This is a genomic window from Plantibacter sp. MPB07 (assembly GCF_046619465.1).
GTDB lineage: Bacteria > Actinomycetota > Actinomycetes > Actinomycetales > Microbacteriaceae > Plantibacter > Plantibacter auratus.
Map to the genome: position 1 here is coordinate 3686827 of NZ_CP177043.1, position 108092 is coordinate 3794918.

The 108092-nt window shown below is 70.1% G+C and carries 116 protein-coding genes (2 of these 116 only partly in view); 71 read left to right on the top strand and 45 right to left on the bottom strand.

The features are described from left to right. A protein-coding gene (locus ACLIME_RS17200; RefSeq protein ID WP_411557704.1) for a GAF and ANTAR domain-containing protein crosses the window boundary here: on the bottom strand, positions 1-368 show its 5' portion. The gene continues 337 nt to the left of window position 1, outside the view; only the first 368 of its 705 coding nucleotides appear in the window; it begins with the start codon at positions 366-368; its stop codon lies beyond the left edge, outside the window. Between the two features lie 234 nt (positions 369-602). Between ACLIME_RS17200 and ACLIME_RS17205 the strand changes: the two genes are divergently transcribed. The 3 genes from ACLIME_RS17205 to ACLIME_RS17215 are packed head-to-tail and all read left to right on the top strand — an operon-like array spanning position 603 to position 2472. Next, complete coding sequence (locus ACLIME_RS17205) at positions 603-1430, top strand: hypothetical protein (protein WP_411557705.1); 828 nt, start codon at positions 603-605, stop codon at positions 1428-1430. Next, complete coding sequence (locus ACLIME_RS17210) at positions 1427-1843, top strand: phage holin family protein (protein ID WP_411557706.1); 417 nt, start codon at positions 1427-1429, stop codon at positions 1841-1843. Before ACLIME_RS17205 ends, ACLIME_RS17210 begins: the two co-directional genes overlap by 4 nt. Continuing rightward, positions 1840-2472: a DUF3618 domain-containing protein gene (locus ACLIME_RS17215; RefSeq protein WP_411557707.1), complete on the top strand. Its 633-nt coding sequence runs from the start codon at positions 1840-1842 to the stop codon at positions 2470-2472. Before ACLIME_RS17210 ends, ACLIME_RS17215 begins: the two co-directional genes overlap by 4 nt. A gap of 245 nt (positions 2473-2717) precedes the next feature. Here the strand turns inward: ACLIME_RS17215 and ACLIME_RS17220 are convergent, their stop codons facing one another. Next, positions 2718-3395 carry a DUF6766 family protein gene (locus ACLIME_RS17220; protein ID WP_411557708.1) on the bottom strand — a complete coding sequence of 226 codons (678 nt, stop codon included), beginning with the start codon at positions 3393-3395 and terminating at the stop codon, positions 2718-2720. A gap of 288 nt (positions 3396-3683) precedes the next feature. Between ACLIME_RS17220 and ACLIME_RS17225 the strand changes: the two genes are divergently transcribed. The 7 genes from ACLIME_RS17225 (at position 3684) to ACLIME_RS17255 (ending at position 9862) form a co-directional block, all read left to right on the top strand. After that, on the top strand, positions 3684-4682 hold the full coding sequence (locus tag ACLIME_RS17225; RefSeq protein WP_411557709.1) for an SDR family oxidoreductase: 999 nt from the start codon (positions 3684-3686) through the stop codon (positions 4680-4682). Between the two features lie 5 nt (positions 4683-4687). After that, positions 4688-6148: a phytoene desaturase family protein gene (locus ACLIME_RS17230; protein ID WP_411557710.1), complete on the top strand. Its 1461-nt coding sequence runs from the start codon at positions 4688-4690 to the stop codon at positions 6146-6148. Positions 6149-6217: 69 nt separating this feature from the next. After that, positions 6218-6802 (top strand): SRPBCC family protein, encoded by a 585-nt coding sequence (locus tag ACLIME_RS17235; protein WP_411557711.1) that lies wholly within the window; start codon positions 6218-6220, stop codon positions 6800-6802. Between the two features lie 64 nt (positions 6803-6866). Next, the gene (locus ACLIME_RS17240; protein WP_411557712.1) at positions 6867-8204 is read left to right on the top strand and encodes an APC family permease; all 1338 of its coding nucleotides are present in this window, start codon (positions 6867-6869) and stop codon (positions 8202-8204) included. A gap of 89 nt (positions 8205-8293) precedes the next feature. Continuing rightward, positions 8294-8800 carry a DUF6328 family protein gene (locus ACLIME_RS17245; protein ID WP_079704846.1) on the top strand — a complete coding sequence of 169 codons (507 nt, stop codon included), beginning with the start codon at positions 8294-8296 and terminating at the stop codon, positions 8798-8800. 40 nt (positions 8801-8840) lie between these two features. Further along, on the top strand, positions 8841-9263 hold the full coding sequence (locus tag ACLIME_RS17250) for an HIT family protein (protein ID WP_411557713.1): 423 nt from the start codon (positions 8841-8843) through the stop codon (positions 9261-9263). Positions 9264-9322: 59 nt separating this feature from the next. Beyond that, on the top strand, positions 9323-9862 hold the full coding sequence (locus tag ACLIME_RS17255) for a flavin reductase family protein (RefSeq protein WP_082916284.1): 540 nt from the start codon (positions 9323-9325) through the stop codon (positions 9860-9862). Here the strand turns inward: ACLIME_RS17255 and ACLIME_RS17260 are convergent, their stop codons facing one another. Continuing rightward, positions 9863-10825, bottom strand: a complete 963-nt coding sequence (locus tag ACLIME_RS17260; protein ID WP_411557714.1) for a proline dehydrogenase family protein — start codon at positions 10823-10825, stop codon at positions 9863-9865. A 136-nt stretch (positions 10826-10961) separates the two neighbouring features. Between ACLIME_RS17260 and ACLIME_RS17265 the strand changes: the two genes are divergently transcribed. Together ACLIME_RS17265 and ACLIME_RS17270 are read left to right on the top strand one after the other, a co-directional pair. After that, a complete protein-coding gene (locus ACLIME_RS17265) occupies positions 10962-11534 on the top strand; it encodes a YdeI/OmpD-associated family protein (protein ID WP_124768489.1) in 573 nt (190 codons plus the stop codon). A gap of 19 nt (positions 11535-11553) precedes the next feature. Continuing rightward, complete coding sequence (locus ACLIME_RS17270) at positions 11554-12159, top strand: maleylpyruvate isomerase family mycothiol-dependent enzyme (protein WP_411557715.1); 606 nt, start codon at positions 11554-11556, stop codon at positions 12157-12159. Positions 12160-12519: 360 nt separating this feature from the next. Here ACLIME_RS17270 and ACLIME_RS17275 read toward each other — a convergent pair whose 3' ends face one another. The 3 genes from ACLIME_RS17275 to ACLIME_RS17285 all read right to left on the bottom strand — a co-directional run bounded on the left by ACLIME_RS17275 (position 12520) and on the right by ACLIME_RS17285 (position 15694). After that, positions 12520-13791 carry a DUF222 domain-containing protein gene (locus ACLIME_RS17275; RefSeq protein ID WP_411557716.1) on the bottom strand — a complete coding sequence of 424 codons (1272 nt, stop codon included), beginning with the start codon at positions 13789-13791 and terminating at the stop codon, positions 12520-12522. Between the two features lie 712 nt (positions 13792-14503). Then, entirely contained in the window at positions 14504-14935 is a 432-nt protein-coding gene (locus ACLIME_RS17280) for a hypothetical protein (protein WP_079704851.1), read from the bottom strand. 111 nt (positions 14936-15046) lie between these two features. Further along, the gene (locus tag ACLIME_RS17285) at positions 15047-15694 is read right to left on the bottom strand and encodes a TetR/AcrR family transcriptional regulator (protein ID WP_079704852.1); all 648 of its coding nucleotides are present in this window, start codon (positions 15692-15694) and stop codon (positions 15047-15049) included. A 132-nt stretch (positions 15695-15826) separates the two neighbouring features. On the opposite strand from ACLIME_RS17285, the gene ACLIME_RS17290 reads away from it, so the two are divergent. The 6 genes from ACLIME_RS17290 to ACLIME_RS17315 all read left to right on the top strand — a co-directional run bounded on the left by ACLIME_RS17290 (position 15827) and on the right by ACLIME_RS17315 (position 23663). Continuing rightward, positions 15827-17485, top strand: a complete 1659-nt coding sequence (locus ACLIME_RS17290) for an ABC transporter substrate-binding protein (RefSeq protein WP_124768494.1) — start codon at positions 15827-15829, stop codon at positions 17483-17485. Between the two features lie 168 nt (positions 17486-17653). After that, positions 17654-18526 (top strand): ABC transporter ATP-binding protein, encoded by an 873-nt coding sequence (locus ACLIME_RS17295; RefSeq protein WP_411557717.1) that lies wholly within the window; start codon positions 17654-17656, stop codon positions 18524-18526. Then, positions 18523-19320, top strand: coding sequence for an ABC transporter ATP-binding protein (locus tag ACLIME_RS17300; RefSeq protein WP_056009243.1), 798 nt, complete (start codon positions 18523-18525; stop codon positions 19318-19320). Before ACLIME_RS17295 ends, ACLIME_RS17300 begins: the two co-directional genes overlap by 4 nt. Then, on the top strand, positions 19317-20300 hold the full coding sequence (locus tag ACLIME_RS17305) for an ABC transporter permease (RefSeq protein WP_079704856.1): 984 nt from the start codon (positions 19317-19319) through the stop codon (positions 20298-20300). The genes ACLIME_RS17300 and ACLIME_RS17305 overlap by 4 nt, the downstream gene beginning before the upstream one ends. Before the next feature lies 1 nt (position 20301). Next, complete coding sequence (locus ACLIME_RS17310) at positions 20302-21354, top strand: ABC transporter permease (protein ID WP_411557718.1); 1053 nt, start codon at positions 20302-20304, stop codon at positions 21352-21354. After that, positions 21351-23663 (top strand): glycoside hydrolase family 3 N-terminal domain-containing protein, encoded by a 2313-nt coding sequence (locus ACLIME_RS17315; protein WP_411557719.1) that lies wholly within the window; start codon positions 21351-21353, stop codon positions 23661-23663. The genes ACLIME_RS17310 and ACLIME_RS17315 overlap by 4 nt, the downstream gene beginning before the upstream one ends. Positions 23664-23802: 139 nt before the next feature. On the opposite strand, the gene ACLIME_RS17320 is transcribed toward ACLIME_RS17315, so the two are convergent. The 3 genes from ACLIME_RS17320 to ACLIME_RS17330 form a co-directional block, all read right to left on the bottom strand. After that, entirely contained in the window at positions 23803-24105 is a 303-nt protein-coding gene (locus ACLIME_RS17320) for a hypothetical protein (RefSeq protein ID WP_079704859.1), read from the bottom strand. A 204-nt stretch (positions 24106-24309) separates the two neighbouring features. Then, complete coding sequence (locus tag ACLIME_RS17325; RefSeq protein WP_079704860.1) at positions 24310-24576, bottom strand: hypothetical protein; 267 nt, start codon at positions 24574-24576, stop codon at positions 24310-24312. Continuing rightward, positions 24573-24893 carry an ATP-dependent DNA ligase gene (locus ACLIME_RS17330; RefSeq protein ID WP_079704861.1) on the bottom strand — a complete coding sequence of 107 codons (321 nt, stop codon included), beginning with the start codon at positions 24891-24893 and terminating at the stop codon, positions 24573-24575. Before ACLIME_RS17330 ends, ACLIME_RS17325 begins: the two co-directional genes overlap by 4 nt. A gap of 178 nt (positions 24894-25071) precedes the next feature. On the opposite strand from ACLIME_RS17330, the gene ACLIME_RS17335 reads away from it, so the two are divergent. After that, positions 25072-25635, top strand: coding sequence for a Dps family protein (locus ACLIME_RS17335; RefSeq protein WP_411557720.1), 564 nt, complete (start codon positions 25072-25074; stop codon positions 25633-25635). A gap of 92 nt (positions 25636-25727) precedes the next feature. Here the strand turns inward: ACLIME_RS17335 and ACLIME_RS17340 are convergent, their stop codons facing one another. Then, positions 25728-25856 (bottom strand): hypothetical protein, encoded by a 129-nt coding sequence (locus tag ACLIME_RS17340; RefSeq protein WP_255377977.1) that lies wholly within the window; start codon positions 25854-25856, stop codon positions 25728-25730. A 117-nt stretch (positions 25857-25973) separates the two neighbouring features. Here ACLIME_RS17340 and ACLIME_RS17345 point away from each other — a divergent pair, with 117 nt between their 5' ends. Then, positions 25974-27185, top strand: a complete 1212-nt coding sequence (locus ACLIME_RS17345; RefSeq protein WP_411557721.1) for an FUSC family protein — start codon at positions 25974-25976, stop codon at positions 27183-27185. 75 nt (positions 27186-27260) lie between these two features. On the opposite strand, the gene ACLIME_RS17350 is transcribed toward ACLIME_RS17345, so the two are convergent. Next, positions 27261-28100 carry an SDR family oxidoreductase gene (locus ACLIME_RS17350; RefSeq protein WP_411557722.1) on the bottom strand — a complete coding sequence of 280 codons (840 nt, stop codon included), beginning with the start codon at positions 28098-28100 and terminating at the stop codon, positions 27261-27263. Between the two features lie 188 nt (positions 28101-28288). Between ACLIME_RS17350 and ACLIME_RS17355 the strand changes: the two genes are divergently transcribed. The 4 genes from ACLIME_RS17355 (at position 28289) to ACLIME_RS17370 (ending at position 33000) form a co-directional block, all read left to right on the top strand. Next, positions 28289-30073: a glycoside hydrolase family 15 protein gene (locus tag ACLIME_RS17355; RefSeq protein WP_411557723.1), complete on the top strand. Its 1785-nt coding sequence runs from the start codon at positions 28289-28291 to the stop codon at positions 30071-30073. Positions 30074-30321: 248 nt separating this feature from the next. Further along, positions 30322-31239 carry an SMP-30/gluconolactonase/LRE family protein gene (locus tag ACLIME_RS17360; RefSeq protein WP_411557724.1) on the top strand — a complete coding sequence of 306 codons (918 nt, stop codon included), beginning with the start codon at positions 30322-30324 and terminating at the stop codon, positions 31237-31239. A gap of 1 nt (position 31240) precedes the next feature. Continuing rightward, positions 31241-32041 carry an SDR family NAD(P)-dependent oxidoreductase gene (locus tag ACLIME_RS17365; RefSeq protein ID WP_411557725.1) on the top strand — a complete coding sequence of 267 codons (801 nt, stop codon included), beginning with the start codon at positions 31241-31243 and terminating at the stop codon, positions 32039-32041. A 62-nt stretch (positions 32042-32103) separates the two neighbouring features. Beyond that, complete coding sequence (locus ACLIME_RS17370; protein WP_411557726.1) at positions 32104-33000, top strand: SDR family oxidoreductase; 897 nt, start codon at positions 32104-32106, stop codon at positions 32998-33000. Positions 33001-33095: 95 nt separating this feature from the next. Here the strand turns inward: ACLIME_RS17370 and ACLIME_RS17375 are convergent, their stop codons facing one another. Genes ACLIME_RS17375 through ACLIME_RS17385 form a run of 3 tightly spaced genes read right to left on the bottom strand, consistent with a single transcriptional unit; the run spans position 33096 to position 34856 of the window. Continuing rightward, positions 33096-34169 carry a YihY/virulence factor BrkB family protein gene (locus ACLIME_RS17375; protein WP_411557727.1) on the bottom strand — a complete coding sequence of 358 codons (1074 nt, stop codon included), beginning with the start codon at positions 34167-34169 and terminating at the stop codon, positions 33096-33098. Then, positions 34162-34404, bottom strand: a complete 243-nt coding sequence (locus ACLIME_RS17380; RefSeq protein WP_064297084.1) for a DUF3618 domain-containing protein — start codon at positions 34402-34404, stop codon at positions 34162-34164. The genes ACLIME_RS17375 and ACLIME_RS17380 overlap by 8 nt, the downstream gene beginning before the upstream one ends. Beyond that, positions 34401-34856: a phage holin family protein gene (locus ACLIME_RS17385; RefSeq protein WP_071261765.1), complete on the bottom strand. Its 456-nt coding sequence runs from the start codon at positions 34854-34856 to the stop codon at positions 34401-34403. Before ACLIME_RS17385 ends, ACLIME_RS17380 begins: the two co-directional genes overlap by 4 nt. Before the next feature lie 167 nt (positions 34857-35023). Between ACLIME_RS17385 and ACLIME_RS17390 the strand changes: the two genes are divergently transcribed. Together ACLIME_RS17390 and ACLIME_RS17395 are read left to right on the top strand one after the other, a co-directional pair. After that, on the top strand, positions 35024-35938 hold the full coding sequence (locus ACLIME_RS17390; RefSeq protein WP_124768503.1) for a VOC family protein: 915 nt from the start codon (positions 35024-35026) through the stop codon (positions 35936-35938). Beyond that, positions 35935-36567 carry an alpha/beta hydrolase gene (locus ACLIME_RS17395; RefSeq protein WP_124768504.1) on the top strand — a complete coding sequence of 211 codons (633 nt, stop codon included), beginning with the start codon at positions 35935-35937 and terminating at the stop codon, positions 36565-36567. The genes ACLIME_RS17390 and ACLIME_RS17395 overlap by 4 nt, the downstream gene beginning before the upstream one ends. 17 nt (positions 36568-36584) lie before the next feature. On the opposite strand, the gene ACLIME_RS17400 is transcribed toward ACLIME_RS17395, so the two are convergent. Further along, positions 36585-37049, bottom strand: coding sequence for an Lrp/AsnC family transcriptional regulator (locus ACLIME_RS17400; RefSeq protein WP_411557728.1), 465 nt, complete (start codon positions 37047-37049; stop codon positions 36585-36587). Positions 37050-37155: 106 nt separating this feature from the next. On the opposite strand from ACLIME_RS17400, the gene ACLIME_RS17405 reads away from it, so the two are divergent. Then, positions 37156-37629, top strand: a complete 474-nt coding sequence (locus ACLIME_RS17405; protein ID WP_411557729.1) for a DUF2000 domain-containing protein — start codon at positions 37156-37158, stop codon at positions 37627-37629. A 59-nt stretch (positions 37630-37688) separates the two neighbouring features. After that, the gene (locus ACLIME_RS17410; RefSeq protein ID WP_240043966.1) at positions 37689-38387 is read left to right on the top strand and encodes a Pr6Pr family membrane protein; all 699 of its coding nucleotides are present in this window, start codon (positions 37689-37691) and stop codon (positions 38385-38387) included. Positions 38388-38455: 68 nt separating this feature from the next. Here the strand turns inward: ACLIME_RS17410 and ACLIME_RS17415 are convergent, their stop codons facing one another. Together ACLIME_RS17415 and ACLIME_RS17420 are read right to left on the bottom strand one after the other, a co-directional pair. Beyond that, on the bottom strand, positions 38456-39496 hold the full coding sequence (locus ACLIME_RS17415; RefSeq protein WP_411557730.1) for a medium chain dehydrogenase/reductase family protein: 1041 nt from the start codon (positions 39494-39496) through the stop codon (positions 38456-38458). A 93-nt stretch (positions 39497-39589) separates the two neighbouring features. Further along, entirely contained in the window at positions 39590-40135 is a 546-nt protein-coding gene (locus tag ACLIME_RS17420) for a TetR/AcrR family transcriptional regulator (protein WP_411557731.1), read from the bottom strand. Between the two features lie 57 nt (positions 40136-40192). Between ACLIME_RS17420 and ACLIME_RS17425 the strand changes: the two genes are divergently transcribed. Continuing rightward, the gene (locus tag ACLIME_RS17425) at positions 40193-40678 is read left to right on the top strand and encodes an SRPBCC family protein (protein ID WP_411557732.1); all 486 of its coding nucleotides are present in this window, start codon (positions 40193-40195) and stop codon (positions 40676-40678) included. Between the two features lie 8 nt (positions 40679-40686). On the opposite strand, the gene ACLIME_RS17430 is transcribed toward ACLIME_RS17425, so the two are convergent. Then, positions 40687-41448 carry a YqjF family protein gene (locus tag ACLIME_RS17430; protein WP_411557733.1) on the bottom strand — a complete coding sequence of 254 codons (762 nt, stop codon included), beginning with the start codon at positions 41446-41448 and terminating at the stop codon, positions 40687-40689. Continuing rightward, positions 41445-42653, bottom strand: coding sequence for an FAD-dependent monooxygenase (locus ACLIME_RS17435; RefSeq protein WP_411557734.1), 1209 nt, complete (start codon positions 42651-42653; stop codon positions 41445-41447). Before ACLIME_RS17435 ends, ACLIME_RS17430 begins: the two co-directional genes overlap by 4 nt. A 129-nt stretch (positions 42654-42782) precedes the next feature. Between ACLIME_RS17435 and ACLIME_RS17440 the strand changes: the two genes are divergently transcribed. Continuing rightward, entirely contained in the window at positions 42783-43766 is a 984-nt protein-coding gene (locus ACLIME_RS17440; protein ID WP_124768512.1) for an alpha/beta fold hydrolase, read from the top strand. A gap of 62 nt (positions 43767-43828) precedes the next feature. On the opposite strand, the gene ACLIME_RS17445 is transcribed toward ACLIME_RS17440, so the two are convergent. The 5 genes from ACLIME_RS17445 to ACLIME_RS17465 all read right to left on the bottom strand — a co-directional run bounded on the left by ACLIME_RS17445 (position 43829) and on the right by ACLIME_RS17465 (position 50072). After that, complete coding sequence (locus ACLIME_RS17445) at positions 43829-45292, bottom strand: FAD-dependent monooxygenase (protein ID WP_411557735.1); 1464 nt, start codon at positions 45290-45292, stop codon at positions 43829-43831. A 159-nt stretch (positions 45293-45451) separates the two neighbouring features. Then, positions 45452-46057, bottom strand: a complete 606-nt coding sequence (locus ACLIME_RS17450) for a class I SAM-dependent methyltransferase (RefSeq protein ID WP_411557736.1) — start codon at positions 46055-46057, stop codon at positions 45452-45454. 25 nt (positions 46058-46082) lie between these two features. Beyond that, a complete protein-coding gene (locus tag ACLIME_RS17455; RefSeq protein ID WP_411557737.1) occupies positions 46083-47318 on the bottom strand; it encodes an MFS transporter in 1236 nt (411 codons plus the stop codon). 155 nt (positions 47319-47473) lie between these two features. Next, positions 47474-48871 carry an alpha/beta fold hydrolase gene (locus ACLIME_RS17460; RefSeq protein ID WP_411557738.1) on the bottom strand — a complete coding sequence of 466 codons (1398 nt, stop codon included), beginning with the start codon at positions 48869-48871 and terminating at the stop codon, positions 47474-47476. A 4-nt stretch (positions 48872-48875) separates the two neighbouring features. Next, positions 48876-50072: a DUF418 domain-containing protein gene (locus tag ACLIME_RS17465; RefSeq protein WP_411557739.1), complete on the bottom strand. Its 1197-nt coding sequence runs from the start codon at positions 50070-50072 to the stop codon at positions 48876-48878. Positions 50073-50118: 46 nt separating this feature from the next. Here ACLIME_RS17465 and ACLIME_RS17470 point away from each other — a divergent pair, with 46 nt between their 5' ends. Next, positions 50119-50697: a TetR/AcrR family transcriptional regulator gene (locus ACLIME_RS17470; RefSeq protein WP_411557740.1), complete on the top strand. Its 579-nt coding sequence runs from the start codon at positions 50119-50121 to the stop codon at positions 50695-50697. A 16-nt stretch (positions 50698-50713) separates the two neighbouring features. Here ACLIME_RS17470 and ACLIME_RS17475 read toward each other — a convergent pair whose 3' ends face one another. From ACLIME_RS17475 to ACLIME_RS17510, 8 genes are all read right to left on the bottom strand, one after another. Then, positions 50714-51925 carry a GNAT family N-acetyltransferase gene (locus tag ACLIME_RS17475; RefSeq protein ID WP_411557741.1) on the bottom strand — a complete coding sequence of 404 codons (1212 nt, stop codon included), beginning with the start codon at positions 51923-51925 and terminating at the stop codon, positions 50714-50716. A 100-nt stretch (positions 51926-52025) separates the two neighbouring features. Beyond that, a complete protein-coding gene (locus ACLIME_RS17480) occupies positions 52026-52463 on the bottom strand; it encodes an HIT family protein (protein ID WP_411557742.1) in 438 nt (145 codons plus the stop codon). Between the two features lie 119 nt (positions 52464-52582). Then, entirely contained in the window at positions 52583-53722 is a 1140-nt protein-coding gene (hpaD, locus tag ACLIME_RS17485) for a 3,4-dihydroxyphenylacetate 2,3-dioxygenase (protein ID WP_411557743.1), read from the bottom strand. Positions 53723-53774: 52 nt separating this feature from the next. Further along, positions 53775-55289 carry a 5-carboxymethyl-2-hydroxymuconate semialdehyde dehydrogenase gene (hpaE, locus tag ACLIME_RS17490; RefSeq protein ID WP_411557744.1) on the bottom strand — a complete coding sequence of 505 codons (1515 nt, stop codon included), beginning with the start codon at positions 55287-55289 and terminating at the stop codon, positions 53775-53777. Then, positions 55286-56032, bottom strand: a complete 747-nt coding sequence (locus ACLIME_RS17495) for a GntR family transcriptional regulator (RefSeq protein ID WP_411557745.1) — start codon at positions 56030-56032, stop codon at positions 55286-55288. Before ACLIME_RS17495 ends, hpaE begins: the two co-directional genes overlap by 4 nt. Next, positions 56029-57525, bottom strand: a complete 1497-nt coding sequence (locus ACLIME_RS17500; RefSeq protein ID WP_411557746.1) for a fumarylacetoacetate hydrolase family protein — start codon at positions 57523-57525, stop codon at positions 56029-56031. The genes ACLIME_RS17495 and ACLIME_RS17500 overlap by 4 nt, the downstream gene beginning before the upstream one ends. Before the next feature lie 59 nt (positions 57526-57584). After that, positions 57585-58397: an HpcH/HpaI aldolase family protein gene (locus tag ACLIME_RS17505; protein WP_411557747.1), complete on the bottom strand. Its 813-nt coding sequence runs from the start codon at positions 58395-58397 to the stop codon at positions 57585-57587. After that, entirely contained in the window at positions 58382-59164 is a 783-nt protein-coding gene (locus tag ACLIME_RS17510) for a 2-keto-4-pentenoate hydratase (RefSeq protein ID WP_411557748.1), read from the bottom strand. Before ACLIME_RS17510 ends, ACLIME_RS17505 begins: the two co-directional genes overlap by 16 nt. A gap of 157 nt (positions 59165-59321) precedes the next feature. On the opposite strand from ACLIME_RS17510, the gene ACLIME_RS17515 reads away from it, so the two are divergent. After that, positions 59322-60695, top strand: coding sequence for an MFS transporter (locus ACLIME_RS17515; protein WP_411557749.1), 1374 nt, complete (start codon positions 59322-59324; stop codon positions 60693-60695). A 6-nt stretch (positions 60696-60701) separates the two neighbouring features. Here the strand turns inward: ACLIME_RS17515 and ACLIME_RS17520 are convergent, their stop codons facing one another. From ACLIME_RS17520 to ACLIME_RS17530, 3 genes are all read right to left on the bottom strand, one after another. Next, positions 60702-61400 carry an IclR family transcriptional regulator gene (locus ACLIME_RS17520; protein WP_411557750.1) on the bottom strand — a complete coding sequence of 233 codons (699 nt, stop codon included), beginning with the start codon at positions 61398-61400 and terminating at the stop codon, positions 60702-60704. Positions 61401-61479: 79 nt separating this feature from the next. Further along, positions 61480-62364, bottom strand: a complete 885-nt coding sequence (locus ACLIME_RS17525; protein ID WP_411557751.1) for a TolB family protein — start codon at positions 62362-62364, stop codon at positions 61480-61482. A 66-nt stretch (positions 62365-62430) separates the two neighbouring features. Beyond that, the gene (locus tag ACLIME_RS17530) at positions 62431-63003 is read right to left on the bottom strand and encodes an NADPH-dependent F420 reductase (protein WP_411557752.1); all 573 of its coding nucleotides are present in this window, start codon (positions 63001-63003) and stop codon (positions 62431-62433) included. Between the two features lie 105 nt (positions 63004-63108). Here ACLIME_RS17530 and ACLIME_RS17535 point away from each other — a divergent pair, with 105 nt between their 5' ends. Next, a complete protein-coding gene (locus tag ACLIME_RS17535) occupies positions 63109-63591 on the top strand; it encodes a MarR family winged helix-turn-helix transcriptional regulator (RefSeq protein ID WP_079001201.1) in 483 nt (160 codons plus the stop codon). A 97-nt stretch (positions 63592-63688) separates the two neighbouring features. Continuing rightward, entirely contained in the window at positions 63689-63970 is a 282-nt protein-coding gene (locus ACLIME_RS17540; RefSeq protein ID WP_411557753.1) for a hypothetical protein, read from the top strand. 48 nt (positions 63971-64018) lie between these two features. Here the strand turns inward: ACLIME_RS17540 and ACLIME_RS17545 are convergent, their stop codons facing one another. Next, on the bottom strand, positions 64019-65227 hold the full coding sequence (locus ACLIME_RS17545; RefSeq protein ID WP_411557754.1) for a cysteine desulfurase-like protein: 1209 nt from the start codon (positions 65225-65227) through the stop codon (positions 64019-64021). Between the two features lie 327 nt (positions 65228-65554). Here ACLIME_RS17545 and ACLIME_RS17550 point away from each other — a divergent pair, with 327 nt between their 5' ends. Beyond that, a complete protein-coding gene (locus tag ACLIME_RS17550; protein ID WP_411557755.1) occupies positions 65555-66049 on the top strand; it encodes an FBP domain-containing protein in 495 nt (164 codons plus the stop codon). 59 nt (positions 66050-66108) lie between these two features. Here the strand turns inward: ACLIME_RS17550 and ACLIME_RS17555 are convergent, their stop codons facing one another. Continuing rightward, positions 66109-66714, bottom strand: coding sequence for a TetR/AcrR family transcriptional regulator (locus tag ACLIME_RS17555; protein WP_411557756.1), 606 nt, complete (start codon positions 66712-66714; stop codon positions 66109-66111). Positions 66715-66812: 98 nt separating this feature from the next. Here ACLIME_RS17555 and ACLIME_RS17560 point away from each other — a divergent pair, with 98 nt between their 5' ends. After that, positions 66813-67613 carry an SDR family NAD(P)-dependent oxidoreductase gene (locus ACLIME_RS17560; RefSeq protein WP_411557757.1) on the top strand — a complete coding sequence of 267 codons (801 nt, stop codon included), beginning with the start codon at positions 66813-66815 and terminating at the stop codon, positions 67611-67613. A gap of 51 nt (positions 67614-67664) precedes the next feature. On the opposite strand, the gene ACLIME_RS17565 is transcribed toward ACLIME_RS17560, so the two are convergent. The 3 genes from ACLIME_RS17565 to ACLIME_RS17575 form a co-directional block, all read right to left on the bottom strand. Continuing rightward, positions 67665-68540 (bottom strand): endonuclease domain-containing protein, encoded by an 876-nt coding sequence (locus ACLIME_RS17565; protein WP_411557758.1) that lies wholly within the window; start codon positions 68538-68540, stop codon positions 67665-67667. Between the two features lie 109 nt (positions 68541-68649). Next, a complete protein-coding gene (locus ACLIME_RS17570) occupies positions 68650-69798 on the bottom strand; it encodes a substrate-binding domain-containing protein (RefSeq protein WP_124768536.1) in 1149 nt (382 codons plus the stop codon). Next, a complete protein-coding gene (locus tag ACLIME_RS17575) occupies positions 69795-71681 on the bottom strand; it encodes a hypothetical protein (protein WP_411557759.1) in 1887 nt (628 codons plus the stop codon). Before ACLIME_RS17575 ends, ACLIME_RS17570 begins: the two co-directional genes overlap by 4 nt. Positions 71682-71881: 200 nt before the next feature. Here ACLIME_RS17575 and ACLIME_RS17580 point away from each other — a divergent pair, with 200 nt between their 5' ends. The 14 genes from ACLIME_RS17580 (at position 71882) to ACLIME_RS17645 (ending at position 84295) form a co-directional block, all read left to right on the top strand. Beyond that, positions 71882-72901 (top strand): hydroxyacid dehydrogenase, encoded by a 1020-nt coding sequence (locus ACLIME_RS17580; protein ID WP_411557760.1) that lies wholly within the window; start codon positions 71882-71884, stop codon positions 72899-72901. Continuing rightward, a complete protein-coding gene (locus tag ACLIME_RS17585) occupies positions 72901-74913 on the top strand; it encodes a DUF2264 domain-containing protein (protein ID WP_411557761.1) in 2013 nt (670 codons plus the stop codon). The genes ACLIME_RS17580 and ACLIME_RS17585 overlap by 1 nt, the downstream gene beginning before the upstream one ends. Positions 74914-75017: 104 nt before the next feature. Next, positions 75018-76286 carry an ABC transporter substrate-binding protein gene (locus ACLIME_RS17590; RefSeq protein WP_411557762.1) on the top strand — a complete coding sequence of 423 codons (1269 nt, stop codon included), beginning with the start codon at positions 75018-75020 and terminating at the stop codon, positions 76284-76286. A gap of 96 nt (positions 76287-76382) precedes the next feature. Continuing rightward, a complete protein-coding gene (locus ACLIME_RS17595; protein WP_124768540.1) occupies positions 76383-77291 on the top strand; it encodes a carbohydrate ABC transporter permease in 909 nt (302 codons plus the stop codon). Next, positions 77291-78253, top strand: coding sequence for a carbohydrate ABC transporter permease (locus ACLIME_RS17600; protein WP_411557763.1), 963 nt, complete (start codon positions 77291-77293; stop codon positions 78251-78253). Before ACLIME_RS17595 ends, ACLIME_RS17600 begins: the two co-directional genes overlap by 1 nt. Continuing rightward, positions 78250-78951 carry a hypothetical protein gene (locus ACLIME_RS17605; RefSeq protein WP_411557764.1) on the top strand — a complete coding sequence of 234 codons (702 nt, stop codon included), beginning with the start codon at positions 78250-78252 and terminating at the stop codon, positions 78949-78951. The genes ACLIME_RS17600 and ACLIME_RS17605 overlap by 4 nt, the downstream gene beginning before the upstream one ends. Positions 78952-79000: 49 nt before the next feature. Beyond that, a complete protein-coding gene (locus ACLIME_RS17610) occupies positions 79001-79879 on the top strand; it encodes a CPBP family intramembrane glutamic endopeptidase (RefSeq protein ID WP_124768542.1) in 879 nt (292 codons plus the stop codon). A 41-nt stretch (positions 79880-79920) separates the two neighbouring features. After that, positions 79921-80580, top strand: coding sequence for an IMPACT family protein (locus ACLIME_RS17615; RefSeq protein WP_159877441.1), 660 nt, complete (start codon positions 79921-79923; stop codon positions 80578-80580). Positions 80581-80665: 85 nt separating this feature from the next. Continuing rightward, positions 80666-81277: a DUF1349 domain-containing protein gene (locus ACLIME_RS17620; protein ID WP_411557765.1), complete on the top strand. Its 612-nt coding sequence runs from the start codon at positions 80666-80668 to the stop codon at positions 81275-81277. Between the two features lie 69 nt (positions 81278-81346). After that, positions 81347-81724 (top strand): PadR family transcriptional regulator, encoded by a 378-nt coding sequence (locus ACLIME_RS17625; RefSeq protein ID WP_159877445.1) that lies wholly within the window; start codon positions 81347-81349, stop codon positions 81722-81724. Continuing rightward, on the top strand, positions 81721-82482 hold the full coding sequence (locus ACLIME_RS17630) for a hypothetical protein (RefSeq protein WP_411557766.1): 762 nt from the start codon (positions 81721-81723) through the stop codon (positions 82480-82482). Before ACLIME_RS17625 ends, ACLIME_RS17630 begins: the two co-directional genes overlap by 4 nt. Then, positions 82479-83132 (top strand): hypothetical protein, encoded by a 654-nt coding sequence (locus ACLIME_RS17635; protein ID WP_411557767.1) that lies wholly within the window; start codon positions 82479-82481, stop codon positions 83130-83132. The genes ACLIME_RS17630 and ACLIME_RS17635 overlap by 4 nt, the downstream gene beginning before the upstream one ends. Before the next feature lie 38 nt (positions 83133-83170). Continuing rightward, the gene (locus tag ACLIME_RS17640) at positions 83171-83764 is read left to right on the top strand and encodes a short chain dehydrogenase (RefSeq protein ID WP_411557768.1); all 594 of its coding nucleotides are present in this window, start codon (positions 83171-83173) and stop codon (positions 83762-83764) included. Between the two features lie 117 nt (positions 83765-83881). Further along, positions 83882-84295, top strand: coding sequence for a phage holin family protein (locus tag ACLIME_RS17645; RefSeq protein ID WP_411557769.1), 414 nt, complete (start codon positions 83882-83884; stop codon positions 84293-84295). 23 nt (positions 84296-84318) lie between these two features. Here ACLIME_RS17645 and ACLIME_RS17650 read toward each other — a convergent pair whose 3' ends face one another. Next, positions 84319-85608, bottom strand: a complete 1290-nt coding sequence (locus tag ACLIME_RS17650) for a LuxR C-terminal-related transcriptional regulator (protein ID WP_411557770.1) — start codon at positions 85606-85608, stop codon at positions 84319-84321. Between the two features lie 101 nt (positions 85609-85709). Between ACLIME_RS17650 and hxlB the strand changes: the two genes are divergently transcribed. The 5 genes from hxlB to ACLIME_RS17675 all read left to right on the top strand — a co-directional run bounded on the left by hxlB (position 85710) and on the right by ACLIME_RS17675 (position 89626). Then, entirely contained in the window at positions 85710-86327 is a 618-nt protein-coding gene (hxlB, locus tag ACLIME_RS17655; protein ID WP_411557771.1) for a 6-phospho-3-hexuloisomerase, read from the top strand. Positions 86328-86396: 69 nt separating this feature from the next. Next, positions 86397-87023: a 3-hexulose-6-phosphate synthase gene (gene hxlA, locus ACLIME_RS17660; protein ID WP_064297125.1), complete on the top strand. Its 627-nt coding sequence runs from the start codon at positions 86397-86399 to the stop codon at positions 87021-87023. A gap of 270 nt (positions 87024-87293) precedes the next feature. Continuing rightward, entirely contained in the window at positions 87294-88829 is a 1536-nt protein-coding gene (locus ACLIME_RS17665) for a carboxylesterase/lipase family protein (RefSeq protein WP_411557772.1), read from the top strand. A gap of 104 nt (positions 88830-88933) precedes the next feature. Beyond that, positions 88934-89110 carry a hypothetical protein gene (locus tag ACLIME_RS17670; RefSeq protein ID WP_159877459.1) on the top strand — a complete coding sequence of 59 codons (177 nt, stop codon included), beginning with the start codon at positions 88934-88936 and terminating at the stop codon, positions 89108-89110. Between the two features lie 351 nt (positions 89111-89461). Beyond that, positions 89462-89626: a hypothetical protein gene (locus ACLIME_RS17675; protein WP_162852292.1), complete on the top strand. Its 165-nt coding sequence runs from the start codon at positions 89462-89464 to the stop codon at positions 89624-89626. 90 nt (positions 89627-89716) lie between these two features. On the opposite strand, the gene ACLIME_RS17680 is transcribed toward ACLIME_RS17675, so the two are convergent. Continuing rightward, the gene (locus tag ACLIME_RS17680) at positions 89717-90466 is read right to left on the bottom strand and encodes a type 1 glutamine amidotransferase (protein ID WP_411557773.1); all 750 of its coding nucleotides are present in this window, start codon (positions 90464-90466) and stop codon (positions 89717-89719) included. Between the two features lie 137 nt (positions 90467-90603). On the opposite strand from ACLIME_RS17680, the gene dcd reads away from it, so the two are divergent. Both dcd and ACLIME_RS17690 read left to right on the top strand, forming a co-directional pair. Continuing rightward, positions 90604-91194: a dCTP deaminase gene (gene dcd, locus ACLIME_RS17685; RefSeq protein WP_056009122.1), complete on the top strand. Its 591-nt coding sequence runs from the start codon at positions 90604-90606 to the stop codon at positions 91192-91194. Between the two features lie 63 nt (positions 91195-91257). Further along, positions 91258-91785, top strand: a complete 528-nt coding sequence (locus ACLIME_RS17690; RefSeq protein ID WP_274499290.1) for a hypothetical protein — start codon at positions 91258-91260, stop codon at positions 91783-91785. Positions 91786-91816: 31 nt separating this feature from the next. On the opposite strand, the gene ACLIME_RS17695 is transcribed toward ACLIME_RS17690, so the two are convergent. Beyond that, positions 91817-92302 (bottom strand): MarR family winged helix-turn-helix transcriptional regulator, encoded by a 486-nt coding sequence (locus ACLIME_RS17695; RefSeq protein WP_411557774.1) that lies wholly within the window; start codon positions 92300-92302, stop codon positions 91817-91819. 45 nt (positions 92303-92347) lie between these two features. Between ACLIME_RS17695 and ACLIME_RS17700 the strand changes: the two genes are divergently transcribed. Continuing rightward, entirely contained in the window at positions 92348-93298 is a 951-nt protein-coding gene (locus tag ACLIME_RS17700) for an EamA family transporter (RefSeq protein WP_411557775.1), read from the top strand. After that, on the top strand, positions 93295-93732 hold the full coding sequence (locus tag ACLIME_RS17705; protein ID WP_411557776.1) for a DUF1905 domain-containing protein: 438 nt from the start codon (positions 93295-93297) through the stop codon (positions 93730-93732). Before ACLIME_RS17700 ends, ACLIME_RS17705 begins: the two co-directional genes overlap by 4 nt. Positions 93733-93792: 60 nt before the next feature. On the opposite strand, the gene idi is transcribed toward ACLIME_RS17705, so the two are convergent. After that, a complete protein-coding gene (gene idi, locus ACLIME_RS17710; protein ID WP_079704925.1) occupies positions 93793-94338 on the bottom strand; it encodes an isopentenyl-diphosphate Delta-isomerase in 546 nt (181 codons plus the stop codon). 85 nt (positions 94339-94423) lie between these two features. Here idi and ACLIME_RS17715 point away from each other — a divergent pair, with 85 nt between their 5' ends. Genes ACLIME_RS17715 through ACLIME_RS17740 form a run of 6 tightly spaced genes read left to right on the top strand, consistent with a single transcriptional unit; the run spans position 94424 to position 99632 of the window. Beyond that, positions 94424-95497 carry a polyprenyl synthetase family protein gene (locus ACLIME_RS17715; protein ID WP_079001229.1) on the top strand — a complete coding sequence of 358 codons (1074 nt, stop codon included), beginning with the start codon at positions 94424-94426 and terminating at the stop codon, positions 95495-95497. Then, entirely contained in the window at positions 95494-96462 is a 969-nt protein-coding gene (locus tag ACLIME_RS17720) for a phytoene/squalene synthase family protein (protein ID WP_411557777.1), read from the top strand. Before ACLIME_RS17715 ends, ACLIME_RS17720 begins: the two co-directional genes overlap by 4 nt. Then, positions 96459-98039, top strand: a complete 1581-nt coding sequence (gene crtI, locus ACLIME_RS17725; protein ID WP_124768558.1) for a phytoene desaturase family protein — start codon at positions 96459-96461, stop codon at positions 98037-98039. The genes ACLIME_RS17720 and crtI overlap by 4 nt, the downstream gene beginning before the upstream one ends. Then, the gene (locus tag ACLIME_RS17730) at positions 98039-98392 is read left to right on the top strand and encodes a lycopene cyclase domain-containing protein (RefSeq protein WP_079704929.1); all 354 of its coding nucleotides are present in this window, start codon (positions 98039-98041) and stop codon (positions 98390-98392) included. The genes crtI and ACLIME_RS17730 overlap by 1 nt, the downstream gene beginning before the upstream one ends. Further along, entirely contained in the window at positions 98389-98769 is a 381-nt protein-coding gene (locus ACLIME_RS17735) for a lycopene cyclase (RefSeq protein ID WP_411557778.1), read from the top strand. The genes ACLIME_RS17730 and ACLIME_RS17735 overlap by 4 nt, the downstream gene beginning before the upstream one ends. Then, positions 98766-99632 (top strand): prenyltransferase, encoded by an 867-nt coding sequence (locus tag ACLIME_RS17740; RefSeq protein ID WP_064297137.1) that lies wholly within the window; start codon positions 98766-98768, stop codon positions 99630-99632. The genes ACLIME_RS17735 and ACLIME_RS17740 overlap by 4 nt, the downstream gene beginning before the upstream one ends. A 123-nt stretch (positions 99633-99755) precedes the next feature. On the opposite strand, the gene ACLIME_RS17745 is transcribed toward ACLIME_RS17740, so the two are convergent. After that, the gene (locus ACLIME_RS17745; protein ID WP_411557779.1) at positions 99756-100556 is read right to left on the bottom strand and encodes an isocitrate lyase/phosphoenolpyruvate mutase family protein; all 801 of its coding nucleotides are present in this window, start codon (positions 100554-100556) and stop codon (positions 99756-99758) included. A 205-nt stretch (positions 100557-100761) separates the two neighbouring features. Here ACLIME_RS17745 and ACLIME_RS17750 point away from each other — a divergent pair, with 205 nt between their 5' ends. From ACLIME_RS17750 to ACLIME_RS17775, 6 genes are all read left to right on the top strand, one after another. Beyond that, positions 100762-101871, top strand: coding sequence for a LacI family DNA-binding transcriptional regulator (locus tag ACLIME_RS17750; RefSeq protein ID WP_137242419.1), 1110 nt, complete (start codon positions 100762-100764; stop codon positions 101869-101871). A 187-nt stretch (positions 101872-102058) separates the two neighbouring features. Then, positions 102059-103735, top strand: coding sequence for an ABC transporter substrate-binding protein (locus ACLIME_RS17755; protein WP_411557780.1), 1677 nt, complete (start codon positions 102059-102061; stop codon positions 103733-103735). Between the two features lie 8 nt (positions 103736-103743). Beyond that, complete coding sequence (locus ACLIME_RS17760; RefSeq protein WP_085512196.1) at positions 103744-104715, top strand: ABC transporter permease; 972 nt, start codon at positions 103744-103746, stop codon at positions 104713-104715. Continuing rightward, positions 104712-105632: an ABC transporter permease gene (locus ACLIME_RS17765; RefSeq protein WP_085511969.1), complete on the top strand. Its 921-nt coding sequence runs from the start codon at positions 104712-104714 to the stop codon at positions 105630-105632. The genes ACLIME_RS17760 and ACLIME_RS17765 overlap by 4 nt, the downstream gene beginning before the upstream one ends. Next, entirely contained in the window at positions 105629-107416 is a 1788-nt protein-coding gene (locus ACLIME_RS17770; protein ID WP_086473025.1) for an ABC transporter ATP-binding protein, read from the top strand. The genes ACLIME_RS17765 and ACLIME_RS17770 overlap by 4 nt, the downstream gene beginning before the upstream one ends. Positions 107417-107521: 105 nt before the next feature. Further along, positions 107522-108092: the 5' portion of a glycoside hydrolase family 1 protein gene (locus ACLIME_RS17775; RefSeq protein ID WP_064297142.1), read on the top strand. Its footprint extends 608 nt past the window's final position; 571 of the gene's 1179 nt are visible here — the first part of the coding sequence; the start codon lies at positions 107522-107524; the stop codon falls past the right edge of the window.

A 108092-nucleotide genomic window follows, 5' to 3' on the forward strand; every position in this document is an offset into this window, starting at 1 on the left:
ACGGCACCCACCTGTAGAGGACCGACCCGCAGCGGGAAGGCGAAGACCGAGCCGACCTCGTGCCCGCGGATCGCCTCCGTGAACGAGGGCCAGAAGGCGTACCCGTTGCGCTGGATGGCGGCCTCGAGCACGGGGTGCCCGCTGCCGACCGCATCCCAGCAGGGTCCCTCGGTCAGGTCGAACTGGATCTCGTCGAGCAGGGCGACCTGGGAGTCGCTCGCCGCGATCGTCTCCGCGCTGAGGGCGTCGCCGAGGGTGGCGATGGAGACGCCCGAGAGCGGCAGCAGGTGCAGGATCGGCTCGACGAGTTGGTCGTCATCGTCGACCCGTTCGAGCGCGCTGTACACGACGGCGAAGGTGTCGCTCATGACGCCGCTCCTTCCACGATCGACGGGTGTCCTGTCCAACATCGTAAAGGCATCATCCAGCAGACGGTGGGAACGGTGCGGGTCGCTGGACACGTCGGGGCCGAAGGTGGGAGCATACGCCCCTCCGGCGTCTGAGACCAGGTTCGAACGTGCTTTTCGACGATTCTGCACGCTGGGATGCAACGCCGCAGACGCATTCGGACGCAGCGGCTTCGATGAAGAAAGGGCTCACCCATGACTGATATCGATTCGCCCTCAACAGGGCACGGCGGAGCCGTCGACACGGCCAGGGAACAGGCGGGTGACCTCGCCGCCAGCGCCAAGGCATCCGCCGGGGACGTCGCCGCGACGGCGAAGGACGCCGCGACCCAGGTCGCCGGCGAAGCGCGCCGTCAGGCGAAGGACCTGCTGCACGAATCGCGCAGCGAACTCGTCGAGCAGGCAGGGCTGCAGCAGCAGCGGGTCGCCGCCGGGCTGCGGTCGCTCGGAGAGGAGCTCGGCGGCATGGCCCGCTCGAGCGAGCAGCCGGGGATCGCCGCCGACCTCGTGTCGCAGGCGGCCGGGCGAGCCGACGCCGTTGCCTCCTGGCTCGACGCCCGTGACCCCGGGTCGCTCCTCAGCGAGGTCAAGGACTTCGCTCGGCGGAGCCCGGGCACGTTCATCGGACTCGCGGCGCTCGCGGGGGTCGTGGCCGGTCGACTGACGAAGAACCTCGCGGCCGCGGCGAAGGAGACCGGGCCCTCCGACTCCGCCACGCGACCCTCGACCCCGTCGGCGGACGCGCCCTCGGCTGCAGCCGCCGGTCCTGCCGACGACGCCGACGTCGAACTCGCGCCAGCGGGCGTGCCGCTCGTGCCCTCGCCCTCGGCCGGACCGGACGGCGGCGACCCGCTCGGGGACGCCGCGTTCGACACCACGAGTCCGGTCGGCGACCCCACCGGGCGCGTGGGTGACACCACCAACCAGTTCGGCTCCGACGACCTCGCTGTCGGCGGAGCGGGGACGGGCGACGCCGGCCTGGGTGACATGGGCGCAGGTGACACGGAGGGGACCAGACCATGACGGACCATCCGACGCCGTCGGAGCAGCAGGCGGCGAACACCTCGCTCGGTGATCTGCTCGGCGAGGTCTCGCGGGACATCTCGACGCTCATGCGTCAGGAGGTCGAGCTCGCGAAGGCCGAGGTCCGGCAGTCCGCGAAACGCGCGGGGACCGGAGCCGGCCTCATGGGAGGTGCGGGATACGCCGCCCTGATGACGGTGTTCTTCCTCTCCATCGCCCTGTGGTGGGCGCTCGGCACGCTGGTCGGCAACGGCTGGTCGGCGCTGATCGTCGCCGGGGTCTGGGCGATCATCGCGACGATCCTGTTCGTGGTCGGCAGGTCGGCGATGCAGCAGGTGAAGGGCATGCCGCAGACCATCGACACCGTGAAGCACATTCCAGACACGCTCAAGAAGAACGAGGAGAACCGATGAGCGACATCAGCAACACCACGGGTCCCACGGGTGACGCAGGGACGACCGACAGCAGCGACCCGGACCGGATCCGGGCCGACATCGAGCGCACCAGGGCCGAACTCGGCAGCGACGTCGACGCCCTGGCCGACAAGGTCACCCCCTCGAAGATCGTCGAGCGGGAGAAGGCGAAGGCGAAGAACGCGCTCGGATCCGTCAAGGACCGCGTGTTCGGCGTCGCCTCCGATCTGACCGACACCGCCACCGGAGCCGTCGGCTCGGCCGGCGACTCGATCACCGCGGCTCCGAAGCGCGCCGTCGAGAAGTTGGAGGGCGCTCCCATCGCCGTCGGGCTCATGGCGTTCGGCGCCGGACTCCTCGTCTCGGCACTCCTGCCGTCGAGCACGAGGGAGCGACAGCTCGCATCGAGCGTCAAGGACGCGGCGCAACCGATCGTCGACGACGTGACGGACGCCGCGAAGGAGGCCGCCGAGCACCTGCGTGAACCGGCGATGGACGCGGTCGACGCGGTGAGATCCGAGGCCACGGACGCCGCCGAGCAGGTGCGTACCGAGGCGACCGGCGCCGTCCAGGACGTGAAGGAGGACGCCGGCCAGGCGAAGCACGCCGTGCAGCAGTCGAACCAGTAGCAGCGAACGCCGCAGGCGACACCCCGGCCGGGCCACGACGAGTGGCCCGGCCGTGGTGTTCTCCGGCACCAGCACCAGCACCGGCACCAGCACCCGTCCACCCCGTACCGGCTCGAAGGAGTCATCACCCGGGCGAGCGACAAGGCCGAGCGCACCGAGGCGCGTGACGAGGCGGAGGGGCGCCGCATCCGGCAGCGTGCGGCGCGAGACGTGGACTGACCTTGGTCCCCGAGCCTGTCGACGGGCTACTCCGCCTCGGTGCTCGTCTCGTCGTGCGGCGTCCCGACGGGCTTCGACTCCGAGGACCCGCGCTGTCGGAGGAAGATCGAGAACGCGACCATGCACCCGACGGCGAGGAACTCCGACTGCCAGTTCTGGAGCGTGCGGTTCCAGAAGTCCGCGGAGGTCACATACCCCAGCAGGTCGACGGGTGCCTGGCCGTGCTCGAGCTGTTCCGCGTTGTAGGTGACCCGCCCCGCGACCGCCTGCGCCGCCCAGGAGGCGAGGAACACCGCACCCATCACGAGCAGCAGCGAGTTCGAGTACAGCGTCCGCCGCCATCCGACCACGCGAGCCCACTTCGGCGCGTCGGCCGGCGCGTGCTCACCCAGGAGCTGTTCCTCGTCGTCACCGAGTCCCTCGTCGCCGGGCTTCTTCGACTCCGGCGAACCCCGCTGCACGAGCCACACGGTCGCGAGGATGAAGAGGAAGAACTGGAGGAACTCGGACTGCCAGTTCTCGGCGACGTCGACGACGAACTCCGAGGAGGTGACGAAGTCGAGGAAGCCGACCGGTGGCAGGCTGTGCGACCGCTGCTCGTCGTTGTACGCGGCGAGTCCGGCGAAGGACTGCCCGAGCAGCGCGAGCGCGAAGATGACGCCGAAGAAGACACTGAGGCCGTGGTTCCGGAGTGCGCGTCTCATGGTCACCGTCCCGACAACACGACGGCGAACATGGCGACGAGTCCGATGACGATCACGAGTGACCACGCGGTGAAGACGACTTTCATGACCCAGACGCTACGCCGATCCCGAGGTCGCCCGCCCCGCTTGCGGTTGCCCGGCGAACCGTGTGTTATTCGCCCTCGCCGGAAATGCAAGGGGAGGGTCGGAACCCGCCGACTCGCCTAACGTGGCCGTCATGCCCCAGACTCCCGAAGCGTCCGACCGCCTGGCCTCGCAGCTGCCCACCACCGTCCGATCGGCCGCCCGATGAGCCGCGGGGTCGCCGTCGTCACGGGTGGCACGGCAGGACTCGGCCGGGCGACGGTCCGTGAACTCGCAGCACGCGGCTGGGACGTCGCCGTCCTGGCCCGCGGCGAGGACGGGCTCGCTGCGACCGTCGCCGAGGTCGAGCAGGCCGGTCGTCGAGCCCTCGGGATCCCCACCGACGTCGCCGACCGCGAGGCCGTCGAGCAGGCGGCGGACCGCGTCGAGGCGGAGCTCGGTCCGATCGAGCTGTGGGTGAACGGGGCGATGGTCGGCGTGTTCGGCGACTTCCTCACCACCGAGCCGCAGGACTTCGAGCGCGCGGTCGCGGTCAACTTCTTCGGCTTCGTCAACGGCACCCGCGCCGCCCTCTCGCGAATGACGCCGCGCGACCGCGGGCACGTGATCCAGGTCGGTTCCGCCCTCGCCCACCGCGGCATCCCGTTGCAGGCGGCGTACTGCGGCTCCAAGTTCGGAGCCCGTGGGCTCACCGAGTCGGTGACGGCCGAACTGCTCCACGCGGGCAGCGCCGTGAAGCTCTCGACGGTCGACATGCCCGCCCTCAACACGATCCAGTTCAGCTGGGTGAAATCGCAGCTGCCCGACCACCCGCAGCCGGTGCCGCCCATCTACCAGCCTGAGGTCGGTGCCACCGCGATCGCCGACGTCGCCGACCGCCCACGTCGACGCACCTGGGTGGGGGAGTCGACCGTCGGCACGATCCTCGGTGACCGCTTCGCCGGGTCGTTCCTCGACTGGTTCCTCGCCCGGACGGGTTACTCCGGTCAGCTCGCGCCGGACAAGCACGACCCGCGGATGCCCGACAACGTGTACGAGCCGGCCCCCGGCGACCACGGTGCTCGCGGCGTCTTCAGCGACAAGGCGCACTCGTGGAGCCCGCAGACCTGGGCGATCCGCCACCGGCGGGCCGTGTACGCGACCGCCGCCGGCACCCTCGCAGCGGGTGTCGCCCTCGTGGCCGGCGCGGCGAAGCGGCGCTGAGCGCGATGGCGCGGCGCGAGCAGTTCGACGCAGTGGTCGTCGGCGCGGGCCCCAACGGGCTCGCAGCCGCGGTGACCCTCGCCCGGGCCGGCCTGCACGTGCAGGTGGTCGAGCGCGGTGACACGATCGGTGGTGGTGCCAGGACCGCCGAGCTGACGCTCCCCGGCTTCCATCACGACATCTGCTCCGCCGTGCACCCGATGGCGCTCGCCTCCGGGTTCTTCCGTTCCTTCCAGCTCGAACGCCGCATCGAGCTCGTCGTCCCGGAGATCTCCTACGCCCACCCGCTCGACGGCGGCCGTGCCGGCATCGCCTACCGCGACCTCGCCCGCACCGCGGACGCCCTCGGTCGCGACGGTGCAGCCTGGCGCTCGCTCATGGGTCCGCTCGCAGCCGACGCCGACCGCGTCTCCCAGTTCACGGGCGGCAAGCTGCTGCAGGTGCCACGTCACCCGGTCACCGTCGCCCGCTTCGGCCTCCGCGCGCTCGAGCAGGGTAGCCCCGCGTGGAACCTCCGGTTCCGTGAGGAGACCGCTCCGGCGATGCTCAGCGGTGTCGCCGCCCACTCCATCCGCCCGATGCCGAGCCTCGCGACTTCGGCCGCCGCCCTGTCGCTCGGCGCGTATGCGCACGCCCGCGGTTGGCCCATCCCCGTCGGTGGCAGCCAGGCGATCGTCGACGCGCTCGCCGCCGACCTCCTGGCCCACGGCGGTGAGATCGTGACGGGCACCGAGGTGCGGTCGATCGACGAGCTCCCGTCGGCACGAGCCGTCCTGTTCGACACGACACCGAAGGCGCTCGCCGAGATCGCCGGGAGTCGGCTTCCGGACGCGTACCTGCGTCGGCTCTCCCACTTCCGCTACGGGGACGGCGTCGCCAAGGTCGACTTCGCCCTGTCGGGCCCGGTGCCGTGGACGAACCCGGAGTTGGCGAAGGCGGGCACCCTGCACCTCGGTGGCACCCGTCCGGAGATCGCCGCTGCCGAGCGCGACGTCGCCCGCGGCCGCCACAGCGAATCGCCCTACGTCCTCGTCTCCCAGCCGGACGTCGGCGACCCGGGGCGCGCTCCGGGCGACGCCCAGGTCCTCTGGGCCTACACCCATGTGCCGAGCGGATCGGGCCTCGACCAGACCGAGGCGATCACCCGGCAGATCGAGCGGTTCGCGCCCGGGTTCCGGGACGTGGTGCTCACCTCCTCGTCGATGACCGCCCGCGACATGGCCCGGTACAACCCCAACTACGTGCTCGGGGACATCGCCGCCGGTGCCGCGAGCTTCGCGCAGCTCGTGGCGCGGCCCGTCCTCGCGAACGACCCGTGGCGGACGCCGACCCCCGGCATCTTCCTCTGCTCCTCCTCCACGCCGCCCGGGCCCGGTGTCCACGGCCTCGCTGGGTGGCATGCCGCACGCAGCGCGCTCCGCTCCGTCTTCGGCCGGACGCGTATGCCGTCGCTCGCCCCGGAGTGAGCCCGGAGCCTGTGCTCATGCATCGCTGACCATCCCCTCCAACCACCGCCCAGCGAAAGGACGACCACCGTGTCCCACACCTCCCGGATCCTCGACTGCCCGCCCGACCGCGTCTTCGCGGTCTTCGCCGACGGCTGGCTCTTCCCCGGCTGGGTGGTCGGCGCCTCCCGCATGCGCGAGGTGGGCGACCGCTGGCCGCACGTCGGCGGCAAGCTGCACCACTCCTTCGGGATCTGGCCGATGGTGCTCGACGACGAGACGACCGTGTTGCAGTGGGACCCGCCGCACCGGTTCGTGATCCAGCCGAAGGGCTGGCCGATCGGTGAGGCGCGCGTCGCCGTCGAGGTCGAACCGCACGAGCGTGGTTGCGTCGTCCACCTGCACGAGCAGGCCGTCACCGGTCCGGGCGCGCTGATCCCGGTCTGGCTCCTCGACATCGGTCTGCACATCCGCAACGTCGAGACGCTCCGCCGACTGGCCCACCTCGCGGAGGGTGGCGCGGGCGGGATCCACCTGGTCGAGGCGGCCGAACCGACGCCGGACGACCGCACGCCGGCGGAGTTCCCGAAGCGTTCCGTCTTCGCGAAGGCGGTCTCGGTGCTCGTCGTCGCCGCCCCACTGGTGCTGCTCGCGCGGGTGTTCCGCGGCCGGTAGCGCATCCGGCGCCTCGGAATCAAGGGTCGGAGGCCCTCCTCGCGTCCTCGCCTAGCGTGTCAGGATGAGCACCTCTGAGCATGCGACCAAGGAATCCCCGACCGGACTGAAGCGGGACATCTCCGGCAAGATGCTCTACCTCTTCATCCTCGGCGACGTGCTGGGGGCCGGCATCTACGCGCTCATCGGCCAGATCGCCGGGGAGGTCGGTGGCGTCACCTGGGTGCCGATGATCGTGGCGCTGCTCCTCGCCCTCCTCACCGCGGCGTCGTACGCCGAGCTCGTCACGAAGTACCCCAAGGCCGGCGGTTCGGCCGTCTTCGCGGAGCGCGCCTACCGCAAGCCGGTGATCTCCTTCCTGGTCGGCTACTGCATGCTCGCGGCGGGTGTCGTCAGCGCCTCCGGGCTCGCGCTCGCCTTCGCCGGCGATTACCTGGGCACCTTCATCGACGTGCCCCCGGTGCTCGGTGCCGTCGTCTTCCTCCTCGTCATCGCGCTGATCAACGCGCGCGGCATCAAGGAGTCGGTGCGGACGAACCTCGTCATGACGATGATCGAGACCACCGGCCTCGTGCTCGTCGTGGTGGCCGTCGGGATCATGCTGGGCGGCGGCAACGGCGACCTCGGGCGGGCGACGCAGTTCGTGGAGGGTGGCAGCCCCGTCATCGCCGTGTTCGGTGCCGCGCTCCTCGCCTACTACTCCTTCGTCGGTTTCGAGACGAGCGCGAACGTCATCGAGGAGGTTCGCGAGCCCTCCCGCGTGTACCCGAAGGCGCTCTTCGGCGCCCTCGCCACCGCCGGGGTCCTCTACGTGCTCGTCGGGACCGCGGCGTCGGTCGCCGTGCCCGCCGACGAGCTGGGGGAGTCGACCGGTCCGTTGCTGACCGTCATCCAGGCGACCGGCGTCCCGATCCCCGCATGGCTCTTCAGCGCGATCGCGCTCATCGCCGTCGCGAACGGTGCCCTGCTCACCATGATCATGTCGAGTCGCCTCGCCTACGGCATGGGCTCGCAGGGGCTCCTGCCGAGTGCGTTCACGAAGGTGCTGCCCAAGCGGGGCACGCCGTGGGTCGCGATCGTCGTCACCACCGGTGTCGCCATGGTCCTCACCGCGACCGGGAGCATCGCGACGCTCGCCGAGACCGTCGTGCTGCTCCTCCTCATCGTCTTCCTCAGCACGAACATCGCCGTGCTCGTCCTCCGTCGTGAGCGTGTCGAGCACACGCACTTCCGAGCGTGGACCGTGCTCCCCGTCCTCGCGGTGCTGTCGTGCCTCGTCCTCCTCACCCAGCAGAGCGGTGAGGTGTGGCTGCGTGGCGGGATCATCGTCGCCGTCGGTGTGGTCCTCTACATCCTCACCCGGGTCGTGCGCGGTCGGAAGGCGTCGGACGCCACCCGATGAGCGCCGGGGCTTGGGCGGCTCGGGAGGACGGCGGTACCATCCCTCCATGCAGCGATTGGGACGGGGCGTGTCGGTGACGGGGTGGGCGCATGGCCGCCGTGCGTGACACAGCCGATTCGCTGCCCGGGGACGGGCGAGACGAGACGCTGAACGAGCGTTCCGACCGCAACTGGTCGGAGCTGCTGCAGGAGTTCCGCGTGTTGCAGACGGGCACGCAGATCCTCGCGGGCTTCCTGCTGACGCTGCCGTTCCAGCCGCGGTTCACCGAGCTCAGTGGATTCGACCATGTGCTGTACCTCGTCCTCGTGGTCCTGGCCGTGACGGTCACGCTCCTCGCGCTCGCCCCGGTGATCATGCACCGGTTGGTGTTCCGGCAGCTGGCGAAGCCACAGCTGGTGCGGCTGTCCAGCAGCATCCTCATGGTGTGTCTCGGGGCGGCGTCGCTGCTGTTCGCGGGGATCGTCCTGTTCGTCTTCGACTTCGTCGTGTCGCCTGCGGTCGGCTTGTGGGCGGGTGGGGTCGTGGTCGTCGTCATCGGGCTGGTGTGGATCGTCGGCCCGCGCCTGATCCGGGGTGCGCGCGACCGCGTGTCCTGAGGTGATCGACGCGCCCGCGGTGAGCCCCGAGAATGGGACGATGCCCGAAACCTGCACCTTCTGCCGCATCCTGCGTGACGAGCCCGACGACGTCACCTGGGTGGAACGCGAGGACGAAGCGGTCGCCTTCCGGCCGTTGCCCGAGTCGGAGCTCGCGCCCGGCCACACCCTGGTGGTGCCGCGGGCGCACAGCGTCGGCCCGCTCGACGCCGATCCGCGAGCCCTGCAGGCGACGACCGCCCTCGCTCAGCGGGTGGGACGCGCGATGCAGGCGGCGCTCGGCGCGACCGGCGTCGTCGTGCTGAGTGCGTCCGGTGCCGATGCAGGGCAGAGCGTCCCCCACCTGCATCTCCACGTCGTGCCGTGCTGGGACGATGACGGGGTCACGTTCTGGCCCGAGGGTCGCTCGAAGCACCGGGTCGACGGCGACCCGCACGAGCTCCTCGCGGAGATGTTCGAGTAGCCGGAGATCGCTGCTCCTTGAGTTGACCTCAAGACCGATTGAGGTTCTACGGTTGAAGCATGACCATTCCCACCACGCCGTCCGCTGATCCCGATGCCCTCGCCCGCGCCGCGACCGTCGACGGGTTCAAGACGGCGTTCCGTGACCACCCGGCGGGCGTCGCGCTGATCAGTGCCTCGACCGATCGGGGAGACGTCGGGCTGACGGCGTCATCGGTCGCGTCGGTGGCCGTCGACCCGCCGATGCTGTCCTTCTCGGTCACGCGGGCCACGGGGTCCGCGGGCGGACTGCTCAGCGCGGGAACGGTCGTCGTCCATCTCCTGGCCGACCACCACCTGGAGGTCGCCAAGGCGTTCGCGAAGACGGGGGAGCCGCGCTTCACCCCGGAACAGCACTGGGAGCGACTCGCGACCGGCGAGCCCTATCTGCCGAGTGCCCGCGCGGCGCTGCGCTGCCGGATCGTGCAGACGGTCCCGGCCGGCAGCTCGATGCTCGTCATCGCCGAGGTTCTGGAGGTCATCCCGCCCGGCACGGACGCGCCGGCGCTCGTCTACCAGAACCGCAACTTCCACCGCCTGGAGTCCGACCCGCTCGGCTGATCAGGCGAGGAGCGCGATCGGGCCGATGTCGGCGATCGCCTCGATGACCCGCTCGGGGTGCTCGGCGATCCGGTTGAGGACGTAGAGCCACCACTCGGGTCCGTAGACGAGGTACTCGCGCGTCGCGAACCCGCGGCGGCGGAGGTCGTCGAGCAGCTCGGTGCCGAGTCCCTGGAGCATCTCGAACTCCACGTGCGGCTGACGGAGGTCGTCGCCGAGCGCGCCCTCGAGAGCGGCGACGAGGTTCGCGTCGTGGGTGGCGACGTTGACCCGGTGGCCCGACCCGACGAGTCGCGTGACCATGCTGATGTAGGCCGCGGTCATCGGTGCGGAGTCGCGGGGGTAGGCGACCTCGGTCGATTCGAGGAACGCTCCCTTCACGACGCGGATCGGCCCGGGCCGATCCAGCACGCGGTCGAGGTCCGCGGTGGTGCGGTGCAGTCTCGCCTGCAGGGTGATGCCGGTCTCCGGGAAGGCGTCGGCGATCTGCTCGAAGATCGAAAGCACCAGGTCCGTGCGGTCGGAACCCTCGGCGGAGATCATGAGCGAGGTGCCGGCGTCCCGTGCCGCCTGTGCGAGCGCCAGGCCGTTGCGCAGGCCGAGCTCGGGCGAGACGACGGAACCGATGTGGGAGAGGTCGAGCGAGATGGTCGCGGTCTGGTCGGATTCTCTGATCCGGCGGGCGAGGTCGATGAACTCCGCGGTCTGCTCGTCGGCGACACGTGCGTCGCGGACGGACTCGCCGACGAGCTCGATGCTCCAGCGGTGCCCACGACCGGCGTTCGCTTCGAGCAGTCGCAAGGCTGACGCCGCGTCCTCGCCGGCGATGTATCGCAGGGCGGCCCGCTTGGCGACGGCGGCGGCTTCAGGGTGAGCGAGGACTCGCGCTTTGAGGTCCTCGTCGAGGGCCCAGGCTCGCAGGGTGTCGGCGGCGCGCGACAGCGTCTCGTCGTTCATCAGCATGCTTCGACCCTATCCAGTCGTGGGTGGCGGTCCGGTCGGCACCGGGGTCTGGGCTGCACCGGGGTCTGGGCTGCACCGAGGTCTGGGCTGCACCGAGGTCTGGGCTGCGTCGCCCGTGCGCGCTACGCTCGCTCACGTGGCGAGCTTCGAGGAGAAACCGATCCTGGACCTCACGCTCGATGAGTGGGAGGCCTACCTCGCTGGCGCGCCGAGCGACGCGGGCGTGCGGTTGAAGCTGCGGAAGAAGACCTCGAAGGCGTCGGGGATCACCTGGTCGGAGGCACTGGACGTCGCCCTCTGCTACGGATGGATCGACGGACAGAGCAAACGGTTCGACGACGACTACACGCTGCAGGCGTTCACCCCGCGGCGGAAGAGCAGCCCGTGGTCGCAGATCAACCGGGAGCACGTCGCCCGCCTCATCGAGGAGGGGCGGATGCGTCCCGGTGGGCTCGCGGAGATCGAACGCGCCAAGGCCGACGGGCGGTGGGACGTGGCGTACCGGCAGAAGGACGCCGTCGCACCGGATGATCTGCAGGCGGCGCTCGAAGCGAACCCCGAGGCGGCGGCCTACTTCGCGACCCTCGGTCGCACCGACCGTTTCCGCGTCTTCTTCCGCCTGAGCAACATCAAGACGCCCGCGATCAGAGCAGCGCGCATCGCGGACGTGGTCGAGAAGGCCGCTCGGGGCGAGCAGCACTACCGCTGATGATGGGGGACCGGCGCGGATGAGGGTGTCACCGGAGACCGTGTGGCCGGTCGTCCACGAGGAGCGTCGGCGGCTCGTCGCGGACCTGTCGGTGCTGAGCGACGATCAGTGGGGGAGGCCGTCGCTCTGCACCGGATGGGATGTGCATGACGTCGTCGCCCATCTCGTCGATTCGGCGAAGACGACGCGGGTGGGATTCGCCCGACGACTCATCGCCGCGCGGTTCGATTTCGACCTCGACAACGCACGCGGGGTCGAGCGGGAGCGGAGGAACGATCCGCAGGAGACGCTCCGCGCCCTGGCGGACGCCACCGAGCTGACGCGCACCCCGCCGGCGAACCTCGCGACCAGGCTCGTCGAGGCCATCGTGCACGGTGAGGACGTCCGTCGGCCGCTCGGCATCCGCGCGGACTACCCGACAGCGGCGGTCCTGGAGGCGTTGGAGTACCAGCTCCGGACCGGCGTCTCGATGGGCGGCGGCAAGGAACGTGCCCAGGGGGTTTGGCTCGTCGCCGAGGACGCCGGGACGAGCTGGGGCGAAGGCGACGAGGTCCGGGGATCGGCGCTCGACCTCTTGCTCGCGGTGTCAGGGCGACCGACCGGGCTGGCGTTGCCCGGTAGGTGAGGATGAAGCTGGAAGTCTCCCGCGTGCACCTTCCCCGTTGACCGACGTGCCTGGGCTCGGCTGCCCTTCGACAGGCTCAGGGACCGGGTTCATCCGGGTGAACCTCTTCCGTTGACCGAGGTTGCGCGGCTCGGCTGCCCTTCGACAGGCTCAGGGACGGAAATGGTTCAGGCGCACCTCTCCCGCTCACTGAGCTTGTCGGAGTGCCCACGAGGACGGCTCATCGTTCCGGGCACACCTCTTCCGGTCACTGAGCCTGTCGAAGTGCCCACGAGGATGCCTCATCGTTCCGGGCACACCTCTCCCGCTCACTGAGCCTGTCGAAGTGCCCACGAGGAACCCTCCGACACCTCGACAGGCTCAGAACGGTGCAGGATCGGGTTCGGTGCGGTGGTGTTTGCCGTCGGGTGTCGTCCAGTCGAGGACCCCGCCGGGTCCGTGGTCGAGGTTCCATCCGGGGAGATGCTTCATCCGGTGATGATGTCGACAGAGACACGCGAGGTTACCGACATCCGTCGTCCCGCCGTCCTCCCACGCGACCGAATGATCGAGGTCGCAGGCCCTGGCGCGCCTGCCGCAGCCCGGTGCGCGACAGGTGCCGTCTCGGAGGCGCACCGCGCGCTGGAGGTCAGCCGGAACCCGGTACTGATTGCGGCCGACGGACAGGACCGTACCCGTTTCCGGTTGGACGAGGATCCGGGTGAAGCTGGGGGCGTTCACCGCGATGCGAGCCGCGGTCTCCGGGTCGATCGGACCGTAGCCGTCGAGCATGCCGGGTGCGTCGGAGACGCCGGCCACGGTGAGCGCGGGGACGGTGATCTGGACGGTTGGCTTGATGTGCTCCTGCACCTCGATCGGGTGCGGGAGCACCGGGCTCGTCATCACGTCGTCCGGGGTAACGCCGGTGAGCGCGAGGGCTGCCAGGGCGTCGGCCTGCAGTTGGGCGCACGTGCGCGTGTCGCCCGCAGCGCGCGACTCGGCCGCGGCGGCTTCGACCCGCTCGGCGATGCCCTGCGCGATCGGTGCCGTGGTGAACAGGTGCACCCACGCCATGCCGTCCGCTGCCGGTTCGAACTCGACCCGACGGTCCGCTTCGGAGCGGACCGCTCGGGCGGTGATCGACTCGGGGTGGAGACGCTCCCGCAGCACGCGGGCGCTCGTGCGGAGCCCAGCGGCCGTGGTGCGCTCGGCGACGACGAGGACCTTGTCGAGGAACGCCGCCCGCCCGGCAGCCGGGACGTCGCAGAGCTGGTCGGTGATCACCTGCGCATGCCGCGCCGAGATCCGGCCGGCCTCCAGCGACGCCAGCACAGCCGGTGCGTCATTCACCAGACGTTCGGCGTCGTTCGTCGCAAGCTGGACCGTCCGCTCCGGCATCCGGGTCGCCATCGCGAGGGCCGCACACGTTGACCGACGGGACAACTCCCGACGCTCAGCCGGCGGAAAGATCGCCGGGACCGTGGCGTCCGCGAAGGCGTCGGCATAGGCGGCAGAGCGGGCCAGGAGGCGCGCCTTCCGTGCGTCCAGGACGGCCTGTTGCCGGTGGAGCTCGGCCCACTGGTCCGAGAACTCCTCGAGCCGCGCGGCGTACTCGTCGCCGACGCGGGTCGCGGTGCGGGTGGTCTCGGTCATGGAACCAGTCCACCATGGGCCACTGACATTCCAGATGCCGAGTCGAGTTGGTTGTGGAACATCCTCGTGTGCCCTTCGACAAGCTCAGGGACCGTGAGAAGATCACCGGAGCAGGAGGCCCCCTCGTGTGCCCTTCGATAGGCTCAGGGACCGGAAGGGGTCCGCCGGATTGGCGAGGTTTCCTCGTGGGCCCTTCGACAGGCTCAGGGACCGGGAGAAGATCACCGGAGCAGGAGGTCCCTCGTGGGCCCTTGGACAGACTCAGGGGCCGGAAGGGGGCCGCCGGATTAGCGAGGTTTCCTCGTGTGCCCTTCGACAGGGTCAGGGACCGGGGGAAGGGCGCCGGACTCGTGGGGTTCCCCGTGTGCCCCTCGGCAGGCTCAGGGACCGGGAGAAGATCAGCGGAGCAGGAGGTCCCTCGTGGGCCCTTCGACAGGCTCAGGGACCGGGAGAAGATCACCGGAGCAGAAGGTCCATCGTGCTCCCTTCGACAGGCTCAGGGACCGGAAGGGGGCCGCCGGATTGGCGAGGTTTCCTCGTGGGCCCTTCGACAGGCTCAGGGGCCGGAGGAGGCGCGCCGGATTCGTGAGGGTGTCCGTGAGCCCTTCGACGGGCTCCGGGACCGGGGGAAGGGTGCCCGATTGGCGGGTCCGTGTGCCCTTCTGCAGGCTCAGCGACCGGACGAGGGCACTCGACAAGCGACCGAGCGGGGTCAGACGGCCCGGGCGAGCAGGTCCGCGATGCGCTTCGCGACGGCGTCGTTCCACGCGGTGACACCGAACGCGGTCGGCCACAGGTCACCGTCGTCGAGCTTCGCGGAGTCGTTGAACCCGATGGTCGCGTAGCGTGCCTTGAACTTCGCCGCCGCTTGGAAGAACACGACCGCCTTGCCGTCGGCACCGACGTAGGCGGGCATGCCGTACCAGGTCTTGGCCGCGAGGCCGGAGTCGCCGCCCATGATCAGCTCATGCAGCGGCTCGGCGATCGCGCGGTCGGCGTCCTCCATGTCGGCGATCGCGTCGACGACGGCCTGCAGGGCCTCCTCGCGACTCGCTGCCGCCTTCAGCTCCTTGGCGCGCTCCTTCATCGCCGCGCGTTCCTCGGCGCTGAATCCGCTCTTCGTGCTCGACTGCTTCTCGGCCATGTCGGCGTCCTTCCGTTCGGGGCAGTGCTCCGCCTCTCACGGTAGCCCTCAGCGCAGTGAGTCGCCCAAAAGCGCTCGAAATCAGCCCGAAAACCGACCGATTCGGGCGACTCAGCCGTCCAGCGCGCCCGGCCCGAGCACCGACTCGACGATGACCCGGATCGCGTACTCGCTCGTCTCGGCGAGGTCGACGTCCGCAGGGTCGATGAGCCACTGCACCTGCAGGCCGTCCATGACCGCCAGGATGGACGCCGCCGCACGGTGGATCGTCTCGGGCGCATCCACGCCCCGCTCGGCGCACACCACCTCGAACGCCTCCGCGATCTCGCGTCGGAGGGTCCGGTAGCGGTCGTCGAAGTAGTGCCTGGCCGGGTGGTCCTCGGTCACCGACTCCGCCGACAGGACGACGAACGCCTGCACGATCCCGGCGCGCTGCGCGTTCGCGGCTGCGGTGCGGATCAGGTGCTTGAACAGGTCGATACCGCCGGGGATGTGCTGGTCGTCGAGGTCCTGGACGTCCGTCGCGTCGCGGTAGCTGAGCACCTCGAGGAGGAGCTGGTCCTTCGATCCGAAGTGGTGCAGGATGCCCGCCGGCGTCATGTCGACGAGCTCGGCGATGTCGATGAGGGTGCCGTTCGCGTACCCCTTGGCGCCGAAGACGTCGAGCGCGGAGCGGACGACCTCGGCTCGTCTCGCCACAGTCGCCGGGCGTGGCTGGGCTGGTCGTTTCGCCGTGTTCTGTCGTTTCACCGTGCTCATGGTGTCCGTTCCGCGGGGGCCTCGATGCGCCCGACACTACCGCGCTTGCCAACTTACTGAATGGTCAGTAAGTTATCACCGAATCCCGACTTGCGCCGCACTGCCGCAGCGCACACCCAAGAGGAGAAAGCGATGAAGCTGAGAACCCCACTGCTGGCCGCGTTCGCGGCCACAGCCCTGCTGCTCACCGGATGCACCGGTGGCGGCGGGTCGAGCGACGGCCCGGAGAGCGGTGCCGCGCTGACGATCGCGAAGCCCGACGGCTCGATCGCCACCGAGTCCAACAACCCCTACGTCGGCGACTCGTCCGCCATGAAGCTCGGCTACATCAACGCGATCCTGGAGCCGCTCGCGATCGTCAACCTCGTCGACCCGAGCGCGGAGGTGAAGCCCTGGCTCGCGTCCGAGATCGCCTGGTCCGACGACTACACCTCCGTCGCCCTGACCGCCCGCGACGGTGTCACCTGGAACGACGGGGAGGCGTTCAGCGCCGACGACATCGCGTTCACCTTCCAGCAGTTCATCGACCACCCCGAACTCGACAACTCGGCCCTCGGCCTCACCACGGTGGCGACCGAAGGCGACACCGTCACCCTGTCGTTCACGAACCCGATGTTCGTGAAGCAGGACAAAGTGCTCCTCAAGCAGATCGTCCCGAAGCACGTGTGGGAGTCCGTCGACGACCCCGCCACCTTCGAGAACCCGGAGCCCGTCGGCACCGGTCCGTACACGCTGACGAGCTTCAGTACCGAGAGCGTCGAGCTCTCCGCCCGCGACGACTACTGGGGTGAGCAGCCTGCCGTGCCGACGCTCTACTACGTGTCGTACAACGACAACACGGCCCTCACCACCGCCCTCGCCAACGGCGACGCCGACTGGGCGCAGGCCTTCATCCCGAACGTGCAGTCCGCGTACCTCGACAAGGACAAGGAGCACAACGTCTACTGGGCGGCCGCCGGTCTCGCCGTCGACGCGATGTTCGTGAACACGCAGACGAAGCCGTTCAACGACCCCGCGTTCCGCCAGGCGGTGAACCTCGTCATCGACCGCGAGCAGCACCAGCAGATCGCCCGTGAGGGCGGCGTCCCCGAGCTCAGCTCGGTGACCGGCCTCCCGACCCCGGCGGGCGACGCGTTCATCGCCTCCGAGTTCGAGGGCGAGGACTACACCGTCGACGCGAAGGCCGCGAAGCAGGTCCTGACCGACGCCGGCTACACCTGGGAGGACGACGTCCTCACCGACCCGTCCGGCGAGGCCGTGACCTTCACGCTGTCGGTGCCGCAGGGCTGGAACGACTACGTGACCGGCATCAGCCTCATCGCCGACTCGGTCAAGACGCTGGGCGTCACCGCCACGGTCGACACCCCCGACCAGGACACCTGGTGGGCGGCGAAGTCGGACGGCGACTTCCAGGCCATCCTGCACTGGACGGACACCGGCGCGACGCCGTACGACCTGTACTCCGACATCATGGACGGCCGCTGGCTCGTCGCCGAGGGTGAGGCGGCCGACTTCAACTTCGGGCGGTACGACAGCCCGGAGGCCACCGCGGCGCTCGCCGCCTACGCCAACGCGACCGACGACGCGACGCGCGCAGCCGCCCTCGAGACGGTGCAGAAGCTGTTCGTCTCCGACGTCCCGGCCATGCCGATCGGCACGCGCCCGTTCATCGGTTCGTACAACACGCGGAACTACACCGGATGGCCGAGCGAGGACGACCCCTACGCGCCCGCCGACCCGACGCAGCCGACCGCGGTCTACATCCTCACTCAGCTCAAGGCCGCGAAGTAGGCACGGGCTCCACGCCGACGGGCGGGGCGCTCATCCGCCCCGCCCGTCACCTCCCGCATGCGCAACGGCATGCACCGCGATCAGCACAGAACGGACTCATGCAGTGACCAACGACGACCTGCTGACGGTCCGGCGCCGCTCTTCATCAGCACAGAACGGACTCATGCAGTGACCAACGACGACCTGCTGACGGTGTCCTCCTTCAGCGTCACCTACGACGTGGAACCACCCGTCGAAGCCGTGCGCGACGTCTCGCTCACCCTCCGCCGCGGCGAGATCCTCGGCCTGGCCGGCGAGTCCGGCTGTGGGAAGACCACCCTCGCCTACGGCCTGCAACGGCTCCTCAAACCACCGGCGGTCATCACGGGCGGGACCGCCGTCTTCCACGACGAGTCCGGCGAGGACATCGACCTCGGCCGGCTCGGCGAGGAGGAGATGCGCGCGTTCCGCTGGGACAAGGCCTCCATGGTGTTCCAGGGAGCGATGAACGCCCTCAACCCGGTCACCTCGATCGGGCGGCAGCTCGACGACGTCTTCACCACGCACCGCCGAGGCCTGTCACGCGCCGAACGCCGTGAGGAGGCGGGCAAGCTGCTCGACATCGTCGGGGTCGGCCGCGACCGCCTGAAGTCCTACCCCCACGAGCTCTCCGGCGGCATGCGTCAGCGGGTCATGATCGCGATGGCGCTCGCCCTGAAGCCGCAGTTGATGATCATGGACGAGCCGACCACCGCGCTCGACGTGCTCGTGCAGCGCGAGATCCTCCAACAGATCTCCGAGCTCCGCACCGAGTTCGGCTTCTCGGTCATCTTCATCACCCACGACCTCCCGCTGCTCCTCGAGATCTCCGACCGCATCGCCGTCATGCGTGCCGGCCGGCTCGTCGAGATCGACACGGCGGAACGCATCTACCGACAGGCGAAGGACCCGTACACGCGGAAGCTGCTCGCGTCCTTCCCGAGCCTCACCGGCGAGCGCGGCGACTTCGTCCGTGGGACCGGTGGCGCCACGTCGGCCACCCAGGCAGGAGTGACCGCATGACCACCCTCGAGTTCTCGCACGTCTCGAAGCGCTACCGGGTCCGTGGCTCCGGTCACATGCTCGCGCTCGACGACGTCAGTTTCACCCTGCGGTCCGGCCAGACGCTCGCCCTCGTCGGTCAGTCCGGCAGTGGCAAGTCGACCATCGCGAAGATCCTCACCCAGTTGGAACGGGCGACGAGCGGCGACATCCTGCTCGACGGCAAGGCGATCCCGCGTCGTGGTCGTGCACTCCGCCGCTACCGCCAGCAGGTCCGGATGGTCTTCCAGGACCCGTTCGCCTCGCTGAACCCGTCGCACACGATCCGCCACCACCTGGAGCGACCGCTGCGCCTCGACCACGTCGTCCCCGAGGCCGAGGTCGAGGACGAGGTGCACCGCCTCCTCGAGCGCGTGCAGCTCGACCCGGCCGGCACGATCGACCGCCGGCCCCACGAACTGTCCGGCGGTCAGCGCCAGCGGGTCGCCATCGCCCGCGCACTCGCGTCGCGTCCGTCCCTCCTCATCGCCGACGAGCCGGTCTCAATGCTCGACGTCTCCATCCGGCTGGGCGTCCTCAACCTCCTGGCCGAGCTGCAGCGCGAGTCGCAACTCGGCGTGCTCTACATCACGCACGACCTCGCGACCGCGCGGCACTTCAGCGACGAGATCATGGTCCTGCACCACGGCGAGGTGGTCGAGCGAGGCCCGGCCGACGACGTGATCCTCCGCCCGCAGCACCCCTACACGCTCGCCCTCCGCAACGCGTCGCCCGACCCCGACCGCCACTTCGCGGGAACGGAGACCATCGCATGACCTTCTTCCTCCGTCGCGCCGCCTTCTACGCGTTCACCGCGTGGGCCGCGATCACGATCAACTTCTTCCTGCCACGGATGCTCAAGGGCGACCCCGTCTCGGCGTACATCGCCAAGAACCAGGGCCGCATCAGCCCGGAGGCAGCGGACTCACTGCGCACCCTGTTCGGACTCGATGCCGACAAGTCGATGCTCGAGCAGTACCTCGACTACTGGCGGCTCCTCTTCTCGGGCGACCTCGGACGGTCCTTCTCGAAGGGCCTCGCGCCCGTCACCGACGTGATCGCCGCCGCCCTCCCGTGGACCGTTGGTCTCGTCGGGATCGCGACGATCCTGTCGTTCGTCCTCGGGACGTCCATCGGCGCCCTCATCGGATGGCGACGCGGCAGCAAGGCGGACTTCATCGTCCCGCTGTCCACCTTCTTCTCGACGGTGCCGTACTTCTGGATGGGCCTCATCGCGATCGCGGTGTTCTCCACCCTGCTCGGCTGGTTCCCCGCCTCCCACGCCTACGGCAAGGGGTCGAGGCCCGAGTTCTCGCTCGACTTCTTCGGGCAGGTGATCGCGCACGGCTTCCTCCCGGCGGCGACGATCGTGCTCGCCTCGCTCGGCGGCTGGATCCTCGGCATGCGCAACATGATGGTCACCGTCCTCGACGAGGACTACGTGACCGTCGCCCAGGCGAAGGGGCTGCCGACCCGGCGGGTGCTCGTGGACTACGCCGCACGCAACGCGATGCTGCCGCAGCTGTCGAGCTTCGCCCTGTCGCTCGGCTTCATCGTCGGCGGCACGATCGTCATGGAGATGGTCTTCTCCTACCCGGGCGTCGGCAAGCTGCTGCTCGACGCCACGACGGCGAAGGACTACCCGCTCATGCAGGGACTCTTCCTCGTCATCACGCTCACCGTCCTCGTCGCGAACATCCTGGCCGACGTCGCCTACGCGGTGCTCGACCCCCGCACCCGCCAGATGGAGTCCTGACATGACCATCCCCACCACCGAGGCCCTCGCCACCGCCGAGGCGCCCAAGCCGACGCCGACGGGCCGCTCGGTCGCCGCCCGCTTCGCGTCGTCGTTCGCGATGTTCCGGAACGGCAAGTCGATCGCGGGGCTCTGCATCCTCGGGTTCTTCGTCCTCGTCGCGGTCTTCGGCGACCTCATCGCGCCCTACGGCCCGCTCGAGAAGGACTTCACCGCGCTGCGCCAGGCTCCGTCGGCCGCGCACCTGCTCGGCACGACGCACATGGGTGAGGACGTCCTGAGCCAGCTGATCTACGGCACCAGGGGCGTGCTCCTCGTCGGCTTCCTGGCCGGCATCTTCGCGACGATCATCGCCGTCGCCATCGGGGTCACCGCCGGGTACGTCTCGGGGTTCACGAGCGAGTCGCTGTCCGCGCTGACGAACGTTTTCCTCGTCATCCCGGGGCTCCCGCTCATGATCATCGTGGCGTCCCAGTACGACAACCCGAGCCTGTTCCTCATCGCCGGTGTCCTGGCGCTCACCGGGTGGGCGTGGGGCGGCCGGGTGCTCCGCGCGCAGACGATGTCGCTGCGGAACCGCGACTTCATCCAGGCGGCGAAGGCGAACGGGGAATCCCTCTTCCGGATCATCACCGTCGAGATGCTGCCGAACCTCACCGCCATCATCGCCTCGAGCTTCGTCGGCACGGTCACCGCTGCGGTGCTCGGGCTCACCACGCTCGCGTTCATCGGCGTCATCCCCATCACGAACCTCAACTGGGGCACCATCCTGTTCTGGGCGCAGCAGAACGGCGCGTTCCCCGACTTCTGGTGGTGGTATGTGCCGGCCGGTGTCTGCATCGCCCTGCTCGGCGTCGCGCTGTCGCTCATCAACTTCGGGATCGACGAGTACGTGAACCCGAGACTCCGCTCGGCGGGTGAACGCGCCAGGGCCCTCCGCAAGCGCGGCATCAAGCCCGGGGCGAGCGTCACCGCCGTCCGCGCCGAGACGACCGGCCCGTCCACGATCACCGACACGACCCACACCGAACGCGCTGGAGCCACCGAACGATGAAGACCGACACCGCCCGCCACCTCGAGGACGCCCGCTACCTCGACCCCGCGCTGCCGATCGCGGCCCGCGTCGACGACCTCGTCGAGCGGATGACCGTCCGCGAGAAGGTCGGGCAGATGATGCAGCTGGACGCCCGCGACGACATCGAGGCGCACGTGCTCGAGACCCACGTCGGCTCGATCCTGCACGCGTCACCGGAGCGCCTCGCGGTCGCCCATGAACTCGTCGGGCGGACGCGACTGCGGATCCCGCTGATCGTGGGGGAGGACTGCATCCACGGTCACTCCTTCCACCTCGGCGCGACGATCTTCCCCACGCAACTGGCCATGGCCGCGAGCTGGGACGCGGGGCTGCTCGAACGGGTCGCCAGGGCCACGGCCGTCGAAGTCGCTGCGACGGGTGTCCACTGGACGTTCTCGCCGGTGCTCTGCATCGCGCGCGACCTCCGCTGGGGACGTGTCGGCGAGACCTTCGGTGAGGACCCGTTCCTCATCGGTGAGCTGGCCTCCGCGATGGTGCGCGGCTACCAGGGCGACGGCCTGTCCGACCCGACCGCCATCCTCGCGACGGCCAAGCACTTCGCCGGCTACTCCGAGACGCAGGGCGGGCGCGACGCGAGCGAGGCCGACATCTCCCCGCGCAAGCTGCGGTCATGGTTCCTCCCGCCGTTCGAGCGGGTCGCCCGCGAGGGCTGCGCCAGCTTCATGCTCGGCTACCAGTCGATCGACGGGGTGCCGATCACGGTCAACGAGTGGCTGCTCAACGACGTCCTGCGCGGTGAGTGGGGGTACGAGGGAACGCTCATCACCGACTGGGACAACGTGGGCCGCATGGTGTGGGAGCAGCACGTCAGCCCGGACTACGTGCACGCCTCGGCTGCCGCGATCCGCGCCGGCAACGACATGGTGATGACCACGCCCGGCTTCTTCGAAGGTGCCCTGGAGGCGCTCGAGCGCGGGCTGCTCGAGGAGGCCGACCTCGACCGGGCGGTCCGTCGCATCCTCACCCTGAAGTTCGCGCTCGGCCTGTTCGAGCGCCCGCGGCACCCGGACGCCGCGGAGCAGCTCGCGGTGATCGGCTCGCCGGAGCACACCGAACTCAACCTCGAGACCGCGCGTCGCTCGCTCGTCCTGCTGCGCAACGAGGGCGTGCTGCCGCTCGCCGGCGGATACCGGGCGGACGAGGCAGGCAGGGCGATCGTGACGCCGGAGGCCGGGCCGCAGCGCATCGCCGTCGTGGGTCCGCTCGCGGACGACGCGCAGATGCAGCTCGGCGACTGGGCGGGCAACTCCGGCCAGGCCGGTTGGCTGCCCGACGGCCAGCCGCGCGAGATGATCACCACCGTGGTCGACGGCCTGCGTGCGGTCGCACCCGCCGGGAGCATGGTCACGACCGCGTTCGGAGCCGACATCCTCACGCTCTCGCCCGATCCCGCGGGGGCGACCTTCCCCGACGGTCAGCCGCGTCCGCCGGTCGTCACGCCCGCGCGACCCGACGAGGCGCTCATCGCGGAAGCCGTCGCGCTGGCCGAGGACGCCGACGTGGTCGTCGCCGTCGTGGGCGACCGGATCGAGCTCGTGGGGGAGGGCCGCTCCACCGCGACGCTCGAGCTCATCGGCGGACAGGTGGCACTGCTCGACGCCCTGGTGGCCATCGGCAAGCCGCTCGTCGTGGTCCTGCTCGCTTCGAAGCCGCTCGTGCTGCCGCCGTCCGCGCTGCACGCCGACGCGATCGTGTGGGCGGCGAGCCCCGGCATGCAGGGTGGCCGCGCGATCGCGGAACTCCTGCTCGGTCTCATCGAGCCGACCGGTCGCCTGCCCATCTCCTTCGCGCGGCACGCCGGCCAGCAGCCGACCTACTACAACCAGATCCGCGGCCAGCACGGTGACCGCTACGCCGACCTCACCCAGGAGCCCGCGTTCGCGTTCGGCGACGGGCTGTCCTACTCGGGCGTCGAGTACGGTGCCGTCACCCTCGACCAGGACCGGTACGACGTCGGCGACACCGTGCGCGCCGTCGTCGAGGTCCGCAACACGGGGAACCGTCCGGTCCTCGAGACCGTCCAGGTCTACGTGAGCGACCTCGTCACCTCGGTCAGCTGGGCGGACCAGGAACTGAAGACGTTCCGTCAGGTCGCCGTCGAGCCGGGGGAGACGGCGCGGGTCGAGATCTCCCTGCCCGTCGCCGACTGCACGATCGTCGATGCTCGCGGGCGACGGGTGGTCGAGGAGGGCGAGTTCGAACTGCGCGTCGGCGGCTCATCGCGGGCCTCCGCGCTCCGAGCGGTCCGGTTCACCGTCGGCGCCTGAGGCGTCCGGGCCCTTCCGCTCGCGGAGAGTCGTCGCGGGAGCCGCACGAGTCCCATCCAGTCTCGTACAGCTCCCGCGGGCAGCGGGTCACGATGGCTCGTTCGACGGTGAACGATCCGAGACCCGCCCGGGCGGCGGGTCAGGCCAGTTCGCTCGCCTCTGGGCGAACCGTGACCTCGCCGCCGTTCGCACCGTGCATGAGGTCTTCAAGCAGGGGACGGTCCATCTCGAACGTCTCGTCCGAGTCGAAGCTGAACTGCAGTGGGATCGAGGGGTGGAGCCACAGGGTGACGCGTCCACGCTCGGTCGAGGTGTCGCGCAACGTCACCGAGAACGACTCGTTGCGGCGGAGCTTCATGAGGGTGATGGTCTTGACGTGAGCCAACATCCGGTCCTCGAGGTGGAATCGGTTCTCGCCCGTTCCGTAGACGATCGCGCCCATGTGTCTGCCCTTCTCCGGACCCCCGGGGATCGACACGGCGAGATGCGCCGGTGTCGAGCGGCCAGCCTGGAGGCCCACTTCAACGTCCGCCGGACAAGTCTAGAAAATCTGAAAACGTCGCTCGAAACTGTTGCCTTCAGTACCCCGACTGCGCTATGCATCGGGTTCGACGATGACGAGTGCGACGCCGTCCGACTCGCCGAGTCAGGAGAGTGGACTGGTGTCGAGCCCCTCCATGAGCGGGGTCGACGGGGTGTCCTGGGACTCGCCGTCGGGTGTGCCCATGGCGATCCCGATGCCGGGGCCGATGAGCAGGTTGATCGGCTCCAGCTGGCCCTCGCCGCGGTCCACCTGCAGCCAACGGAACGTACCCGAGGAGATGCTGTCGAGGACCTCCGACCGGAACCCCTCCGGGTCGGAGACCGCGATCGAGTACGGCAGTCCCTGGTAGACGATCTCCATGCGGGTCATGCGACTTGTCCTGTTCGGGTCGGTGCCGGTTCCGCGATGACCGAGAGGCCGTGCGCGGAGTTCGCGGTGACATTGAGTGCGTCGATCCACGCCCGGTTGAGGTCGATGGGGATGCTGCCGGAGTACTTGAAGCGGAGCGGGACCGAGGGGTGGATCCAGATGACGCTGCGGCCGTCGCCGGCTCGGGGGTCGTCTTTCCACCCGAAGTAGAAGGCTTCGTTGCGGCGGAGTTTCGCACCGATCACGAACTGCAGGTGTGCCAGCAGTCGATCCTCGAAGGTGATCGAAACCTCAGAACCGTAGATCAGTTTTCCCATGTCGGGCCGTGCTCTCCTCGTCGTGCTTCACGCTGTGTCGCTTCACCATAGGACGCTCGGCCGGGAAAACACAGTCAGCTCGCATTCCGTGGGCGCGCGTGCGATCATCCGGCGACGATGTCAAGGGCACCCCTTCCGTCGGCCGAGGTGCGTAACCTGCGGGCAGGAGGTGCCACCAATGGCTACAGCAGAGAAGACCAGCAAGACCGCGAGCTCGACCCGATCGGCTCCCGGAGGGACCGGGCCGAAGCCGACCCGTCGTCAGAACGCCGAGAAGGGCTTCGTCGCGTCGAAGGAACTCGACGCGAACATGCAGGCCGTCCTCGTCGATCTCATCGAGCTGTCGATCCAGGGCAAGCAGGCGCACTGGAACGTCGTCGGACGCAACTTCCGCGACACGCACCTGCAGCTCGACGAGATCATCGACGCCGCGCGCGAATTCAGCGACACGGTCGCCGAGCGGATGCGCGCCCTGCACGCCGTGCCGGACGGACGCAGCGACGTCGTCGCCGAGACCACGACCCTGCCGGAGTACCCGCAGGGCGAGATCGACACCTCGGAGACGATCGACCTCATCACCGTCCGACTGGAGGCGACCGTCGGGACGATGCGTCGCGTCCACGACGAGGTCGACGAGGAGGACCCGACGAGCGCGGACATCCTCCACGCGATCATCCAGCAGCTGGAACAGTTCGCCTGGATGATCAGCGCGGAGAACCGGACGGCGACGCGCAGTCGCTGACCTGCAGTCGGTGACCCTGGGCGGCGCCCGACGACCACGCGTCGTCGGCAGCGCCGCCCGGTCGTTCGTCGACGACCAAGGGCCGGCGACGACTACTCGTCGTCGGCGCCGCCACCCGACGCCGTGTCCTCGCCGTCGTTCGGCTCGGAACCGTCGGAGCCCGAACCGTCGGGGATCTCCTCCGCGTCGGGACGTGAGGATGATGCAGATGCGTTCGTCATGTTCGCTTCCTTCCTGGTTGTCGCCATCGGAGATGACGTCACCAACGGTAGGCCGCGCAGCTGACCACCGGGTGGGGGTTGACGCCCCCGGTGGGCGAGACCAGCATGGCGGCTGTGATGAGCACTGACCCGCCGACCGCGGCACGCCCTGGAGCGGCGCAGACCCCCACCGGGAGTATCCGGACCCCACGGCAACGACTCGGATCCTGGGTCATGCCGGCGCTCCGCCCGTGGCGACTCATGCTCGCCCTCAAGGTGGCGATCGCCGCGACCGCCGCCTGGTTCCTCGGCAGCCTGCTCCCCGGTGAGCTCGGAGAGTTCTCGTACTACGCGCCACTGGGCGCGCTCGTCAGCCTCACCCCGACGCTCATGGACTCCGTCCGCTCCAGCATCCAGACCCTCGTCGGGCTGGGGCTCGGCATCGGCCTGGCCTGGGCGCTCATCGTCTCGCCCGCTCCCGGCTGGGTGTCCGTCGCGTTGTCGGTGGGCCTCGGGACGCTGCTCGCCGGGCTGCCCGGCCTCGGACAGGGGCGCGACTACGTGCCGATCGCCGCGCTCTTCGTGATCATCATCGGCGGTGCCAACGCGAACGACTTCTCGGCGGGCTATCTGGTGCAGATGGCGCTCGGCGTGCTCGTCGGACTGCTCGTGAACCTGCTCATCATGCCGCCCCTGTTCGTGCGTGAGTCCGCCGCCGGCATCGCTGCGGCCCGGGCGCGGATGGTCGACGCGCTCCGCAGCATGGCGAACACGATGCGGGCCGAGGAGACACCGTCGCCCGACGACCCGCCCGCGTGGGACGCCGCGCTGAGCACCATCCGGCACGACATCGACGCTGCCCGACGACTCGTCCGGGACGCGGCCGAGAGCCGACGGGCGAACCCGCGGACGCGATGGAACAAGCACGACTTCCGGGGCGACGAGGGGGCGCTCGCTGCGCTCGAACGCATCGCCCCGGCCGTCGTCGACATCGGGGACGCCCTCCGAGCCGCGCTCTGGGGGATCCCGGTGCCGGTCCGCCTCGGGCCGGAGGTGCGGTCGACGCTGGCCGAGGCGCTGGACGCCGCAGCGGACCTCGTCGACGCGGCGATCGACGACGAACGGCTTCCCGAGGCGCTCCGGACCGCGGACCAGGCGCTCGTCGCCTTGCGGAGCGCGGTCAGGTCCGCACACGTCGATGCGGTGAACCGGGCGGCAGCCCAGACGGATTCCGATGAGGAACCACCGGCCGATCCCGCCGACGACCCCGGAGGGGAGAACCTGCTCTTCTCCCTCCGGCGCATCTACGCGGAGGTCGAGAGTTCGAAGCGGACCGACCGCTCGGAGTGAGTGACGCGCACGGGACCACGAGCGACGGGACGCCCCGCGCAAGGCAGGACGTCCCGTCGTCGGTCGGTGTCGGCGTCAGAGGATCGGCTTGCCGCCCGTCACGGCGATGACCGCGCCGGACATGTAGCTTCCCTCATCGGAGGCCAGCAGCACGTATGGCGGCGCGACCTCGGCCGGCTGACCCGGGCGGCCGAGCGGGGTGTCCGTCCCGAACGACTCGACCTTCTCCGGCGGCATCGTCGACGGGATGAGCGGCGTCCAGATCGGGCCCGGTGCGACGGCGTTCACGCGGATGCCCTTGCCGCCGAGCATCTGCGCGAGCGAGGCCGTCATGCTCGCGAGACCCGCCTTGGTCATCGCGTAGGGCATGAGCTGCGGCGACGGCGAGTCCGCCTGCACCGAGCTGGACGTGATGATCGAGGAGCCGGGGGCCATGTGTGGGACGGCCGCCTTGCTCAGGTGGAAGAACGCGCTCAGGTTGGTGGCGAGCGTGTGGTCCCACTCCTCGTCGGGGATCTCGTCGAGGCTGTCGCGCGTCATCTGGTAGGCGGCGTTGCTCACGAGGATGTCGACCTTGCCGAACCGTTCGACCGTCGCGCGCACGATCTCGCGACAGTGCTCCGGGCTCGTCAGATCGCCGCCGATGCTGAGGGCGGTGCGGCCGGCCTCCTCGACCCACCGCACGGTGTCGGCGGCGTCCTCGTCCTCGTCGAGGTAGCTGACAACGACGTCGGCACCCTCACGGGCGTAGGCGATCGCGACGGCCTTGCCGATGCCGCTGTCGCCGCCGGTGATGATCGCGACCTTGCCCTCGAGCTTGCCCGAGCCCCGGTAGCTCGTCTCGCCGTGGTCGGCCTGCGGGGTGAGTTCGCCTTCGGTCCCGGGCGGCTGCTGCTGCTGAGCTGGCTGGTTCATGGTGTTCCTCTCCTGTGCTGCTTCGGAAGTCGGCATGCTGTGGATGCGGTCCCTCCAGCCAAGCCGACCGGGAAGATCCGCCTCCAGGGGTTGACGTCCGGCCCGGGCGAGGCGACGCTGCGCTAGCAGTCGGGTGCGGCGCCCGCCAGCCTCGGGAATTCCCTGGTGTGCCTCGTAGGGTGAGGCGCATGACCGCACCCGGCGAGGAACTCCGCTCCTATGCACCGATCGGTGACGGTCGCACCGTCGCCCTCATCGGATTGCGTGGCCAGGTCGACTGGCTGCCGATCCCCGATCTCGGCTCGATGCCCGTGTTCGCGCGACTCCTCGACGACGACACCGGCGGTTGCATCGAGCTCGAACCACAGGGGGAGTACACGGTCACCCGTCGGTACGTCGCCGACACCAACGTGTTGAAGACGACGTTCACGACCGAGCACGGCCGCGCCACCATCACCGATGCACTCGTCACCGGGATCGCCGGCAGGCTGCCGTGGGCGGAGCTGGCCCGTCGCATCGACGGCGTGTCCGGCACGGTCGAGTTCGCATGGCGCGTCCGCCCGGGGACGGCGCTCGGCACGGCGTCGCCGTGGATCCAGGACAGCACCGGTGGCCCGATCATCCGCTCCGGCGCCACCACCATCGCTGTGGTCGGCGACGAGCATGGGCCGGAGCAGGTGGCGGTCGACGGCTCGATGCCCTCGGAGCTGTCCGGCCGCTTCACGACCAGCGAGGGCTCCAGGCACCTGCTCATCGTCGTCGCGACCCACGGCGAACCGATCCACCTGCCGGTGCCCGCCAACGTGGACGTCGGCATCGACCGGACCATCAAGAACTGGCGGGACTGGTCCCGGGCGTTCTCCTACGACGGTCCATGGGGCGACCAGGTGCAGCGCAGCGCACTCGCCCTGAAGCTCCTCATCTTCAGCCCGACGGGAGCGATCGCGGCGGCTGCGACGACGTCGCTCCCCGAGAACCCGCGTGGCGCCAAGAACTGGGACTACCGCTTCGCCTGGGTGCGCGACCTCGCCTACACGGCACATGCGCTCGTGCGCTTCGGACTCCGCGAGGAGACCCACGCCGCGGTGTCGTGGCTGCTGCGCACCATCCGCGAGAACGGGCCGGAACTGCACATCTTCTACGGACTCGAGGGCGGTGTCCCCGAGGGGGTCGTCGAACGCGACGTCGCCGGCTGGCGCGGGATCGGACCGGTGGTCACGGGCAACCCTGCGCAGGGGCAGTTGCAGCTCGGCGTGTACGGCGACCTGTTCGCGATCTGCCGAACCTACGTGGACGCCGGCAACGTGCTCGACGTCGAGACCGGTCGGCTCCTGGCCGAGGTCGCCGACCGCACCTGCGACCTGTGGCGCAACCGCGACGCCGGCATGTGGGAGCTGCCCCAGGAGGAGCACTACGTGTCGTCGAAGATGGGTTGCTGGCAGGCGCTCGGCGACGCCGTGCACCTCGCCGAGCTCGGCCAGGTGTCGGGCAGTGCCGATCGGTGGCGTGCCGAGCAGACGCGCATCCGCGAGTGGATCGAGGAGCACGGCTGGAACGAGGAGCGCGGGGCGTACGTGATGCACCCCGGCAGCGACGACCTCGACGCCTCGGTACTGCTGCACGCGATGAGTGGGTTCGACCAGGGCGAGCGGATGTCATCGACGATCGACGCCCTGACCGCGGAACTCGGCGAGGGTGCGCTCCTGTACCGCTACTCGGGAGTGCAGCAGGAGGAGCACACCTTCGTGGCGTGCGCGTTCTGGCGGGCCTCCGCGCTCGCGTGCGTCGGACGCCACGACGAGGCGATCGCGGCGATGGAGGAACTCGTCGGCATGACGAACGACGTGGGGATCCTCGCCGAGATGATCGACGCGGCCACGGGGGAGCACTGGGGCAACCTGCCGCAGGCGCTCAGCCACCTGGCGCTGATCAACGCGGCCCTGACGATCGCGGAGCTCACGGACAAGGGCTGACCCCGGTCCCTGAAGCCGCATCCCCCGGTCCCTGAAGCCGCATCCCCCGGTCCCTGAGCTTGCCGAAGGGCACCCTCCCGGTCCCTGAAACCGCATCCCCCGGTCCCTGAGCCTGTCGAAGGGCATCCCCCGGTCCCTGAAGCCGCATCCCCCGGTCCCTGAGCTTGTCGAAGGGCACGGAGTAACCTCTCGGCCCCGGGAATGCAAGCCCCGGGGGTCCACCTCCTGCGGTCCGTAGCGTTGCAGCGATGGATGTACAGCCACAGGTCTTCCGAGACACCCCCGCGATCCTCGTCGAGAGCATCTGGTGGGACGCGCGCACCGACGAGGTCGTGTGGGTCGACATCACCGCGGGCACCCTCCATCGTGGTCGCCTCGACGGCGCCGTCGACGGCAGTGACGACCGCGTCACCGAACTCCCGCCGCCCGTGAGTGCCGTCCAACCCCGCGCGGCCGGCGGCTACATCGCAGCGCTCGGCGATCGCATCGTCACGCTCGACGACGACGGCCTCATCGCCGAGACCCTCGCGCGGCTCGACCACGCCCACCCCGGCATGCGGAGCAACGAGGCGAAGGTCGACCCGTTCGGACGGTTCCTCGTCGGCTCGATGGAGGAGACCGGCGACACGTCCGATGCCGCGCTGTACCTCCTCGACGACACCGGCCTGCGGACGCTGCTCGGCGGCTTCGGTGTCACCAACGGCTTCGAGTGGTCGGACGACGGCCGCACCGTCTACGTGACCGACACCGCGGTGAAGACCGTCTACCGGGCCTCCTACGGCGAGGACGGCCGTCTCGGCCCGCTCGAGCCGTTCCTCGTGGACTACGACTCGGACGGCCTCGCCCTCGACACCGACGGCCGGTTCTGGAACGGCGTCTCCGGGTCCGGCACCGTCCTCTGCTGGAGCCCCGAGGGCGCGGTCGAGGACCACCTCGCGGTCCCGGTGCCCAACGTCACGTCCGTCGCGTTCGGCGGCCCGGACCTCTCGACGCTCTTCGTCGGTACCGCCCGGGAGGGCCTCGACGAGGACCAGCTGGAGCGCGCCCCCCTGAGCGGCGCGATCTTCCGCTTCGACGGCCTCGCCACCGGACGACCGGTCGGCGTGTACGGAGCGCGTGCCGCGGCGCCGCGCCCCACCTCGGGCACCACCGGACAGGAGGACTGACATGGACCTCGGCATCACCGACCGCACCGCCCTGATCACCGGAGCCGACTCCGGCATCGGGTGGGCGACGGCCCGCCTGCTCCTCGCGGAGGGCGTCACCGTCGTCATCACCGACCGCGACCAGGACGAACTCGACACGGCCGCGGCGAAACTCGACGCCCCTGCCGGCAGGCTCCACGCCTTCGCCGCCGACATCACGAGCGTCGACGAGCTCGCCACGCTCCATGACCGGGTGCAGGAGGCGGTCGGCGACATCGACATCCTCGTGCAGTCCGCCGGCGTCACCGGGGCGCAGGGCCTGTTCCACGAGATCGACGACGAGGGCTGGACGCAGACGATCGAGACGGACCTCCTCGGGCCCACCCGGCTCGTCCGCCAGTTCCTGCCGTCGCTGCGGACGGGCGGTTGGGGTCGGCTCGTGTTCGTCGCCTCCGAGGACGCCGTCCAGCCCTATGACGACGAACTGCCCTACTGCGCGGCGAAGGCCGGCATCCTGGCACTCGCCAAGGGACTGTCCCGCTCCTACGCCACCGAGGGTCTGCTCGTGAACGCCGTCTCGCCGGCCTTCATCCACACGCCGATGACCGACGCGATGATGGCGAAACGCGCCGAGCAGCGGGGGACGGACACGGCGGAGGCCATCGAGTCCTTCCTCGCGGACGAGCGCCCCTACCTGGAGCTCCAGCGACGCGGCGAACCGGAGGAGGTCGCGGCCGTCATCGCCTTCCTCTGCTCCGACCGCGCCTCGTTCGTCAACGGTTCGAACTACCGCGTCGACGCGGGCTCCGTCGCCACCATCTGACCGACCCGTGGCCGGTCCACCCGGACCGCTCACTCCAGACCACCGCACGAAAGGAACGCATCATGGCAGACGACCAGTACACCTTCACCGATCCGTCCAAGCTCTACGCCGACATCACGGCGGAGCAGCAGCACCAGCCCGAGCCCGGGCTGGACGCCGAGCTCGACCCGAAGGCCGACCTCGGCGAGAAGAGCTACCGCGGCTCCGGCAGGCTCACCGGCCGCAAGGCGCTCATCACGGGTGGCGACTCCGGCATCGGCGCGGCGACCGCGATCGCCTTCGCCCGCGAGGGCGCTTCCGTCGCGCTGTCCTACCTTCCCGAGGAGGAGGAGGACGCGCAGCGCATCGCCGGCATCCTGCAGGACGCCGGTGCGACCGTGCTCACCCTGCCCGGCGACCTCCGCGACCCGGCCTACTGCCGCGACCTCGTGGAGCGCGCGGTCGAGGGCCTCGGCGGCCTCGACATCCTGGTGAACAACGGCGGCAAGCAGAAGTTCAACGAGGACCTCACCACCCTGACGGACGAGCAGTTCGACGACACCTTCAAGACCAACGTCTACGCGATGTTCTGGATCACGAAGGCCGCCCTGCCGCACCTCCCGGCCGGTTCGTCCATCATCAACACGACGTCGATCCAGGCGTACTCGCCGTCGGACATCCTCGTCGACTACGCGTCCACGAAGGCGACCATCAACGCCTTCACGAAGGCGCTGGCGCAGCAGCTCGCGCCCAAGGGCATCCGCGTCAACGCGGTCGCTCCCGGCCCGATCTGGACGCCGCTCCAGGTCTCCGACGGACAGCCGCAGGAGAAGATCGCCGAGTTCGGCGAGGACACCCCGCTCGGCCGCATGGGCCAGCCGGCGGAGCTCGCTCCCGCCTACGTGTTCCTGGCCTCAGCCGAGTCGAGCTACGTGCTCGGCGAGACCCTGAACGTCAACGGCGGTATGCCCACGCCGTAACCCCGTCCCACCCCACAGCAGCCCGCGAACTGTCAGTTCCGGCTAGTCAGACGCCGTCCGACTAGCTTCTTCTGACAGTTCGCGGGCTGTTTGGGTCAGTCCGTGCGGTCCGCTGCACGTCGGACGCGACGGCCCTCGAGGGCGTCCTTCGCGTCGCGGTCGGCGAGCGCCTTGATCGCGGCGTCCGACCGCAGGGGCAACTGCAGCTCCTGCTCCGCGGCGACACCCGAGGCGAGCTGGCGGCCACGCTGGATCTCGATGTCGAGCTGGGCACCGAACAGCAGTGCGAGGTTCGCGATCCAGATCCACAGCAGGAAGATGATGATGCCGGCGAGCGAGCCGTAGGTGGCGTCGTAGTTGCTGAAGTTGGCGATGTAGAAGCCGAACCCGACCGAGGCGATGAGCAGGATCAGCAGTGCGGTGAGCGCACCGATGCTGATCCAACGGAACTTCTCCGGCTTGATGTTCGGCGTCGCTGAATACAGCACGGCGATGACGAAGACGAGCGCGGCGGCCATGACCGGCCACTTCGCGATCGACCAGACCGTGAGGCCCGTCTCACCGAGACCGACCGCCTGTCCGATGGCCTGCGCGACCGGGCCGGACACGATGAGTGCGAGGGCGATCACCGAGATGACGAGCAGGACGACGAGGGTCACGCCGAGCTGCGTCGGACGCAGCGACCAGATCTTGCGACCCTCCTCGACCCCGTACATACGGTTGAGCGCGCGACCGAAGCCGCCCACGTAGCCGGATGCCGACCACACGGCACCGGCGATACCGGCGATGAGGGCGAAGCCGATCGCCGGTGACTCGACGAACTGGTTCACCGCGTCGGTCAGGAAGCCGAGGCTGTCGCCCGGGGCGAGGTTGCCGACGATCTCGAGGAGGGCGTCGGTGCCGCTGCGGCTCTGTCCGAAGAGGCCGAGGATCGAGACGAGCGCCAGGACCGCCGGGAAGAGCGACAGGATCGCGAAGTAGGTGAGCCCCGCGGCGAGGTCGGTGCACTGGTTCGAGGTGAAGGAGTGCAGCGTCCGCTTCAGGACGTAGCCCCAGGGGAGGGGGACGCGCTGGGGGTTCATCGTCTCTTCCGCGTGGTCCGCATCGCGGTTCCGCGGATCGTCCGGCGTGCTGCGCTCGAGACGGTCCTCCTTGGTTGGTTCAGACACGGTGCCCTCGGTTCGCACGCCACAGCAGGACACCGGCACCGACGACCGCGACCGAGGCGACGACGATGGCGGTGGTGCGCAGGTGGTACGCCACGGCGGTGCGGACGTCGAACTTCTGGAAGAGGAGGTCGAGCGTCTGCGCGAGGTGCTCACGCGTCTGCTCGACGTCGAGCTGCAGGGTGTTCAGACCGGCGCCCTCGGGGGGAGTGGGGCGGGCGAGATCCTGGTCGCTCATGCTGCGGCCTCCTTGGTGTCGTGCTTCGAGTCGTGCTGCTGGTGCTCCGCGAGGTGGTCGCCGGTGAGGGCTTCGACACTGCGCTCGGGGACAGGCTTCGCGCCGGCCTTGAGCTTCTTGACGCCGACGAGCGCCAGGATCCCGGCGACGAGGATGAGGACGACGCCGACGATGAGGGCGGCGAGCCAGGCGGGGAGCACGGTGGCGAGTCCGAGGACGGCTGCCGCGATGAGCGTCCCGAAGCCGAAGAGCACGAGCACCAGGGCGACGACGAGCATTCCCGCGCCGATCCCGAGGTCCTTGGCCTTCTTCGTCATCTCTGCCTTGAACAGGGCGATCTCGCCCGTGACGAGGCGGACGACGTCCTCGCGGAGGTCGGTGAGGAGGGTCTTCATGGGAGGAAGTCCGCGGCGACTCCGTCTGCGGTCGGCCGCGCTGCTGGCATCGGTCATGTGAGCACTCTTCTCGTTGTGGTCCTCCAGCCCACACCCCTCTCGCGCGCGAGACAAGGGCTTGACAGGCGTGTCGGCCGATCGCGGAATACGGCGACACTCAATTGGTTACATCTACAAGTAAACGGGGTAGCCTGTACCGACCCCATCACCCGATCGGAGACCGAATGTCCGCTGTGCTCGACGAGCGTCTGCTCGCCCCGGAGACGTCGATGGGCGCGGTCACGCTCCGCGTCGGCGACCTCGACCTCATGTCCGGTTACTACGCCAACGCCTTCGCGATGGAGCCGCTCGAGGAGCGCAGCCGCGACCGCGAGGTGCACCGGGTGCTCGGTCGTGGCGACACCCCGCTCGTGCGGCTCGTGCACACGCCAGACCTGCCGGCCGTCGACCGGCGGCAGGCCGGCCTGTTCCACACGGCGTTCCTGTTCGAGGACGAGTCGAGCCTCTCGGCGACGGTCTATCGGGCCGCGCAGGACCCCCGCGGACAGTTCGTCGGGTCGAGCGACCACTTCGTGAGCGAGGCGTTCTACTTCACCGACCCGGAGGGGAACGGCGTCGAGCTGTACACGGACCGCCCGCGCAGCAGCTGGGTGCGCTCGGGCGACCAGATCGCCATGACCACCACCTACCTCGACCCGAACGCCTACCTGCAGCGGCACCTCACGGAGGACGCCCTCGGCGCCGGGCCCTCGTTGGCCGGTGCCGTCGGGCACGTGCACCTGCAGGTCGGAGACCTCCAGACCGCCCGAGCCTTCTACGTCGACGCCCTCGGATTCGAGACGACGCAGACCGAGTACCCCGGCGCGATCTTCGCCTCCGCCGGCGGGTACCACCACCACATCGCGATGAACGTCTGGAACAGCCAGGGCGCCGGTCCTCGCGCGGCCGCCCTCGGCCTCGGCGACGTGTCGATCACCGTCCCCGACCTCGCGAACCTCGATACGCTGGCCGCGAGGCTGCGCGCCCGCGCGATCCCCTTCGACGCGGACGGTCGTTCCGTGACCGTCTCCGACCCGTGGGGGACCCGCGTGACCGTGGCCCTGCCCGACCTGTCGACCGAGGAGCTGCTGTCCCGATGACCACCGCACTGCGCGACGTCCGTTCCGCCGACTGGGCCGACGCCGCGTCGTCCGCTCCCGTCGTCGCGGTGCTCCTCCACGGCTACGGCTCCAACGAGCACGACCTCACCGGTCTCGTCGGGCCGCTCGCGCTCGGCATGCCCTGGGTGTCGCTGCGCGCGCCGCTCGAGATGGGCCACGGTGGCGCGGCCTGGTTCGAGATCACGACGCCGGGCAACCCGGACCCGGAGCCGATCGCCCGCGCCACGGACGCCGTCTGGGGCTGGATCGACGAGCACGTGTCGGCCGAGGCGCGCGTCGTGCCCATCGGCTTCTCGCAGGGCGGCTTCATGGCCTCGCAGCTGCTGCGCACGCGACCCGAGCGGGTCGTGGCGCCGGTCATCCTCGCCGGGTTCGTGCTGAGTGCGCCGCAGCCCGGCGACGAGATGCTGGCAGCGACGAAACCCGCGGTGTTCTGGGGACGGGGTCTCGAGGACCGCGTCATCGCCGCGCCGGCCGTCGCGCGCGCCGCAGCGTGGTTGCCGCTGCACACGACCCTCACCGAGCGCACCTACCCGGGCCTCGCCCACGGGATCGACCAGGCCGAGATCGACGACGTCCGTGGGTTCCTCGGCGAGCACGTCGGCTGATCTGTCGCCACAGTCGCTCAGGTCGTCGCCTCCGCGGGCATCACCACCTGCGGTCGCACATGCTCGTAGACGACGCTCGTCCGGACGTCCGCGACCTCCTCGCGCTCGGTGAGCTTGTCGATGACGAAGGCGTAGAGCGCGTCGTTGTCGGTGACGGCGACCTGGAGCAGGAAGTCCTCGTTCCCGGAGACGACGAAGACGCCGATGGTCTCGGGGAGGGTGATCGCCCAGCTGCGGAACGCGTCGATGTTGACGCGCGACGGCGGTCGGATCCGGATCGCGATGAGCGCCTGGACCGAGCGACCGAGCGACGGCAGATCGACGTCGAGTCGCGCGCCGCGGATGACGCCGCGGCGGTACAGGCCGCGGGTCCGGTCGAGCGCGGTGGTGGGCGAGACGCCGACCGCGGCAGCGATGTCCCGGTTGGTGCGCCGTGCGTCGCGCTGCAGTTCGCGCAGGATCGCCGCATCAAGTTCGTCCATGCGGTCGATTGTGCCAGTTCGTCCGGACGATGTACGGGGTTGAATTTGTTGTGGTGCCGCTCGACATAGCCTGATGGTCGATTCACGTACGACATCAGGGAGAGAGATGACGGAACAACAGCTCGTCGGCTTCGCGCCGGAGGAGATCGACACGGCGGCGCCCACGCGGTCCGCCCGGCTGAAATGGGTCGTCGTCGTGCAGCAGGACCTCCCGGCCGGTCGAGCCGCGAATGCGGCGGCCTGCGTCGCTGCGGCGATCGGAGCCCGCGTGCAGGGACTCCTCGGGCCGGACGCCCTCGATGCCGACGGCTCGGCTCATCCCGGACTGCCGTGGGCCGGGTGCAGCGTGTTGTCCGCTCCGGCTGAGCAACTGGCGGCGATCCGGGCCAAGGCGGCGGGCTCGGACGGCGTGCTCGTCGTCGACATGCCGGAAGCAGCCCAGCTCACCCGGGTCTACGACGAGTATCTCGAAGTAGTGGCGGCGACCGCGCCGGACGCACTCGCCCCGCTGGCCGTCGCGCTGGTCGGGCCGCGCAACCGGGTGGACCGGATCGTCGGGCGACTGCCGCTGCTGGCCTGAAAGCGCACGCGTCAGGGCTTGAGGGAGGTGGGGTGCGGCGGGCTGGCTAGGGTTGGCGGGTGAGCACCACCGTCCATCCCCCGCAGGTCGCGCCGTCCGCAGCCGTCGTCACCGCCAGCCGCGTGATGTACCTCCTGATCGCCGTGATCATCGCGATCTCGCTCGTCATCCAGATCGTCCTCGTCATCACCGGCGGCGCCGACGCCCGCTCGGGCGGCGTGGACATGTCCGTCGGACTGGCGACCCGCTTCGCTCGCATCTTCAGTGCGTTCACGATCCTCAGCAACCTCATCGTGCTCGCGGTGTCCGTCCTACTGGCGATCGACCCCCTGCGTGACGGTCGGCTCTGGCGGGTCGCGCGGCTCGACGCCCTGCTCAGCATCGTCATCACCGGCATCGTGTACGCGGTGGTGCTGGCGCCGCAGGTGAACCTCACGGGGTGGGCGCTCGTCATCACGATCGGGTTCCACTACCTGTCCCCGTGGCTCACGCTCGGCGCCTGGCTCGTGTTCGGTCCGCGTCCGCGCTTCACCTGGAGCACCGTCGCCTGGGCGTTCCTCTGGCCGCTCGCCTGGGTGGTCTTCACCTTCATCCGTGGCGGTATCACCGGCTGGTACCCCTACCCCTTCCTCGATGCGACGCAGCTCGGCTTCGACGGTGCCGTCCGGAACGCGCTCATGGTGCTCGTGGTCGCGATCGTCTTCGCCGTGCTGCTCAAGCTCGTCGACCGGGTGCTGCCGGCCGCGCTCCGCCGCTGAGGTGAGGCACCTGGTCGCCCGGCGGTGTTCCGGGCGACCATCTGCCTCACCTCGGCCTGCGGCCCGGCTCACGGGTGCAGAACCACCTTCCCGTTGAGCGTCCGCGACTCGGCGAGTTCCATGGCGGCGACGATCTCGGTGAGGGGGAACCGGGCGGCGATGTTGGCGGTGATGTCGCCGTGCTCGAGGAGCCGGAAGACCTCACCGAGGTCGGCCTCCAGGTGGCGGCGGAAGCGCGCCGGGCGGAACCGGTGCCCGGCCCACAGGTCGTAGAAGGTCGCGCTCCGGCCGTTCGGGAGGGCGCTCCACACGAGAGCCTGCCCGATGGCGGTGACGAAGGGGGCGATCAGGCTGCCGGAGCCGCCCATCGTGGTGATGATCGAGTAGGTCACGAGCGTGCCGCCGCGGGCGAGGAGCCCGAAGGCCGTGCGGGTCGTCTCGCCGCCGACGTTGTCGAAGACGGCGTCGACCCCGTTCGGCGCCAGCTCGCGAACCCGTGCCCCGAGCTCGGGGTCCGCGTAGTCGACGGGGATGACGCCCGCCGCGCGGAGTGCCTCGTGATGCCGGGGCGACGCCGCACCGATGACCCGGACGCCGTGGAGTCGCGCCAGCTGGATGAGGATTCCGCCGACGCCCCCGTTCGCACCGAACAACAGGATGGTCTCGCCCGGCTGGACCCGCGCAGCGCGATGCAGCATCTGCCACGCGGTGACGCCGTTCACGACGACCGTCTCGGCGTCCTCTGAGCTCACCCCGTCCGGCACGAGGATGCTGTCGCGCGCGGGCACGACGGCGTGGGTCGCCCAGGCACCCGTCTTGGTCAGGGTCGCGACCCGTTTGCCGATGAGGGTCGGGTCACCTCCGGTGCCGACCTCGAGCACCCGTCCGACGAGGTCGTATCCCGGGACGAACGGGAACGCCGGTTGGCCGAAGTACCGGCCCTTGCGCATCGACTGCTCGGCGAAGGAGACCCCGGTGGCCTCCATCTCGACCAGAAGCTGGCCGGCGTCGGGAGTCGGCGTCGGCACGGTGGCCAGTTCGAGGCCGGCCGGCTCGACGAGACCCGGCAGGACGACCTGGGTGGTGGTCGCGGATGGTGTGGTGTGCATGATGTGTTCCGATCTCGTGATGGTTGTGTGTGACTGAACAGTCACAACTGTGGGTACGAAAAACAGCAGGTGCGGTCGGTGGCTCTGAGTCGATCAGTCGTGCCGGATGCCGTGGTCGACGACGCGCGCCCAGTCGGCGTCGACGTCGCCGAGACCCGCCTGCACGACGAGGTGACAGAGCTGCCCGTAGGCGAGACTGCGTTGGACGGCGCCGGCGTCCGCCCCGGAGTCGCGGGACATGACGCGCACCACGAGTGCGAGCCCGGAGCGGACCGCCTCCTGGATCTCGGGGACGTCGCAGGCGCTCTGTGCGTGCACCTGGAGGGCGATGAGACTGCGGTCGCGGATGAGCTCGATGTACGCCTGGGTCATCGCGTCGAGCTTGTCGTCCGGGCTCCACTCCGGGTGGTCCTCGACGGCTGCGGACATCGCGTTCGCGACCTGCTCGTAGCAGTGCTCGACCGCGGCGACGAAGAGGCCGAGTTTGCCGTCGAACAGGCGGAAGACGTAGGCGGGGGAGATCTTGGCCGCCGCAGCGACGTCCGCGACGGGGGTGGCGCGGTAACCGGCGATCGAGAAGACATCCACCGCACTCGCGATGGTGCGGACGCGTTGGTCCTCGGCGGTCGATCGGCTCATGTGACTGATTGAACACGAACAAGCGATACCCGTCAAGCACCCGTGTCAGGATGGGGCATGCCCGTCGTCGAATCCCGCTGCACCGTGCCCGTCCCGCCCGACGTCGCGTTCGCGATCTCCCAGACCACCGGCGAGACCCGGATGCGCTGGGATCCGTTCATCCGGAGGCAGTACTTCCTCGACGGCGCGAAGGAGGCCGCCAAGGGCGTCCGCACCTTCACCGTCCAGCGGTTCGGGTTCCGGATGGTCAGCGAGTACGTGTCGTACCACCCGCCGACCAACGTCGGTATGAAGATGACGAAGGGCTCATGGTTCTTCGAGCGGCTCGCCGGCGGCTGGCGCTTCAGCCCGGTGGAGGGCGACGACCAGCGCACCCTCGCCGTCTGGCGCTACAACTTCACGTGCAAGCCGCGGTGGCTGGCGCCGATCGCCGAGCGCATCGGTGCGATCGTCCTGCAGCGCGACATCGACCGCCGCATCCGAGGCTTCGCGCGCGGCTGTGAGGATCCCGCCGTGCTCTCCGCGGTCGCTGCAGCGGACTGATCCGCCACTCAGCGGGCGAGGAACGAGCCGATGCCGAATCGGGCGGTCACGCCGGGGCTGAAGAGCACCGAGTCGGGCTCGTGCTCGACGACACCCGGGAGGCCCGCCGCCGCGCAGAGCTGGTCGCGCAACGAGGTGACGTGCGCCGGGTGGAGCACCCAGGGTTCGTGCTCGTTCGGCAACCACTGCGTCCGACCGAAGCGGCTCTGGAAGAGCCCCCACCGCGCCGTCAGGAACTGCGACAGCTCGTCGTCGACGGTCGTCGCGCGGTCGACATCGACGCCGAGCTGGAAGCCCGGACCTCGTGTCGTCGGCGACGTCGTGATCCGCCGCGACGCGTACTCCCAGCCGTCGTCCGTCGGTCGCTGCGCGGTCCGCGCCCACTGGTAGGGCAGGCCGAACATCGCGCGAGCCGCGAGGACCGCCGGCAGGCTCGACGCCTCCAGCGACCGGAACACGACGCCGCGACGCCCCTCGCTGTCGACCCCGTACAACCGGACGTTCACCTCGGTGAAGGAGCCGCCGATGGGCGACGGCGGCAGCGGACCGATGCGGGCGTCGCCCAACTGGAAGGCGATCAGCCCGACCCAGGTGGAACCGTCGAAGACGTCGGGGACCACCCCGGGCGGGAGCAGTGGCGCGACGGCGCTCGCCGGGACGCGCCAGTGGACGAACGCCAGGTCCCGCCATTCCTGCGCGGCGACCACCGGGCCGGACAGTGCCGGTGCGGTCACGGAGATCGCAGCGGGCTTGCCGGTGGAGGTCGTCATGCCAGGTGCTCGTACTCGGGCAGGTCGATCTTGTCGGCCGGCGGGGAGAACAACTGCGCACCGACGAGCTTCGCCGGCTTCGAGCCGGCCACGCGGAGTGCGGTGCGGAACGCCGCGACGCCGGCTTTCGAGGTCGGGTTGGCGAGCTGCGGTGTACCCGGCGGCAGCGACTGGGCCTGCTCCGCGTACGGGCGCATGATGCGTTCGTACCCGCGGAAGGCGTCCCGGTGGTGCACGTGCGCAGCCAGCTCACCGGCCAGCACGTAGGCGCCGACGATCGACAGGCTCGTCCCCATGCCGCTGACGGGCGACGCGCACCAGGCCGCGTCACCGAGCAGTGCGACCCGTCCGGATGCCCAGCGGGGCGTCCGGACCTGGCCGATGGACTCGTAGTAGACGTCGTCGCTGTCGTCGAGGTGCTCGAGGATCCGGTTCGCCTGCCAGGGGAGTCCGACGAACCGGTTCCTGAGATGCCGTCGCTGCGCGTCGAGGTCGCGGCGCGCGGGGACGACGCCGTCGCCGCGGTCGGACGTGACCTCCGTGAGGACGGCCCGGGTGGTGCCGTGCCGGTCGGGTCGGAGCGTGACGCTGCGGCCGCCGACGCCCGAGTACCACTGCCACCACGGCACGTCGGCGTCGTCGCGCGGAATGGTGAGGTACGTCATCTCGAGCCCGAGGGACCGGGTCACCGCCTCGCCGGGGAAGGCCAGCTCACGCGTCGACGATCGGATGCCGTCCGCCGCGATCACGAGGTCGAACGCCTCGTCAGCTCCATGCGCGAATGACACGAGGACCCGTTCGCCGTCGTTGTCGAGCCCGGTGATGTGGTCGCCGTACCGATAGCTGGTGGTGCCGTCCGTCGCGTCGATGAAGATGCGGGCCAGGTCGCCACGGAGGATCTCGACCTCGGCGGTCGCGCCGTCGGTCTCGGAGTCCGACACCGGGAACTCGGCGATCGTCTCACCGGCGTCACCGACGAACCGGGTGCCGCGCTCGCCGGTGGTCGCCTCGCGTGCCGCTTCCTCGAGGCCAGCGCGTCGCAGGACCTCGCGAGCAGCGCCCCGCACGTCGATGTTCTGGCCGCCGTCGCGGAACGCCGGCGCGCGCTCGACGACCGTCGTCTCCCAGCCGTAGCGGTTCAGCCAGAACGCCAGGCCGGGGCCGGCGATGCTGGCTCCGGAGATCAGGACGCGGGGAACGGTCATCGTGGTGCCACCTCTCGGGGAGCGTCGGAATGCCGCTCCGGTCGCCTCCATCATCGCGCTCGCCGATCCGAATCCCGCATGGTTGACAGCTCCGGCGGTGCAGGCGTCGCCCGCTTGTACGCTGGGGGCATGTCGAGGATCGAACGCAAGCGTCGCAAGCGGAGTGTGCGGGTCGATCGCGTCTACGACGGCGACGTGTACGTCCGGGTCAACTCCGTGGGATCCAGCGGCGATCGCTCCTTCATCCTCATCCCCGGCATCGGTGTCTCGTCCACGTACTTCGAGCGCCTCGCGCCGCACCTCAACGAGTTCGGGCCGGTGCACGCACTCGACCTCCCCGGCTTCGGCGGGGTGCCGCACCCCTCGTCGACGCTCACGATCCGCGAGTATGCGGACCTCGTCGGTCGGGTCATCGACGAACTCGATCTCAAGGACCCGATCATCGTCGGCCACTCGATGGGCAGTCAGGTGGTCAGCGACCTCGTCTCCCGTCGCCCCGAGTTGTCGACCCTCATCCTCATCGGGCCAGTCGTCGTGCCCGGTCAGCGGCGGGTGCTCACCCAGGCGGTCCGGTTCCTGCAGTCGAGTTGGCACGAACCGCTCACGGTGAAGGTGCTCGCCGTCAGCGCCTACGTCTTCTGCGGGTTCAAATGGTTCTCGCGGGTCCTGCCGGAGATGCTGACCTACCCGATCGAGGAGGCCCTGCCGAAGGTGCAGGCGCACACGCTCGTCATCCGTGGCGAGTACGACGCCGTCGCACCGCGCGAGTGGGTGGAGCGGGTCGGAGAACTCCTGCCCTCCTCACGCCTCTGGGAGATCCCCGGCGCAGCGCACTCCGTCATGTACGCGCACGCCGAGGAGGTCGCGAAGCTCTGCGTCGACCACGCCAGGCGCACGGTGGCGGACGGCGACGACGACCGACTCCAGGTCTACCCCGAGGACTCGGACGGGAGCGACGACAAGGAACCGGAGGCACCGCAGCCCGCGGCCATCATCCAGGCCGTCGGAGGTCGGATCGAGGAGACGATCGGGATCGTCACCGACGACGACGACCGCGTGGCCGAGGGGAAGTCGCAGGTGGCCGACGCGGTCGCCTCCATCGACCACGACTGAGCGCTCGCTGAGATGCGGCGGATCGTCGCTGAGCCTCGGGCCGGGCGACGAACCGCCTCACCTCACCGTGTCGGCTCGCCGAACCAGCGCCGGAGGGCCGGCTTGAGCGGCTCCCGCCCGTCGGCCAGCCAGACCACGTGACCATCCGGGCGCAGGAGGGCCGCCGTGGCCGCGAGCTCCGGGGTCGTGGTGGCGACCCGGTCGACGCGGTCCGCCCAGCCGGTGACGGTGTGCTCACCGGTCGGGTCGAGCAGGAGTCCGCGACCCTCGTGGAGGAGGGTGAACAAGCGCCCGCCGTCGGCCAGGGGGAGGTCGTGGAGCCGTCGACCGAGCAGCGACCCGTCGTCAGAGCCGTCGTCCACCGCTGCGCCGGGACCTCCGACGTCGTATCGGATGCCGGTGGACGCGATCCGCTCGCCCAGGAAACGGGCCACGTCGTCGAACCGCATCAGGTCCGAGAACAGCCGACGCACCGCCTGCGGGCCGGGGTCGGGGGACAGGAGGACGCTCTGTGCTCGGGTGAGCGTGAGGACGTCGTCGGCGACCGGGCGGCGCTCGGTCGCGTAGGTGTCGAGGAGGTCGGCCGGTGCCCACCCGGCGAGCTCGGCGGCCAGCTTCCATCCGAGGTTGAACGCGTCCTGGACCCCGAGGTTGAGGCCCTGCCCGCCGAGGGGCGGGTGCACGTGGGCGGCGTCGCCAGCGATCAGCACGCGGCCGACCCGGTAGCGCTCGGCGAGTCTCGTCGCATCGGTGAAGCGCGACAGCCAGCGCGGGGAATGTGCGCCGAAGTCGGTCGCGGCGAAGCGCTCGAGCCGGGCCCGGAACTCCTGGATCGTCGGAGTCGCCAGGCGTTCGTCGGCGGGGGCGTCGGCGGGCGCCACCGCGCGGAAGAACCCGTCGGACACCGGTCCGATCCCGAAGCCACGGTGCGTCTTCCGGACCTCGTCGGCGATGGCGGCGACCTCGTCGGCCGGGAGGGTGACCTGGATCTCCCCGAGGATCCACTCGGTCTGCGCGGGCTCGCCTGGGAAGCCGATGCCGAGGATCTTCCGGACGGTGCTCCGCCCGCCGTCGCATCCGACGAGCCACCGTGCCCGCAGGCGCTCACCGTCGTCCAGCTCGACGGGGACGCCGTCATCGTCCTGTTCGAGGCCGACGAGTCCGTTCCCGCGACGCAACTCGGCACCGAGCTCGAGCGCGCGTTCGGTCAACAGCCGATCGGTGACCGGCTGCGGGAGACCGAGGATGTAGTCGTGCGCGGTGTCGAGCGGTACGGGTCGCGGCGGGACGATCCCGGCGAAGTGACCGGCGGCGCCCGGGTACCGCGTGCCCTCGGCGAGGAACCGGTCGAGGATGCCGCGCTGGTCGAGGATCTCGATGCTCCGCGGGTGGAGGCCCAACGACCGCACGGCAGGGTTCGGCTCGGCGTCCCGCTCGAGGACGAGGACGTCGACGCCGTGGAGCCGGAGTTCGGCTGCCAGCATCATGCCGGTCGGGCCGCCACCGCTGATGATGACGTCATGCATGAGGACCCCGTTCTCGCGGTCGGAGGCGACCGCGGCCACCCATTCTGGAGGCCGGAGGGGGTCTTGCGGCAAGCCCCGGTGCCCGGCATACTCTGGAAATGCAGCGGCAGTGAGATGCGGCGGATCGTCGCTCCGCCTCGGGCCGGGCGACGAACCACCTCACCTCACCGCGTCGGCTCGCCGGGCCAGGACCGCGCCGTGGGGCCGCTGGTCGAGGCTCGTCCTGGTGTGCGTCTCGACGACCTCGAAGCCCGCCCGACGCACCCGCTCGGCCAGCTCCATGACCGGCCAACGATAGGCCGTCACCACGGCGTGGTCGAACGCCTCGACCGCCGGACCCTCGAAGCAGCCGACCAGCAGTTCGCCGCCCGGTCGGAGCACGCGTCCGAACTCCGCGAGCGGTGTCTCGATCGTGTCGGGACGGTGGTGGATCAGCGAGTACCAGGCGAGGACGCCGCCCACCGATCCGGTCTCGGCGTCGAGGGCGTCGAGGCTGCCGAGGTCGAACCGGGTCTCCGGGTGCCCGGCGCGGGCATGCGCGATGAACTCGGGGACCAGATCGATGCCACGGATGTCGAGCCCGCGCGAGGCGAGGTACGCCGTCCAATGGCCCGGGCCGCAGCCGGCGTCCAGCGCGGGACCGGCGATCCGGTCGGCCCAGGAGGTCACGAGCTGCCGGTCCGACGGGTGCACTGACGCCATCGTGCCCAGCAGCGTCGCGTACTCGGCGGACCGACGGGCATAGGCGTCTCGGACGGTGCGCATGCTCTCACCGTATCGATAGGCCCGATCACGTTCGCGGTGAGTCGTCCCCGGTGGACGACTCACCCGGCGTGAGCCTGGCGAGCGTCGCCGCGACGAGGACGACGACGGCTGCCGCCGCACAGATGCCGACGACCGCGGTGGGTGCACCGGCCGCCTCGATGAGGACGCCGGCGATCGCACTGCCCGCTGCCGCACCGATGTTGTGTCCCGTGTTCACCCAGGTCGTCGCGGCGTTCTGCTGGTAGCGCCCACCGGCTGTGTGCGCGGCGACGTAGGAGACGATCATGATCGGCGAGAAGAACAGCCCGGCGACCGCGAGGACGACGCTGACGGCGAGGAAGCCGGACACCGCGGCGATGAGCGAGGCCGAGACGAGGAGCGCCCCCGCGAGTGCGACCAACTGGCGGACGGCCGACCCCGGGACCGAGAGCGCCCCGTACAGCAGCCCGCCGAGGGCGCTCCCGCCGGCGAAGAGTCCGAGGGCGATGCCCGCGGCGGCCGCACCACCGTATTCCGCGAGCACGACCGGTACGGCGACACTGATCGTGCCCGAGACCGCCCCGGCGACCAGCACCGGCAGGAGTATGGCGACGAAGCGGGCGTCGAGTAGGAGTGACCGCCCACGGTCCTGCCGGGGGACGCTGCGATCCTGCGGGGCCATGCTGCCGACGGTCGAGGTGCTCACGAAGAGGAGTCCGCCGATGAGGACGAACCCGGCGGGCACGAGGAGCGCCGTCCCCGGGGCGATGACGGCGAGGGCCAACCCGGCCGCCGCGGGTCCCGCGAGGTAGAGGAGTTCCTCGATGACCGCATCCAGGCTGAGTGCCTTGCGCAGGAGTTCGCCGTCTGGCGTGAGTCGACCCCAGGCGACTCGCATCGTCGGCCCGAGTGGGGGAGCGAACGCGCCCGCCAGTCCCGCGAGCGTGATCAACAGCGCCCCGGGAGCGGCGGTGAGCGACGCGACGGCCAGGCCCGCGATGGCGCCACCGAAGACGAGGACCAGGATGGCCAGGACGCGACGCGCGCCGTGGCGGTCGATGAACCAGGCTCGAAGCGGTGCGAGGAGGCTCGCCGTGGCGCCGTAGACGGCCACCGCGACACCGGCGAGGGCGATCGAACCCGTCGCCTCGGAGACCGCGTAGAGCAGGGGAAGCAGCACCAGCGCGTAGGCGGATCTGCCGACGAGAGCGGACCCGAAGGTCAGCGGGACATGGGGAAGTGCGAGCACGTCGAGATAACGCGCTGTCCGGATGGACGACATGGGAATAACTCCAGTGAAACGGGCGCGCTCGACGGCGCGCGGGGTGATCAGGATCGGGACGATGAGCGTCGGGGACGACGCACGGGCCGATCAATCACGAACTGGAGACATGAGGGGCAGCCTATCGGCAACGACGAGCGCCGTGCTGTCGTCCGCTACAGCGTCGTCAGGAACGCCCGGATGTCGTCCGCGAGGAGCTCGGGCTCCTCGTGCGGGGCGAAGTGGCCGCCTCGGGGCATGGTCGTGAACCGTCGCACGTCGTAGCTCCGCTCGGCCCAGCTGCGCGGCGGGCTCGCCAGGTCGTGCGGGAAGAGCGCGACCGCGGTCGGCACCTCGACCCGGTCGACGCGCGTCGTGATCCCGGTCGCGGACTCGTAGTACGGGCGGAGCGAGGTGCCGATCGCGTTCGTGAACCAGTAGACGGAGGCGAGTGTCGCGAGGTAGTCGTCGCTGAACCGGGACGAGACGTCGCCGCCGCAATCGCTCCAGGCCCGATGCTTCTCGAGGATCCACGAGAGCAGGCCGACAGGGGAGTCGGACAGCGCGGGAGCGAGCGTGAGTGGACGCGTGTGGTGCTGATGCTCATACGCGCCCTCCTCGGCGTCCCAGGCCTCGACCCGGGCGAGATGCGCCTGCTCCTCCTCGGTGAGCGTCTCGGCGTCGACCTCGAGCGGCGCGGCGACCGCGAGGAGGTGGATGCCGGCGACCGCCTCGGGATGCGCCTGCGCGAGCCGAGAGGTGATCCCGGCCCCGAGGTCGCCTCCATGGGCGGCGTACCGGGCGAAGCCGAGGTGATCGTGCATCAGCGTGTGCCACAGCTTGTGCGTCTGGTCGTCGAAGGTCGGCCGTTGCGGCGAGAACGGCAGTCCGGGCAGCGCGGGCACGATGACGGTGACGGCGCTCGCCGGGTCTCCGCCGAAGTGGGACGGCGTCGCGAGGCGCCTGGCGAGTCCGACCAGTTCGAGGGCGGTGCTCGGCCAGCCGTTCGTGAGGACGATCGGGATCCCGCCTGGAGCCTCGGCGTCGAACCGGAGGTAGGCGATGGTGGCTCCATCGATCTCCGCCCGGTGCCACGGCAGGGCGTTGATGTCCCGCTGCTGTGCCGCCCAGTCGAAGTCGTCCGCCCAGTACGTGACGAGCCGCCGTAGCTCGTCCTGGTCGGTGCCGGCTTCCCAACCGGCGGTCGGCCACCGGTCAGGCCAGCGGGTGTCGTGGAGTCTGCGGCGGAGGTCGGCGAGGTCGTCGTCGCTGACGTCCATGACGGTCCGGCCCGCTGGCGACCGGGTCACCTGGTAGCGGCGTTCGATGCCCGCGGTCGCGCGGCCCCACTCGCTGGACGCGACGCGGGCCTGGTGTGCCGCGAACGACTCGTCGTCCTCGAAGACCTCGGCGACGTCCCAGACGAGCGGGTCGTCCGTCGGCGTCACCTCGAACGACACGCACCCCGGTTCGGCGCGGGTGAGCGCGACATGCTCCGGCAGATGGGTCTCCACGGTCGCCACGTCGGTCGGTGTCGCGCAGATCAACTGGCCGGTCAGGTGCACGGTGGTCATGGTCTCACCGTAGCGAGGGTCGGCCCTCCGGCTGCTTCGTCCCGAGCTCCGCACCGCGTTTCCAGAGCCATTCGACGGGGCCGAGTGCGAACCGTCGGAGCCAGAGGTGGGCGAAGCCGGTCACGAGCGCGGCGATGACGACGAACGCGGCGACGGTGACCGGGACACGCCAGGGAGCGGTGAGTTCCGCCAGCCCGAAGCCCCAGCCGTAGAAGATCGCGCCACCGAGGAGGTTTTGGAGCAGGTAAGCGCTCAAGGCGACCTTGCCGAGTTCGCGGAGGCGTGAGGCGATCCAGCCGTCGGTGCCGAAGCGACGACAGAGCTCGACGGTGGCGCCGAGGATCCCGAGCGCCACGAGGGGTGCGGCCAGGTAGCGTTCGGCGAGGAGCCCCGCGGTGCCTCCGGCGATGCCCAGCAGCAGGTCGACCGGCAGTGCGCACGCCCCGATGATCATCAGGCGGCGTCGGAGTCGACCACCGGTCTCGCCGAAGACCCCGGCCTGGAAGAGGTGTGCGCCGGCGAGGAACATCGCGAGCGTGAGGAATCCGATCAGCACGGGCTCCGCGCGGAACACCCCCATGTTGTCGAGCCGGAAGACCGCCAGGCCGAGGAACGATTCCGTGGCGTAGGGGCTCGATCCGGCGGGGAGCGGGAGGTCGCCCGATGCCGCCGGCGTCGTGGCGATGAACGCGACGATCGCGCTGATGAGGAGGACGTGCAGCGCGCCGAAGACGGCGATCATGGTGCGCTGGGCGCGGGGCCTGGTGAGCAGGAGCCAGGCGACGATGGCGCCGGTGACCGCATAGCCCATGAGGACGTCGAACTCCGCGATGAGGACGTAGTTCACGGCACCGTCGATGAGGAGCAGGGTGGCGCGCCACAGGTACCGGCCCGGCCAGCGCTGCTCGCGTCGGCGTGCAGTGGCGTGCTGGATCGCGAGTCCCGCGCCGAACATCAGGGTCAGGAGGGCGAGGAACTTACCCTGCGTGAGCGCCATGAGGGTGAGCTGGATCGTGCCCGCGGCGGGGCCGGTCTCCGGCGTCACCGGGGCCGAGAGCATCCCGAGCAGACCCCAGGGGTGCGAGAACACCCAGATGTTCGTGCCGAGCGTGCCGAGGATCGCGAGTCCGCGGACCACGTCGAGTGCGGCGATGCGTCGGGAGGTCGGCGGTGATGGCGGCAATACGCTCGTATTGGTCATGTGAAGACCGTACCCTGTCGAGTGGGCGATGGCGAAAGCGGAGGCGATGACCGAGCAGGACACGAACAGGGATCGGATCCTCGATGCACTGCTGCGGATCATGGCGTCGCGCGGTGCCGATGCGCTGACCATCCGCACGGTCGCGAGCGAGGCCGGTGTCTCCATCGGCGCGGTCCAGCATCACTTCCCGACGAAGGATCGACTGGTCGTCGCGGCCATGACCGAGGTCAACGAGCGGTTCCGTCGGCGCGTGGCAGCGCGGCTCGAGGCGGTGAACTCCGAGGAGGAGCGACTTCGGATCTTCTGTCGTGAGATCGCCTGCATCGAGGGTGATGACCTGACCGACGGGATCGTCTGGGTCGCCTTCGCCGCTCGGGCGAGCACCGAGACCGAGGTGCGCGCGATCCACGCCGCTGACTGGGCCCGCACCGAGGAGGTCCTCCTGCGGCTGCTCGTCGCCGCGTTCCCGGAAGACGGCCTGGCCGCGGACGATGCGGCGCTCCTGCTCGCGGTGCTCGACGGCATCGCGGTCGCGCGAGCGGCGGAGCAGTCGTACCGGATGACGCCGGAGCGCGCCGAACGGCTGATCGACGCGACGCTGCGGGGCTTGGGGCGAGCGGACTGAGCCACGCCGGTCCGGCTCAGTCGACGTCCAGTTCGAGCTCGACGAGATAGCCGACCAGCCGGGGCTCGACCTCGCCCGGTGGCGGCGGGTCCGTCGTCTGCGCCGCTCGAGCGGCAGCCTCCGCCGCCCGCGCCGCTGCGCGTGCCGCGGCCGCCGCTGCCTCTGCCCCTGCTTGGGCGTCGGGGTGATCGATGCCGCGCGTGAGTGGGATCCGCAGTGTCGCCTCGACGACGGGCGGTCCGGGGACGGTCTCGTGGTGGGTGACGTACGCGGAGGGTCGCATCTCCGCGAACCACAGGCTGTCCGGCGGGCCGAAGAAGCGAGCCGGGGCGGAAGAGACTCCGGGCGGGAGCGGTGGTCGCTTGGTGTGGATGCGGCGCGAGGGTATCGACACCCTCGACAGCTTCGCCAGTCTGCCCGTCAGCCGCTCCGGTGCGGGGTCCTCCTCGTGGTGCATCTCGACACCGTCGATCCGCGCCGTCAGATCCGCCCCGATCGCCTCGGTCAGCCAGGTCCGCTGTCCATCGTCGACGGGCCAGACGGAGAAGGTCGCCCGTTGGCCGGTTTCCAACGGCCCGCCGCAACAATCCCACTCCCAGGGGCTGAGCCAGAGCGTCCGCCGGATCATCCGTGCCGACTCGGGGTTGGTGGGTCGCAGGCGCGAAACCAGCTCGGTCGTGGGCGCGGTCAGGACGCGGAGGGCGATCGCGTCGCCGGGCATCGGTACCCGGCCGAGCTCACTGAGTCCCCAGCTGCGGTACATCGCTGCAGCCTCGGTCGCGCGCTCGTAGACGCCGATGAAGGTCTGTGTCTCCGTCCGGTCCTGCAGGACAGCGGCCAGGCAGCCGCGGGCGATCCCACGTCCGCGCTGATCCTCAGCGACGGCGAGTTCGTGGACGACGACGGCGTCCGCCGGACGCGCGAGGGCAGCCGACGCGGTGCTGCTGGAGTCGGCCAGCTGCGCCAGGATGCCGAGCCAGGCCGGGTCGGCGTCGAGGCCGTGGGCGAGCGCGAAGCCCACGACCCGGCCGTCGACCGTGGCGATGACGAGGCGTCCGCCGCGGTGGCCGAGATGCTCCGGGCCCCACTGCCGGATGGTCGAGAGGTCGATCGCGTCCTCGTTGTAGGGCTCGGCGGTGAACGCCGCGACGAACAGCTGCGTCACCTCACCCCACACCTCGTCGGGTGCGGATCCGGTGAACGAGGTGTAGCCGACCGGGCTCATCATCCAGCCAGCATAGGGAAGTGCGCGCGGCATCGAGCCCGCGAAGTGAGGCAGATCGTCGCATGAGCGGCGAGCGTGCGACCGTTCGACTCAACTCAGTGCGTCAGCCCGGCGAGTCGAGTTCCGTGCTCAGGGCGGCGCGTTCAGCTGCGTCCAGCGGGACGAGTGGATAACGGCTCGCGTCCTCACGGAATTCATAGCCGTCGCCGGTGGCACGCGGGATGACGTGGAGATGGGCATGGAGCACGCCCTGGTCTGCGGCCGCGCCGTTCGACATCAACAGATTCGTCCCTTCGACGGCGTCTCCGAAGACGTTTCGGATCGCTCGGTCCGCGCGCTGGGCGACGACAGCCATCTCGGTAATCTCCTCCTGATGCAGCGCCGCGAGATCCGCTGCGTGGCGTGTCGGCAGGACGAGCACATGGCCACGATTGATCGGGTGCCGGTCGAGGACAGCGATGACACCGGTTGCCCGAGCGACCACGTCGAACGTGCCCTCAGCGATGTTCGTGCAGAAGTCACAAGCGTCGTCCGCGTTCATGGAGCTGACCCTAACCGACCGTGCCTTCTCACGGACGTGTGTCCCCGGAGAGGGTTCGTTCGCCCATGTTTGGGCGAGCGAACACTGCGTCGCCCAAAGATGGGCGATCGAACCGAGGCCTAGAGCGTGTTGCCGAGCTTGAAGCCCTGCGCTTCGTCGCCCTTGCGGGTGTAGGAGAAGCCGTCGGCACCGATGGTGACCTCGAGTTCGGAATCGTCGGTTCGAGAGACGACCGGCTTCGGCTCGCCGTCGAGGTCGAGCACGAGCGACGCGTCCGTGTACCAACTCGGCACGACGGCGTTGCCCCACCAGTCGCGCCGCTGGTTGTCGTGCACGTCCCACGTGACCACCGGGTTGTCGGGGTCGCCGGTGTAGTAGTCCTGGGTGTAGATCTCGATCCGGTGGCCGTCGGGGTCGCGGATGTACAGGTAGAACGCGTTCGAGACGCCGTGCCGGCCAGGGCCGCGCTCGATGACGTCCGACATCCGCAGTGCGCCGAGCTTGTCGCAGATCGCGATGATGTTGTGCTTCTCGTGCGTCGCGAACGCCACGTGGTGCATGCGCGGTCCGTCGCCACCCGTCATCGCGGTGTCGTGCACCGTCGGCTTCCGGCGCATCCAGGCCGCGTACGTCGTCCCGGCCTCGTCCTGGATGTCCTCGGTGACCCGGAACCCGAGGTCTTCCATGTACGCGACCGCGCGCGGCACGTCGGGCGTCACCTGGTTGAAGTGGTCGAGCCGCACGAGCGCGCCCGGCGTGTACAGGTCGTAGCGCCACGCCAACCGCTCGACGTGCTCCACGTCGTAGAAGAACTCGTAGGGGAACCCGAGCGGATCCTCGACGCGCACCGAGTCGCCGATGCCCTTCACATACCCCTCGGCACGACGCTCCACCCGGCACCCGAGCTCCGTGTAGAAGGCGACCGCGCGGTCGAGGTCCTCGGGGCTCCGCACCCGGTAGCTGAACGCCGCGACCGCCGCCACCGGACCCTGCCGCAGCACGAGGTTGTGGTGGATGAACTCCTCGAAGCTCCGCAGGTAGACGGTGTGCTCGTCCTCCTCCGTGACCACGAGGTCGAGGACGTCGACGTAGAACTTCCGGCTCGCGGCGAGATCCGTGACGACGATCTCCATGTAGGCGCAGCGGAGGATGTCGGGCGGGGTGGCGGCGGGCGTCGGGATGCGGTTCACCGGCGTCGGGATCGGGTCGGCGGCGGTCACGACGGGCTCGGCCGATGACGGGGTGATGGGGTTCGACATGATCTGCGTCCTTGCTGATCTCGGTTGCTGGGTGGAAGTCGACCGGGAGCGGTCAGTGCGCGGCCTGCAGCGGCCCGCCGGTCCCGAAGTGTGGGGAGTGCGCCTGGTTCAGCGTGATGTGCACCGCCTGCTGGTCGGTGTAGAAGTCGATCGAGCGGTAGCCGCCCTCGTGCCCGAGCCCCGAGGCCTTCACACCGCCGAACGGCGTGCGGAGGTCGCGCACGTTGTTCGAGTTCAGCCACACCATCCCGGCCTGCACGTTCTGCGAGAAGGTGTGGGCCCGCTTGAGGTCGTTCGTCCAGATGTAGGCGGCGAGCCCGTACTTCGTGTCGTTCGCGAGCGCGAGTGCCTCCTCATCGGAGTCGAAGGGGGTGATTGCGACGACCGGACCGAAGATCTCCTCCTGGAAGATCCGTGCGGTGGGTGGGACGTCCGCGAACACCGTCGGCGCGACGTAGTTGCCGGTCGGGAACCCCTCGGGGCGACCGCCGCCGGCGACGAGGCGGCCCTCGGTCTTGCCGATCTCGACGTAGCCCATGACCTTCTCGTAGTGCTCCGGGTGCACGAGCGCGCCGACCTCGGTGGCCGGGTCGTTCGGGTGCCCGACGACGATGTTGCGGGCACGCTCGGCGTAACGCTCGACGAAGTCGTCGTAGACACTCCGCTCGACGAGGATGCGGCTGCCGGCGGTGCAGCGCTCACCGTTCAGGGAGAACACCCCGAACACCGTCGCGTCGAGGGCGTCGTCGAGGTCGGCGTCGGCGAACACGACGGCCGGTGACTTGCCGCCGAGCTCCATCGAGAGCCCCTTCAGGAACGGCGCGGCGTTCGCGAAGATGAGCTGACCGGTGCTGCTCTCGCCGGTGAACGAGATGAGCGGCACGTCCGGGTGCTTCACGAGGGCGTCGCCGGCGTCCTCGCCGAGCCCGTTCACGAGGTTGAACACGCCGTCGGGCACGCCGGCGTCGCGGAAGATGTCCGCCCACAGGCTTGCCGAGAGCGGGGTGAACTCCGCCGGCTTGAGGACGACCGTGTTGCCGGTCGCGAGGGCCGGAGCGAGCTTCCAGCTCTCGAGCATGAACGGCGTGTTCCACGGCGTGATGAGCCCCGCGACGCCGATGGGCTTGCGGTTGACGTAGTTCACCTGCCGCCCGGGCACCTTGTAGGTGTCGTCGTGCTGGGCGACGATCAGGTCGGCGAAGAACCGGAAGTTCTCGGCGGCGCGCTTCGCCTGCCCGAGTGCCTGCGTGATCGGCAGCCCGGTGTCGAAGCTCTCCAGCTCCGCGAGGCGGGCGTCCTGCGCTTCGACGGCGTCGGCGACCCGGTGCAGGATCCGGCTGCGCTCGCGGGGGAGGAGCCGCGGCCACGGACCCTCGTCGAAAGCGCGCTTGGCGGCGGCGACGGCGAGGTCGACGTCCGCCTGCTTGCCGGCGGCGGCCTGGACGTAGGTCTCGTTCGACACGGGGTCGAGGACGTCGAAGGTGTCGCCGTCGACCGAGTCGACGAACGCGCCGTCGATGAAGTGCCGGATACGGTCGGGCAACGCTGCCGGAACGTGCTGGGTCATGGGTGGTTCCTCCGGTCGGTGGTGGACGGCGGTGACGACGGCGGGCGGGCCGTGGTGGGCGGCTGGTGCTCGGCCTGGTACGCGAGCATGGCGTCGAGTGTCGCGGTGCGGTGGTCGCGGGCGGCGATCTCGATCTCGAGCGGCTGCGCGCCGGCGGCGATGAGTTCGAGGATGCCGTCGTGCTCGGCGACCGACTCCCGCGCGCGGCCCGGCACGAAGCTGAACGTGGAATCGCGGAGCGCGTTCAGCCGCCGCCAGCCGCGGTGGACGAGGTCGAGGACGTGCGGGTTCGGGCACTCCTCGAAGAGGACGGTGTGGAACTCCAGGTTCAGCGCCGTGAACGCGTGCGGGTCGAAGTCGTCGAGCGTGCGGCGCATCCGCTCGTTGATCTCTCGAGCGCGGGCCAGATGGTCGTCGGTGAGGTAAGCGGCACTCATCGAGGTCGCTGCGCCCTCGACGAGGGCGAGCGTCTGCATCGTGAAGAGGTACTCGGTCTCGTGCAGCATCGCGACCTGCGCGCCGACGTTGCGCTCGAACGTCACGAGCCCCTCGGCCTCCAGCCGGCGGATCGCCTCGCGCACCGGGACCACGCTGATGTCGAGCTCACCGGCGATCTGTCCGAGCACCAGCCGGTACCCGGGGACGAAGCGCCCCTCGTCGATGGCCTCGTGGATGAACCGGTAGGCGCGCTCGGACTTGCTGAGCGACGCTTCCTGCCCGGTCGTCGGGTGTGGTCCGCTCATCGTCCCTGCTCGCTCTCGTATCGCGCCCGCCACTCGGCGTTCAGCGGGAAGAGGCCGTCGACGGCGGCACCACCACGGACCTGCTCGGCGATCCAGGCGTCCTCCGCCTCCTGCACGACCGCCTCCGCGGCGACCTCGGCGGCGAGCGCCCGGGGGATCGCGATGACGCCGTCGCCGTCCCCGACGATCACGTCGCCCGGCAGGACGGTCGCCCCGCCGCAGGTGACCGCGACGTCGATCTCCCACGGCACATGGCGGCGCCCGAGGACGGACGGGTGCGGACCCTGCGAGAAGGTCGGCAGGTCGAACGCCGCGACCTGCTCGGCATCGCGGATCCCGCCGTCGGTGACGACCCCGGCCGCTCCCCGCTGCTGTGCCCGAAGTGCGAGGACGTCGCCGACGGTGCCCGTGCCGCGCTCGCCGCGCGCCTCGATCACGATGACCTCCCCGGCTTCGACGGTGTCGAAGATGCGCTTCTGCGCGTTGAAGCCGTTCCCGCGCTCGGCGAAGAGGTCGGGCCGGTAGGCGACGAAGCGCAGGGTGCGGGCCACGCCGACCATGCGCGTGCCCGGTCGCGAGGCGTGCACGCCCTCGATGAAGACCTCGGTGTACCCGCGGGCCCGCAGCTTGGCGCTGAGCGTCGCCGTCGAGACCGAGGCGAGCTGCTCGGCGACCGCGGGGTCGAGCGGTTCGGCGGGCGATGCGGCGGTGGGAGGCTCAGCCGGTGCGGGCAGACCCGCCGCCGCAGCGTCCCCCCAGGCTTCGATCCGCTGATGGTCGTCGGCGGCCGGCTTCGCGCCGAACCCGCCGAAGGGCTCGGTGCCCTCGACGACCGTTGTCACGAGTCGACCGCTCGTCGGGGTGCCGGGTGCGGTCGGTGCGTCGACCTCGACCTCGACGACGTCGCCGGGCACGACGACGGAGGAGCCGGCGGGTGTGCCGGTGAGGATGACGTCGCCGGGCTCGAGCGTCGCGAGCTGCGAGAGGTCGGCGATGAGCTGGGCGAAGGGGAAGAGCAGCGTGTCGCTCGTGTCGTCCTGGACGACGACACCGTTGACCCAGGTGCGCACCCGGAGGGCGGCCGGATCGATCTGCTCGGCGGGGATGACGGACGGGCCGAGCGGCGTGTAGCCGTCGCCGCCCTTCGAGCGCAGGTTCGACCCCTTGTCGGCACTGCGGAGGTCGTAGAGCCCGAAGTCGTTCGCCGCGGTGACGCCCGAGACGTGCTGCCAGGCGTCCTCGACGCGGACGCGGCGGGCCGCGGTACCGATGATGATCGCGATCTCGCCCTCGAAGGCGAGCAGTTCCGCGCCGGCCGGACGCTCGACGGTGCCGCCCGTGCCTGAGACGGAGGACCACGGCTTGAGGAAGTACGAGGGGTGCTCCGGCGTGCGGCCGCGCTGGGCCGCTCGCGACGGGTAGTTGAGGTGGACGGCGATGATCTTGCCGCCCCCGCTGTTCGGGAGGCCTTCGATGCCCTGGTGGCTACTCATCACACGTCCTCGTTGTCGGTATCCAGAATCGTATACGATCCGGACGCGGTCGGAAAGGGTCAGTACCCGTCGCTGCGGATCGCGTCGCTCCGGCCGTCGATGAAGCGCTCCGCCAACTGCTCGGATGCGCGGGCGAGGAGCGACACGTCCGCACCGACGAGGACGAAGGACGCCCCGCGGTCGAGGTAGTGCTCGGCCATGACGGGGTCGAAGGCGTTCACGCCGGCCGGCTTCCCGGCGGCGGCGGCGGCATCGAGCACCCGCTCGACAGCGCTGACCACGGTGGGGTGCCCCTGCTGGCCGAGCAGTCCGAGCGACGCCGAGAGGTCGGCCGGACCGACGAACACCGCGTCCACGCCGTCGACCGCGAGGATCTCGTCCGCCTGCTCCACGGCCTCCGCCGACTCGATCTGCACCGTGAGCGACACCGAATCGTTCGCCTGCGCGAGGTAGTCGTCGATCCGGTTCCAGCGGGAGGACCTCGCGAGCGCGCTGCCGACCCCGCGGACGCCCTGCGGCGGGTACCGCACGGCCTGCACGAGCGCCGCCGCCTGCTCGGCCGACGACACCATGGGCACGATGAGGTTCTGTGCCCCGAGGTCGAGCACCTGCTTGATGACGACTGCGTCGCCGAACGGCACCCGCACCAGCGGACACACCGGGAAGGCGGCCACCACCTGCAGCTGTAGCTGGATGCTCTCCAGGGTGTTCGCCGAGTGTTCGCCGTCGATGAGGAGCAGGTCGAGGCCGCTGCCCGCCGCGATCTCCGCCGCGATCGGGCTGCCAGACACCACCCACATTCCGATGAGGGGGCGATCCGCGGTGCGCAGGCGCTCGCCGAAGGTCGGCGGCAGGGTCATTCGAATCGGCATGTCACGGCTCCCAGTCCCTGGTATTCGGCGTGGACGGTGTCGCCCCGTTCGACCCACATCGGTCTCGTGAACGATCCCGACAGGATGATCTCCCCAGCGGCGAGACTCCCGCCGTGCTGGGCGAGCTTGCCGGCGAGCCACGCGACGCCGAGTGCCGGGTGCCCGAGGACGGCGCCGGCGACGCCCGACTCCTCGATGGTCTGGTTGCGGTAGAGCAGGGCCGAGACCCAGCGCGGGTCGAGCGTGTCGGGGCGGACGGGCGTTCCGCCGAGCACCATGGCACCGAGCGCCGCGTTGTCGGCGATGGTGTCGACGATCGTCCGGCCGCTGAGTTCGATGTGGGAGTTGAGGACCTCGAGCGCCGGCACGATGTGGTCGGTCGCGTCGAGCACCTCGAAGATCGTGCAGTGCGGGCCCTGCAGTGGGCGGCCGATGACGAAGGCCAGCTCGACCTCCACGCGGACGTTGGAGTAGGCGTCGAAGTCGAGCGTCGCGCCCGAGTCGAAGACCTGGTCGTCGAGGATGACGCCGTAGTCGGGTTCGGTGATCCCGGTGGCCTGCTGCATCGCCTTCGAGGTGAGGCCGATCTTGTGGCCGACGACGCGCCGACCGGCGGCGATGCGGCGTTCGGCCCACAGCGCCTGCACGGCGTAGGAGTCCTCGATGGTCATGTCCGGGTGCCGGGCGGTGAGGAGGGGGATGACGCTCCGCTCCTCGTGCGCCGCCGCCAGCTCGTCGGCGATCGCCTGTCGTTCGTGATCCTGCATCGCGTCCCGTCCTCATCTGCGTCGACTGCGGCCTGCGATCACGATACGGTGCGTCGTCATCGACTGCCTCTTGCGCAGTGCCCACGATTGTATACGATGTGGTGTACATTCTGGCGGTCCAATGACGGGCCGCGACGGACAAAGGGGTCTCGAGACAATGACAACCGCATCACTGGCGCGAGCGACGACGCCCGCGGAACTCCGGCGCGTGGCTTTCGCCACCGTCATCGGCACCACGGTCGAGTGGTACGACTTCTTCCTCTATGCGAGCGCCGCCGGTCTCGTCTTCTCTCAGCTCTTCTTCCAGCCGGCAGGGCCGCAGGCCGCGCTGTTGCTGTCGTTCGCGACGGTCGGCGTCAGCTTCCTGTTCCGGCCGCTCGGCGCGTTCGTCGCCGGGCACTTCGGCGACCGCATCGGCCGGAAGAAGATGCTCGTCATCACGCTCTTCCTCATGGGAGCTGCCACGACGCTCATCGGTCTGCTGCCGACGTACGACCAGATCGGGATCATCGCCCCCGCCCTGCTCGTGTTCCTCCGCATCCTGCAGGGGCTGTCGACCGGCGGGGAGTGGGGCGGCGCCGTCCTCATGGCCGTCGAGCACGCCCCCGCCGGCCGCCGCGGCCGGTTCGGTGCGTTCCCGCAGATCGGCGTCCCGATCGGACTGCTCCTCGCCTCCGGCATGCTCGCCCTCATGACGGGCGTGATCTCGCCCGGTGCCGCGTTCCTCGAGTGGGGCTGGCGGATCCCGTTCCTGCTGAGCTTCGTCCTGATCATCGTCGGCTACGTCGTGCGCCGGAAGGTCGACGAGAGCCCCGTCTTCGTCGCGCTCGCCCGCAACAAGGAGCGTCGCCGGGTCCCGATCATCGAGCTCTTCCGTCACCACTGGCTGCTCGTGCTGCTCGCGGCGCTCACCTTCGCCGGCAACAACGCCGCCGGCTACATGACCACGGGCGGCTACATCCAGAACTACGCGACGACGCCGCTCGCCGACGGTGGCCTGGTCGGCATGGAACGGACACCGGTGCTGCTCGCGGTGACCGGGTCGGCCATCGTCTGGCTGATCGTCACGTGGTTCGCGGGTTCGCTCTCCGACCGGATCGGCCGACGCAACACCTACATCATCGGATGGGTCGCGTTCCTGGCCACCGTCTTCGTGCTCTTCCCGCTCGTGAACACCGGCAACCCGTGGTTGTTGTTCCTCGGTCTCGCGCTGTTCACGATCGGCAACGGCTTCACCTACGGGCCGCAGGCGGCGTACTTCGCCGAGCTGTTCCCCGCGTCGATCCGGTACACGGGTGTGTCGGTCACCTATGCGATCGGCGCCATCCTCGGTGGTGCGTTCGCCCCGACGATCGCGACCTGGCTGGTGCAGGTCACGGGGTCGTCGACGAGTGTCGCGTTCTACATCGCCGGCATGATCGTCATCGCCTTCGCGGCGACCCTCCTCCTCCGTGACCGCACGGGTATCCCGCTCGGTGGCGAGGCGGAGGACGAGCAGAGCCGTGGTCAGATCTACGGCGCGCGGAGGTAGCCGCGGTCAGACCGACGACGCGATGGTCGCGGCCCCCTCGATGAGGCGGGCCGCGATCTCGGTTTCGGGGCGGCTGCTGGAGACGTAGACGACCGCGAGGGCGGCTGCCGGCGAGCCGTGCACAGCGAGTGGAACCGCGACGGCGCGGAGACCGGTGATGACCTCGTCGTGGCTCGACGCCCAGCCCTGTTCGCGGACCACGGCCAGCTCGGCGCGGTGGTCGTCGTCGAGGGCGTCCGGCCACTGCGACGCAGGCAGACGGGACGCGATCGCCTTGCCGGGAGCACCGACGCCGACCGGGTGCCGGGTGCCTGGCCGCTGCGCGATCGACCCCATCGTGTGCCGTGGCTCGACGCTGACGAGGGTGACGATCTCGTCGCCGTCCAGCACGGTGAGGAAGCAGGTCATGCCGAGCTCGTTCGCGATCGCCGTCAGCTCGGGCAGGCCGGCGGCCTGCAGGTCGTGGGAGATGCCGGCGGCGAGGGCTGCCAGGCGCGATCCGAGCGCGATCCGTCCGGCACCGTCGCGGACGACCAGGCGGTGGTCTTCGAGCGTGCGCAGCAGGCGGTAGGTGACGCTGCGGTGCAGACCGAGCATCGCGCTCAGGGCGTCGATCGTGAGCGGGGTGCGCGCGTCGGCCAGGACCTCGAGGATCCGGATGCCGCGCGAGAGCGTTTGGGAGTGGGCGCTGCTGGCATCGGTCACGCTCCGACCCTATCGACGAGCCCCCTGAGTTGCCCGGATCGGTGCGATTCTTCGCCGAAACCGCGCAGAATCGGGCGATTCAGCTCGTGATCGGGTAGGCGACGAAGGCGAACCGTGAGCTGTCGGGTGCCCAGCTGTTCACGTTGAGCGTGCCCTGGCCGCCGAACAACGGGTAGCGGCGGAGCGGGGTCGCCCAGTCGTCGGTCGAGACGAGCCGGACCTCGACGTCGAGGTCGGCCGGGTGTCCGATCGTGCCGGCGGGGAAGGCGATGTACGAGGCCAGTCGAGCATCGGGGGAGAGGTGCGGGAACCAGTCGACGGTGTCGCTCACGACGAGCTGCTCGAGCTCGCCGCCGCCGTCCGGGATCCGCGCGAGCTGGGCATGGCCCGGGGCCGTGCCGAAGTGTTCCGTGTTGCAGAGCAGCCACCGGCCGTCGGGCGACCACTCCGGGCCGTCGAGGTGGCCGTCGCCCGTGTCGAGGACGGTGACGGGACCGCCGCCTTCGACCGCCGGAGCGATCGCGAGCCGACCGGGGTGCTCGAAGCCTTCGAGTTCGACGTACGCGATCCGCGTGCCGTCGGGTGAGACGCCGTGGAGGAAGTGCCACCGGTCGTCGTCGGCGGTGAGCTTCGTGACCGGTCCGCCGGTGAGGGCACCGCGGTAGATGTGACCGTCCATCGCCGAGAGGAGGATGTGTTCGCCGTCGGGGTCGAGGACGTGGTCGTTGTTGAGCTCGGGGAGGCCGTGGAAGTCGATCGGCGTGAGCCCCGCGGTCGGGTCGTCGATCGTGAGCGCCCAGAGTCGCCCGTTGCCGTTGAGGTACAGCGTCCGGCCGTCGAGGGACCAGTTCGGCGCTTCGATGAGGAGCTCGTCGGTCTCGAAGAGGAGGACGGGCGCGTCATCGTGCGGACCGCCGAGCAGGACGCTGGAACGCTGGCCGGGGACGAGGGCGCGGAAGGTCATGCGCCCATCGTCCTCCAGTCCGTCGTGATCCGGGAGGATCGTTCCTCCCGGATCACGATCCGACGACTACTTGACGAGCGCGAACCCCGCGGTCCAGGAGATCTTCTCCGACGCCGCCAGCGTGAGCTGCAGGAAGCCGATCGCCTCGAGTTCGTGGGCGCGCTTCAGGGACCCGGCGTCGACGGCCTCGAGGCCACCGGCGGTCACGAGCTGCTGGAGTGTGGCCTTGGCGTCGGCGTCGTCCCCGGCGATGAGGACCGTGGTGGCCACGTCGCCGACCTGCTTCGCGGCGAGGGTAGCGGCGAAGTTCGTGTTGAAGGCCTTGAGGACGTGGGAGCTCGGGAGCTTCGCCTGCAGTTCCGCTGCAGCCGAGCTGCCGGCGGGGACGGTGAGGGCGTCGAAGGTCGAGAAGTCGAGTGGGTTGGTGATGTCGACGACGACCTTGCCCGCGAGCTGGTCGGCGTACTGCTCGACGATCGTCGCGAGGGCGGGGTAGGGGACCGCGAGGACGACGACGTCGCCGGTGATCGTGCCGGCCTCGGCCGATCCGAGGTGGTCGACGGAGGCGCCGCCTGCTGCGAGGACACCGGCGATGGCGCTGCCCATGTTGCCGGTTCCGAAGATGGTGACGTTCGTCATGACGATGCTCCTTCTCGTGGCCGCCTGGTCACGGGTCAATTAGTTGTTGGTACAACTAATGTAACACCGGTTAGTTGTAGGCGCAACTATTGCTACGCTGGAGACATGACCGAGACGCGATGGCTGAGCGACGACGAGCAACGTTCCTGGGTGCGCTTCGCCGCCGTGCTCGAACTCCTGCCGGCCGCTCTCGACCTCCAGCTCACGCGGGACGAGCACCTGACGCACTTCGACTACTTCACACTCGCGATGCTGTCCGAGACCCCGGGCCGTACGCTGCGCACCTCGGCGCTCGCAGCCCGGACGAACGCGACGCTGCCCCGCTTGTCCCGGGTGCTGACGCGCTTGGAGGAGGCCGGCTTCGTGGCGCGGACACCGTGCCCGGAGGATCGACGGGCGACGAACGTGACGCTCACCGACGCGGGCTGGGACAAGGTCGTCCAGGCTGCGCCGGGCCACGTCGAGCACGTGCGGTCCCTGGTCCTCGACGCCCTGACGCCGGCGCAGATCGAGCAGCTCGGCGAGATCTCTGCAGCCCTCCTGACGAAGCTCGACCCCGACGGCCGGATGTTCGCCAGCGAGGCCTGATCTCCGTCACCTGGGGGATTCGCCGGGCTCGAGGGCTGCGTATCGTGGGGCTCGACGTCGTGGACACCACCGAGCGCGACGCGGATCGGAGCGAATGATGACCGGATCGACGCAGCCCGAGCCTGCACCACACGGGGACGAGGTGCCCCAGGACGGTCCCGCCTCGGCGGAGCCCGAATCGACGCCACCACCCACCTCGCTCAACGGCGGGACGAGCTCCGTCTGGTACTTCGTCGGCGCCACGTTCCTCTTCGCCGGACCCCTGATCTTCGGTGTCGACGACTTCGGATTCTTCCGGATCATCACCCTCGTCCTCGGTGCGGTCGTCATGGTCGCCGGGTTCGTCGTGCTGCGACGTGAGAGCGGCAAGCGATCCTGAGGGCGCTGACGCCGGGCCGGCTCGCCAACCGTCCAACCGGCGAGCCGGTCAGTCCGCGAGGAAGGCTCTGATGCCATCGAGCAGGCGGTCGACGTCCTCGTCCGAGGTGTACGGGGCGACGCCGACGCGGAGGCCGCCGACGTCGTCGAGGCCCAGTGCCGCGAACGGCTCGACCGCGTAGAACGAGCCAGCCGGTGCGAGGACGTCGCGAGCGGCGAGGAACGCGGCCGCGTCGGCTGCACGCCTGCCCGGGAACGTCATGAACAGCGTCGCCGTGCGCTCGGCGGCTCGCGAGTGCAGCTCGACGAGCGGGCCGAGGTCAGCGAGCTCGTCCTCGATACGGGTGCGCAGCGCGAGTTCCCGCTGGTGGACGGCAGCGGCGGAGGCCACGAGACGGTCTCGTCTCGTCGTGGCGTCACCGGGGTCGATCGACGCGAGCACGCCGATGGCCGCCGTCACGCCTGCCATGAGCTCGTAGGGCAGCGTGCCGAACTCGAAGCGCTCGGGCACCACGTTCGTCGACGGCAGCAGCTTGTCGGGGTGGATCGACTCGAGCAGCGCCGGCGACGCGGCGAGGACACCGCAGTGCGGCCCGAAGAACTTGTACGGCGAGCAGACGAAGAAGTCGGCACCGAGGGCCTCGACGTCCACGACGTGGTGCGCCGTGTAGTGGACGCCGTCGACCCAGACGAGCGCGCCGACCGCGTGCGCCCGGTCGGCGATCGTCCGCACCGGCGGGATGGTGCCGAGGAGGTTCGACGCTGCGGTCACGGCGACGAGCCGGGTGCGCTCGCCGAGTGCCGCGTCGAGCGACTCGAGGTCGAGCTCGCCGGTCGCGGCATCGAGCTCGATCCAGCGCACCGTCGCGCCGGCGCGTTCCGCGGCCTGGACCCATGGGCGGACGTTCGCGTCGTGGTCCAGCCGGGACACCACCACCTCGTCGCCCGCCGTCCAGCCGTGGGACAGGTGCTTCGCGAAGTCGTAGGTGAGCTGGGTCGCACTGCGACCGTAGACGATGCCGCTCGGGTCGGCGGCGAGGAGGTCCGCCATCGCAGCGCGGAAGGCGACGACCGCGTCGTCAGCCCGTCGTTCGGAGGCGACCGAGGTCCCTCGGTTCGAGAGCGGCCCGGTGAGGGTGTCGAGGATGGCCTGGCCGACGGCGAGTGGCGTCTGGGTGCCGCCGGGGCCGTCGAAGTGGGCGATGCCCGAGGCGAGGGAGGGGAACGCGGTGCGGAGGAGCGCGACGTCGAGGGTCATGCGTCCATCCTGCCGCGCCGGGAGCCTGAACGTGCGGACCAGGGGAGCGAGCGCGCCATCGCTTGATACAGTGCCTGTGTGTCCATGCTCATCGCTCCGCCCCGTGTCGGGCGTCTGGAGGTCGTCGGCGTCCGCAACGCCGGCCCGAGAGAGCAGCGCACCCGGTCGACCACCTCACCCACCCGGTGAGGACGTCGGCCTCGTCCATCGCGCTCGTCCGAGCGACGACGACGGGGCCGCGCACCCTGACGCACCCACCGCAGCGCACCGACGCGCGGAGGGTCTCTCCGCCGTCTCCACGACGGCCCAGCCGAAACCGGTGAACCCATGATCCCCCTGAACGAATCCCAGATCCGAGCCTCCTTCGTCAACGCATCTCGCAAGGAGGTCAGCGACGTGAGCCTGCCCGTCGACTTCGACACGCTCGACTTCGAGGTGCGTGACTTCCTCGGTTGGCGCGACAAGAAGCTGCCGCGACGCGCTTATGTCATCACGATCGTCGACGGCGAACCCGTCGGCATCCTGCTCCGGCAGGCCGACGCGATGCCCCGCACCCGGCCGCAGTGCGCGTGGTGCCAGGACATCACGCTCAGCAACGACGTCGTGTTCTACAGCGCGAAGCGGGCCGGACAGGCCGGCAAGAACGGCGACACGGTCGGCACGCTCGTCTGCGCCGACTTCCAGTGCTCGGCCAACGTGCGGAAGCTGCCGCCGCTCGCCTACGTCGGTTTCGATGCGGAGGCGGCCCGCCAGGAGCGCATCGCGACCCTCAGCGTCCGCGCCGCGTCCTTCGCCTCCTCGGTCTTGCACGGCGTCGGCTGACCCGCTGAGTTGCCCGGATCTGCACGAACTCCGCCCGTTTTCGCGCAGATTCGGGCGACTCAAGCCTCGGGAGTGAGGCCCCGCCAGAAGAGGTCGACGGCGCTCGTCACGAGGTCGTCGGCCGGGACGCCGTCGAGCAGGCTGCCAGAGGCGAGTGCGGCGATGCCGTGGAAGGTCGCGAACGCTACGAGCGCGATGTGGTGCGGATCGCCGGCGGTGATCGCACGGATCTCCTGCCCGGTGGTGACGACCCGGACGACGATCTCCATCGAGGCGTGACCGGCGGCGAGCAGCTCCTCCCGGGCATCGGGCGCGTGCTTGAGGCCGAACATGAGCGAGAGGAGCGTCGGCTGAGCGAGCGCGAAGCCGACATACGCTCGGGCCAGTGCGTCGACCTGTCCGCGGGCCCCTGCCGACGAGGTGACCTCGGCTCCGGTCGCCCGCTCGAGCGCCGCGGAGAGACGACGGAAACCGTCTTCGGCGAGCGCGTCGAGGAGGGCCTGCTTGTCGCGGAAGTGTCGGCTCGGCGCCGCGTGGCTGACGCCGGCGTCACGGGCGAGGCGGCGCAGCGACAGCTCGTCGACGCCGTCCGTCTCGAGGCTGGCTGCGGCGGCCTCGAGGAGCGTCCGGCGGAGGTCTCCGTGGTGGTAGGGCTGAGCTGGCACGAGACGAGCCTACCGCCATGTTGACATTGACAACACGAGCGAACGCGGCAATGATGTCACTGACAACATTCGTGCACCGTCAGCTGAAGGATTCCCCCATGACACTCGATCTCCGCGGTGGCACCGCACTCATCACGGGCGCGAGCTCCGGACTCGGCGTCGAGTTCGCCAGACGGTTCGCGAACCGCGGGTCGAACCTGGTGCTCGTCGCAAGGCGCGCGGATCGCCTCGAGGCGCTGGCGGCCGAACTCCGGTCCGCCTCGGGTGTCGAGGTCGCGGTCGTGCCGGCCGACCTCGGCGTCGCGGGTGCCGCCGAGTCACTCCACGAGGAGCTGGATCGCCGCGGCATCCGGATCACCTCGCTCGTCAACAACGCCGGGTTCGGCAGCCACGGTGCCTTCGACCAGGCGGACCCGGAGCGCATGACGGGAGAGATCCAACTCAACGTCGGGACGCTCGTCGGGCTCACGCGTGCATTCATGCCGCAGCTGCTCGAGGGCTCCGGCGCCCTGGTGACGGTCGCGAGCACCGCTGCCTACCAGCCGACGCCGGGCATGGCTGTGTACGGCGCGACGAAGGCGTTCGTGCTGAGCTTCACCGAGGCGCTCTGGGCAGAGGCCCGTGGCACCGGGCTGCGGGTGCTCGCCGTGAGCCCCGGGCCGACCAAGACCGAGTTCTTCGACGTCGTCGGGAGCGAAGACGCTGCCGTCGGCCGCAAGCAGACGAGCGCGCAGGTCATCGACACCGCGTTCCGCGCGCTCGACCGGGCTGACGGTGGCCCCAGTGTCGTGTCCGGCCGCAGCAACCACCTCACCGCGCTCGCGACCCGGCTGCTGTCGCGTCGCACGCTCGCCCGCACGAGCGCCCGGGTCCTCGGCGGGGTGCGGATGTCCCGCTGACTCGCCCGGATCTGCACGAAATTCGCCCGCTTTCGCGCAGATTCGGGCGACTCAGCGGCCGGCGAGGGCGGCGCGCACCGAGGCGACGACGGCGCGGAGGTCGCGGAGATCGTCGGCCGTCAGCTCGATGACCGTCCAACCCGCGGCCCGCAGGCGGTTGGAGCGAGCGCGGTCCTTGCGCCACCGGTCGACCTCGACCCGGTGGTAGTCGCCCTGGTACTCGATGACGATCCGCGCTGCACGGTGACAGAGGTCGGCGCGTGCGAGGAACGAGCCGTTCGCCGCCCGGATCTCCTGGTTCGGTTCGAAGCCGGTGACGCCGCCGCGCACCAGCGCGACGCGGACGATGGACTCGGGCGGTGATTCCGCGCGGTGATCGAGCAGCGGGAGTGCGGCGGCGATGGCTCCACGGCCGCGCCGGCTCGGATAGCGGGCTGCAGCCTCCTCCAACTCGGCCAAGCCTGCGGTACTCGTCCGAAGCAGATGGTCGCCTGTTGCGACGAGATCGGCGAGCGGGAGCGTCGCGGCAAGGTCCAGCCACGTTCGAACCGGACTCGTCAGCCGGATGCCGCCCTGGACGATCACGTCGTCCTCGTCATCGATCGTGACCGACCGGCCGGCGATCCCGGCGGCGTGTGGAGCGCGGGCCGGCGCGGCCACGGCGAGGTCGAGGCGTTCGGGGGTGGAGAGCCGGTACGGGAGCGGCAGGCCGAGGATGAGCGCAGCGGTCGGACCGCAGACGAAGACCTGGTCGGACAGGCGGTGGAGGAACGCACGACAGCGATCCTCGACCGTCTCCACCGGGCGGGTGGACCGGATGCCGTGACCCGGCTTCTCGAGCCGACGACTGCGGAGTTCGCCGGGTGTCATCCCGCTGCGGAGCGCGTCGCCGACGAGGAACGGTCCGTCCGGAGGCTCAGCTGGCATCCCTTCACTGTGCCTGCACGGAGTGGTTCCCCGTCCACGTTCTCCACAGGTCCGCTGAGTCGCCCGGATCTGCGCGAAATCCCGCCGATTTCGTGCAGATCCGGGCGACTCAGGCGGGCGGGGTGGTCAGGGAGGAGGCGCGGACCTGCAGCTCGGGGAGGACCTGGGTGCGCTGCGTCGGGCGTCGGCGGCCCTCGGACAGGCGGGCGACCATCGTCTCGACGGCCATCCGGCCGATGTGCTGCTTCGGTGGGCGCAGCGCGGTGATGGGCGGCTCGCCGTTCTCCGCGACCTCGTCGTCGTAGGCGACGATCGCGAGGTCCTCGGGGATCCGCACGCCGCGGTCGAGGCAGTGGTGCTCGAGCAGGATCGCCTGCGGATCGGCGTGCACGAACAGCGCGGTGGTCCCCGTGGCGAGGCATTCGTCGACGAGCGCACCCAGCCGGGCGTCCCTGGCGCCGTTCTCGACGTCGTCGATCTCGGCGTTCACCGTCAGTCCCGTGTCCAGCCCGAGGTCCGCGGACGCCCTGGCCCAGCCGCGCCGCAGGTGGTCGGAGGTGGGGGAGTGCCGTGCCGCGGCGATGCCGATGCGGCGGTGCCCCTGCTCGTACAGGTGGCGGACGGCGAGCACCGCGCCGAACTCGTGGTCCGTCGTGACCCACTCGAGCGACCGCAGCGCGAGCGAGGACGGCGCGCGACGCTCGGCCAGCACGACCGGGATCGGCAGCGCATCGAGCCAGGCGAGGAGGGCGTACCCGTCCTGGCCCGCGGTGTCGGGTGCGGCGATGAGCCCGTGGATCCCACCCGTCTCCACGAGCGCGGCCATCTGCCGGCGCTGGTCGGCCGGGTCGTAGGACGAGCCGCGGAGCACGAGCTGCGAGCGGCTGAGGGCGGCCGTGGCGCGGGCACCGTTGACGATCTGTGGCCAGTAGTAGCTGAGCGACGGCACGACCATGCCGATGCGGTACCTGGCGGGGCCGGCGGCGTCGGCCGATCGCGCGACCGTCTGGTCGAGGGAGCTCCGGGCGGTCGCGCCACCGTGGACCCGCGTGACGAGCCCGAGGTCGGCGAGCGCGGTGATGTCGCGTCGGATCGTCAGCTCCGTGACGCCGAGGATGACGGCGAGTTCGCGGACGACGACGGAACCGTTGCGTCGGACCTCGTCCATGATCCGTTCGCGGCGCTCGATGCCGAAGACCTGTGAGGGTCCCGTGCCGCCCGTCGGTCCCCGGTCGCCGGAGACGTCGTCGTCGCTCATCGTGCGGCCTCCACGGTGACGAGCAGACGATCCGCATCGGGACGTGGCAGCAGCCGCACGCGGGTGATCGTCTCGCCCCAGGACGACCGCATCATCGCGTCGTCGAGTCGGACGACCTCCATCGTGACCTCATCCGCGTCGTGCTGGAGCATCACGTCCCGGACGCCGGCGACCGGCCGGTGGAGGCGGAGGGTCGCCTGATCGACCTCGGTCACGTCGCCCCACAGCATGAGGGTGATGGCCGTGCCCGCCGGGTCGTCGAGCGTCCAGACGTCCTCGATCACGACCCGTGACGCCGTGCGGTCGAGCGTCGCGGTCCGGCGCCAGTGTTCGTGCTCCGCCAGTCCGTAGGCCGCGGCGAGGTCCATCGACCAGCTCGCCTGTGCGCCATGGTCTCCGCCCCGGCGATCGCGCGCCGCGAACTCCGGTCCATGCTGCTGCAACAGACCGCGCGGTGCCGGGACGCTGTGCCAGTCGCTGCGCATACACCAGATGTCGTAGCGGTGCGGGCCGAAGGTCCGCGCGTCGTAGGTGGGCCGCCCGGGATCGATGACCGCGGGGACGCCGTCGAGTGCGACGATCACGCTCCCCAGGTCGTTGTGGTTGTGGTTCTCGTCGTTGTGGCCGCCCTTGAGGCTGACCGCGAGTCCGTCGGATCGCCCGTCGTGCTCACGGGCGAGACTCATGCCGATCGACGGCAGGTCGACCGAAGCCGGCAGCGGCAGCGTCGCGCTCCGGGCGTCCGCGACCGCCCACTCACGATCGAGGCAGACGCGGACGAGACGTCCGAGTCCGGCCCGGTCCGTGGCGACGGGTGCGTCGGGATCGCGATGCGCCGTGGCGTACGCGACGACGTCCGGCAGCTCGAGTCGCCGTCCCCAGCGATGCAGGAGATCGAACGGGAGCGTGCGGTCACCGCGTGCTCGGGCATCCGCGACGTTCACGTACCAGTCGGCGGACAGCTGCATCCGCAGTGGGAAGCGGAGTGACTCGGGCAGCAGGTCGAGGCCGTCGAGCGCGAGGCGACCTCCGGCGAGACGATCGAGGGTCTCGACCGCCTCGAGGGCGCGAGCCGCTCCGTTCCACCAGTACTCCCAGCCCTCGTCGATCGCGCCGTCCTGGGGGAGGCCCGCCAGGTAGCGGTCGATGCCGTCGACGGCTCGGTCGATGACGAGCTCGGCGCGGTCGGGGCTGCAGAGCACCGCTGCCGCGGCGATCGTGTTGCCGAGGATCCAGGGGCTCCAGTTGTGGAGGAGGACCGGCTCGCCGTCAGGGTCGACGTCGAGGCCGAGCCAGTGCCAGTCGTCGCGGTCCAGGAACGGCCGGAACACCCGGTGCTCGGCCTCGGCTTGCAGCCGATCGGTCAGCCCCGGGTAGCGCTCGTCGAGTTCGTCGCCGAGGACGGCGATCGCCCAGGCGACGGCCGCGACCGCCTCACCGGCACCGAGGTCGAGGAACGGTTCGTCGAGCGACGGCGTCACCGTCCCGAACCGACGGAACGCGTCGTCGTGGGCCGCCCAGCACCAGGTCGTCTGCTCCGCGAGGAGCCACAGGCCGTCGGCGACCTCGGCGAGCGGGTCGAGCGGTGCGGCCACCTCGACACCGGCTGCAGACGCGGCGGCGAGGACCACGGCGCGGGAGAGGCGTGCGAGTCGGTCACCGACCGCCGTCTCGTAGGAGAGGCGCTCCCCGATCAGCGGATAGGCGCTGTACTGCGAGAAGAGCGGCTGGGGCCAGGGCGTCGCCGCGCGGTCGGTGGCCGCGGACTCGCGCGTCGCCTGGGCGATGAAGGAGTCGAGCAGCCGCCGGTCGATCGAGCTCCAGTCGCCGTCAGGCACGATGGACCGGAGTGCGGTCGCCGGGCGCTGTGACCACGCCGTCACCAACGGGCGATGCGACCGACGCCGCTCATCGATGGCCGGTGTGGCGGGTGCGGTCTGCGAGGGTGGATGCACGACGTCTCCATGATCATCTTCGATCGAGCTTGTTCGATTGTGATCGACTGTTTTGACTCCGATCGGATTGGAGTATTCACTACCTGACAACCGCATGCAACCGCGGCCCACTCGAAGGAGAGCACCAGATGTCGAACGCCGCGCGCCCCGCAGCCCTGGTCGCCATGTGGCCCGACGTGTTCTCGACCCTCTTCGACGACGCCCGCCTGGCCCGGCTCCACGCACTGTGCGAGGTCCGCGACGACGAGACCACCGGCGACCTCGACGACCCGGCGCTCGCTGCACGGCTCACGGAGGTCGAGGTGCTCATCACCTCGTGGGGCACCCCGCCGCTCACGGCGGAGCGACTCGACCGCATGCCCCGGCTGCGCGCGGTCTTCCACTGCGCCGGCACGGTCCGCTCGCTCGTGACCGACGCGGTCTGGGAGCGCGGCATCGTCGTCACCACGGCCGCCGAGGCGAACGCCATCCCGGTGGCCGAGTTCACCTTCGCCTCGATCGTGCTCGCCGGCAAGCGGGCACAGGTCTTCGCCCGCGACCCGCGGGCGCACCGTCGCGAGTGGCGCACCCTGCTCGAGACCACGAACCTGTCCAACCTCGGACGCCGCGTGGGCGTCGTCGGCTTCTCGCGCATCGGCCGTCGCGTCGTCGCCCTGCTCCAGCAGCTCGACGCGGTCGAGGTGCTCGTCGCCGACCCCTACGCCGACGCCACGGCCGTCACCGCGGCCGGAGCCCGCCTCGTCCCGCTCGACGAGCTCCTGCCGAACATCGACGTGCTCTCGCTGCACGCCCCGGAGCTCCCGGAGACGAAGCGCATGATCGGGGCTGCCCAGCTCGCGGCGCTCCCGGACGGCGCCACGGTGATCAACACGGCCCGCGGGAGCCTGCTCGACACCGACGCCCTCGCGGCGGAGTGCGCGAGCGGACGTCTGGACGCGATCCTCGACGTCACCGACCCGGAACCGCTGCCCGTGCACTCGCCGCTGCTCGACCTCCCGAACGTCTCGATCACCCCGCACATCGCGGGCTCCCTCGGCCGGGAGACGCTGCGCATGACGGACGCGGCGCTTGACGACCTCGAGCGGTTCCTCAACGGCGAGCACCCGCGCGAAGCCGTCCGGGTCGCCGACCTGGGGGTGAGCGCCTGATGGTCGCGCTCCTGACCGCCCCGGCGTCGGAGACACTCGCCCTGGACCGCACCCTCTCACCGTCGACCGGCTGGACGCGCAGGCACTGGGAGGACCTCGCGGACCGGCTGCTCGGCGGTGCCGAACCCTTCACCTCGCCCGGTCGTGCCCGCATCCTGTTCCCGGGTGCGCCAGGCGGCTACGGCTCCGACATCGACGGCCTGGAGGGGTTCGCGCGGACGTTCATGCTCGCCGCCTTCCGCATCGCCGGTGATCCCGCACGGACGGGCGACCTCGTCGAGCGCTACGCCGCCGGCCTCGCGACGGGCACCGACCCGGACTCCCCGGAGCGGTGGCCGCGGCCGGACGAGGTCGACCAGGCCAAGGTCGAGGCCGCAGCCATCGCGATCGGACTCCACCTCACCCGTGCCGAACTCTGGGACCGTCTCGACGACCGGACCAAGCGCACGACGATCGACTGGCTCGCATCCGTCATCGGCCAGCCGTACCCGCCCATCAACTGGGTGTGGTTCCGTATCGTCGTCGAGGAGTTCCTGCGCACGGTCGGTGGCCCGTTCTCGGAAGCGGACCTCGAGGAGGACCTCGCGATCGCGGACGGTTTCTTCCGCGAGGACGGTTGGTTCGCCGACGGCGGCACGCGCGCCTACGACCACTACACCGGGTGGGCGCTCCACCTCTATCCGGTGCTGTGGCGCACGATGCTCGCGCCGGGCCACCCGCATCAGGCACGCCTCGACCGCTACGACGCCCACCTCGACCGCTACCTGGAGGACGCCGTCGCACTCGTCGGCGCGAACGGTTCGCCGCTCGTCCAGGGGCGGAGTCTCATCTACCGCTTCGCCGCCGCCGCACCGTTCTGGGCCGGTGCCATGGCCGGGTCCACCGCGCTCTCGCCGGGACTCATCCGTCGAGCGGCCAGTGGTGTCGTGTCGCACTTCGACGCCGCTGGCGCCCCCGACGACCGCGGGATCCTGACGCTCGGCTGGCACCACGAGTGGCGGCAGCTCGCACAGTCCTACTCCGGCCCCGGTTCGCCCTACTGGGCATCGAAGGGCATGCTCGGGCTCGCGCTCCCGGCCGACCACCCGGTGTGGACGGCCACCGAGGAACCATTGCCGATCGAGCGGGGCGACGTCCTCCGCACCATCGTCGCCCCGGGCTGGATCGTCAGCGGGACGACCGCCGACGGCATCGTCCGTGTCGTCAACCACGGGACGGACCACGCGAACGACGGCGTCGCCCAACGCGACGCCCCGCTGTACGCACGCCTCGGGTATTCGACGGCGACCGCGCCGGTGCTCTCCGCCGATGCCCGCGATCCGTTCGACGGATCGGTCGTGCTCCTGGACGCCGAGGGTGTCCCGAGTCACCGTTCCGGGTTCACCAGAGGTGCCCTGACGCCGCTGCCGACCTCCGACGGATCGTCCACCGGTTGGTCGACGTCCTCCGGTCTCGCCCGCTGGATCGACGCCGATGCCGACGGCCCGGACCATGGCCACGGCCACGCCGCGGACCGGACCCGGACCGGCGCGCGGATCGACCTCTGCTCAGCCGTCCGCGGGCCCTGGGAGGTGCGGTTTGTCCGCGTCGTCCCGGGCACCGGCGACGAGGTCCCGCTCGGCGCGCTCCGTGTCGGCGGGTGGACCGTCAGTGGTCGTGACCTGACCGTCGCCACCGACCAGACCTCGGCGGTCGCCGTCGCCGACCGCGTGCGTTCGGTCGTCGTCGCGCTCCCGAGCGAGCACGACCCGCTTCCGACCGACGCGCTGCGCTCGGGCGTTCGGGACCTCGACGACGCCACCCCGCTCGGACCCCGTTCGGGCACGCCGTGGTGCGAGACCGATGGTCCCGTCCGCCCGGACCACTGGCACGCGTTCGCGCTCCTCCTGGACGGCGCCACGCAGCCGGGCGTCGTCGCCCCGGCGATGGCGGGCGTCGCCAGGTCCACCGCCCGCACCATCACCTGGCCGGACGGCGCGACGACGTCGCTCGACCTGCCCGCGTCGCACTGACGCGCACCGACCGCTCCACCCCGCAGCATCCCCGTCCCACCAGCACCGCCACCAGCACCGCCATCACCACCGACAGCACCACTACTCACCGAGGAGCATCCGCAATGAAGCGACCCATCCTGACCATCTCCGCGATCGCCGCAGCAGCCGGCCTCGCCCTCACCGGCTGCTCAGGTGCCGGCTCCGCCCAGCAGGACGAGGACGGCCCCGTCACGCTCAGCGTCTCGGTCTGGAACTACGACCAGACGCCCGAGTTCAAGGCGCTCTTCGACGCCTTCGAGGCCGAGCACCCCGACATCACGATCGAGCCCGTCGACATCCTCGCCGACGACTACTCCGACAAGGTCACGACGATGCTCGCGGGCGGCGACAGGACCGACGTCCTCACCATGAAGAACGTGACCGATTACGCGCGCTACGCGAACCGCGGCCAGCTCGTGGACGTGGGCGACGTCGTCGACGACATCGGCGCGGACAAGCTCGCCGGGATCGAGCCGTTCGCCCTCGACGACACCTACTACGCGGCGCCGTACCGCCAGGACTTCTGGCTGCTGTACTACAACAAGGCCATCTTCGATGCAGCAGGCATCGAGCACCCCGACAACCTCACCTGGGACGAGTACGCGGACATCGCGGCGAAGCTCACCTCGGGCGACGGGGACTCCAAGGTCTACGGCACGTACAACCACTACTGGCGCTCAGTCGTCCAGTCGATCGCCGCAGCCCAGACCGGTGGCGACCTGATCAGCGGCGACTACGGCTTCATGCAGGACCAGTACGACCTCACCCTCGACCTGCAGGAGAAGGGCTACGCGCTCGATTACGGCACGGCGAAGACCCAGCAGATCAGCTACCGCACGATGTTCGAGACCGGCAAGGCCGCGATGATGCCGATGGGCACCTGGTACATCGCGGGCATCGCGCAGTCGATCGAGACGGGCGCGACCGACGTCGACTGGGGTGTCGCGCAGATGCCGCAGCTCGAGTCCGGTGAGGAGACGGTGACGTTCGGCTCGCCGACCGCGTTCGCCGTCAACAAGAACTCCACGCATCAGGCCGCCGCGAAGACGTTCCTCGAGTTCGCCGCGAGTGAGGCAGGCGCGAAGGCCATCGCCGCGATCGGTGTCGTCCCCGCGTACCAGTCCGACGACGTCACCGCGGCGTTCACGGCCCTCCCGACCGACGACCTCTCGGTCAAGGCGTTCCAGGAGCCGAAGGACGTCGTCCTCGAGATGCCCGTGAGCGAGTACTCCTCCGACGTCAGCTCGATCCTCGACGAGGAGCACGACCTCATCATGGTCGGCGAGTCGGACGTCGACGACGCCATCACGAAGATGCAGGACCGCGTCAAGAACGACGTCCTCGTCGACTAGTCGCGATCGCGGGGCCGGCACGCTCGGCCCCGCGATCCCCGCGTCCGCCCGGCGCGTCCCCACCGACCCCGCACCACCGTCCTCGAAAGGCTCGTCATGGCGATCGCAGCCCCACCGCAACGCACCCGCTCCAGCAGCCGCGTCCGCAGGAATGCGCTCGTCGGCTGGAGCTTCATCCTGCCGAACTTCATCGGCTTCGCGCTCCTGACCCTCATCCCGATGTGCGCGGCGTTCGTCATCGCGTTCATGAAGTGGGACTCGTACTCACCGCCCGAGTGGGTCGGGTTCGCGAACTTCGCCCGCATGATGCGTGACGAGTCCTTCTGGATCGCGCTCGGCAACACCGCCTACTACGCGGCCGGGCACATCCCGCTCACGATCCTCGCGTCGCTCGGCCTGGCACTGCTCCTCAACCGCAAGCTGCGCGGCCTCGGCTTCTTCCGCACCGCGATGTTCTTCCCGTACATCACCTCGCTCGTCGCCGTAGCCGTCGTGTGGAACATGCTCTTCAACCCCACCGCCGGCCCGATCAACCAGTTCCTCGAGCTCATCGGTGTCGCCGACCCGCCCGGCTGGACGACGAGCTCCGCGTGGGCGATGCCGGCCGTGATCATCACGAGCGTGTGGCGCGACATGGGCTACTACATGGTGCTCTACCTCGCTGGGCTCCAAGCGATCCCGCAGGAGTACTACGAGGCCGCCGAGGTCGACGGTGCGAACGCCTGGCAGCGGTTCTGGAACATCACGATCCCGTCGCTCCGTCCGACGACGTTCTTCGTCCTCATCATGGTGACGATCGCGAGTTTCAAGGTGTTCGACCTCATCGTCGTCATGACGGGAGGCGGCCCAGGCCGGTCCACGCTCGTCCTCTCGCAGCTCATCTACCGCGAGGGCATCACCGAGAACCGCTTCGGATACTCCTCGGCGATCTCGCTCGTGCTGTTCGTCATCGTGCTCGTCTTCACCGTCGTCCAGTTCAAGCTGCAGCAGAGGAAGGAACGCTGATGTCGACCAGTGCCACCACGCGTGCCTCGTCCACGGTCCCGTCGCAGGCTGAGGTCGCGATCGCCGAGGTCACCGACGCCATCACCTCGCCCGTGCTGCCCGGTGCTGGAGGCAAGCGCACCCGGGTGCGCCGCCACGGTCCGATCTCGCCGCTGCGCCGCGTGCTCATCTACGTGATGCTCACCGTGCTGACCGCGATCATCTTCGTCCCGTTCTTCTGGATGGTCTCGTCGTCGCTCAAGCAGAACAACGAGGTGTTCTCGATCCCCGTCCAGTGGATCCCCACGGAGTTCGTCTGGCAGAACTACGTCGACATCTGGACCCGCATCCCGATGCTGACCTACCTCAAGAACTCGCTGTTCCTGTCGGTCACCATCACGATCCTGCAGGTGCTCACCGGGAGCTTCGCCGCCTACGGCTTCTCGAAGATGCACTTCAAGGGACGTGACGTGCTCTTCGTCGCCTACATCGCGACGATCGCGGTGCCGTGGCAGGCCTACATGATCCCGCAGTACATCATGATGCAGAACGCCGGCCTCGTGAACACGCACCTCTCGATCATCCTGCTGCAGGCGTTCGGCGCCTTCGGGGTGTTCCTCATGCGGCAGTACTACCTGACCATCCCCGACGAACTGAGCGAGGCCGCCCGCATCGACGGCCTCAACGAGTACGCGATCTGGTGGCGGATCATCCTGCCGCTGACGAAGCCGGCGCTCGCGAGCCTCGCGCTGCTGACCTTCGTCTCCACCTGGAACGACTACATGGGTCCGTTCATCTACCTGACGAGCAACGACCTCTGGACGGTGCAGCTCGGTCTGCGCTCCTTCGTCGGGCAGTACGACGCCGAGTACGCGCTCATCATGGCCGGGTCCGTCGTCTCCGTCATCCCGATCGTGCTGATCTTCCTCCTCGGCCAGCGCTACTTCATCCAGGGCATCGCGACGAGCGGGATGAAGGGATGAGCGCGGTGACCGATCGGCGTGCGGACAACCGTGCCGGCGGCGTGCGCGGACTGCTGCAGCCGCGCCGGGAGACCTTCGAGTCGGTGTTCGGCGTCGTGTACCGATCCCTCATGGTCGGCGTCGGCGTCGGGATCGCCGCGCTCCCGCTGGCGGCCGCGATCGTCCTCGTCGCCGAGCCGCTCACGAGCTGGCCGTTCCTGCTGCTGTGCTCGCTCCCGCTCGGCCCCGCCTTCGCCGCCGGCTGCTGGTCGTTCCAGCGGTCGCGCGACGCCGCCGATGCCGGGCCGCTGCGGGAGGTCGGGATCGGCCTCCTGCGGACGTGGCGACCGGCGCTCGCCGTGTGGTCGCTCGTGTGTGCGCTCACGTTCGTCGTCGTGATCGACATCGTCGCCGTGTGGGGGACGCCGTTCGCGATGCTGCTCGGGCCGTTGCTCGTCGTCGTGCTGCTGCTCGCGATCGTCGCAGCCTTCGGCGTGTTCGCCGGGCTGGCGGCCGCTCCGGGCCTGCGGTTCCGGGCCCAGCTGCTCGGAGGGCTCGTCCGGACCGTCCGTCGGCCGGGCACCTCGCTGCTCTCGCTTGTCCTCCTGGCCGCCTGGGTGGTCATCGTCCTCGCGCAACCGGTGCTCGGGCTCCTCGCCCTCGGCGGCTTCGTCCTCTACGCGGTCTGGAGCAACGCCGCGGCGGCGCTCGCCGACTGACGACGCGGATTGTCCGACGCTCGGCTCGGTTGAGTGGTTGGATCGACGCATGGGCGAGCACAGAGGTCACGGGCACAGCGGTCAGCGGACACTCACCACCAGCGGATGGCACGACTTCTGGGCGAAGGGCGGTGTCGGGCGGGCGTTCCTGCTGGCGATCGTCTACCTCGCCCTGTACCTCGGTGCCGGATGGGTCGTCGGGCAGCTCTTCGGCTCGCAGATCGGCGAGGACGTCTTCGCGACCCCGCAGAGCGTGTTCTTCGGGCTCATGCTGCCGCTCGTCGTCGGCTCCCTCCTCCTGGCCGGCTTCGTCCTCTCGGTCGGATGGTTCCGGGAGCTGTTCGGAAGGCAGCCCATCCGCGGCCGGTGGTGGATGTGGGTCGCACCGATCGTAATCCTCGCCGCGGTCGTCCTGCGCCTGCTCGGCATCGACTACGGGAGCTACGAGGGTTCCGTGGTCGCTGTCGCGATGCTGTCCGGGGTGTTCATCGGGTTCGCCGAGGAGATCCTGACCCGCGGCCTGGTCGTGAAGATGCTGCGTGACGCCGGCAGCTCGGAGTGGATCGTCATGGTGGTCTCCTCGCTGGTCTTCGCCCTGCTGCACGCCTCCAACCTCCTGTCGGGCCAACCGGTCACGACCGTGCTCGTGACCGTCGTCTACACCTTCGGATTCGGCGTGTGCATGTACCTGACGCTCCGGGTGACCGGCAACCTCATCTGGCCGATCCTGATCCACGGACTCTACGACCCGACGCTCTTCCTCTCGACCGGTGGGATCGACCACGCGGGAGCCGCCGCAGGTCAGAGCGTGTTCCTGGCGATCGCCGGTCCGGCCAACCTGCTCATCATGCTCGTGGCCGTGATCGGCTTGATCTTCGTCCGTGGGCACGTGCAGGCCCACCCGGCCGACGACGTGCTGCGGCCGTAGGCCGAACGGGCCTCATCGACCGGCCGAGTACGCTCGGACGGATGACCACCGCGCGGCAGTACCCGGCGACGATCGCCGCGCCGGTCGAGCACGAACTCGTGATCAAGAAGTCGCGCTTCCTCGGCCTCGCTCACCCGGTCGCGTCGCCGGAGGACGCCGAAGCGGTCATCGCGCGGGTGAAGAAGCAGGCGTGGGACGCACGACACCACTGCGTCGCGATGGTCACCGGGCTGCTCGGCGACCAGGCCCGCTCGTCCGACGACGGTGAACCGTCCGGCACGGCGGGGATGCCGATCCTCGAGGTCATCCGGCGGCGGGAACTGACCGACGTGGTCGTCGTCGTCACGCGGTACTTCGGCGGCGTCAAGCTCGGGGCGGGCGGGCTCGTCCGTGCCTACTCCTCGGCGGCCTCCGAGACCCTCGACCTCGCCTCGCTCGTGCGCCGTGAGACGCTGACCCGCGCGACCCTCGTCGTCCCGCACGCCGAGGCCGGGCGGTACGACAACCTGCTGCGCGATTGGGCCGGTAGCCACGGCGCGACGCTCGGCGATCAGACCTACGGGGCGCAGGCGGAGCTGGAACTGTGGGTGCCGCCGGCGGAGCTGGAGCGGCTCCAGGCGGACGTCGCGTCGGCCTCCAACGGTTCGCTCGCCGTGGCCGTCGGGGAGGAACGCGTCGTCGACGTCCCGGCGCCTCGCTGAGCTGCCCGGATCTGCGCGGAATCGGCCGGATCCCGAGCGGATCCGGGCGACTCACGGGAAGACGCGGTCCCGATAGGGTCGGACCATGCACACCGACGTGACCCGCATCGACGGGCTTCCCGACCTCGCCTGGACCTCGACCCCCGGAATCGCATCGTTCGACGCCGATGCCGGAGCGCTCACCCTCACCTCCGCCGCCGGCGTCGACTGGAGCAACAGCTCGCTCGGTGGGCCGCGTGAGTTGCGTGCCACGGCGCTCGCCTTCGACGCACCCGACCACTTCACGCTCTCGGCACGGGTCGCGGTCGTGGGCGAGCGCAGTACTTTCGACGCCGGTGCGCTCGCACTCTGGATCGACGACGAGCACTGGGCCAAGCTCTGCTTCGAGCAGTCGCCGCAGGGGCAGGCGATGGTGGTGAGCGTCGTGACGAACACCTGGTCGGACGACGTGAACTCGACGCACGTCACGGCCGACCACGTGTGGATGCGCGTCAGTCGTCTCGGTGACGCGTGGGCGTTCCACAGCTCGAACGACGGTGTCACGTGGGACTTCGTCCGGGTCTTCCGTCTGCACAGCGACGCCCCGGCGCGCGTCGGGTTCCTCTCGCAGGCGCCGCTCGGTCCGCCCTGCGAGGCGCGGTTCGACGAGATCGCCTTCGGTGCAGCGCCCCCGACGGACCTCCGCGACGGGAGCTAGTCGTCCTCGACCGATGCGTCCGCGGATCCGGAGTTGACGTATCGGAACCTATCTTCCTATAGTGGCTCCATGGCACGCAGACGACCCGGCACGCTCTTCCCGCTCGAGCTCGACATCCTCGACGTCGGCACCGTGTTGCAGTCGACCGAGGGGAGCTTCTACGGGTTCGCCCTCGCGAAGCAGCTCGCCGAAGCCGGGGACGCCGCCCTCACCGCCCACGGCACGCTCTACAAGGCCCTGTCGCGGATGGCGGACGCCGGCCTGATCGAGGCGACCTGGGAGGACCCGGAGGTCGCGGAGGCGGAGGGTCGTCCTCGTCGTCGGCTGTACCGGATCACGGGTGAAGGCGCGACGGCCCGGGATCGGGAGCACGCGAGGATCGCCGGTGAGCAGGCCGCCGCGGCGAGGCCGGCGGGTGCGGCGTGGACGCAGGGGGCGATCGCATGACCGCCATCCGGACGCCGGAGTATCGCGCGGCCGCCCACCGGGTCCTGAACTGGTGCGGGTGGTACACGCGCGACCTCTCGCCCGACGTCGCCGGGGAGCGCCGCGACGAGATCGCGTCCGACCTGCACGAGCACGCCGTCTGGGCCGAGGAAGCGGGCGTCACGCCGCAGCGGCTGCGGCGCGACATCACGCTGCGGGCCATCCGCGGGATCCCGCACGACCTCTCGTGGCGCTCCGGGCAGTTGCGCGCGGGCCACGGCGTCGATCCGATGCCGCTCGGCATGCGGCGGGCCGGCGACGTCCTCGCAGCCCTCGTGGTGACGGGCGGCGTCCTGGTCACCGGAGCGGCACTCTTCCTCCTCGTCCGCATCCTCCGTGCGCTCGTCATCGGCGACGTCGTCGAGGTGCCGGCGGGCGCGCTCGGTGTGGCGATCGCCGCGGTCCTGGGCATGGTCGGGCTCGTGCTGTCGTTGCGGCGACGCAGTCGATGGCTCGGCGCGGGGCTCCTGGCGCCCGCAGCGGTCCTCATCGGCGTGCTCGCGGGCGACATCATGTACCGCGTCAGCGCGACCGGCGTGCTCATCGTGTCCCGCCTGAGCTCGCACGGGGCCGGGCTCGAACCGTGGTGGGTGATGAGCGTGGCGATCGGCGTGGGTGCTGCGCTCGGGTTCATCGGAGCCGCGGTGTGGTGGTGGCCGGGGGGTCGCCGAACGGCGGAACGGGACGCAGCGGCGTCGATGCAGGGGGAGACGGTATGAGCGGGAACGAGATCCACGACGGGCCAGAGGCGGCGCAGGAGGTGGCACCCGTCCGCCGGAGTCCCGGAGTGCTCCGTCGACGGATCGGGCTCGGCATCGCGATGAGCGGGGTGCTCGCGGTGGCGGCTGGCGGGGTGTTCATCGGGGTGTCGAACGCCCAGGCGGCCGCTGACGACGCGCGGTCCCTCGAAGCGGTCGCCGAGGCCGCAGCGTCGCTCGACGAACTCCCGCCCGTCGAACCCGTGGTGCCCGCGGATCCCACTGCCACGCCGGACGCTGGCGAACCCGTCTCGCCGGCGTCCGGCGTCGACTACTCGCAGACGCCGGAGGGCTGGTACGACGCGACCACCGACCCGGCGTCCATCGTGATCCCGCCGACCAACGAGTGGGGCGAGGCGAACAATGGGATCTGGGAGGCACAGCAGCAGATCATCGCGAAGTGCATGGCTGATCAGGGGTTCTGGTATGCGTGGACGAACAATCGTGCGCTGCTCGACTCCGAACGGCCAACGATGATCCTCTCGGAGGACAGCCCGGCGGCCGAGTTGGCGGAGTACGGCGACACCCCGCTCGGCGACGCCTACGACTGGACTCGCGCAGGGTGCCACGGCTACGCCGTCCACGTCACCGGGATGGACGACGCCAACTGACGGTGCCGTCGTCGGGCGCCGGTGCTAGCGTCGCCCGCATGAGAATCCTGTTGATCGGTGCGAGTGGACATGTCGGACGAGCGGCGCAGGACGCCCTCGCGGAACGTCACGAGGTGGTCGCGGTGTCGCGCTCGACGGCGCCTGCCGTCGACACCACCGATGAGGCGTCGATCGAGGCGCTGTTCGCCGAGGTGGGCGAGGTCGACGCGGTCATCGTCGCCGTCGGATCGGTCCCGTTCAAGCCCGTCGAGGAGTTGACGCGCGACGACTACCGTGCGGCCTTCCTCGGCAAGGTGCTCAGCCAGCTCGACGTCGTGCGCATCGGGACCCCGTTCGTCCGCGACGGCGGCTCCTTCACGCTCACGACGGGCATCCTCGCCCGCGAGCCGATCGCGACGGGTGCTGCGGCCTCGATGGCCAACGGGGCGGTCGAGTCCTTCGTGATCGGTGCCGCCCCGGAACTCCCGCGCGGCATCCGCATCAACGCCGTCAGCCCCACGGTGCTGGCCGAGGCCACCGGCTACCACGACGCGTTCCCGGGCTTCCCTCCGGTCGCGTCCGACGTGGTCGGCCTGGCGTTCGTCCGTGCCGTCGAGGGGGTCGGCACCGGGCGGGTGCTTGCCCTCGACTGAGCCGTCCCGGCACTCCTGAGGGGAGGCATGTCGTCGTCCGGCCGTTCGCCAAGCGACGATCCGCCTCCGCTCAGTCGCGCTCTCGACGCGGCCGACACCCGGCGCTAGGGTCGGCACATGACCCGCTTCCTGCTCAGCATCGCCGTGAGTCTGCTGTCCTCGGCGATCGGGCTGCTCGTCGCCGACTGGGTCGTGCCCGGCGTCCGTCTGTCGCTCGGTGGCTTCATCATCGCCGTCGTCGTCTTCACGATCGCGCAGGGCGTCCTCGGGCCCTTCATCCTCCGCCTCGCGCGGCGCTACGCCTCGGCGATCCTCGGCGGCATCGGACTCGTGACGACGCTCGTGTCGCTCTTCGTCGCGTCGATCCTCCCCGGCGGCCTCCACATCCGCGGTGTCCTGGCCTGGGCGCTCGCACCGCTGGTGGTGTGGCTGGTCACGGCGTTGGGGAGCTGGATCCTCGGCTGGGCGCTCATCACACGACGGTTCGGCGACCGGGACCGTGACCGGGGCCGCACGAGCTCGAAGCGGTAAGCGGCGAGGGAGCTTGCACGGGCTCAGCGGCTGGCGGCCAACGCGGCTGCCAGCTCGACGCGGCTGGCGACGCCGAGCTTCCGCAGGACGTTCGCGATGTGGAACTTGACGGTGTTCTCGCTGATGGTGAGTGTCTCGGCGATCGCCCGGTTCCGTGCTCCACCGGCGGCCAGCTCGGCGACGCTCCACTCGCGCTCCGTCAGCGCGGCGGCCGAGTCTGCGCGGGTCTGCGTCGCGGGCGGCGGGTCGAGCGGCAGTGTCACGTGCAGCTCCGAGCCCCACCCGGGCGTCGCCTGGACATCGAGACTGCCGCGGAGTGCCGCGACGCGAGCGCCGAGCTGCTGCACGCTCGGGGTGTCGACGGTCAACTCGCCGGGGCCGTCGTCGCGGATGCCGATGAGCAGGTTGCTGCCGTCGCAGTCCCACTGCACCCGGACCCGCCCGACCGAGGACTGCTCGACGAGCGCGAGGACCGTGCCGCGGACGATCGCCCGTCCGGCGTGCGCCACCTCACCGGGGAGGGCCCGACCGTCGACGGGCGGCTCGATGAACTGGACCTCGGGGCCGCCGAAGCGGGCCAGTGGGCGGAGATCCTCGCGGAGTCTGGCGAAGGCGCGCGCGACCGGTTCCTCGGCCAGCTGGCGGTCGCGGTCGGACACCGCCCGCAGCTCGACCATCGCGGCCGAGGCGATCTCGGTCACCGCCGCTCGGGCGTCCTCGGGCGATGTCTGACGCGACCGGGTGACCGCGAGGATCGACTCCAACGTCGTCGCATGGGCGTCGGTGAGCTCCGCGATCGCGCCGGCCCGCTCGCTCGACGCGGCCCGCGAGTCGCGGAGGTAGTCGGGGGCCGCCGTCGCGACCTGCTGTCGGATACCGGCAGCGACGACCTCCCAGAGGGCGCCGACGAGCCGGTCGTCGATCGGTCCCTGCGGGTCGGTCAGGACGAGGAGGGCGCCGGTCTCGGCCAGCCAGGCCGCGATCGGACGCTCCGCGCCTGCGATCACCGCCGACGTCGGCCGGTCGGCGTGTGGTCCGGCATCAGCGAGTGCCGTCGTGACCGGGCCGCGCGGGGTGCGCTGTCGGACCGCGTCGAGCTCGGCGATCGTGACGCCCTCGACGATCGCGGGGTCGCCGGCCTTCTTCCGGGGGCGGCCGGTGCAGTCCTCGGTGAAGATCACGAGCGCGGAGTGGGCGACGACCGGCTCGAGGACCTCTCGGAACGCACCGGCGATGCGCAACAGCGAGCTCGACGCGACGGAGGCCAGGCCGTCGAGCAGCTCGACCGGGTAGGTGACAGCGCGTTCGATCATGTCCGCACCCTATCCCATCGGTCCACACCCACCCGTTCGGGTAGGTGGAACCGTTCGGGTGAGCGGCGGCATACCTACCCGATCACGCCCAGGATGGAGGGATGTCGAACCCCACGGCCTCCGTCCCTCCATCCACGTCGACGACGCCTGCGACCGCGACGGTCCAGGGAGCGCTCACCGCGATCGACGCTGAGCTGCATCGCACCGTGTCGAGCCTGCTGGAGGCCGATCCGGCTCCCTTCGCCGGCGCACTCGATCGCCTGCGAACGGCGGACCGCGTGTTCGTGTCCGGTGCCGGTCGTTCCGGTCTCGCGCTCCGCATGACCGCCATGCGACTCATGCACCGCGGACTCACCGTGCACGTCGTCGGCGAGACGACGACGCCCGCCATCACCTCGGGTGACGTCCTGCTCGTCGCCAGCGGCTCCGGTACGACGACGGGTGTGGTCCGCGCTGCGGACACGGCCGTCTCCGTCGGAGCACAGGTGATCGCCATCACGACCGACTCCGCATCCCCGCTCGCCGAGTTGGCCGCCGAGACGATCGTCGTCCCCGCCGCGCAGAAGACCGACCACGGCGGCACGCGTTCCGTGCAGTACTCGGGGAGCCTCTTCGAGCAGGCGGTCATGCTGCTCGGCGACGCGTTCTTCCATGCGCTCTGGCAGTCCGACGGCGTCAGCGCCGAGGAGCTGTGGCCGCGCCACGCGAACCTCGAGTAGTCACCCGATCCCTTCCCACGCGCCCGGCGGACGTCGGACGCATCCCATCACGACAGAAAGCAGCACCACATGAAGCTCCAGGTAGCCATGGACGTCCTCACCACCGAGGCAGCCCTCGAACTCGCCGGGAAGGTCGCGCCCTACGTCGACATTCTCGAGCTCGGCACGCCCCTCATCAAGAGCGAGGGCCTGCGTGCCGTCACCGCGGTCAAGGACGCCCACCCCGACAAGATCGTGTTCGCCGACCTCAAGACCATGGACGCCGGTGAGCTCGAAGCCGACATCGCCTTCTCCGCCGGTGCGGACATCGTCACCGTCCTCGGGACGGCCGGTGACAGCACGATCGTCGGCGCTGTGAAGGCCGCGAAGGCGCACGGCAAGTCCGTCGTCGTCGACCTCATCGGGGTCGCCGACAAGGTGCAGCGCGCGAAGGAGGTCACCGCTCTCGGTGCCGCGTTCGTCGAGATGCACGCCGGTCTCGACGAGCAGGCGGAGGAGGGCTTCACCTTCCAGACGCTCCTGTCCGACGGTGAAGCGGCCGCCGTGCCGTTCTCGGTCGCCGGTGGCGTGAACGTGTCGACGATCGCGTCGGTGCAGCAGGCGGGCGCGCAGGTCGCCGTCGCCGGTGGTGCGATCTACTCGGCCGACGACCCGGCGGCCTCCGCAGCAGCCCTTCGCGCGGCAATCGTCGCCTAACCCCCTCCGCCAACCCCGCACCTGTCGGGTTGGCCAGCGCGGTGCGCTGACGTGAGCGCGGTGCATCGGACGTGAGCGCGGGTCTCCAGAGACCCGCGCTCACGGCTCCGGGGCGCGCTCGGGTCAGCGCACCGCGCTGGCGCATCGGGTGGGTCGGCTGGGTGAAGTCCGAACATCGGACGGGATTCGCGCGTGACGCGGCATACTGGGCGGATCACCACGCGACGCTCGTCGGATGAGCGCGCGGCCGAGTACCCGGAGGATCCGCCGATGACGACCGATTCCAGTCCAGAGCAGCCCATCGCACAGACGACCTCGGGAGCGGTCCGCGGGACGCACCGCGCCGACGGATCGGTCGCCTTCCTCGGAATCCCGTTCGCAGAGCCGCCGACCGGAGCGAGACGGTTCCAGGCCCCCGAGCCCAAAGCGCCCTGGGACGGCGTCCTCGACGCGACCGCCTACGGCGCGACACCGCAGCGGAAGGCCCTGGCCGAGATCACGACCATCCCGGAACCGTCGATCCCCGGCGACTCGACGCTCAACGTCAACGTCTTCACGCCCGACCCGACACCCGCCGCAGACCGTGCCGGTCTACCCGTCCTCGTGTGGATCCACGGCGGCGGCTTCATCGCCGGGTCGCCCGCGAGCCCCTGGTACGACGGTCGGGCCTTCAACCGCGACGGCGTCGTCACGGTCTCGGTGTCCTACCGCCTCGGCTTCGACGGCTTCGGCTGGCTGCCCGACGCCCCGGCCAACCGCGGGGTCCTCGACTGGATCCTCGCGCTCGAGTGGGTGCGTGACAACATCGCGGCGTTCGGCGGCGACCCGCGGTGGGTCACGATCGCGGGCCAGTCCGCCGGCGGCGGGTCCGTCATGACCCTGCTCACGGTGCCGTCCGCGCAACCGCTGTTCCAGCGGGCGATCTCCGTGTCCGGAGTCCCCGGCGACGTCCCGCTCCACGAGGCGCAGGCCCTGACCGGGCGACTCGCCGAGCACCTCGGCGTGCCCGCGACCCTGGCCGGCTTCGCAAGCGTCCCGGAGGACACGCTGATCGAGGCCCAAGGCTTCGAGGTCGTCTCCGGCGGTGCGACCGACCCGGAGTCCGTACTCCGCGGGATGACGACGATGAACGGCCGCCTCGGTCTCGGCCCGGTCGTCGACGGCGAGCTGGTCGTCGACACCGTCGAAGCCGGCATGATCGCGGGACGAGGCGCGGACAAGCCGTTGCTCGTCAGCGCGACCCGAGAGGAGTTCGCCGGGTTCTTCACCGGTCGGCTCGACCAGTTCGACGCCGTGGCGCCGACGCGTGCCCTGGAACTCATGGGCGTGCCGGAACCGCTCGCCGAGGCGTACGTCGCGACCCAGCCCGGCGAACGCACGGGACTCGTCGCGGGGCGCTTCGTGAGCGACGTCATGTTCCGTGAGCGCGTCATCCGCTGGCTGGCGCTGCGGGACGACGCCGAGACGTGGGTCTCCGACTTCGTGTGGCGCTCGGCGGTGAGCGGGATCGCGGAGCACTGCCTCGACGTCCCGTTCATCTTCGACGTGCTCGACGACCCGGACGTCACCCGGGTGGCGGGCCCGCACGCGCCGCAGGAGCTCGCTGACCGGATCCACGGCGCGGTCGTGGCGTTCGTCCGAGACGGGTCGCCGGGCTGGTCGCGGTCCGACCGCGATGCCTCCGGGATCGAGGTGTTCGACGCGGCCGGGGCGCCGACGGTCGAGCCGTTCGCGAGTGCGCGCGTGCTCGCAGCGGCGAAGCGACTCGCGGAAGCGGCGTCGACGACGGCATCGACACCGGTCTGACGGGCCCGGGCACTCGGCTCCTAGGATGAACCGGGCCGTTCTGCCAGGGGGTGTGGCTGTGAGGCGTCCCGCGTTACCGTCGGGACACGAGGAAAGGAATCAGCATGAGCGACCCACGAGACGAGATGGACGACCCGATCGGCGACGCACAGGAGGTGATCTCCCGAGCGCTGCCCGACAACGCTCCCGAGAGCGATGATCCGATGGCGGCGCCGACGGTGGACGACCCGGGCTCCGAGCCCGGCGACGGCGACCCCGCCGACCAGCCGGGGCTCCTCTAGCGGAGCTCGCCGGGGCGACCCGCAGCTCGGGAATCCCTGGTCAGCGCGGTGCTGCCGACCGAGGTGTGCTGAACCGGCGCCAGCGCGGTGCGCTGGTCCGAACCCCCGGGATCAGGCTTCAGCGCGGCCCGTGCGCGTGGGCGCGACCCTCCAGAGACCCGCGCTCACGCGTGCGGCCCGCGCTCGCGTCAGCGCACCGCGCTGGCGCAAACCGGAACGCAGGAGGGTGGAGGTGTGCAACGCAGGGGCGCTCCGCGCGCGTAGCGGAACGACTTCGGACGATGTCAACCCCCGGGACGGAATGGTCAGGCCCCCATACGGTGGACGGAGTTCTGCGAAAGGAGCTTCATCATGAACATCCTGCTCATCATCGTCATCGTCGTTGCCATCGTTCTCGCCATCACCGGTGGGTTCGTCCAGTCCCTCAACTTCCTGCTGTGGGTCGGCCTCGTGCTGCTCGCGATCGCGATCATCGCGTTCCTGATCAGGACGATCACGGGTCGGAAGGCCCTCTGACTCGAATCCGAGTTCACGAAGCGGTCGGTCCTTCCGGGGGCCGGCCGCTTCGCTGTGTCCGGGGTGCTGTGTCCGGGCGCTGTCCGAGTCCTACCGCAGTGACGGGTCCACGCTCGTCCGACGGAGCACCGCGTCGGCGAAGGCCCCGAACAACCGCTCGCCGGCCTCCCGCATCGGACCCGCCACCGCAGCGACCTCGGACCGCAGGCGGTCGGCCGCCTCCTCCGCGGTCCCGGCGATGAACGGCAGGTCGCGGAGCATGAGCGGTTCCGCGAGCCACCGGTCGAGCATCGGCGGGTCGACCTCGAGGTGGAACTGCGTCGCGAAGACCCGGTCCTCGATCCGGAACGCCTGGTTCGGCGTCGACGGCGACGACGCGAGGACCGTCGCTCCATACGGAGCCTCGACGACATCGCCATGCCAGTGCAGCACCGGCAGCCGCTCGCCCCGCATGCCGAGTTCGCTCTCGGCCAGGAGCTCGACGTCGCCGACACCCACCTCATGCGCGGCCGCCGAGTGGAGGGTGGCTCCGAGGGCCGTCGCGATGAGCTGATGCCCGAGACAGACCCCGAACACCGGGATGCCGAGCACGGCCGCATCGCGCACAAGCTGTGCTTCGAGCCCGAGACCCGGGTGCTCCTCCACGTCGAGCGCGCCCATCGGGCCGCCGAGGAGGACGAGCCCGTCGAACCCGGTGATCTCGCGCGCCGGCGGCAGCTCACGACGCTCGACGATCGTGTCGAGCGTCCAGTCGATCCCCGAGGCCGTCAGCACCTCGCCGAGCACCGCCGGTCGTTCCCAGGGGACGTGCTGCAGGACGAGGACGTGCGGTCTGGTCATCGGAGGCCTCCAGGTCGCTGGGGCGGCACGACCGGTCTCCGCCGGGTCGCGGAGGTCGTCGCCGTGCGAGCATCGTAGCGAATCCGGGCGTCGTCACCGGCCCGAGGCATCGGGCTCCCGGCCGATACACTGTCACCGTGCTGCTCTCGGACCGTGACATCAAAGCCGAACTCGACGCCTCCCGCATCGCGCTCGACCCCTACTCGCCGGAGATGATCCAGCCGTCGTCCATCGACGTCCGCCTCGATCGTTTCTTCCGCCTCTTCGACAACCACAAGTACCCCTTCATCGATCCCGCGGAGGATCAGCCGGAGCTGACGCGCCTCATCGAGACGCTGCCGAACGAGCCGTTCATCCTGCACCCCGGCGAGTTCGTCCTCGGGTCCACGTACGAGCGGGTCTCCCTCCCGGACGACGTCGCCGCACGCCTCGAGGGCAAGAGCTCGCTCGGTCGTCTCGGGCTCCTCACGCACTCCACCGCCGGCTTCATCGACCCCGGCTTCACGGGCCACGTCACCCTCGAGCTCAGCAACGTCGCCACGCTGCCGATCAAGCTCTGGCCGGGGATGAAGATCGGTCAGATGTGCTTCTTCCGGCTCACGTCACCGGCCGAGCGCCCGTACGGTTCGAGCGAGTACAGTTCCAGGTATCAGGGACAGCGTGGACCCACCGCCTCCCGTTCCTTCCAGAACTTCCACCGGACCGACGTCGGCGAGACGCAGCGCTGACGCAGGACTGAGGCGGGCGTCCCGACGACGGGCGGGCAGGTGGACCAGCAGAAAGGCCCCGCCATGAGCACGTCAGAGCGACCCGACTTCGCCCGCGCGATCACCGCCGACGGGCCGACGCCGCTCTACCCGCGTCGCATGGTCCGGTTCGGGCAGTTCGTCGGATCATGGGATGTCCACTCGAAGCGCCTCGACGACGAGAGTGGCGAGTGGGTCGAGTCCGACTTCCGTTGGATCGTGTCGTACATCCTCGAGGGGCGGGCCGTGCAGGACGTCCAGCTCGTTGCGAACGACGCGGAACCGTCGGGCTGGGAGACGGTCAGTACGGCTCTCCGCGTCTACGACCGGTTGATGGGCGCCTGGCGGGTGAACTACGTCGAACCACGGCGCGGCGAGTTCTGCCAGCTCGTCGCGACGCCGCACCGCTCCGACGGCATCCGTCAGGACGGCACACGGAACGACGACAAGCTCATCCGGTGGAACTTCAGCGGCATCACCGAGGACTCGTACACCTGGGAGAGCTGGGTGTCCGACGACGAGGGCGTGACCTGGTGGCTGCAGGAGCACAACGAGGGTCGCCGCATCACCTGAGCGGATCCGTCTCCACCCTCCACCGCGAGACTCAGGGGTCGGTGCGCGCCAGGCGCTCCAGGAACGACGCCAGCTGCTCGCGCTCGGCCGTGGAGAAGCCGTCGAGGACACGCTGCTCGGCGGCGAGGTGATCGGGCAGGGCCGCTTCGACGAGGCGCTTGCCGGCAGGGGTGAGGGCGACGACCGTGCCGCGCCCGTCCTGCTCGCTCGGACGGCGCGTCACGAGACCGCGCTCGACGAGCTTGTTCACGCGCTGGGCGATCGCGCTCGACGTCACCATCGACCAGTGGGCGAGGTCCTTCGGGGCGAGCTCGTGGGGTGAGCCGGCGCGGAGCAGGGTGGCGAGCACATCGAATGAGGCGCTGTCGAGGCCGTGCTCGGCAAAGGTCGTGGAGAGGCGTGCGTCGACCGCCGTCGCCGCTCGCGACAGTCGTCCGATGACGGCCATGGGCGAGACGTCGAGGTCGGGTCGCTCGGTCCGCCACTGGCTCAGGATGTCGTCGACGCGCGTGCTCATGCAGCCAGCGTAGCAATTCGCTTAGCACTGAGCTATTCTTGCTCAGTGCTTAGCAATCAATTCCGCATCGCCGCCCTCACCGCCATCGCCCCGATCAGCTGGGGGACCACCTACCTCGTCACGAGCGAACTGCTCCCGCCGGGACGACCGCTGCTGGCAGCCGTGCTCCGGGCGCTGCCCGCGGGCCTCCTGCTCCTCGCGATCACGCGAACCCTGCCGGTCGGTGGCTGGTGGTGGCGGTCGCTCGTGCTCGGCACGCTCAACATCGGCGCCTTCTTCGCGTTCCTCTTCCTCGCCGCCTACCGACTGCCCGGCGGGGTCGCCGCGACCACGGGGGCGATCGGGCCCGTGCTCGTCGCCGTGCTCGCGAGCCTGCTGGTGGGGGAGGCGTTGACCGTGCGTCGCGTCGTCGCCGGGTTCGCCGGAGTGGCTGGCGTCGCCCTCATCGTGCTGCAGGCCGACGCGCGTCTCGATGTGATCGGCATCGTCGCCGCACTCGCCGGTGCGGTCTCGATGTCGCTCGGATCGGTGCTGAGCAAGCGGTGGGGGAGGCCGGAGGTCGGCCGCCGGATCGGCGCGCGCCGGCGCGCGAGCTCGGACCCGGGCCCGACCGCGGCCAGCGGCGCACCGGTCTCCGGCCTCGCGCTGACCGCCTGGCAGCTCGTCGCCGGCGGTCTCGTTCTCGTGCCGGTGCTGCTCCTCGTCGAGGGCCTTCCGTCGGCCGCCCCGGACGCAGCGGCGATCGGTGGGTACGCCTACCTCTCCCTCGTCGGCACGGCCCTCGCGTACGCCCTATGGTTCCGTGGCATCGCCGCGCTGCCCGTCGGGTCAGTGTCCTTCCTCGGCCTGCTCAGTCCCGTCGTCGCCGTACTGGCAGGCCTCGTGGTCCTCGGCGAAGCGCTGAGCCTCGGACAAGTGCTCGGGATCGCGGTCGTCGCCGGCTCCCTCGTCCTGGTCTTCACCGCGAGGCGGCCCCGGGCCATACTGAGCGCATGAGATTCCGCACCGTCATCGAACTCCAGGGCAACAACACCGGCATCCTCATCCCCGACGCCGTCGTCGAGGGCCTGGATCGTGGCAAGCGCGTGCCCGTCGTCGTCACCGTCGGTGCGACCACCTACCGCAGCACCATCACGCCGATGGGCGGCCGGTACCTGATCGCATTGAGCGCCGCCAACCGCGCCGCCGCCGGGGTCGCAGGAGGCGACGAGGTCGACGTGGACCTCGAGGTCGACGACGCACCGCGCGTGTTCCCGTTACCGCCCGAGCTCGAGACGGCGCTCACGGGAGACGAGCAGGCGCTCGCCGCCTACGGAGCCCTGTCGTTCAGCCGACAGCGAGCGCTGGCCGAGCCGGTCGCACTGGCGAAGACGGACGCGACGCGCGACAAGCGGATCGCCGCGGCCGTCGAAGCGCTCCGCGGCGCCTGACCTCGCTCAGTCGCCTGAATCTGTTCGGAAACCGGCTCGATCCGTGCAGATCCGGGCGCCTCAGCGGGCCGCGGACTCCGCGAGCAGCGGCACGACGAGCGGCAGCTGGAGCGTCAGCCAGGGGCTGAACGCGAAGGGCGCCTGCTCGACGGACGCCAGGAGCGATTCGGGCTCGGCCCAGGCCCACTCCATGACCTCGTCGGGGTTCGGCTCGGGCGTCGCGTCCGTGTAGGCGACGTAGACCGGGCAGATCTCGTACTCGACCACGCCCGAGGCGTCGACGGCGCGATACCGGAAGTCGGGCAGTACCAGTTCCGGCGCGGAGATCGGCAGGCCCAGCTCGGCACTCGCCCGACGCAGCACGGCGTCCACGCTGTCCTCGTCCGGGCCGGGGTGTCCGCAGAACGAGTTCGTCCAGACGCCCGGCCACGTGAGCTTCGAGAGCGCACGCCGGGTCACGAGGATGCGTCCGTCGGGCCCGATGACGTGGCAGGAGAACGCGAGGTGGAGTGGCGTCTCCAGCGTGTGGACGGTCGCCTTCGGCGTGGTGCCGATGCGGGTGCCGTCCTCGGCGAGCAGGACGACGAGTTCTTCGGGTACCGACATACGTCCATTCTCCCCGACGATCGGGGCGAACGCGAATGGACAGCTAGCGTACTAATCTCACCGCTCCGTGAAGTAGCCTCGTGATATGGAGACCCACCACGTCGTCGACGTGCCCTATCGACAACAGCATCAGGTCGAGGATGCCCTCGAGCGGTTCCTCGAACTGGCGAAGACGCAGGCGGTGTCGTTCGGCGGCGCCGGCTACCTGCGGCTCTGGGAGACCATCGAGCGCAGCATGGCCGGCGGCAAGCGGTTCCGTCCCCGGATGGTCATGACGGCGTACGAGGCGCTGGGTGGCGAGGACATCGTCGCGGCCGCCCACGTCGCCGCCGCCTATGAACTCCTGCACACCGCGTTGATCGTCCACGACGACGTGATCGACCGCGACTTCGTCCGGCGCGGCAGCCCCAACGTCTCCGGCAGCTACCGCGACATCGCGCAGACCGCGGGTATCCCGCTGCCGCTCGCCGAGCACCGCGGCATGTCCGTCGCCGTCATCGCGGGCGACCTCGCCCTGTCCGCGTCCTACCGTCTGATCGACCGCGCCGGGAGCGCCGACTCGGTCCGCACCCGCCTGCGCGAGATCCTCGACGACGCCATCTCCGCTTCGGCAGCCGGTGAGCTCGCCGACGTCGACTTCACGGTCGGCGGCGTCGTCCCGACGGTCGACGACATCATCCGCATGGAGCGCCTGAAGACCGCCTACTACTCGTTCGAGGCGCCACTGCAGTCGGGCGGCGTCCTGGCCGGTGCTCCGGAGGCGACGATCGACGCGCTCGGGGCCTTTGGACAGCAGATCGGCATCGCCTACCAGATCATCGACGACGTCCTCGGCGTCTTCGGCGATTCGAAGACGACCGGCAAGACGACGATCGGCGACCTCCGCGAGGGCAAGCTGACGGTCATGGTGGCGTTCGCGGCGGAGCAGCCCGAGTGGCACGCCGTCGAGCACCTCTTCGGCGACCCGGACCTCGACGAGGAGGGTGCCGCCGTCCTGCGCGACGTCCTCACGACGACGGGCGCCCGCCAGCACGCGACCCTGCTCGCCGGTGACTACGCCAACCGCGCCTGGGAGCAGCTGGCTTCGCCGAGCATCCCGGCGCAGCTCCGCGACGAGCTCCGCCCCATCGTCGCCACCGTGCTCGAGCGGTCGCGATGACCGCAGCAGGGGACGGGACCGGGCGACTGGCCGACGACGCCTCGGCGGTCGGCGACGCACGACAGCTGTACGACCGGGTCGCGCAGGAGACCGCCAGCATCGTCATCCGTCGGTACTCCACGTCCTTCGGACTGGCGGCCAGACTGCTGGGTGGCGACATCCGCCAGGACGTCGAGAACGTGTATGCGCTTGTCCGCATCGCCGACGAGATCGTCGACGGCGTGGCCGCGGCGGCCGGGCTCGACCCCGAGCGGGTCCTCCGCATGCTCGACGCGCTTGAACAGGACACCGAGGACGCGATGGAGACGGGGTACAGCAGCAACCTCGTCGTCCACGCCTTCGCCATCTCGGCGCGGTCGGCGGGGATCGAGGCCGACCTCACCCGTCCGTTCTTCGCGTCCATGCGCGCGGACCTCTCGCGCACCGTCCACACGCCGGAGACGTTCCGCGATTACGTGTACGGCTCCGCCGAGGTCGTCGGGCTCATGTGCCTGCGGATCTTCCTGCGCGGCCACGACGTCGACGACGCCCAGCGCGCCGCGTTCGTCGTCGGCGCCAGGAGTCTCGGTGCCGCCTTCCAGAAGGTGAACTTCCTCCGCGACCTCTCGGCCGACCACGACGAGCTCGGCCGCAGCTACTTCCCGGGTGTCGCCGTCGACGAGCTCACCGAGGCGCAGAAGCACAGCCTGCTCGACGACATCGAAGCCGATCTCGACCGCTCGGCAGCGGTCCTCGGGCGGCTGCCGAAGTCGAGCCGTCGCGCGGTCGCCCTCGCCCAGGAGCTCTTCTCGGAACTCGCCCGACGCATCCGGACGACGCCGGCCTCGGCGCTCGTCCGCACGCGTGTCCGGGTGCCCGACCCGGTCAAGCTCCGCATCGCCGCCGGCGCGCTCGCCGGTCGCACACCGGCCACGACCGGCACCACCGCCTCCATCCCGACGATCGACGAGAGTTCGCAGTCATGACCACCTCCCACAACCGGACCGTCGTCATCGGCGGCGGCATCAGCGGTCTCGCCACCGCAGCCCTCCTCGCCCGCGACGGCCAGCGGGTCACGCTGCTCGAACGACGCGAGGTGCTCGGCGGCCGCGCCGGCACCTGGGAGCAGGACGGCTTCACCTTCGACACCGGCCCGAGCTGGTACCTCATGCCGGAGGTCTTCGACCACTTCTACCGCCTCCTCGGCACCTCTGCCGCCGAGCAGCTCGACCTCGGGCGACTCGACCCGGCGTACCGCGTCTACTCGGAGGGCCGCGACGGGCACCTCGACCTCGCCGCCGACCGGGCCGGCAACCTCGCCCTGTTCGAGTCGGTGGAGCCCGGTGCCGGCGCGAAGATGGACGAGTACCTCCGCAGCGCGAAGGAGACGTACGAGATCGCCATCCGCAGCTTCCTGTACACGACGTTCGAGTCGTACCGGACGCTCGCGAGCCGTGAGGTGCTCGCCCGGATGCCGAAGCTCGCGAAGCTCCTCACGGAGGACCTCGACACCCTGGCCGCGCGCACCGTTTCCGACGTCCGGTTGCAGCAGATCCTCGGCTACCCGGCCGTGTTCCTCGGCTCCTCGCCCTTCGAAGCGCCGAGCATGTACCACCTCATGAGCTACCTCGACCTCGAGGACGGCGTGCTCTACCCGCAGGGCGGCTTCTCGCGGATCATCGAGACGATCGCCGAGCTGGCCCGCGCCGAGGGTGTGGAGATCATCACGGGCGCCGAGGTCACCGGCATCACCACGATGCCCGCCGGCCGCCGCGCCAGGGTCGACGGCGTCAACTACCTCGACGCCGACGGTCGTCGGCAGCTGCTCCGCGCCGACCGCGTCGTGTCAGCCGCCGACCTGCACCACACCGAGACGACGCTGCTTCCCCGCGAACTCCAGACCTACCCGGCCGAGTACTGGGAGAAGCGCACCGCCGGCCCCGGAGCCGTGCTCGTCATGCTCGGCGTCCGCGGTGAGCTGCCGGAACTGCTGCACCACAGCCTGTTCTTCACGGCCGACTGGCGCGACAACTTCGGCCGCATCTTCGGCGAGGAGACGAGCGTGCCCGACCCCGCGTCGCTGTACGTCTGCCGCCCGAGCGCGACCGATGCGGGCGTCGCACCCGACGGCCACGAGAACCTGTTCATCCTGGTCCCGGTCCCGGCCGATCCGTCCATCGGTGGCGGTGGAGACGCCCGGGTCGCGGAGATCGGCGACGCCGCCATCGCGCAGATCGCCGAGTGGGCCGGCGTCCCCGACCTCGCCGAGCGTATCGTGGTGCGTCGCGACGTCGGCCCGGCCGACTTCGCGACCGACCTCAACGTCTGGAAGGGCACCGCCCTCGGGCCGGCGCACATCCTCTCGCAGAGCGCGATGTTCCGGAGCGGCAACGTCAGCAAGAAGGTCGACGGCCTGTTCTACACCGGTGGCTCCACCATCCCGGGCATCGGTCTGCCGATGTGCCTCATCAGCGCGGAGCTCGTCGTGAAGCGCATGCGCGGCGACATCACCACCGGCCCGATGGCGGAGCCGTTGCGCGCGCGCGCCGAGGCGACCGGCTGATGGGTCTGCTGTACCTGCTGGCGCTGCTCGTCTCGATCACCGGGATGGTCATGCTCGACCGGCGGTTCCGGCTGTTCTTCTGGGCCGACCGACGGCGGGCCGCGATCATCCTGCCGATCGGCGTCGTGTTCTTCCTCGTGTGGGACCTGCTCGGTATCGGCACCGGCATCTTCTTCCGCGGTGAGACCTCGTTCATGACCGGGCTGCAGGTCGCGCCCGAGCTGCCGATCGAGGAGGTCTTCTTCCTGACGCTGCTCTGCTACCTCACGATGAACCTGTTCGGTGCGGCGCGACACACGCTCGGCCGGGTGTCCCGCCGGGCGACCGGTACCGCCGAGGTGAGCGGACGATGACCTACTGGGCCCTCAACACATGGTTCCTCGCCGTCGTGGCGGTCGCCGCCCTGCTCGCGGTCGTGCGGCTCGATCGCCGTCGTGCAAGCGGACCGCGATCCACCGGTCTGACGGCGGGCACCTGGCTGCTCGCGGTGGGCGGTGGGCTCGTCGTCCTCCTGCTCATGACCGCGCTGTTCGACAACATCATGATCGGCATCGGGCTCGTCGGCTACGACCCGGCACTCATCTCCGGTGCCTTCATCGGCATCGCGCCGCTCGAGGACTTCGCCTACGCCATCGCCGCGGCCGTCCTGCTCCCGTCGCTCTGGGTGCTCCTCGAGCGCCGAACCCCTGCTCCCGTCTCCCCATCCCCGTCCCAGGAGGACCCGGCATGAACCGACTCGGCCAGCTCGTGCTGTCCTCCCGACCGCTGTCGTGGATCAACACCGCGTACCCGTTCGCAGCGGCGTACCTGCTGACCACGCGTGAACTCGACCTCACGTTCTGGCTCGGGACGCTGTACTTCCTCATCCCGTACAACCTCGCGATGTACGGCATCAACGACGTCTTCGATTACGAGTCCGACCTGCGGAACCCGCGCAAGGGCGGCGTCGAGGGCGCGGTCCTGGACCGCCGGATGCACCGGTTGACGATCTTCGCGGCGATCGTGACGAACGTCCCGTTCCTCGTCTACCTCGTCGTCATCGGGTCGCCGCTGTCGTGGCTCGTCCTCGCGATCAGCGTGTTCGCGCTCATCGCGTACAGCGCACCCGGCCTGCGGTTCAAGGAGCGGCCGTTCATCGACTCGCTCACCTCGAGCACGCACTTCGTGAGCCCGGCGGTCTACGGCCTCGTCCTCGCCGGTGCGGTCTTCACGCCCGCGCTCTGGGCGCTGCTCGTCGGCTACTTCCTCTGGGGGATCGCCAGCCACGCCTTCGGTGCGGTGCAGGACATCATCGCCGACCGGGAGGGCGGGATCGGCTCGATCGCGACGGTGATCGGTGCGGCGGCGACCGTCCGGTTCGCCTTCGTCGCCTACCTGGCCGGTGGAGCGCTCATGCTCGTGACCCCGTGGCCCATCCCGCTGGCCGGCCTGCTCGCGCTGCCCTACGCCGCGAGTGTGCTGCCGTTCTGGAACCTCCGCGAGGAGGACGCCGAGCGGGCCAACGCGGGGTGGAAGCGGTTCCTCCGCCTCAACTTCCTGACGGGCTTCCTCATCACGATGCTCATCATCTGGTACTGGTTCCTGACGTCCTGACGTCCTGACGTCCTGACGTCCTGACCGGAACCCGTGACCCTGTCTCAGGAGTCCCCGGGCGCGCCGCCGAGGTCACTTGGCGCCACGCCCGGATCCTCCTGAGAACGGGTCGTCAGTCGAGGCTCAGAGCTCGAAGGAGAAGCCGAGGTCCTCGGGGTACTCGCCGAGCTCGGTGAGGCCGGTCGCCGCACGCTGGAGGGCGGCGAGGGTCAGGCCGAGCGTGCCGGGGCCGAAGCTGACGCGTGAGACGCCGAGTTCAGCGAGGCGCTTGAGGGGGACCGCGCCGGGGTAGCCGATGACGGAGATGCGTCCGTGCACCTGCTCGATCGCCTTGGCGACGAGCTCCTCCGTGCCGAGTCCGAGGAAGAAGACGACGTCCGCACCGGCCTCGAGGTAGGCGTTGGCGCGGGCGACGGCCTCGTCCCACGCCTCGGGGTCGCCGGCGAGCGTGTCGACCCGGGCGTTGATGACGAGCGGGATGCCCGCGTCCTCGGCTCCGGCGCGAGCGGCGGCGACGCGGGCCGCGGCCTCCTCGATCGGGAACTGCGGGGCCTTCGCGGCACCGACGGAGTCCTCGAGGTTGATGCCGACGGCACCCGACTCGACGACGAGGCGGCGGACGTTCTCGCGAACGCCGGCGGCGTCGGACGCATACCCCTTCTCGAAATCGATCGTCACCGGCAGGTCGACGGCGCCCACGATGATCTTCGCGGCGGCGATCGCCTCGTCGACGTCGAGGCCACCGCCGTCTTCGAGCCCGCGGACGTTCGACACCGAGTGGCTCGCCGAGGCGAGGGCGACGACGCCGGGGGCCTCGGAGACGACCTTCGCGGTGATGGCGTCCCAAACGTTGGTGACGATGAGCGGGGAACCCGGCTCGTGGAGGGAGTTGAGGAGGACGGCTTTGGCATGCTGATCGGTCATCTCCGCAGTCTGCCAGCGGACGTCGGCCGCCCAGCCGACAAGCGTCGAGAATTCAGGGAACGTTCGGGTTGGCTGCGGTTCCCGGCTCGTCGGGGCCGCTCCCGTGACGCAAGACGAGGGCGCTCCGCGCGCCATCCCACGCCGCCGGTGGACCGGGCGGGCAGGATGCCGTGCGTATCATTGGTGGCCGAAGGAAGGCGTTCCCATGACGAAACCGCCGACGGTCTACGACGTCGCGCACCACGCCGGCGTCTCCATCGCGACGGTCTCGCGGGTGCTCAGTCGCCCCGACGACGTGAAACCGGCCACGCGAGACCGCGTGCTCGCCTCGGTCGGTGAACTCGGGTACGTCCCGAGTGGGGCCGCACGAGGACTCGCCGCGCGCCGCACCGGCGTCATCGGTCTGTTCTTCCAGGGACTCGACGCGATGGACGACCTCGGGGACATCGCCCTCGAGGGTGACGAGGCGGCGGCCGGGGGAGCGCGCATCGTCCGCGACATCCCGGAGCGGACCGATACGCGGACGCTCAACCTCTACTTCGACGAGGTGCTGCGCGGCTGCGAGCTGGAGTCCTGGCGGAGCGGGTTCGCGCTGCTCGTCGGCGTCGGACGCGGATCCACGGCGACGCAGACCGTGCGCGACATGGCGGGTCGGGTGGACGGCCTCATGGTGCTGGCCGGGAGCGCGAGCGAGGAGGAGCTCGCGCGCTTGTCGCGGCACGTCCCGATCGTCGTGATGGCGGGGCCCCGGCGCGGCGACGACCTCGATCACGTCTCGGTGAGCAACGCCGAGGGGATGCGCACGCTCACGGCGCACCTCATCGACGACCTCGGTGCCCGAGAGCTCGAGTACGTGGCGGGAAGCCTCGGCTCGCCCGATGACGCGGAGCGCTGGAGCGGGTTCCGCGCGGCTCTCGCCGACCGGTCGCTCGACGCCCCGGAGGAGCCGACCCTCCGCGGCGACTTCACTCGCGAGGGCGGGCGGCGGGTCGGTCGGGAGCTGTTCCGACGCGACGGGCTGCCGCGGGCCGTCGTGTGCGCCAACGACCAGATGGCGCTCGGCGTGATCGACGCCGCCAGGATCGCGGGGGTCGCGGTCCCGGACGAGCTCATCGTCACCGGATTCGACGGCATCGACGCCGGCCGCCTGTCCGCTCCCCGGCTCACGACGGTCCGGCAGCCGATGGAGACGCTCGGCCGGGTCTCCGTGCAGGCACTCGCCCGTCGCCTCGCCGAGCCGAAGCTGCCCGCGATGTCCGTCCGACTCCCCGTCGAGGTCGTCCTCCGCGAGAGCTCCGAGTCGATCACGTCCTGATCATCGCCTCCCCTCGCGTTCACCATTCAGGAAGCCCGCGGCGTGCCGCGACGCGTCCGTCCGCCGCGAGGCCGCCGCGCCGAGGCTCTCCTGAATTGCGAACAGGATCGGATGTCCGACACGGGTTGCGCCGGACAATGTATGCGCTTACACTCAACCGGTACAGACTTCAGCAAGGACGGTGGCGATGACGCACACGACGCACGAGCGGACCAAGGTCCGCAGGCGCAGACGACTCGGAGCAGCGGCGATGATCGCCGCGGCGGCCTTGCTCGTCTCCGGCTGCAGCATCCAGATCAAGAGCGAGCCGGATCCCTCGATCCCCGCCGACACGATGCTGCTGGCCTCCGACAAGGGCACCCCGATGCTCGAGCGGAACTTCAACCCCTACCTCGTGAACAAGCGCTCGGCCTCGAGCTACATCTACGAGCCGCTCGTGATCATCAACGTGCTCGACGGCAAGGAGACGCCGTGGCTCGCCGAGAAGGTCGACCTCCCGGACGCCCGCACGATCGACTACACGATCCGCGACGGCGCCACTTGGTCCGACGGCGAGGCCTTCACCCCTGAGGACGTGAAGTTCACCTTCGACCTCATCAAGCAGTACCCGACGCTCGACCAGAAGGGCGCCTGGCAGCACATCGACACGATCGAGGTGAAGGGCCAGCACGTCATCATGCACCTGCTCGACGACGACGCCCCCGCGGCCGACATCGTCTCGCAGACGCTCATCGTCCCGGAGCACATCTGGAAGGACGTCAAGAGCCCCGACACCTGGCGGAACCCGAACCCGGTCGGCACCGGCCCGTACGTTCTCGGTAACTACACCTCGCAGCAGTACACGATGGACAAAAACGAGACGTACTGGCAGGCCGACAAGATCGAGGTCAACCACCTCGTGATCCCCGCGGCCACCGGCGAACTCGACATCGTGACCAAGGGCTTCGACTGGGCGTACTCGTTCCTGTCGAACGTCGAAGGCACCTGGGGTGCGGCCAACGACCACAACAAGTTCTGGTTCCCGCCGGGAGGCGTGATCGGGCTCGTGCCCAACATGGACGTCGCCCCGTTCGACAACGTCGACGTCCGCCGCGGCATCGCCCTGGCGCTCGACCGCGACAAGATCGCCGACGCTGCGACCGAGGGCTACCTCGGTGCCGCCGGCCAGTCGAGCCTCATGCTCCCCAACCAGGAGGACGAGCTCGACCCGAGCCTGCCGAACCAAGGCATGATCACGCAGGACACCGCCGGCGCCCTCGAGGCCTTCGCGGCCGCCGGGTACACCCAGCAGGGCGGCAAGCTCGTCGATGCGTCGGGCAAGCAGTTCAGCTTCTCGATCACGACCGCCAACGGCTACGCGGACTGGCTCCGCGCGGTCCAGGAGGTCCGCAAGGAGCTCGGCGCCCTCGGCATCGACGTGCAGATCAAGCAGCCGCAGCCGCCGGGATACCAGCAGGCCATCCAGAGCGGTGCCTTCGAGGTCGCCATGGGTGGCATGGGCAACGGCATCATGTTCCAGGGCTTCAACAACAGCTTCAACAGCGAGTTCGCGAAGCCGATCGGCGAGACGACGTCCAGCAACTTCGGTCGCTACCGCAACCCGCAGATGGACCAGCTGCTCGCGCAGTACAAGGAGACGACCGACGAGGCCACTCGCCTGGGGCTGAGCCACCAGATGCAGCAGATCGTCTACAGCGACTTCCCGGTCATCGGGATGTACTACGGCGGACTCTGGGGCCTCTACAACGACAAGAAGTTCACCGGCTGGCCCGATGCGGACAACCCGTACGCGCCGCTGCAGACCTACGACCAGACCCCGCTCCTCGTGTTCACGCACCTCAAGCTCCGGAAGGACGGTGAGTGACCGTGTACATGGTGCGCAAACTCGGCCTCTTCGTCCTCACCCTGTGGGCGGCGGTCACGCTGAACTTCCTCCTGCCGCGGCTCATGCCCGGCTCCCCGACCGACGCCGCGATCGCGAAGCTCGCGCAGAACGGCCCGGTCTCCGCGGCCACGCGTGCGGCGATCGAGGCCCAACTCGGTGTCCCCGGCGGCAACCTCTGGGAGCAGTACGTCACGTACCTCCACCAGGTCGTCACGCTCGACTTCGGGGTCTCGTACACCTTCTTCCCGCAGTCGGTCGGTGAGCTCATCTGGCAGGCGTTCCCGTACACGATCATCCTGCTCGGGATCGTCACCATCGTCGCCTTCATCCTCGGCACGCTCATCGGGGTGCTCGCGGCCTGGCGGCGGAACACCTGGCTCGACGCCCTGCCGACGCTGAGCGGCACGTTCGCCAGCACGTTCCCGTACTTCTGGACGGCACTGCTCCTGCTGTTCTTCGCCGGCTACGTCCTCCACTGGTTCCCGACCTCGGGTGCCTTCGGCCCGACGGCTTCGCCTGCCTTCACCTGGGACTTCATCGTCGACGTCGCGTACCACGCGGTGCTGCCGGCGCTGACGATCCTCGTGACGAGCCTCGGCGGCTGGATCATCGGCATGCGCAACGCGATGATCAACACCCTCGGTGACGACTACGTGACCTTCGCCGAGGCGAACGGTCTCCGTGGTCGCACGGTCGCCATCAAGTACGCGGCCCGCAACGCGATCCTCCCGAACCTCACCGGCTTCGGGCTCGCGCTCGGCGGTGTGGTCGGCGGCTCGATCCTCGTGGAGCAGGTCTTCGGATACCCGGGCATCGGGTTCCTCCTGTTCAACGCGGTGATCGGACAGGACTACCCGCTCATGCAGGCGCTCTTCCTGCTCATCACCGTGAGCGTGCTCATCGCCAACTTCCTCGTCGACATCCTGTACGGCGTACTCGACCCAAGGACCCGCCGATGACCACCACACAGCACGTCAAGACACTGCAGTCCGACCAGGCCGTGCGTCCGCCGAGGAGGTTCGCCTTCATCGGTCGATCGGCGGCGACGCTCTGGGCCAACTGGAAGTCCCGCCTCGGGCTCATCATCCTCGCGTTCTTCATCCTCGTCGCGATCTTCGCCCCGGTGCTCGCACCGTACGGCGCGAGCCAGGACGGGTTCCCCCGGAACGCCGACTCGAGCCCCGAGCACTGGTTCGGGACGACGGCGGCGGGCGAGGACGTCCTCAGCCAGCTCATCTACGGCTCGCAGATCAGCGTCACGGTCGGTTTCATCGCCGGCATCCTGTCGACGATCGTCGCCGTGCTGATCGGTCTCAGCTGGGGCTACATCAAGGGCTTCGGCGCCGAGGTCGTGAACTTCATCGTCAACCTGTTCCTCGTGGTGCCCGGCCTGCCGCTCATGATCGTCATCGCCGCGTACCTCCAGAACGGTGGGCTCGTGATGATCGTCGCGGTCATCGTGATCACCGGGTGGGCGTGGGGTGCCCGCGTGCTCCGCAGCCAGACGCAGTCGCTGCGTTCGCGTGACTTCGTGACCGCGGCCCGCTTCTCCGGCGACCGACCGTTCCGCATCGTGTTCAACGAGATCCTGCCGAACATGACGTCCCTCATCGCCGGTGGCTTCTTCGGTGCCGCGACGAGTGCGATCCTCGCGGAGGCCGGCCTCGAGTTCCTCGGCCTCGGCGACTCGTCGATCGTCAGCTGGGGCACCATCCTCTACTGGGCGCAGAACTCCAACGCCCTGCTCACCGGTCAGTGGATCCTCCTCTTCGCCCCCGGTCTCTGCATCGCGCTCCTCGCGATGAGCCTCACCCTCATCAACTTCGGTGTCGACGCGATCAGCAACCCGCGCCTCCGTGAAGGGAAGTCACGATGAACGCCGTCAACCTCCAGGCCGAGAGCGCATCCGCGCCGGCAGCCGGGACCGGAGCGCTCCTCGAGGTCCGCGACCTGTCCGTCGTCTACGAGTCCGTCGGTGCCGCGCCGGTCCAGGCGGTCGACCACGTGTCGTTCTCCGTCGGTGCCGGTGAGTTCATCGGGCTCGTCGGCGAGTCCGGCTCCGGGAAGTCGACGCTCGGCTTCGCGGCCACCCGCTTGCAGAAGCCGCCGGCCCGCATCAACGGCGGGCAGATCCTCTTCGGCGGCAAGGACATCCGCGAGCTCGGCGACGAGGCGCTCCGTGAGCAGCGTCAGGGCGGGTTCGCCATGGTGCTGCAGTCGGGCATGAACGCGCTCAACCCGGTCCGCACGATCCGCAACCACTTCGTCGACATCTTCAAGGCGCACGGGCACGTCTCCCGCGACCGCTGGGACGCGCGGATGGACGAGCTGGTCGGCAAGGTCGGGCTGACGCCGCAGGTGCTCGCGCGCTTCCCCGGCGAGCTCTCCGGTGGCATGCGCCAGCGCGTGTCCATCGCACTGGCCCTGTCGCTCGAGCCTCGCCTCATGGTGTTCGACGAGCCGACCACCGCGCTCGACGTCCTCGTGCAGCACGCGATCATGGACACGATCACCGAGCTGCAGCAGGCCGAGGGGTTCACCGCCATCCTCATCAGCCACGACCTCGGCGTCGTGCTCGAGGCGACGCAGCGTGTGCTCGTCATGCACGAGGGCCGCATCGTCGAGGACGCCCCGAGCCGCGACATCCTCGAGCGTCCGCAGGACCCCTACACGCGGATGCTGCTCAGTCACTACGCCGACCCGCGCGCCGCGGTCGTCGAGCTGCCCGGCTTCCCCTCACGGGCGAACCGGGGCACTGCTCCGGTGTCCGGCACGACGACGAGCGTCCCGACCGCGACGAGCGCGAGCTCCGAGTCGGGCCCTTCGACAGGCTCAGGGACCGTTGCCGCCAGGGCCGGTCGTTCGGCCGAGTCGGCGGTCATCGTCGACGCCGTCTCGAAGGTCTACCCGCCGCCGCGTCGCGGTGAGTCCGCGGTCACGGCCGTCGACGACGTGTCGTTCACGCTCGAACCCGGCCAGTCACTCGCGCTCGTGGGGGCCTCGGGCTCCGGCAAGTCGACCATCGCGAAGCTCATCACGGGCATCGAGAAGCCGACCTCCGGCGCGGTCCGCTTCGGTGACCTCGACGTCGCCCAGCTGAACCGCAAGGGCATCCGGAACCTGCACAAGAACGTGCAGATGATCTTCCAGGACCCGTACGCGGCGCTCAACCCGCTGCACACGGTCGAGTACACGCTCACCCGGCCGGTGGTGAACTTCACCGGGCTGAAGGGCGACGCGGTGCGCAAGCGCGTGCTCGAACTCCTCGAGACGGTGGGCCTCTCGCCCGTCGAGCAGTTCGCGGCGAAGCTGCCCCACCAGCTCTCCGGTGGACAGCGGCAGCGAGTCGTGATCGCCCGGGCGCTCGCGAGCGACCCGCAGGTGCTCATCGCCGACGAGCCCGTCTCGATGCTCGACGTGTCGCTGCGTGCCGGTGTGCTCGCACTGCTCGAGGACCTGCGGGAGCAGTGGGGCGTCTCGATGCTCTACATCACGCACGACCTGCTGTCGGCGCGACTCGTGACCGACAACATCATGGTCCTCAATCAGGGTCGCGTCGTCGAACGAGGCGAGACCGCGCACGTCCTGCAGCACCCGCAGGATCCGTACACGATCCAGCTGCTCGACGCCGTCCCCAACCCGGCCCGCGCCAAGCGCTGACGCCCGTCCGGTCCCTGCGCTTCCCCCCGGTCCCTGAGCCTTCCCCTCCCCGGTCCCTGAGCTTGTCGAAGGGCCACACCTCTACATGAAACAGGAGCAACACCCGTGCTGACCTTCCCCGACGGCTTCCTCTGGGGCGCCGCCACCGCTGCCCACCAGATCGAGGGCAACAACATCAACAGCAACTGGTGGGTGCACGAGCACGAAGCCGGGACGAACATCGTCGAGCCCTCGGGCGACGCGATGGACAGCTACCACCGCTACCGCGAGGACATGCAGCTGCTCGCCGACGCCGGGCTGAACACCTACCGGTTCAGCATCGAGTGGGCGCGGATCGAGCCCGAGCGCGGCATCGTCTCGCGTGCCGAGGTCGACCACTACCGTCGCATGGTCGACACCGCGCACGAGCTGGGACTCAACCCCGTCGTCACGCTCATGCACTTCACGGTGCCGCGCTGGTTCGAGCGCGACGGGTTCTGGCGGGCGAAGGACGCCGCCGACCTCTTCGCGCGGTACACCGAGCTGACCCTGCCGATCGTCGGCGAGGGCGTCGAACACGTCTGCACCATCAACGAGCCGAACATCGCCGCGATGCTCGCCGGTGGTGAGGACGCGGCCAACCTCGTCGCGTACGGCCTACCGAACCCGGACCTTTTCGTGGCGGACGCGCTCCTCG

Excerpts from the sequence above, each read along its gene's own strand:
- ACLIME_RS17580 (WP_411557760.1), top strand. The coding sequence starts at position 71,882 with ATGTCGAACGCCGCGCGCCCCGCAGCCCTGGTCGCCATGTGGCCCGAC.
- ACLIME_RS17245 (WP_079704846.1), top strand. The coding sequence starts at position 8,294 with ATGGCCGCCGTGCGTGACACAGCCGATTCGCTGCCCGGGGACGGGCGA.
- ACLIME_RS17210 (WP_411557706.1), top strand. The coding sequence starts at position 1,427 with ATGACGGACCATCCGACGCCGTCGGAGCAGCAGGCGGCGAACACCTCG.
- ACLIME_RS17585 (WP_411557761.1), top strand. The coding sequence starts at position 72,901 with ATGGTCGCGCTCCTGACCGCCCCGGCGTCGGAGACACTCGCCCTGGAC.
- ACLIME_RS17230 (WP_411557710.1), top strand. The coding sequence starts at position 4,688 with ATGGCGCGGCGCGAGCAGTTCGACGCAGTGGTCGTCGGCGCGGGCCCC.
- ACLIME_RS17545 (WP_411557754.1), bottom strand. The coding sequence starts at position 65,227 with ATGACCCTCGACGTCGCGCTCCTCCGCACCGCGTTCCCCTCCCTCGCC.
- ACLIME_RS17220 (WP_411557708.1), bottom strand. The coding sequence starts at position 3,395 with ATGAGACGCGCACTCCGGAACCACGGCCTCAGTGTCTTCTTCGGCGTC.
- ACLIME_RS17665 (WP_411557772.1), top strand. The coding sequence starts at position 87,294 with ATGACGACCGATTCCAGTCCAGAGCAGCCCATCGCACAGACGACCTCG.
- ACLIME_RS17720 (WP_411557777.1), top strand. The coding sequence starts at position 95,494 with ATGACCGCAGCAGGGGACGGGACCGGGCGACTGGCCGACGACGCCTCG.
- ACLIME_RS17595 (WP_124768540.1), top strand. The coding sequence starts at position 76,383 with ATGGCGATCGCAGCCCCACCGCAACGCACCCGCTCCAGCAGCCGCGTC.
- ACLIME_RS17325 (WP_079704860.1), bottom strand. The coding sequence starts at position 24,576 with ATGACCCGCATGGAGATCGTCTACCAGGGACTGCCGTACTCGATCGCG.
- ACLIME_RS17205 (WP_411557705.1), top strand. The coding sequence starts at position 603 with ATGACTGATATCGATTCGCCCTCAACAGGGCACGGCGGAGCCGTCGAC.
- ACLIME_RS17355 (WP_411557723.1), top strand. The coding sequence starts at position 28,289 with ATGACCGCACCCGGCGAGGAACTCCGCTCCTATGCACCGATCGGTGAC.
- ACLIME_RS17605 (WP_411557764.1), top strand. The coding sequence starts at position 78,250 with ATGAGCGCGGTGACCGATCGGCGTGCGGACAACCGTGCCGGCGGCGTG.
- ACLIME_RS17345 (WP_411557721.1), top strand. The coding sequence starts at position 25,974 with ATGAGCACTGACCCGCCGACCGCGGCACGCCCTGGAGCGGCGCAGACC.
- ACLIME_RS17500 (WP_411557746.1), bottom strand. The coding sequence starts at position 57,525 with ATGAGTAGCCACCAGGGCATCGAAGGCCTCCCGAACAGCGGGGGCGGC.
- ACLIME_RS17310 (WP_411557718.1), top strand. The coding sequence starts at position 20,302 with ATGACCATCCCCACCACCGAGGCCCTCGCCACCGCCGAGGCGCCCAAG.
- ACLIME_RS17320 (WP_079704859.1), bottom strand. The coding sequence starts at position 24,105 with ATGGGCGCGATCGTCTACGGAACGGGCGAGAACCGATTCCACCTCGAG.
- hpaD (WP_411557743.1), bottom strand. The coding sequence starts at position 53,722 with ATGTCGAACCCCATCACCCCGTCATCGGCCGAGCCCGTCGTGACCGCC.
- ACLIME_RS17515 (WP_411557749.1), top strand. The coding sequence starts at position 59,322 with ATGACAACCGCATCACTGGCGCGAGCGACGACGCCCGCGGAACTCCGG.
- ACLIME_RS17335 (WP_411557720.1), top strand. The coding sequence starts at position 25,072 with ATGGCTACAGCAGAGAAGACCAGCAAGACCGCGAGCTCGACCCGATCG.
- ACLIME_RS17330 (WP_079704861.1), bottom strand. The coding sequence starts at position 24,893 with ATGGGAAAACTGATCTACGGTTCTGAGGTTTCGATCACCTTCGAGGAT.
- ACLIME_RS17735 (WP_411557778.1), top strand. The coding sequence starts at position 98,389 with ATGACCTACTGGGCCCTCAACACATGGTTCCTCGCCGTCGTGGCGGTC.
- crtI (WP_124768558.1), top strand. The coding sequence starts at position 96,459 with ATGACCACCTCCCACAACCGGACCGTCGTCATCGGCGGCGGCATCAGC.
- ACLIME_RS17435 (WP_411557734.1), bottom strand. The coding sequence starts at position 42,653 with ATGACCGTTCCCCGCGTCCTGATCTCCGGAGCCAGCATCGCCGGCCCC.
- ACLIME_RS17760 (WP_085512196.1), top strand. The coding sequence starts at position 103,744 with ATGGTGCGCAAACTCGGCCTCTTCGTCCTCACCCTGTGGGCGGCGGTC.
- ACLIME_RS17750 (WP_137242419.1), top strand. The coding sequence starts at position 100,762 with ATGACGAAACCGCCGACGGTCTACGACGTCGCGCACCACGCCGGCGTC.
- ACLIME_RS17470 (WP_411557740.1), top strand. The coding sequence starts at position 50,119 with ATGACCGAGCAGGACACGAACAGGGATCGGATCCTCGATGCACTGCTG.
- ACLIME_RS17400 (WP_411557728.1), bottom strand. The coding sequence starts at position 37,049 with ATGGACGAACTTGATGCGGCGATCCTGCGCGAACTGCAGCGCGACGCA.
- ACLIME_RS17690 (WP_274499290.1), top strand. The coding sequence starts at position 91,258 with ATGAGCACGTCAGAGCGACCCGACTTCGCCCGCGCGATCACCGCCGAC.
- ACLIME_RS17510 (WP_411557748.1), bottom strand. The coding sequence starts at position 59,164 with ATGCAGGATCACGAACGACAGGCGATCGCCGACGAGCTGGCGGCGGCG.
- ACLIME_RS17640 (WP_411557768.1), top strand. The coding sequence starts at position 83,171 with ATGAGAATCCTGTTGATCGGTGCGAGTGGACATGTCGGACGAGCGGCG.
- ACLIME_RS17620 (WP_411557765.1), top strand. The coding sequence starts at position 80,666 with ATGCACACCGACGTGACCCGCATCGACGGGCTTCCCGACCTCGCCTGG.
- ACLIME_RS17625 (WP_159877445.1), top strand. The coding sequence starts at position 81,347 with ATGGCACGCAGACGACCCGGCACGCTCTTCCCGCTCGAGCTCGACATC.
- ACLIME_RS17445 (WP_411557735.1), bottom strand. The coding sequence starts at position 45,292 with ATGCATGACGTCATCATCAGCGGTGGCGGCCCGACCGGCATGATGCTG.
- ACLIME_RS17340 (WP_255377977.1), bottom strand. The coding sequence starts at position 25,856 with ATGACGAACGCATCTGCATCATCCTCACGTCCCGACGCGGAGGAGATC.
- ACLIME_RS17630 (WP_411557766.1), top strand. The coding sequence starts at position 81,721 with ATGACCGCCATCCGGACGCCGGAGTATCGCGCGGCCGCCCACCGGGTC.
- ACLIME_RS17560 (WP_411557757.1), top strand. The coding sequence starts at position 66,813 with ATGACACTCGATCTCCGCGGTGGCACCGCACTCATCACGGGCGCGAGC.
- ACLIME_RS17550 (WP_411557755.1), top strand. The coding sequence starts at position 65,555 with ATGATCCCCCTGAACGAATCCCAGATCCGAGCCTCCTTCGTCAACGCA.
- ACLIME_RS17475 (WP_411557741.1), bottom strand. The coding sequence starts at position 51,925 with ATGATGAGCCCGGTCGGCTACACCTCGTTCACCGGATCCGCACCCGAC.
- ACLIME_RS17215 (WP_411557707.1), top strand. The coding sequence starts at position 1,840 with ATGAGCGACATCAGCAACACCACGGGTCCCACGGGTGACGCAGGGACG.
- ACLIME_RS17385 (WP_071261765.1), bottom strand. The coding sequence starts at position 34,856 with ATGACCGATGCCAGCAGCGCGGCCGACCGCAGACGGAGTCGCCGCGGA.
- ACLIME_RS17480 (WP_411557742.1), bottom strand. The coding sequence starts at position 52,463 with ATGAACGCGGACGACGCTTGTGACTTCTGCACGAACATCGCTGAGGGC.
- ACLIME_RS17465 (WP_411557739.1), bottom strand. The coding sequence starts at position 50,072 with ATGACCAATACGAGCGTATTGCCGCCATCACCGCCGACCTCCCGACGC.
- ACLIME_RS17285 (WP_079704852.1), bottom strand. The coding sequence starts at position 15,694 with ATGAGCACGGTGAAACGACAGAACACGGCGAAACGACCAGCCCAGCCA.
- ACLIME_RS17525 (WP_411557751.1), bottom strand. The coding sequence starts at position 62,364 with ATGACCTTCCGCGCCCTCGTCCCCGGCCAGCGTTCCAGCGTCCTGCTC.
- ACLIME_RS17540 (WP_411557753.1), top strand. The coding sequence starts at position 63,689 with ATGACCGGATCGACGCAGCCCGAGCCTGCACCACACGGGGACGAGGTG.
- ACLIME_RS17365 (WP_411557725.1), top strand. The coding sequence starts at position 31,241 with ATGGACCTCGGCATCACCGACCGCACCGCCCTGATCACCGGAGCCGAC.
- ACLIME_RS17370 (WP_411557726.1), top strand. The coding sequence starts at position 32,104 with ATGGCAGACGACCAGTACACCTTCACCGATCCGTCCAAGCTCTACGCC.
- hxlA (WP_064297125.1), top strand. The coding sequence starts at position 86,397 with ATGAAGCTCCAGGTAGCCATGGACGTCCTCACCACCGAGGCAGCCCTC.
- ACLIME_RS17610 (WP_124768542.1), top strand. The coding sequence starts at position 79,001 with ATGGGCGAGCACAGAGGTCACGGGCACAGCGGTCAGCGGACACTCACC.
- ACLIME_RS17405 (WP_411557729.1), top strand. The coding sequence starts at position 37,156 with ATGACGGAACAACAGCTCGTCGGCTTCGCGCCGGAGGAGATCGACACG.
- ACLIME_RS17225 (WP_411557709.1), top strand. The coding sequence starts at position 3,684 with ATGAGCCGCGGGGTCGCCGTCGTCACGGGTGGCACGGCAGGACTCGGC.
- ACLIME_RS17650 (WP_411557770.1), bottom strand. The coding sequence starts at position 85,608 with ATGATCGAACGCGCTGTCACCTACCCGGTCGAGCTGCTCGACGGCCTG.
- ACLIME_RS17275 (WP_411557716.1), bottom strand. The coding sequence starts at position 13,791 with ATGACCGAGACCACCCGCACCGCGACCCGCGTCGGCGACGAGTACGCC.
- ACLIME_RS17635 (WP_411557767.1), top strand. The coding sequence starts at position 82,479 with ATGAGCGGGAACGAGATCCACGACGGGCCAGAGGCGGCGCAGGAGGTG.
- ACLIME_RS17460 (WP_411557738.1), bottom strand. The coding sequence starts at position 48,871 with ATGACCACCGTGCACCTGACCGGCCAGTTGATCTGCGCGACACCGACC.
- ACLIME_RS17270 (WP_411557715.1), top strand. The coding sequence starts at position 11,554 with ATGAGGGTGTCACCGGAGACCGTGTGGCCGGTCGTCCACGAGGAGCGT.
- ACLIME_RS17300 (WP_056009243.1), top strand. The coding sequence starts at position 18,523 with ATGACCACCCTCGAGTTCTCGCACGTCTCGAAGCGCTACCGGGTCCGT.
- idi (WP_079704925.1), bottom strand. The coding sequence starts at position 94,338 with ATGTCGGTACCCGAAGAACTCGTCGTCCTGCTCGCCGAGGACGGCACC.
- ACLIME_RS17450 (WP_411557736.1), bottom strand. The coding sequence starts at position 46,057 with ATGCGCACCGTCCGAGACGCCTATGCCCGTCGGTCCGCCGAGTACGCG.
- ACLIME_RS17350 (WP_411557722.1), bottom strand. The coding sequence starts at position 28,100 with ATGAACCAGCCAGCTCAGCAGCAGCAGCCGCCCGGGACCGAAGGCGAA.
- ACLIME_RS17250 (WP_411557713.1), top strand. The coding sequence starts at position 8,841 with ATGCCCGAAACCTGCACCTTCTGCCGCATCCTGCGTGACGAGCCCGAC.
- ACLIME_RS17600 (WP_411557763.1), top strand. The coding sequence starts at position 77,291 with ATGTCGACCAGTGCCACCACGCGTGCCTCGTCCACGGTCCCGTCGCAG.
- ACLIME_RS17755 (WP_411557780.1), top strand. The coding sequence starts at position 102,059 with ATGACGCACACGACGCACGAGCGGACCAAGGTCCGCAGGCGCAGACGA.
- ACLIME_RS17425 (WP_411557732.1), top strand. The coding sequence starts at position 40,193 with ATGCCCGTCGTCGAATCCCGCTGCACCGTGCCCGTCCCGCCCGACGTC.
- ACLIME_RS17290 (WP_124768494.1), top strand. The coding sequence starts at position 15,827 with ATGAAGCTGAGAACCCCACTGCTGGCCGCGTTCGCGGCCACAGCCCTG.
- ACLIME_RS17730 (WP_079704929.1), top strand. The coding sequence starts at position 98,039 with ATGGGTCTGCTGTACCTGCTGGCGCTGCTCGTCTCGATCACCGGGATG.
- ACLIME_RS17530 (WP_411557752.1), bottom strand. The coding sequence starts at position 63,003 with ATGACGAACGTCACCATCTTCGGAACCGGCAACATGGGCAGCGCCATC.
- ACLIME_RS17765 (WP_085511969.1), top strand. The coding sequence starts at position 104,712 with ATGACCACCACACAGCACGTCAAGACACTGCAGTCCGACCAGGCCGTG.
- ACLIME_RS17255 (WP_082916284.1), top strand. The coding sequence starts at position 9,323 with ATGACCATTCCCACCACGCCGTCCGCTGATCCCGATGCCCTCGCCCGC.
- ACLIME_RS17420 (WP_411557731.1), bottom strand. The coding sequence starts at position 40,135 with ATGAGCCGATCGACCGCCGAGGACCAACGCGTCCGCACCATCGCGAGT.
- ACLIME_RS17740 (WP_064297137.1), top strand. The coding sequence starts at position 98,766 with ATGAACCGACTCGGCCAGCTCGTGCTGTCCTCCCGACCGCTGTCGTGG.
- ACLIME_RS17705 (WP_411557776.1), top strand. The coding sequence starts at position 93,295 with ATGAGATTCCGCACCGTCATCGAACTCCAGGGCAACAACACCGGCATC.
- ACLIME_RS17395 (WP_124768504.1), top strand. The coding sequence starts at position 35,935 with ATGACCACCGCACTGCGCGACGTCCGTTCCGCCGACTGGGCCGACGCC.
- ACLIME_RS17415 (WP_411557730.1), bottom strand. The coding sequence starts at position 39,496 with ATGCACACCACACCATCCGCGACCACCACCCAGGTCGTCCTGCCGGGT.
- ACLIME_RS17570 (WP_124768536.1), bottom strand. The coding sequence starts at position 69,798 with ATGAGCGACGACGACGTCTCCGGCGACCGGGGACCGACGGGCGGCACG.
- ACLIME_RS17240 (WP_411557712.1), top strand. The coding sequence starts at position 6,867 with ATGAGCACCTCTGAGCATGCGACCAAGGAATCCCCGACCGGACTGAAG.
- ACLIME_RS17615 (WP_159877441.1), top strand. The coding sequence starts at position 79,921 with ATGACCACCGCGCGGCAGTACCCGGCGACGATCGCCGCGCCGGTCGAG.
- ACLIME_RS17430 (WP_411557733.1), bottom strand. The coding sequence starts at position 41,448 with ATGACGACCTCCACCGGCAAGCCCGCTGCGATCTCCGTGACCGCACCG.
- ACLIME_RS17380 (WP_064297084.1), bottom strand. The coding sequence starts at position 34,404 with ATGAGCGACCAGGATCTCGCCCGCCCCACTCCCCCCGAGGGCGCCGGT.
- ACLIME_RS17455 (WP_411557737.1), bottom strand. The coding sequence starts at position 47,318 with ATGTCGTCCATCCGGACAGCGCGTTATCTCGACGTGCTCGCACTTCCC.
- ACLIME_RS17495 (WP_411557745.1), bottom strand. The coding sequence starts at position 56,032 with ATGAGCGGACCACACCCGACGACCGGGCAGGAAGCGTCGCTCAGCAAG.
- ACLIME_RS17680 (WP_411557773.1), bottom strand. The coding sequence starts at position 90,466 with ATGACCAGACCGCACGTCCTCGTCCTGCAGCACGTCCCCTGGGAACGA.
- hxlB (WP_411557771.1), top strand. The coding sequence starts at position 85,710 with ATGTCGAACCCCACGGCCTCCGTCCCTCCATCCACGTCGACGACGCCT.
- ACLIME_RS17260 (WP_411557714.1), bottom strand. The coding sequence starts at position 10,825 with ATGCTGATGAACGACGAGACGCTGTCGCGCGCCGCCGACACCCTGCGA.
- ACLIME_RS17715 (WP_079001229.1), top strand. The coding sequence starts at position 94,424 with ATGGAGACCCACCACGTCGTCGACGTGCCCTATCGACAACAGCATCAG.
- ACLIME_RS17670 (WP_159877459.1), top strand. The coding sequence starts at position 88,934 with ATGAGCGACCCACGAGACGAGATGGACGACCCGATCGGCGACGCACAG.
- ACLIME_RS17645 (WP_411557769.1), top strand. The coding sequence starts at position 83,882 with ATGACCCGCTTCCTGCTCAGCATCGCCGTGAGTCTGCTGTCCTCGGCG.
- ACLIME_RS17280 (WP_079704851.1), bottom strand. The coding sequence starts at position 14,935 with ATGGCCGAGAAGCAGTCGAGCACGAAGAGCGGATTCAGCGCCGAGGAA.
- ACLIME_RS17535 (WP_079001201.1), top strand. The coding sequence starts at position 63,109 with ATGACCGAGACGCGATGGCTGAGCGACGACGAGCAACGTTCCTGGGTG.
- ACLIME_RS17675 (WP_162852292.1), top strand. The coding sequence starts at position 89,462 with ATGAACATCCTGCTCATCATCGTCATCGTCGTTGCCATCGTTCTCGCC.
- ACLIME_RS17390 (WP_124768503.1), top strand. The coding sequence starts at position 35,024 with ATGTCCGCTGTGCTCGACGAGCGTCTGCTCGCCCCGGAGACGTCGATG.
- ACLIME_RS17695 (WP_411557774.1), bottom strand. The coding sequence starts at position 92,302 with ATGAGCACGCGCGTCGACGACATCCTGAGCCAGTGGCGGACCGAGCGA.
- ACLIME_RS17360 (WP_411557724.1), top strand. The coding sequence starts at position 30,322 with ATGGATGTACAGCCACAGGTCTTCCGAGACACCCCCGCGATCCTCGTC.
- ACLIME_RS17590 (WP_411557762.1), top strand. The coding sequence starts at position 75,018 with ATGAAGCGACCCATCCTGACCATCTCCGCGATCGCCGCAGCAGCCGGC.
- ACLIME_RS17565 (WP_411557758.1), bottom strand. The coding sequence starts at position 68,540 with ATGCCAGCTGAGCCTCCGGACGGACCGTTCCTCGTCGGCGACGCGCTC.
- ACLIME_RS17505 (WP_411557747.1), bottom strand. The coding sequence starts at position 58,397 with ATGCCGATTCGAATGACCCTGCCGCCGACCTTCGGCGAGCGCCTGCGC.
- ACLIME_RS17315 (WP_411557719.1), top strand. The coding sequence starts at position 21,351 with ATGAAGACCGACACCGCCCGCCACCTCGAGGACGCCCGCTACCTCGAC.
- ACLIME_RS17770 (WP_086473025.1), top strand. The coding sequence starts at position 105,629 with ATGAACGCCGTCAACCTCCAGGCCGAGAGCGCATCCGCGCCGGCAGCC.
- hpaE (WP_411557744.1), bottom strand. The coding sequence starts at position 55,289 with ATGACCCAGCACGTTCCGGCAGCGTTGCCCGACCGTATCCGGCACTTC.
- ACLIME_RS17305 (WP_079704856.1), top strand. The coding sequence starts at position 19,317 with ATGACCTTCTTCCTCCGTCGCGCCGCCTTCTACGCGTTCACCGCGTGG.
- ACLIME_RS17440 (WP_124768512.1), top strand. The coding sequence starts at position 42,783 with ATGTCGAGGATCGAACGCAAGCGTCGCAAGCGGAGTGTGCGGGTCGAT.
- ACLIME_RS17745 (WP_411557779.1), bottom strand. The coding sequence starts at position 100,556 with ATGACCGATCAGCATGCCAAAGCCGTCCTCCTCAACTCCCTCCACGAG.